General features: G+C 57.1%; 112 protein-coding genes and 1 pseudogene (2 of these 113 running past the window's edge). 63 read left to right on the top strand and 50 right to left on the bottom strand.

Annotated features, from left to right (window positions below; genetic code table 11):
- The 4 genes from BST95_RS14590 to BST95_RS14580 form a co-directional block, all read left to right on the top strand.
- A protein-coding gene (locus tag BST95_RS14590) for an NAD(P)H-dependent flavin oxidoreductase (RefSeq protein WP_066051523.1) crosses the window boundary here: on the top strand, positions 1-704 show its 3' portion. It extends 268 nt beyond the left edge of the window; the window shows 704 of its 972 coding nt (coding positions 269-972); its start codon lies off the left edge, out of view; it ends in the stop codon at positions 702-704.
- A gap of 55 nt (positions 705-759) precedes the next feature.
- On the top strand, positions 760-1350 hold the full coding sequence (locus tag BST95_RS14585) for a TetR/AcrR family transcriptional regulator (RefSeq protein WP_084200300.1): 591 nt from the start codon (positions 760-762) through the stop codon (positions 1348-1350).
- Between the two features lie 137 nt (positions 1351-1487).
- Positions 1488-1694 (top strand): hypothetical protein, encoded by a 207-nt coding sequence (locus BST95_RS20655; protein ID WP_240500205.1) that lies wholly within the window; start codon positions 1488-1490, stop codon positions 1692-1694.
- On the top strand, positions 1631-3157 hold the full coding sequence (locus tag BST95_RS14580) for a sulfatase (RefSeq protein WP_338073424.1): 1527 nt from the start codon (positions 1631-1633) through the stop codon (positions 3155-3157). Before BST95_RS20655 ends, BST95_RS14580 begins: the two co-directional genes overlap by 64 nt.
- A gap of 40 nt (positions 3158-3197) precedes the next feature.
- Here BST95_RS14580 and BST95_RS14575 read toward each other — a convergent pair whose 3' ends face one another.
- The 3 genes from BST95_RS14575 to BST95_RS14565 all read right to left on the bottom strand — a co-directional run bounded on the left by BST95_RS14575 (position 3198) and on the right by BST95_RS14565 (position 6674).
- Entirely contained in the window at positions 3198-4670 is a 1473-nt protein-coding gene (locus tag BST95_RS14575) for a WS/DGAT/MGAT family O-acyltransferase (RefSeq protein WP_084200299.1), read from the bottom strand.
- Between the two features lie 60 nt (positions 4671-4730).
- Complete coding sequence (locus BST95_RS14570; protein WP_084200298.1) at positions 4731-5519, bottom strand: enoyl-CoA hydratase/isomerase family protein; 789 nt, start codon at positions 5517-5519, stop codon at positions 4731-4733.
- An 84-nt stretch (positions 5520-5603) separates the two neighbouring features.
- Entirely contained in the window at positions 5604-6674 is a 1071-nt protein-coding gene (locus BST95_RS14565) for an MBL fold metallo-hydrolase (protein WP_084200297.1), read from the bottom strand.
- Between the two features lie 126 nt (positions 6675-6800).
- Between BST95_RS14565 and BST95_RS14560 the strand changes: the two genes are divergently transcribed.
- From BST95_RS14560 to BST95_RS14540, 5 genes are all read left to right on the top strand, one after another.
- Positions 6801-7655, top strand: coding sequence for a type 1 glutamine amidotransferase domain-containing protein (locus BST95_RS14560; protein ID WP_084200296.1), 855 nt, complete (start codon positions 6801-6803; stop codon positions 7653-7655).
- A gap of 95 nt (positions 7656-7750) precedes the next feature.
- Positions 7751-8125, top strand: a complete 375-nt coding sequence (locus BST95_RS14555) for a hypothetical protein (RefSeq protein ID WP_066051501.1) — start codon at positions 7751-7753, stop codon at positions 8123-8125.
- Entirely contained in the window at positions 8126-9937 is a 1812-nt protein-coding gene (locus BST95_RS14550) for an arylsulfatase (protein WP_229801580.1), read from the top strand. It begins immediately after the preceding gene.
- A gap of 1 nt (position 9938) precedes the next feature.
- Entirely contained in the window at positions 9939-11066 is a 1128-nt protein-coding gene (locus BST95_RS14545) for a glutathione S-transferase N-terminal domain-containing protein (RefSeq protein WP_084200295.1), read from the top strand.
- Between the two features lie 71 nt (positions 11067-11137).
- On the top strand, positions 11138-11833 hold the full coding sequence (locus BST95_RS14540) for a histidine phosphatase family protein (RefSeq protein ID WP_102106124.1): 696 nt from the start codon (positions 11138-11140) through the stop codon (positions 11831-11833).
- A gap of 94 nt (positions 11834-11927) precedes the next feature.
- Here BST95_RS14540 and BST95_RS14535 read toward each other — a convergent pair whose 3' ends face one another.
- A complete protein-coding gene (locus BST95_RS14535) occupies positions 11928-14186 on the bottom strand; it encodes a TonB-dependent receptor (protein WP_084200293.1) in 2259 nt (752 codons plus the stop codon).
- A gap of 166 nt (positions 14187-14352) precedes the next feature.
- On the opposite strand from BST95_RS14535, the gene BST95_RS14530 reads away from it, so the two are divergent.
- The 10 genes from BST95_RS14530 to BST95_RS14485 all read left to right on the top strand — a co-directional run bounded on the left by BST95_RS14530 (position 14353) and on the right by BST95_RS14485 (position 22852).
- Positions 14353-15354, top strand: a complete 1002-nt coding sequence (locus tag BST95_RS14530; protein ID WP_084200292.1) for a haloalkane dehalogenase — start codon at positions 14353-14355, stop codon at positions 15352-15354.
- Between the two features lie 71 nt (positions 15355-15425).
- Positions 15426-16613 (top strand): acyl-CoA dehydrogenase family protein, encoded by a 1188-nt coding sequence (locus BST95_RS14525; RefSeq protein WP_066051487.1) that lies wholly within the window; start codon positions 15426-15428, stop codon positions 16611-16613.
- Positions 16614-16635: 22 nt separating this feature from the next.
- Positions 16636-17778 carry an acyl-CoA dehydrogenase family protein gene (locus BST95_RS14520; RefSeq protein WP_084200291.1) on the top strand — a complete coding sequence of 381 codons (1143 nt, stop codon included), beginning with the start codon at positions 16636-16638 and terminating at the stop codon, positions 17776-17778.
- A gap of 65 nt (positions 17779-17843) precedes the next feature.
- Positions 17844-18506: an enoyl-CoA hydratase/isomerase family protein gene (locus tag BST95_RS14515; protein WP_084200290.1), complete on the top strand. Its 663-nt coding sequence runs from the start codon at positions 17844-17846 to the stop codon at positions 18504-18506.
- A 26-nt stretch (positions 18507-18532) separates the two neighbouring features.
- Positions 18533-19219: a hypothetical protein gene (locus tag BST95_RS14510; RefSeq protein ID WP_066051478.1), complete on the top strand. Its 687-nt coding sequence runs from the start codon at positions 18533-18535 to the stop codon at positions 19217-19219.
- A gap of 15 nt (positions 19220-19234) precedes the next feature.
- Positions 19235-20269 carry a phosphotransferase gene (locus BST95_RS14505; protein WP_084200289.1) on the top strand — a complete coding sequence of 345 codons (1035 nt, stop codon included), beginning with the start codon at positions 19235-19237 and terminating at the stop codon, positions 20267-20269.
- Positions 20270-20325: 56 nt separating this feature from the next.
- Positions 20326-21747: a DUF3336 domain-containing protein gene (locus BST95_RS14500; RefSeq protein ID WP_084200288.1), complete on the top strand. Its 1422-nt coding sequence runs from the start codon at positions 20326-20328 to the stop codon at positions 21745-21747.
- A gap of 16 nt (positions 21748-21763) precedes the next feature.
- The gene (locus BST95_RS14495; protein ID WP_084200287.1) at positions 21764-22189 is read left to right on the top strand and encodes a DUF1330 domain-containing protein; all 426 of its coding nucleotides are present in this window, start codon (positions 21764-21766) and stop codon (positions 22187-22189) included.
- Between the two features lie 23 nt (positions 22190-22212).
- Positions 22213-22596 (top strand): hypothetical protein, encoded by a 384-nt coding sequence (locus BST95_RS14490; RefSeq protein WP_084200286.1) that lies wholly within the window; start codon positions 22213-22215, stop codon positions 22594-22596.
- Between the two features lie 37 nt (positions 22597-22633).
- Complete coding sequence (locus BST95_RS14485; RefSeq protein WP_084200285.1) at positions 22634-22852, top strand: hypothetical protein; 219 nt, start codon at positions 22634-22636, stop codon at positions 22850-22852.
- Positions 22853-22906: 54 nt separating this feature from the next.
- On the opposite strand, the gene BST95_RS14480 is transcribed toward BST95_RS14485, so the two are convergent.
- The 6 genes from BST95_RS14480 to BST95_RS14455 form a co-directional block, all read right to left on the bottom strand.
- Positions 22907-25099: a hypothetical protein gene (locus BST95_RS14480; RefSeq protein WP_084200284.1), complete on the bottom strand. Its 2193-nt coding sequence runs from the start codon at positions 25097-25099 to the stop codon at positions 22907-22909.
- A 111-nt stretch (positions 25100-25210) separates the two neighbouring features.
- Positions 25211-26359: an alpha/beta hydrolase family protein gene (locus BST95_RS14475; protein WP_102106125.1), complete on the bottom strand. Its 1149-nt coding sequence runs from the start codon at positions 26357-26359 to the stop codon at positions 25211-25213.
- A 130-nt stretch (positions 26360-26489) separates the two neighbouring features.
- Positions 26490-27389, bottom strand: a complete 900-nt coding sequence (locus BST95_RS14470) for an alpha/beta hydrolase family protein (protein ID WP_084200282.1) — start codon at positions 27387-27389, stop codon at positions 26490-26492.
- Positions 27390-27457: 68 nt separating this feature from the next.
- Positions 27458-29890, bottom strand: coding sequence for a TonB-dependent receptor (locus BST95_RS14465; RefSeq protein WP_084200281.1), 2433 nt, complete (start codon positions 29888-29890; stop codon positions 27458-27460).
- Positions 29891-29933: 43 nt separating this feature from the next.
- Entirely contained in the window at positions 29934-30455 is a 522-nt protein-coding gene (locus BST95_RS14460) for a DUF1254 domain-containing protein (RefSeq protein WP_084200280.1), read from the bottom strand.
- Complete coding sequence (locus tag BST95_RS14455) at positions 30452-30967, bottom strand: DUF1214 domain-containing protein (protein ID WP_084200279.1); 516 nt, start codon at positions 30965-30967, stop codon at positions 30452-30454. The genes BST95_RS14460 and BST95_RS14455 overlap by 4 nt, the downstream gene beginning before the upstream one ends.
- A 124-nt stretch (positions 30968-31091) precedes the next feature.
- Here BST95_RS14455 and BST95_RS14450 point away from each other — a divergent pair, with 124 nt between their 5' ends.
- A complete protein-coding gene (locus tag BST95_RS14450; protein ID WP_084200278.1) occupies positions 31092-32219 on the top strand; it encodes an AraC family transcriptional regulator in 1128 nt (375 codons plus the stop codon).
- A gap of 23 nt (positions 32220-32242) precedes the next feature.
- On the opposite strand, the gene BST95_RS14445 is transcribed toward BST95_RS14450, so the two are convergent.
- Positions 32243-32875, bottom strand: a complete 633-nt coding sequence (locus BST95_RS14445) for a hypothetical protein (protein ID WP_084200277.1) — start codon at positions 32873-32875, stop codon at positions 32243-32245.
- A gap of 36 nt (positions 32876-32911) precedes the next feature.
- Positions 32912-33955 (bottom strand): glutathione binding-like protein, encoded by a 1044-nt coding sequence (locus BST95_RS14440; RefSeq protein WP_084200276.1) that lies wholly within the window; start codon positions 33953-33955, stop codon positions 32912-32914.
- A gap of 160 nt (positions 33956-34115) precedes the next feature.
- Between BST95_RS14440 and BST95_RS14435 the strand changes: the two genes are divergently transcribed.
- The 16 genes and pseudogenes from BST95_RS14435 to BST95_RS14370 all read left to right on the top strand — a co-directional run bounded on the left by BST95_RS14435 (position 34116) and on the right by BST95_RS14370 (position 52489).
- Positions 34116-35156: a glutathione S-transferase family protein gene (locus BST95_RS14435; protein ID WP_146004157.1), complete on the top strand. Its 1041-nt coding sequence runs from the start codon at positions 34116-34118 to the stop codon at positions 35154-35156.
- A 29-nt stretch (positions 35157-35185) separates the two neighbouring features.
- A pseudogene (locus tag BST95_RS21425) lies at positions 35186-35263 on the top strand (hypothetical protein); the annotation flags it as partial.
- On the top strand, positions 35263-36132 hold the full coding sequence (locus BST95_RS14430) for an NAD(P)H-dependent flavin oxidoreductase (RefSeq protein ID WP_338073386.1): 870 nt from the start codon (positions 35263-35265) through the stop codon (positions 36130-36132). The pseudogene BST95_RS21425 and the gene BST95_RS14430, both read left to right, overlap by 1 nt.
- 5 nt (positions 36133-36137) lie before the next feature.
- Positions 36138-37241 carry a glutathione S-transferase family protein gene (locus BST95_RS14425; protein WP_084200274.1) on the top strand — a complete coding sequence of 368 codons (1104 nt, stop codon included), beginning with the start codon at positions 36138-36140 and terminating at the stop codon, positions 37239-37241.
- Positions 37242-37264: 23 nt separating this feature from the next.
- Positions 37265-38479 (top strand): acyl-CoA dehydrogenase family protein, encoded by a 1215-nt coding sequence (locus BST95_RS14420; RefSeq protein WP_084200273.1) that lies wholly within the window; start codon positions 37265-37267, stop codon positions 38477-38479.
- 35 nt (positions 38480-38514) lie between these two features.
- Positions 38515-39693, top strand: a complete 1179-nt coding sequence (locus tag BST95_RS14415; protein ID WP_084200272.1) for an acetyl-CoA C-acyltransferase — start codon at positions 38515-38517, stop codon at positions 39691-39693.
- A 27-nt stretch (positions 39694-39720) separates the two neighbouring features.
- Positions 39721-41538: a long-chain-acyl-CoA synthetase gene (locus tag BST95_RS14410; RefSeq protein WP_084200271.1), complete on the top strand. Its 1818-nt coding sequence runs from the start codon at positions 39721-39723 to the stop codon at positions 41536-41538.
- Positions 41539-41576: 38 nt separating this feature from the next.
- Positions 41577-41873: a putative quinol monooxygenase gene (locus BST95_RS14405; protein WP_066051430.1), complete on the top strand. Its 297-nt coding sequence runs from the start codon at positions 41577-41579 to the stop codon at positions 41871-41873.
- Between the two features lie 63 nt (positions 41874-41936).
- A complete protein-coding gene (locus BST95_RS14400) occupies positions 41937-42932 on the top strand; it encodes an alpha/beta fold hydrolase (RefSeq protein ID WP_084200270.1) in 996 nt (331 codons plus the stop codon).
- Positions 42932-43990, top strand: a complete 1059-nt coding sequence (locus BST95_RS14395; protein WP_084200269.1) for a glutathione S-transferase family protein — start codon at positions 42932-42934, stop codon at positions 43988-43990. Before BST95_RS14400 ends, BST95_RS14395 begins: the two co-directional genes overlap by 1 nt.
- Positions 43984-44127: a hypothetical protein gene (locus BST95_RS19785; protein ID WP_157114491.1), complete on the top strand. Its 144-nt coding sequence runs from the start codon at positions 43984-43986 to the stop codon at positions 44125-44127. The genes BST95_RS14395 and BST95_RS19785 overlap by 7 nt, the downstream gene beginning before the upstream one ends.
- Before the next feature lie 81 nt (positions 44128-44208).
- Positions 44209-45669, top strand: coding sequence for a coniferyl aldehyde dehydrogenase (locus BST95_RS14390; protein ID WP_084200268.1), 1461 nt, complete (start codon positions 44209-44211; stop codon positions 45667-45669).
- A 69-nt stretch (positions 45670-45738) separates the two neighbouring features.
- Positions 45739-47898 carry a DUF3604 domain-containing protein gene (locus BST95_RS14385; protein WP_084200267.1) on the top strand — a complete coding sequence of 720 codons (2160 nt, stop codon included), beginning with the start codon at positions 45739-45741 and terminating at the stop codon, positions 47896-47898.
- A gap of 24 nt (positions 47899-47922) precedes the next feature.
- Complete coding sequence (locus tag BST95_RS14380) at positions 47923-48309, top strand: DUF1330 domain-containing protein (RefSeq protein WP_084200266.1); 387 nt, start codon at positions 47923-47925, stop codon at positions 48307-48309.
- Between the two features lie 22 nt (positions 48310-48331).
- Positions 48332-50455, top strand: coding sequence for a molybdopterin-dependent oxidoreductase (locus BST95_RS14375; protein ID WP_084200265.1), 2124 nt, complete (start codon positions 48332-48334; stop codon positions 50453-50455).
- A 54-nt stretch (positions 50456-50509) separates the two neighbouring features.
- Positions 50510-52489, top strand: coding sequence for a DUF3604 domain-containing protein (locus BST95_RS14370; RefSeq protein WP_066051414.1), 1980 nt, complete (start codon positions 50510-50512; stop codon positions 52487-52489).
- A 2-nt stretch (positions 52490-52491) separates the two neighbouring features.
- Here BST95_RS14370 and BST95_RS14365 read toward each other — a convergent pair whose 3' ends face one another.
- Genes BST95_RS14365 through BST95_RS14355 form a run of 4 tightly spaced genes read right to left on the bottom strand, consistent with a single transcriptional unit; the run spans position 52492 to position 54326 of the window.
- Positions 52492-52806, bottom strand: a complete 315-nt coding sequence (locus tag BST95_RS14365; RefSeq protein ID WP_066051411.1) for a DUF1330 domain-containing protein — start codon at positions 52804-52806, stop codon at positions 52492-52494.
- A 27-nt stretch (positions 52807-52833) separates the two neighbouring features.
- The gene (locus BST95_RS20650) at positions 52834-53025 is read right to left on the bottom strand and encodes a hypothetical protein (protein WP_240500204.1); all 192 of its coding nucleotides are present in this window, start codon (positions 53023-53025) and stop codon (positions 52834-52836) included.
- Positions 53022-53711 (bottom strand): haloalkane dehalogenase, encoded by a 690-nt coding sequence (locus BST95_RS14360; RefSeq protein ID WP_240500203.1) that lies wholly within the window; start codon positions 53709-53711, stop codon positions 53022-53024. Before BST95_RS14360 ends, BST95_RS20650 begins: the two co-directional genes overlap by 4 nt.
- Positions 53712-53738: 27 nt before the next feature.
- Positions 53739-54326, bottom strand: a complete 588-nt coding sequence (locus tag BST95_RS14355; protein ID WP_066051406.1) for a TetR/AcrR family transcriptional regulator — start codon at positions 54324-54326, stop codon at positions 53739-53741.
- A 156-nt stretch (positions 54327-54482) separates the two neighbouring features.
- Between BST95_RS14355 and BST95_RS14350 the strand changes: the two genes are divergently transcribed.
- Positions 54483-54872 carry an MAPEG family protein gene (locus BST95_RS14350; protein ID WP_084200264.1) on the top strand — a complete coding sequence of 130 codons (390 nt, stop codon included), beginning with the start codon at positions 54483-54485 and terminating at the stop codon, positions 54870-54872.
- A gap of 31 nt (positions 54873-54903) precedes the next feature.
- Here the strand turns inward: BST95_RS14350 and BST95_RS14345 are convergent, their stop codons facing one another.
- The 3 genes from BST95_RS14345 to BST95_RS14335 all read right to left on the bottom strand — a co-directional run bounded on the left by BST95_RS14345 (position 54904) and on the right by BST95_RS14335 (position 57685).
- On the bottom strand, positions 54904-55563 hold the full coding sequence (locus BST95_RS14345; protein WP_084201187.1) for a DsbA family oxidoreductase: 660 nt from the start codon (positions 55561-55563) through the stop codon (positions 54904-54906).
- Positions 55564-55661: 98 nt separating this feature from the next.
- A complete protein-coding gene (locus BST95_RS14340) occupies positions 55662-57116 on the bottom strand; it encodes a sodium:solute symporter family protein (RefSeq protein WP_084200263.1) in 1455 nt (484 codons plus the stop codon).
- Positions 57113-57685 (bottom strand): gamma-glutamylcyclotransferase, encoded by a 573-nt coding sequence (locus tag BST95_RS14335; RefSeq protein WP_084200262.1) that lies wholly within the window; start codon positions 57683-57685, stop codon positions 57113-57115. The genes BST95_RS14340 and BST95_RS14335 overlap by 4 nt, the downstream gene beginning before the upstream one ends.
- A 177-nt stretch (positions 57686-57862) precedes the next feature.
- On the opposite strand from BST95_RS14335, the gene BST95_RS14330 reads away from it, so the two are divergent.
- The gene (locus BST95_RS14330; protein WP_205737283.1) at positions 57863-59368 is read left to right on the top strand and encodes a hypothetical protein; all 1506 of its coding nucleotides are present in this window, start codon (positions 57863-57865) and stop codon (positions 59366-59368) included.
- Positions 59369-59385: 17 nt separating this feature from the next.
- Positions 59386-60444 (top strand): amidohydrolase family protein, encoded by a 1059-nt coding sequence (locus tag BST95_RS14325; protein WP_205737282.1) that lies wholly within the window; start codon positions 59386-59388, stop codon positions 60442-60444.
- Positions 60445-60487: 43 nt separating this feature from the next.
- Here the strand turns inward: BST95_RS14325 and BST95_RS14320 are convergent, their stop codons facing one another.
- The 8 genes from BST95_RS14320 to BST95_RS14285 form a co-directional block, all read right to left on the bottom strand.
- Complete coding sequence (locus BST95_RS14320) at positions 60488-61294, bottom strand: enoyl-CoA hydratase/isomerase family protein (protein ID WP_084200260.1); 807 nt, start codon at positions 61292-61294, stop codon at positions 60488-60490.
- A gap of 11 nt (positions 61295-61305) precedes the next feature.
- A complete protein-coding gene (locus BST95_RS14315) occupies positions 61306-63063 on the bottom strand; it encodes an acyclic terpene utilization AtuA family protein (protein WP_084200259.1) in 1758 nt (585 codons plus the stop codon).
- On the bottom strand, positions 63056-65032 hold the full coding sequence (locus BST95_RS14310; RefSeq protein WP_084200258.1) for an acetyl/propionyl/methylcrotonyl-CoA carboxylase subunit alpha: 1977 nt from the start codon (positions 65030-65032) through the stop codon (positions 63056-63058). The genes BST95_RS14315 and BST95_RS14310 overlap by 8 nt, the downstream gene beginning before the upstream one ends.
- 12 nt (positions 65033-65044) lie before the next feature.
- Complete coding sequence (locus BST95_RS14305; protein ID WP_066051382.1) at positions 65045-66670, bottom strand: acyl-CoA carboxylase subunit beta; 1626 nt, start codon at positions 66668-66670, stop codon at positions 65045-65047.
- 20 nt (positions 66671-66690) lie between these two features.
- Positions 66691-67842, bottom strand: a complete 1152-nt coding sequence (locus BST95_RS14300) for an acyl-CoA dehydrogenase family protein (RefSeq protein WP_066051379.1) — start codon at positions 67840-67842, stop codon at positions 66691-66693.
- Positions 67843-67859: 17 nt separating this feature from the next.
- Positions 67860-68498 (bottom strand): glutathione S-transferase family protein, encoded by a 639-nt coding sequence (locus BST95_RS14295; RefSeq protein WP_229801579.1) that lies wholly within the window; start codon positions 68496-68498, stop codon positions 67860-67862.
- A gap of 3 nt (positions 68499-68501) precedes the next feature.
- The gene (locus tag BST95_RS14290; protein WP_066051376.1) at positions 68502-69674 is read right to left on the bottom strand and encodes an acyl-CoA dehydrogenase family protein; all 1173 of its coding nucleotides are present in this window, start codon (positions 69672-69674) and stop codon (positions 68502-68504) included.
- Between the two features lie 281 nt (positions 69675-69955).
- Entirely contained in the window at positions 69956-70624 is a 669-nt protein-coding gene (locus BST95_RS14285) for a Crp/Fnr family transcriptional regulator (protein ID WP_066051374.1), read from the bottom strand.
- A 95-nt stretch (positions 70625-70719) separates the two neighbouring features.
- Between BST95_RS14285 and BST95_RS14280 the strand changes: the two genes are divergently transcribed.
- Positions 70720-71541: a sterol desaturase family protein gene (locus BST95_RS14280; RefSeq protein ID WP_205737281.1), complete on the top strand. Its 822-nt coding sequence runs from the start codon at positions 70720-70722 to the stop codon at positions 71539-71541.
- 25 nt (positions 71542-71566) lie between these two features.
- Here BST95_RS14280 and BST95_RS14275 read toward each other — a convergent pair whose 3' ends face one another.
- A complete protein-coding gene (locus BST95_RS14275; protein WP_066051367.1) occupies positions 71567-72583 on the bottom strand; it encodes an AraC family transcriptional regulator in 1017 nt (338 codons plus the stop codon).
- A 69-nt stretch (positions 72584-72652) separates the two neighbouring features.
- Positions 72653-73540 carry an NAD(P)H-binding protein gene (locus BST95_RS14270; RefSeq protein ID WP_066051364.1) on the bottom strand — a complete coding sequence of 296 codons (888 nt, stop codon included), beginning with the start codon at positions 73538-73540 and terminating at the stop codon, positions 72653-72655.
- Between the two features lie 128 nt (positions 73541-73668).
- On the opposite strand from BST95_RS14270, the gene BST95_RS14265 reads away from it, so the two are divergent.
- Positions 73669-74415, top strand: coding sequence for a substrate-binding periplasmic protein (locus tag BST95_RS14265; protein ID WP_066051360.1), 747 nt, complete (start codon positions 73669-73671; stop codon positions 74413-74415).
- A gap of 2 nt (positions 74416-74417) precedes the next feature.
- Here BST95_RS14265 and BST95_RS14260 read toward each other — a convergent pair whose 3' ends face one another.
- Positions 74418-75080: a DJ-1/PfpI family protein gene (locus BST95_RS14260; protein WP_084200257.1), complete on the bottom strand. Its 663-nt coding sequence runs from the start codon at positions 75078-75080 to the stop codon at positions 74418-74420.
- A 76-nt stretch (positions 75081-75156) separates the two neighbouring features.
- Here BST95_RS14260 and BST95_RS14255 point away from each other — a divergent pair, with 76 nt between their 5' ends.
- Together BST95_RS14255 and BST95_RS14250 are read left to right on the top strand one after the other, a co-directional pair.
- Positions 75157-76389, top strand: coding sequence for an MFS transporter (locus BST95_RS14255; RefSeq protein ID WP_205737280.1), 1233 nt, complete (start codon positions 75157-75159; stop codon positions 76387-76389).
- A complete protein-coding gene (locus BST95_RS14250) occupies positions 76390-76905 on the top strand; it encodes a dihydrofolate reductase (RefSeq protein WP_066051354.1) in 516 nt (171 codons plus the stop codon).
- On the opposite strand, the gene BST95_RS14245 is transcribed toward BST95_RS14250, so the two are convergent.
- The 5 genes from BST95_RS14245 to BST95_RS14225 form a co-directional block, all read right to left on the bottom strand.
- Positions 76877-77491, bottom strand: coding sequence for a hypothetical protein (locus BST95_RS14245; protein WP_084200255.1), 615 nt, complete (start codon positions 77489-77491; stop codon positions 76877-76879). The genes BST95_RS14250 and BST95_RS14245 overlap by 29 nt on opposite strands.
- The gene (locus BST95_RS14240; RefSeq protein WP_084200254.1) at positions 77491-77859 is read right to left on the bottom strand and encodes a VOC family protein; all 369 of its coding nucleotides are present in this window, start codon (positions 77857-77859) and stop codon (positions 77491-77493) included. Before BST95_RS14240 ends, BST95_RS14245 begins: the two co-directional genes overlap by 1 nt.
- Positions 77860-77864: 5 nt before the next feature.
- Complete coding sequence (locus tag BST95_RS21155) at positions 77865-78146, bottom strand: DUF1993 family protein (protein WP_084200253.1); 282 nt, start codon at positions 78144-78146, stop codon at positions 77865-77867.
- Positions 78053-78328, bottom strand: a complete 276-nt coding sequence (locus BST95_RS21420) for a DUF1993 family protein (protein WP_084201184.1) — start codon at positions 78326-78328, stop codon at positions 78053-78055. The genes BST95_RS21155 and BST95_RS21420 overlap by 94 nt, the downstream gene beginning before the upstream one ends.
- A gap of 62 nt (positions 78329-78390) precedes the next feature.
- Positions 78391-79674: a spinster family MFS transporter gene (locus BST95_RS14225; RefSeq protein ID WP_084200252.1), complete on the bottom strand. Its 1284-nt coding sequence runs from the start codon at positions 79672-79674 to the stop codon at positions 78391-78393.
- 135 nt (positions 79675-79809) lie between these two features.
- On the opposite strand from BST95_RS14225, the gene BST95_RS14220 reads away from it, so the two are divergent.
- The 6 genes from BST95_RS14220 to BST95_RS14195 are packed head-to-tail and all read left to right on the top strand — an operon-like array spanning position 79810 to position 88874.
- Positions 79810-80892, top strand: coding sequence for an efflux RND transporter periplasmic adaptor subunit (locus BST95_RS14220; protein ID WP_066051340.1), 1083 nt, complete (start codon positions 79810-79812; stop codon positions 80890-80892).
- Between the two features lie 2 nt (positions 80893-80894).
- Positions 80895-84038 (top strand): efflux RND transporter permease subunit, encoded by a 3144-nt coding sequence (locus tag BST95_RS14215; RefSeq protein WP_084200251.1) that lies wholly within the window; start codon positions 80895-80897, stop codon positions 84036-84038.
- 15 nt (positions 84039-84053) lie between these two features.
- On the top strand, positions 84054-85421 hold the full coding sequence (locus tag BST95_RS14210; RefSeq protein WP_084200250.1) for a glutamine synthetase family protein: 1368 nt from the start codon (positions 84054-84056) through the stop codon (positions 85419-85421).
- Positions 85422-85430: 9 nt separating this feature from the next.
- A complete protein-coding gene (locus BST95_RS14205; RefSeq protein WP_084200249.1) occupies positions 85431-86801 on the top strand; it encodes an aldehyde dehydrogenase family protein in 1371 nt (456 codons plus the stop codon).
- Positions 86802-86808: 7 nt separating this feature from the next.
- Positions 86809-87954, top strand: coding sequence for an iron-containing alcohol dehydrogenase (locus BST95_RS14200; RefSeq protein ID WP_084200248.1), 1146 nt, complete (start codon positions 86809-86811; stop codon positions 87952-87954).
- Between the two features lie 20 nt (positions 87955-87974).
- The gene (locus tag BST95_RS14195; RefSeq protein WP_084200247.1) at positions 87975-88874 is read left to right on the top strand and encodes a bile acid:sodium symporter family protein; all 900 of its coding nucleotides are present in this window, start codon (positions 87975-87977) and stop codon (positions 88872-88874) included.
- Positions 88875-88878: 4 nt separating this feature from the next.
- Here BST95_RS14195 and BST95_RS14190 read toward each other — a convergent pair whose 3' ends face one another.
- From BST95_RS14190 to BST95_RS14180, 3 genes are all read right to left on the bottom strand, one after another.
- The gene (locus BST95_RS14190; protein WP_084200246.1) at positions 88879-90198 is read right to left on the bottom strand and encodes an MFS transporter; all 1320 of its coding nucleotides are present in this window, start codon (positions 90196-90198) and stop codon (positions 88879-88881) included.
- Between the two features lie 159 nt (positions 90199-90357).
- Positions 90358-91191 (bottom strand): SDR family NAD(P)-dependent oxidoreductase, encoded by an 834-nt coding sequence (locus BST95_RS14185; protein WP_084200245.1) that lies wholly within the window; start codon positions 91189-91191, stop codon positions 90358-90360.
- 56 nt (positions 91192-91247) lie between these two features.
- Positions 91248-92384, bottom strand: coding sequence for an aromatic ring-hydroxylating oxygenase subunit alpha (locus tag BST95_RS14180; protein WP_084200244.1), 1137 nt, complete (start codon positions 92382-92384; stop codon positions 91248-91250).
- Positions 92385-92500: 116 nt separating this feature from the next.
- Here BST95_RS14180 and BST95_RS14175 point away from each other — a divergent pair, with 116 nt between their 5' ends.
- Positions 92501-93100, top strand: coding sequence for a TetR/AcrR family transcriptional regulator (locus BST95_RS14175; RefSeq protein ID WP_084200243.1), 600 nt, complete (start codon positions 92501-92503; stop codon positions 93098-93100).
- 11 nt (positions 93101-93111) lie between these two features.
- Entirely contained in the window at positions 93112-95100 is a 1989-nt protein-coding gene (locus BST95_RS14170; RefSeq protein WP_084200242.1) for an alkyl/aryl-sulfatase, read from the top strand.
- Between the two features lie 13 nt (positions 95101-95113).
- On the opposite strand, the gene hisA is transcribed toward BST95_RS14170, so the two are convergent.
- The 4 genes from hisA to BST95_RS14150 form a co-directional block, all read right to left on the bottom strand.
- Entirely contained in the window at positions 95114-95872 is a 759-nt protein-coding gene (gene hisA / locus BST95_RS14165) for a phosphoribosylformimino-5-aminoimidazole carboxamide ribotide isomerase (RefSeq protein ID WP_084200241.1), read from the bottom strand.
- Between the two features lie 368 nt (positions 95873-96240).
- Entirely contained in the window at positions 96241-96816 is a 576-nt protein-coding gene (locus BST95_RS14160; protein ID WP_084200240.1) for an amidohydrolase family protein, read from the bottom strand.
- Between the two features lie 101 nt (positions 96817-96917).
- Positions 96918-97508 carry an amidohydrolase family protein gene (locus tag BST95_RS19965; RefSeq protein WP_084200239.1) on the bottom strand — a complete coding sequence of 197 codons (591 nt, stop codon included), beginning with the start codon at positions 97506-97508 and terminating at the stop codon, positions 96918-96920.
- Positions 97505-98926 (bottom strand): amidohydrolase, encoded by a 1422-nt coding sequence (locus tag BST95_RS14150; protein ID WP_084200238.1) that lies wholly within the window; start codon positions 98924-98926, stop codon positions 97505-97507. Before BST95_RS14150 ends, BST95_RS19965 begins: the two co-directional genes overlap by 4 nt.
- 101 nt (positions 98927-99027) lie before the next feature.
- On the opposite strand from BST95_RS14150, the gene BST95_RS14145 reads away from it, so the two are divergent.
- Positions 99028-99399, top strand: coding sequence for a VOC family protein (locus BST95_RS14145; protein ID WP_066051302.1), 372 nt, complete (start codon positions 99028-99030; stop codon positions 99397-99399).
- Here BST95_RS14145 and BST95_RS14140 read toward each other — a convergent pair.
- From BST95_RS14140 to BST95_RS14130, 3 genes are all read right to left on the bottom strand, one after another.
- Positions 99396-100202 (bottom strand): amidohydrolase family protein, encoded by an 807-nt coding sequence (locus tag BST95_RS14140; protein ID WP_205737279.1) that lies wholly within the window; start codon positions 100200-100202, stop codon positions 99396-99398. The two genes, BST95_RS14145 and BST95_RS14140, sit on opposite strands and share 4 nt — an antisense overlap.
- A 3-nt stretch (positions 100203-100205) precedes the next feature.
- Positions 100206-101030 (bottom strand): crotonase/enoyl-CoA hydratase family protein, encoded by an 825-nt coding sequence (locus tag BST95_RS14135; protein ID WP_084200237.1) that lies wholly within the window; start codon positions 101028-101030, stop codon positions 100206-100208.
- A 98-nt stretch (positions 101031-101128) separates the two neighbouring features.
- Positions 101129-101584: a winged helix-turn-helix transcriptional regulator gene (locus BST95_RS14130; RefSeq protein WP_169843957.1), complete on the bottom strand. Its 456-nt coding sequence runs from the start codon at positions 101582-101584 to the stop codon at positions 101129-101131.
- A gap of 116 nt (positions 101585-101700) precedes the next feature.
- Between BST95_RS14130 and BST95_RS14125 the strand changes: the two genes are divergently transcribed.
- The gene (locus BST95_RS14125) at positions 101701-102459 is read left to right on the top strand and encodes an SDR family NAD(P)-dependent oxidoreductase (RefSeq protein ID WP_084200235.1); all 759 of its coding nucleotides are present in this window, start codon (positions 101701-101703) and stop codon (positions 102457-102459) included.
- 23 nt (positions 102460-102482) lie between these two features.
- On the top strand, positions 102483-103082 hold the full coding sequence (locus BST95_RS14120) for a 2-hydroxychromene-2-carboxylate isomerase (protein ID WP_229801577.1): 600 nt from the start codon (positions 102483-102485) through the stop codon (positions 103080-103082).
- Positions 103083-103097: 15 nt separating this feature from the next.
- On the opposite strand, the gene BST95_RS14115 is transcribed toward BST95_RS14120, so the two are convergent.
- From BST95_RS14115 to BST95_RS14105, 3 genes are read right to left on the bottom strand one after another with little or no spacing between them, the layout of a single operon-like run.
- Entirely contained in the window at positions 103098-103850 is a 753-nt protein-coding gene (locus BST95_RS14115) for a sterol desaturase family protein (protein ID WP_084200234.1), read from the bottom strand.
- Positions 103847-104248: a carboxymuconolactone decarboxylase family protein gene (locus tag BST95_RS14110; protein ID WP_084200233.1), complete on the bottom strand. Its 402-nt coding sequence runs from the start codon at positions 104246-104248 to the stop codon at positions 103847-103849. Before BST95_RS14110 ends, BST95_RS14115 begins: the two co-directional genes overlap by 4 nt.
- On the bottom strand, positions 104245-105351 hold the full coding sequence (locus tag BST95_RS14105; RefSeq protein WP_169843956.1) for a MarR family winged helix-turn-helix transcriptional regulator: 1107 nt from the start codon (positions 105349-105351) through the stop codon (positions 104245-104247). Before BST95_RS14105 ends, BST95_RS14110 begins: the two co-directional genes overlap by 4 nt.
- Positions 105352-105406: 55 nt before the next feature.
- On the opposite strand from BST95_RS14105, the gene BST95_RS19775 reads away from it, so the two are divergent.
- The 5 genes from BST95_RS19775 to BST95_RS14080 are packed head-to-tail and all read left to right on the top strand — an operon-like array spanning position 105407 to position 109791.
- On the top strand, positions 105407-106297 hold the full coding sequence (locus tag BST95_RS19775) for an NAD(P)-dependent oxidoreductase (protein ID WP_169843955.1): 891 nt from the start codon (positions 105407-105409) through the stop codon (positions 106295-106297).
- A 1-nt stretch (position 106298) separates the two neighbouring features.
- Positions 106299-107762, top strand: coding sequence for an aldehyde dehydrogenase family protein (locus tag BST95_RS14095; protein ID WP_084201181.1), 1464 nt, complete (start codon positions 106299-106301; stop codon positions 107760-107762).
- Positions 107759-108535, top strand: coding sequence for an SDR family oxidoreductase (locus BST95_RS14090; RefSeq protein ID WP_084200231.1), 777 nt, complete (start codon positions 107759-107761; stop codon positions 108533-108535). Before BST95_RS14095 ends, BST95_RS14090 begins: the two co-directional genes overlap by 4 nt.
- 10 nt (positions 108536-108545) lie before the next feature.
- Positions 108546-109367, top strand: a complete 822-nt coding sequence (locus tag BST95_RS14085; protein WP_169843954.1) for an SDR family oxidoreductase — start codon at positions 108546-108548, stop codon at positions 109365-109367.
- A gap of 7 nt (positions 109368-109374) precedes the next feature.
- Positions 109375-109791 carry a nuclear transport factor 2 family protein gene (locus tag BST95_RS14080; RefSeq protein ID WP_084201180.1) on the top strand — a complete coding sequence of 139 codons (417 nt, stop codon included), beginning with the start codon at positions 109375-109377 and terminating at the stop codon, positions 109789-109791.
- On the opposite strand, the gene BST95_RS14075 is transcribed toward BST95_RS14080, so the two are convergent.
- Both BST95_RS14075 and BST95_RS14070 read right to left on the bottom strand, forming a co-directional pair.
- The gene (locus tag BST95_RS14075; protein ID WP_205737278.1) at positions 109788-110690 is read right to left on the bottom strand and encodes a DMT family transporter; all 903 of its coding nucleotides are present in this window, start codon (positions 110688-110690) and stop codon (positions 109788-109790) included. The two genes, BST95_RS14080 and BST95_RS14075, sit on opposite strands and share 4 nt — an antisense overlap.
- Before the next feature lie 7 nt (positions 110691-110697).
- Positions 110698-111573 (bottom strand): LysR family transcriptional regulator, encoded by an 876-nt coding sequence (locus tag BST95_RS14070; RefSeq protein ID WP_084200229.1) that lies wholly within the window; start codon positions 111571-111573, stop codon positions 110698-110700.
- Between the two features lie 117 nt (positions 111574-111690).
- Between BST95_RS14070 and BST95_RS14065 the strand changes: the two genes are divergently transcribed.
- The 4 genes in view from BST95_RS14065 to BST95_RS14050 are tightly spaced (at most 37 nt apart) and all read left to right on the top strand, a layout consistent with a single transcriptional unit that may run on beyond the window.
- Entirely contained in the window at positions 111691-112797 is a 1107-nt protein-coding gene (locus BST95_RS14065; protein WP_084200228.1) for an S-(hydroxymethyl)glutathione dehydrogenase/class III alcohol dehydrogenase, read from the top strand.
- Entirely contained in the window at positions 112797-113630 is an 834-nt protein-coding gene (fghA, locus tag BST95_RS14060) for an S-formylglutathione hydrolase (RefSeq protein ID WP_084200227.1), read from the top strand. Before BST95_RS14065 ends, fghA begins: the two co-directional genes overlap by 1 nt.
- Positions 113631-113667: 37 nt before the next feature.
- A complete protein-coding gene (locus tag BST95_RS14055; RefSeq protein WP_229801576.1) occupies positions 113668-114138 on the top strand; it encodes a formate dehydrogenase subunit gamma in 471 nt (156 codons plus the stop codon).
- On the top strand, positions 114135-115343 hold the 5' portion of the coding sequence (locus BST95_RS14050; RefSeq protein WP_084200225.1) for an NADH-ubiquinone oxidoreductase-F iron-sulfur binding region domain-containing protein. Its footprint extends 330 nt past the window's final position; 1209 of the gene's 1539 nt are visible here — the first part of the coding sequence; it begins with the start codon at positions 114135-114137; its stop codon lies off the right edge, out of view. Before BST95_RS14055 ends, BST95_RS14050 begins: the two co-directional genes overlap by 4 nt.

Here is a 115343-nt window from a genome sequence, read left to right as displayed (position 1 = left end):
TTAAGAGTGGTGTCAAGATTGTGGAGACAGCCGGCCGTAGCCCCGAGCCGTTCATGGAGCGCTTCAAGGCAGCTGGTATTAAAGTGATTCACAAGTGTGTGGCAGTGCGCCATGCACTTAAGGCCGAGCGTATCGGCGTTGATGTGGTCAGCATCGACGGCTTTGAGTGTGCCGGTCACCCTGGTGAGCAGGACGTGGGCGGCCTGGTGCTGTTTCCTGCGGCTACCCAGGCGCTGAGCATCCCGGTATTGGCCTCCGGTGGTATCGCCGATGGTCGTGGCCTTGCAGCGGCCCTGGCATTGGGTTGCGAGGGCATTAATATGGGCACCCGATTCCTGGTGACCAAAGAAGCGCCGGTGCATGAGGGCATTAAGCAGAAAGTCGTGGAGATGGATGAGAACCAGACTCGCCTGATTTTCCGCACATACAAGAACACCGCACGGGTGTATCGCAACGGCATCGCTGACGAAGTCGCGGCTATTGAAGCGTCCGGCGCTGATTTTGGTCAGGTGCATCACCTGGTATCCGGGGCCAATCAGGAGAAAGCCTGGAGCACCGGTGATATCGAAGCAGGTATGGTCACTGTGGGTATGTGTGGTGGTCTGATTAACGATATCCCCACCTGTGAGGAACTGGTGCGCAATATCGTGGGTGACGCGGAGCAGATCATTCGTGAACGGTTGGCATCTATCACGGCTGCGTGATGGTATAATTGGCACCCTCTATGCCAGAGTAACCAGGGGATGATCCGGGGGCAATATGTCGAAGACACAGGGAGATGACGTGGTCGACGGACGCAGACTTCGCAGTGAGCGGAGTCGCCTTGCAATTGTTGAGGCGGCTTTGGCCTTGCAGGAGGAGGGGGTGCTCGTCCCCACCGCCCAGCAGGTATCTGATCGGGCGGGAGTCGGTATCCGCTCCTTCTTTCGGCACTTTGAAGATATGGAAACGCTCTTCGAGGTTGCTGACGGCCATATTCGTGACTCTTACGAGGCGCTGTTTCTCGGGGGCGATCGCAACGGCACACTGGACGAGCGTATTGAGCACGCCGTAGAGCGTCACGGTGATGCCTACGAGAGTGTCAGCAATATGGTACTGGGCACCCAGGCCCAACTCTGGCGCTACGAAGCACTGCGAAAAAATTACGCGCGCAATCAGCGTGGTTTGCGCAAGGATCTGGACGATTGGATTCCCGAGCTGAAGTCTGTTCCACGCGACACGCGCGAAGCTGTTGATGCCATTGCATCATTCGAAATGTGGCACCGGCTGAGATATCACCAGGGGCTGAGCAAGAGTAGCAGCATCGCCATCCTCAAGGGTTTGCTTAAAAATCTAATCATCGACGCCTGAGTAAACTCCCCACGAATGCTTTGGGGTACGTATTGCATTGCCACCTAAATCGACATAAATTGTGCCACAATGATGATTGCTTGTAGATTTTCCGGTGAGGCTATCCATCGGAGCTTCGCCAAGCGGAGAAAGCCACTGTGAAGAAAGTATTACTCTCGATTGTTGCTCTGGTCTTCGTGCTGGGCGCGTTCGCGTACCAGAACCAGACCGCGATTATGCTGGCGCTGGTCAAGTACAAGTCTGCCAATGAGTATGAGGTAGGGCCGCCGCGTGAGATTGCCTGGAAGCAGGGTCCGGCGCAGTCAGACACGCCGCTGGTAGATCGTCCCCCAATATTATCCTGATTGTTGCCGACGACCTCGGTTACAACGATATTTCCACCTTTGGCGGCGGTGTTGCAGGTGGCCGTGTGCAAACACCGCATATTGACCAGCTGGCGGCAGAAGGGGCGGTGTTCACTCAGTCATATTCTGGATCGGGTACCTGCGCCGTGTCCCGGGCTATGCTCATGACGGGGCGCTATCCCACCCGTACCGGCTTCGAATTTACGCCGACCCCATCGGGCATGGCGCCCATGGTGGCGCGCATTGCGCAGGAGATGGATCCCGGTAAGCCACCGATGATTTACGATCAGGCCCTGGACGAATCCAAGCCGCCCTACGAAGAACAGGGCTTGCCGCCGGAGGAAGTTACCATTGCTGAAATGCTGCGTGAGCAGGGGTACAACACCTACCACATTGGCAAGTGGCATCTGGGGCGTTCAAATGGCATGGCACCTCATGATCAGGGTTTTGAGCAGAGTCTGCTTATGGCCAGTGGCCTGTACTTGCCAGAGGACGATCCCAATGTGGTTAACGCCAAGCTTGATTTCGATCCGATCGATCAGTTCCTGTGGGCGCGCCTGGTTTATGCGGCCAGCTTCAATACCGGCGACCTCGATCGATTTGAGCCCAGTGGTTACCTGACAGACTACTGGACCGATGAGTCTATCAAGATCATCAATGCCAATAAGCATAGTCCTTTCTTCCTATACCTCGGCCACTGGGGCGTGCACACTCCACTGCAGGCGACGCGCGAAGATTACGAGGCGGTTGGCGACATCGAACCTCATCGTTTGCGCGTGTATGCTGCGATGATTCGCTCTCTGGATCGCAGCGTCGGGCGCATTAATGCCGCCCTCGAAGAGGCCGGTATTGCCGATAACACCATTGTGCTGTTCACCAGCGACAATGGCGGCCCTGGCTATATCGGCCTGCCCGATATCAATCACCCTTTCCGGGGTTGGAAGATCAGCCAGTTTGAAGGCGGGATTCGCGTGCCCCTGTTTGTTAAGTGGCCGGCGCGTATCACCGCGGGTACTGTCTCTGGAGAGCCGGTGGCGCACATCGATATGATGCCAACGCTGGCGGCGGCCGCCGAAGTGCCACACCCTGAGGGTGTTGAGATTGATGGTAAGAGTTTATTGCCGCTGGCGACAGGAGAGGGCGCCGATCAGTGGGACAGGGAAACCCTTTTCTGGCAGAGCGGCCACTATCGTGTCGTGCGCCACGGTGATTGGAAGTTGCAAGTCGCTGCGCGACCCGCCAAGCAGTGGCTGTATAACCTCGCCGATGATCCTACCGAGCAGGTAAACCTCGCGGAGTCAGAGCCGGCCAAGCTGGCTGAGCTCCAGGCGCTGCTCGATGAACACGCTGTAAACGCCCGAGCTCCCCTTTACCCCGCCGTACTGGAATCATCCATCGCCATCGACAAAACCCTTCTAGAGCCCTTCGCCGAAGGCGACGAATACATCTACTGGCCCAACTAAACTGGGGCAGACCACCTGATGGTGGTCTGCCCCCTTGCCCTTACTTCTTGGCCTTTGCCCTCGGCTTTCGCTTCCTTTTGGGTTTGGATTTGGGTTTGGCGGCCTTACTGCTCAGACCTGCCGCTTCCTCCAGCTCCACCAGCGCATCTTCCATGTAGTCGATAATGCGCTGCACATGTGGCATCGAGCGGCGGCAAGCGATGATGCCAAAGTCCACATTCTGATCGTAGGTGACCAGGGTAATATTCATGGCCATCCCGTCTATGACGATGGAGAGGGGATAGGAGCCGTCCATACGTGCTCCGTTCCAATACATGGTTTCGCTAATGCCTGGCACATTGGAGATGGCGACATTGTAGGCAGGCATGCGGGATATCAGGCCCATGGGCACCAGGAGCAGGGAAGGGGTCTGCATGACCATGCTGACCAGTTCGATCTCCTTGGGCGACATGTCGGCATAGAACGCCCGGCCTGCCCTCACTGAGGCCATAATGGCCTGGATGCGTTTAGCTGGGTCCACAATGTCCGTTGCCAGGTCTGCGCTGATAGAGGCCACAGCATTGCCTGAGTCCACTTCCCCTGCCTGCCTGATCGACACCGGCACCATTGCCTTGAGTGATTCCTCGGGCAGTTCTGCGTGCGTCTCCAGATACTTTCGCAGGGCGCCGGCGCATATAGCCAGGACAGCGTCGTTAAACGTACCGTCAAAAGCACTACCAACCGCCCTTATGCGCGCAAAGGGCCATGACTGTGCGACAAAGCGCCGCGCTCCATCCACTTCGGTGTTGAGCGCGCTGGTGGGCACCTGTAAATGAGGCAGCGAGAGTTCACCGCCGCGCCCACTCCAGGCTTGCGTAAAGCCCTTGAGCGCGCGGAACAGGTTGGTGCCGCTGTCGAATGTCGATTTGAGCATGTCCGCTGCGTTACGCAATTCTTCATCGGTGTGTGCTGCCTGCTTGCCGAGGCGCAGGGCATCTTTATAGCGTTGCCAGGATTGCAGAGACAGGGGCGATTCGCTCAGCACGTTGTCGGGGTCGGCCGAGAGCATGCTGCGTGAAATGTGGATGGAGCGTGCGCCATCGACCGCCGCGTGATGGGTCTTGGTATATACGGCGAATTGCCTGTTTTTCAGGCCTTCGATCAGGTGCATTTCCCACAATGGTCGGGTGCGCTCCAGCAGCGTGCCGTGCAACCGGGATACGAGTGTAAACAGTTCGCGGTAGCGGCCCGGTTTGGGGAGCGCGGAATGGCGGACATGGTAATCCATGTCCAATGCGGGGTCCGGCTCCCAATAGGCGTTGCCAGCAATCCCCAGGCGCCCAAGTTTGAGGCGGTCGCCGAAAGGGGGCAGTAATGCATCTGCCTCGCGCACATTGCGGGCGAGGCTGTGCATGAATTCGTGCTCGTCCACGCCATCAGGAAGTGTGTACAGGGAGACGCCGCCCACGTGCATGGGCATCTCGCGTGTTTCCGCCATCAGGAAACCTTTGTCCACAAAACTGAGCTTCTTCATCGCTCCCGCTCCTGCAAAGGGGGGCAGACCACTATTAAAAATAGTGGTCTGCCCCCGGTTTTATTTCATCTGGTTGAAAACCGGCTTGCGCTTCTCAATGAAGGCGAGCATTCCCTCTTGTTGATCCGGCGTGCCGAATGTTTCCAGCACGGCAGCTCTCTCGGTTTTCAGCAATTCGTTCAGGTCGCGGTCTTCACTGCCAACCGCCACGTTCATGACGCCTTTCACTGCCAAAGCCGGTTGTGATGCGAGCTCACGGGCAAGATCCATGGCACGCTGTTTCAGCTCCTGGAGTGGCCACACTTCATGGACGAGGCCGATACGTAGCGCCTCAGATCCGGATATTTTTTTGCCGCGGAGAATCATATCCAGTGTGTGATCGCGGCCTACGCATTTGCTCAGGCGTGCGCTGCCGCCCCAGGCGGGAACAGAGCCCAGATCCATTTCCGGCAGGCCAATCTGGGCACCTTCTGCTGCGGCAAGGCGGAAGTGGCAGCCAAGTGGTAATTCGAGGCCAGCGCCGAGGCAGTATCCGAATAGAGTGACAACCCAGGGTTTACCCATATTCTCGATGGCGGCGATCATCCGCAGACGTTGGTCGAAAAATGCGTGTGGATTGAAGTCCTGTTGCATCGCCGCGCCGAGCTGCATCAGATCCATGCCGACCGAGAAATTGTCCAGGCCTTCGGCAGTCATTACCACTGCACGGATATTGTTGTCGTCGGCGATGTTGTTGACGAGAGATTCCAGCTTATCGACAAACTCGAGGCTCATGCGGTTATAGGGGGCATCGTTAACCGAGATAACGGCCACACCTTCGTCAACAGTAAACAGCAGTGCTTCGCTCATATATTCAGCTCTCTTATTGTCACGGAACAGACCATCACTTTATCTTTTTGAAATGGTGGTCTGTCCCTAATTTTTGCTCAATTACTATAGGCCGATGCGGGTCTTGATAATCTCAGAAGAGTTTGCCGGAAGGCTAAACGAAACCCCATCCTGGCCAATGGTGTACGCCGGAAAAATGTCTTCAGCACCGTCCAGGAACAGCGCATCCTGGCCCGGGATGACCATGGGCGGCACAATGTGATAGTAGAGCAGGTGGCCAACTTTGGCATCTCTGGCGATCTCGGCAGCCTCAACCGGGCTGGTGTGGTAGTCGAGAACATCGTAAGTGATTTTCGCCATGATCGGGTTGCCAATTTTCTTGGCCGCTGCATTCATCCTCAAGAGGAGATTTGGCGCCAGCGCCTCATGCACGAGCAGGTCAATGCCTTCCGAAAATGCCTGCAAGTTAGCCTGCTTGGTTGTGTCGCCAGAGATCAGCAACGTACGGCCTTTGTAGCTGAACCGGTAACCTACCGCAGGATCTATCGGGAAGTGATCGACAACGAGCATCTCTACCTTGAGTCCGTCTTTTTCGTAGACTACGGTGAGCTCGTCTTTTGCGGGCACGTCAAACGCGATGGCCGTCATGCCGGCGCCACTCATTGGCGCGACTGTGTCCCCGTGGTGTTCATGACGATAAACGAAGTCTTGTGAATACGCAGCATTGAATGCCTCTACCACTTTTTCCACGCCTGTTGGACCGTAAACGGGGAGCGGGCTGGTATTGTCGCCAGCGGCCCAACGCAATGTACTTAGTTCGCCAAGGCCATCAATGTGATCAGAGTGGAAGTGGGTGATAAAAACACCGTCCAGGTCGCCGATAGGGTAGTTCATGCGGCCGAGGTTACGTGGTCCATCCGTGCCGGTATCAACCACGAAGAACTGCTCGCCGGCGACGACGGCGACACAGGGTCCTGAGGCTTTGGGTGCTGGCATCGGTCCGCCTGCGCCGCACAGTGTGAGGTGCAGCCCGTCGTCCAGATCGGCAATCAGGTTGGCCCCCATCATTCGTTCAAGGCCAACGTCCATGATTCTGCCAGCAATACTTGCACGCTGGCTGTATGCGATCACAGCAAGTGTGGCGATGACGCCTAGAACGAGCGCAGTCTTTTTCATAGTTCCACCATAGTAGAGAGTAGTTCGACTTGATACCGCAGTGTTACTTATGGCATTCTTTGTGTCAAATTAATTCACGGTTAGGTTACATGCCTATAAGTGTATGGTAACTAAGGTTTTTTGTTTATGAAAAGATTGCTCAAGATCGGTGTGGTAGTGGTTGTGCTGCTGGGTGTGTTCCTGCTTGCGTTACCTACGATCCTGCACAAGGCCGGTGTGCATCCTGAGTACACGGGCCCGACTGTCGAACTGCCTGGCAAGCGTGCCCTGGTCATTGCCACCAGCCACGCCGTGCTGGCGGCTCCCGGCGAAACCGAAGGCCCGGCAACCGGAGTGATGGCCTCTGAATTGACCCACCCTTACTACACATTTCTCGACGGTGGGATGGAAGTCGACGTTGCCAGCATCAAAGGCGGCGAGATTCCTATCGATCCGCAGACGCTGCAGTTTATGATTATTTCACCCGAGGACGAACGCTTTCTTGAGGACAGCATCGCGCTGGCGAAGGTGAAAAACTCCATCCCCATCGCGGATGTAGATGTGTCGCAATACGATATTGTCTTTATTGCCGGCGGCTGGGGAGCGGCCTACGACCTGGCGCAGTCGCCGGAGTTGGCGGCCAAGGTGAGTGAGGCCTACTACGGCGATAAGGCAGCGATGATCGGCGGTATCTGCCATGGCGTGCTAGGACTCGTGAGCGCGCGTGATCAAGATGGTGAGCTACTGATCGCCGGACGCCGCATGACAGGGGTGACCGATAAGCAGGTCAAGGAGCTAGGTATTGATATCACGCCACTGCACCCGGAAACGGAGCTTCGCAAGGCCAGGGCTATCTACGAAAGCCAGACTGCGTTCAAGGATTTCTTTGCCACCCACGTCACTGTAGATGATGAGCAGCGCTTTGTGACCGGGCAGAATCAGAACTCAGGCCTGGAGGCTGCCAATCGCATGATGCTTATCCTGGCCGACCGCGAGCAATAAAACTTAAGGGGACAGACCACAATTCGCCGTTTAATTGTGGTCTGTCCCCAATTGACCAATTGTGGTCTGTCCCCATTTTATCGGATGAGCAAATTATGAATAGAGTGTTGAGCGTGCTGGTACTGCTGCCGGCCATTCTTTTTATTGTGATGGGCGTTCGCTGGCTGGTAGCTCCGGCGGGCATCGCACCTGAATTCGGACTCGAGCTGGCAACAGGCCTGGGGCTTAGTTCGCAGGTGGGTGATATGTCAGGGTTTTTTCTGACCTTGGGCATCTGCATGTTGGCGGGCCTGGTGACAGGGCGGCGCACCTGGTTTTACCCGGCTGCGCTCCTGCTGTTTCTGACGGCCATTGGGCGGGTAGTCGCCTGGCTGTTCCATGATGCCGCCCTGGCGCCGCAGATCGGTGTAGAGTTGGTGGTCACGGTGATTCTTCTGCTCGCGTCACAGCGCTTGGCACGGGAGCCCTGAGTGGTGATAGCCCGTACGCTTTCGAGCGCATTGTTTGCCGCGCTGCTGCTACATACATCCCTGGGACAGTCAGAAGAAGCCATTGTTGAGCCGGAGCAGGTTCCCGTCGCTTCAGCGCGGCCCAACATCCTGCTGGTGCTGGCCGATGACCTGGGCTTTAGCGATCTTGGTTCTTACGGCAGCGAAATCAACACGCCCACACTCGATGCCCTGGCGCAGGAGGGCGTGCGCTTCACCAACTATCACACCGCGGCGAACTGTGCCCCCGCCCGTGCAATGCTGCTCACCGGGGTGGATGCGCACCTTGCCGGCGTGCCGAATATCCCGGAAATGCTGGCCCCCGAACAGCAACGCCATAGCCACTACCAGGGCGTGTTGGGCAGCAACGTGGTCACCGTGGCGACCCTGCTTGAGGGGGCTGGCTACCACACGTATATGGCGGGTAAATGGCACCTCGGGGTAGGTGACGGGCAGCTACCGAGTCAGCGCGGTTTTCAGCGCACGATCGCACTGGCGGACTCGGGAGCCGACAACTGGGAGCAGCGTCCCTATATCCCGCTCTACGAGAAAGCCAACTGGTACGCCGATGGTAAAGAGTACCAGCTGCCTGACGACTTCTATTCCTCACGCTTCCTGGTAGATAAAGCCATCGAGTTTATCGATAGCAATCTCGATGACGGCCAGCCATTCTTCGCCTATCTGCCATTCCAGGCGGTTCATATACCGGTGCAGGCACCGCAGGAATTCATCGATCGTTATATGGGTGTCTATGATGGCGGGTGGGATGAATTGCGCGAGCAGCGGCTGGCCCGTGCCGTAGAACTTGGGATAGTGCCTGCAGGCATCGACATGGTTCAGATGTCGACAACCGGTGACTGGGACGCGCTGGATGCAGGGCAGCGTCGCTATGAGGCGAAGCGAATGGCTGTATACGGCGCCATGGTTGAGGCTATGGATTTCCATCTTGGGCGCTTGTTTCATTATCTCAAGGCGCGAGGGCAATACGAGAATACGATTGTTATCTTCACCTCGGATAACGGTGCGGAGGCCAGCGGCCCGGCAGATCCTGATTCCCTTGTGGCCCGCCGCGGGCCAGAGGCGCTGGGCTATAACACGGATTACGAAAGTCTTGGCCTCAAGGGTAGCTACAACACGATTAGCCCCAGTTTTGCCAGCGCCGCTGCCAGCCCACTGGCGTACTACAAATTTTATGCGGGGGAGGGCGGCATGCGGGTGCCATTGATTGTGGCAGGGGCCGGCCTACCCGGGCAGGGTGAGCTCAATCATGCGTTTTCATTTGTCACCGATATTACGCCCACCATACTCTCACTGACCGGGGTGGCTGCACCTGAAGGTCGCTTTGGCGGCCGGCCGGTAGAACCGATGATCGGGCGCGACCTGAAGCCACTGCTGAAGCAGGAAGTAACGCGTGTGTACGGAGCTGAAGACGCTGTCGGGTATGAATTGGCAGGGCATGCGGCGTTGTTCCAGGGCGATTACAAATTGCTCTCCATTCGCCCGCCTTTAGGGGATGGGCAGTGGCGTCTTTACGATATCGTGCGAGACCCAGGTGAAACCATCGACCTTGCTGCAGAGCAGCCGGTCAGGCTTCAGCGTATGCTGTCGGCCTATGCAGTGTATGCCCGGGACAACAAAGTACTGGCAAACCCGCCAGGATATGACCACATGAAACAACTGGTGATCAACACGCTCTACCAGCGTCTGCAGACGCCAGTGCTGGTGGGATTGCTGACGGCGCTGATACTGCTGCCATTCCTGGTTGCTTACAGGGCAAGAAGAAAGGTTCAATAACATGTCAAACACACACAAGCTATACGCGATCACCCACTCTCTGTATTCAGGCCGGGCGCGCAGCTATCTGATCAAACAACAGATCCCGTTTCAGGAGTTGTCTACGGGCCACGAGAGCTTCAAGGCTGAGGTGCTGCCCAAGGGTAAACTGGCCACTATCCCCACGCTGGTGACCCCTGAAGGGGAAGTGATTCGCGACGGCGCCGCTATCATTGAACATTTCGAGGCGGCCAACGGTCGTCCGAACCGTCCGACAGGCCCACGTCAACAGGTGATCAGTGCACTGTTCGATGTCATCGGCACCGATGGCCTGCTGCGTCCGGCGATGCACTACCGCTGGAACTTCCCGGAAGACAATCTTGAGTTTGTGCGTTATCACTTTCTTCATTCCCAGCGGGACATGCCCGAGCGCGAGGAAAAAACCGAGGCGATGATGAATCGCATGCGTCACGCGGGTATGTTTTTTGGTGTTAACGATGAGACACGCGAGGTGGTTGAGGCTCTCTATCTGGAGTACCTGGAAGCCCTGAACGCGCACTTTGAGCAGTATCCCTACCTGCTGGGCTGGCGTCCCTCCATTGGTGACTACGGCCTGTTGGCGCCGATGTATGCTCACCTGGGGCGCGACCCTCATCCAGCGAGGCTCATGCAGCAGCGCGCCACGCGGGTGTATCGCTGGGTAGAGCGCATGAACCGTGCGGATCAGGATGTGCCCGAGTACTTCAATGCCGGGACCGATTTTCTGGCGGACGATGAGATTCCCGATACCCTCGTGGCCGTACTCAAAGTGTTGGCCGAAGACTTCATGCCGGAAACTCTTGCGGCAGCAGCGCATATTAATACATGGCTGGACGAGAATCAGCCCGAGGCCGGTTCAGCGGCGGTGGGGCGCCTGGCCCAGGCCGTGGGGACCGCGGAGTTCTCCCTGCGCGGTGCTACCATCAATGCGCTTGCCCAGCCCCATCGCTTCTACCTGCTGCAGCGTGTGCAGGATACCTACGCTGCATTGGCAGATGATGAAAAAGCCGAGGTCGACTCGCTCTTGGCGGAATGCGGCATGACGCCCATTCTCACGGCCACCCTGAGCCGCCGTATCTCTCGCGCCGATAACCTTGAAGTTTGGGACTAGAAAATATGGGACAGCCCACAGTTTTATGCAAAACTGTGGGCTGTCCCATATTGCTATCTGAGGCTGGCGCCTTGAGCGACAAGAAGACCTACCGCCAGACTAAATTCGTGCGACCTGCGGGTGCTACCGAGATCTTGTTGATCCGACATGGCGAATCCAGAGCGGCCTCCGAAGACAACCCATTCCCGCTGGTCAATGGTCAGGGCGACCCGGAGTTGGCTGCTACTGGGCGAGATCAGGCGGAGAAACTGGCTCAACGCCTCGCCGATCATGCGATTGATGCTGTCTATGTGACAAACCTGCGCCGTACGCGTGAAACGGCGGCACCGCTGTGCAAAATCAAGGGGATTGTGCCTGGGGTTGTAGAAGATCTGCGTGAAGTCCACTTGGGCGATTGGGAAGGCGGGGTATTCCGAATCAAGGCGCACCAGAACCATCCCAGCATTGTGGAAATGTATGAACGGCAAGAGTGGGGTGTGATTCCTGGCGCAGAGAGTAATTCTGAGGTAGATGCCCGTGTAGCACGTGGGCTGGAGCACATCATTTCAAAACATCCCGACCAGATGGTGGCCGTTGTCGTGCACGGCGGAGTCATCGGCAGTGTGCTGGCGCAGGCTACTCGCTCGGAGCCATTTGCTTTCGTCGGTGCCGACAATGGGTCGATCAGTCATCTCGTTGCTCACCGGGGGCGCTTGAGCCTCAGGCGTTTCAATGACACCAGCCATTTGTCTCTCGCGATAGGTTCGGACACGTCGATGCCAACCTGAAACTGGGGGCAGGCCAAGCGCGAACATTGTGGTCTGTCACAAAAAAAAGCCCAGGCACTAGGCGCTGGGCTTGATAATCAGGACATAGCTACGTTTAGAAGTCGTAGCGAACTGTCGCTCCATACGTTCTCGGTGGGGCCAGGAAGTAGGCGTCCATATCGGTGATGGGGTAGGCTACCAGAGTCTGGGCCGCGTATTCCTCATCGGTCAGGTTCTTGCCCCACACGCTTAGATTCCAGTTGTCGTTGCGCCAGCCCAGGGTCATATTCAGGTTCTGGCGGTCCTGTTCATCCTGGGCCTGCAACTGTGCAGCTGGCGCCGTGTTGGTCAGGTGGTCACCCATAAAGCTGTAGTCGCCGCGCAGGTAGGTATTGCCGTCGGCGAGGGGTAGGACGAGGGTTGCTGCCAGGCTGCCGCTGATGTCCGAGGCGTATGCGAGGTCCAGGCCTTTGTCTGGCCCGCCGGTGAACTCGTACTTGTCTAGATACTGCAGGCCAAAGGTGACGGTCAAGTTGGGCAGCGGCAGGGCATCCATCTGGAAGTCCAGGCCAGCAACTTCTGCCTCGCCCTGGTTGGAGGTGAACTGGCCAAGACCGCTGGAAGCCTGCTGGTTGGTCTGCATGTCTTCGATCTTGGTGAAGAACAGGGTGGAGTTAATGCGTAGGCGATTGTCCAGCAGGGTGCTCTTGATGCCGAGCTCGTAACTGGTTGTGTCTTCGTCGTCGAATTCGCGCTCATCGGATTCGCCGGCTACACCGTTAAAGCCACCTGACTTGGTGCCCGTTGAGGCACTGGCAAAGAGCATTGTGTCGAGGTTCAAGTCATAACTGACACTTGCAAGCCAGTCCACGTTGTCGCTGCTGCGATTGAACGACTCATCTATCTCCGGGCGGGCTGATGACAGGAGTGAAAAGGGCGGAACAATGCCCTGTTGAGCCAGCAGATCGAGGACAAATTCAGGAATATTTTCCGGGTCCTGAGCTGTCAGGGCTGTGGACTCGACGTCATTAAACAGTTCCGCATCCTTTTCTTCATCGCTCCAGCGCAGACCGCCAGTCAGGTGCCAGTGGTCTCCGACGTGCCATGTGGCTTGACCGAACACAGCAATAGTTTCGGTTTCGAAAACGCTGTTCTGGATGGCATAGTCACCCGGCGCTGCGATCAGTGGCAGCGATGGCCCGAAGATCTCGGTGCCAACAGCGATATCGTCCCCCACAATAGTTGAAATACGCCCCTCGAATTCCTTGGTCTCCTGCTCGAAGTAGTAGAGACCCACCATATAGTCGACGTTGTCTGTACTGTTGCTGAAGCGCAGCTCCTGGGAGAAACTATCCCCGGATTGGGGCTGGTCTATCCATGTCGCGTTCAGCACAGACCGGCTGGCTTCCTGGGAGGATTCAAGTTCGTATTCATCCCAGGAGGTGATGGATTCAATCATGCCCCAGTCTGCTTCATAGTCAATATGGAGCGAAACGGCGGTGGATTCCTGTTCGAATGGGCTTGGGGTGTCCTGTGATGTCTTGTGATCGAATGGATCATCGCCCAGGGGCGGAAGTCCTTGATCGATAATCGCCTGCTCTGCAATGGGGCTGTGAACAGAATCCGGTGAGCAGCAGTACATATCACGTTCTACCCGGCTGGCCTTGAGCAGTAACGACATTTCATCCGTCGGCTCCCAGGCCAGTTTGCCCACAACATTCCACTCATCGGCGTCGTTGAGGTCTGGTCCTGCGAGGTTTTCCAGGTATCCGTCACGCTCATGGTAGTTCCCTGCAATACGGTACGCCACGGTGTCAGAGAGGGGGCCTGATACTGAGCCGGTATAGCGTTGCATGGCATAGTTGCCGGCAGTGGCTTCCAGGTGGCCTTCGGTTTCCTCGAAGTTGGGGCGCAAGGTGGTAATGCTGATAGCGCCGGCGTTGGTGTTCTTGCCGTACAGCGTACCCTGCGGCCCCTGTAGTACCTCGATACGCTCGATATCCACCAGGTCTGACACAGCAAGGCCGGTCCGATTCAGGTAAACGCCATCGACGAAGGTGCCCACAGAGGGTTCAAGAAAAGTGGAGCCGGCGGTGCCGATGCCGCGAATGGTCATCCGCGCGCTGAAAGGGCTGATGTTGGCGTTAATGTTGAGTGATGGGGTCAGTACAGCGACATCTCCAGCGTCGCGGATATTGGCTTCCTGAATTGTATCTTCATTGAACGCTGTGACAGTGACTGCAATGTCCTGCAGGCTTTCGGCGCGCTTTGTGGCAGTGACAATTACCTCTTCCAGAGCCAGTGACTGCGCAAATGCGCCAGCCCCATAGGTGGCGAGAGCGAGTGCTGATACCAGGGGTTTTAATCTCATCATAGTAAGGTTCCTCACGGCGTATTATTTTATAACGGCATTGATTATGTCATTTGTATGTGGCATAAAGTATGCCATAATTATGAAAAACGCAAGCGCAATATCGACGAATGTGGAATTCTCCACGCGTCGAGCGCGGCTACAGGATAAGAAAAAGGATCCCCTAAAGATGGAATTCAAACGTACACCGGATCAGCGATTCGAAGACCTTCCCGACTACCCCTATGAGCCCCATTATGTGCAGGTGGCCGATGGTGAAGGTGGGGAGCTGCGCGTCCACTATCTGGATGAGGGGCCGTCGGACGGGGATGTAGTGATGCTGATGCATGGTCAGCCCGTATGGAGCTACCTTTATCGCCACATGATCCCGCCGTTGGTCAGCGCCGGCTTCAGGGTGATTGCGCCAGATCTGGTTGGCTTCGGTCGCTCTGACAAGCCCACTCGTACCGAGGATTATACCTACGCCAGGCATGTGGCCTGGATGAGTGACTGGCTATGCCAGCTTGATCTTCAGGGCATCACTGTGTTCTTCCAGGATTGGGGTAGCCTGATTGGACTGCGGCTGGTGGCAGCTTTTCCCGAGCGATTCGCCAATGTCGTTCTCTCTAATGGTGGGCTGCCGGCTGGGTTGATTCCTGAAGAGTTTGCTGAGCCGTTGCGAGAAGCTTATAAGACGCTCCCGGTTGTCCCTGCGGCTGAGTTGGATTCGCGTTTCCGCGATACCTCCGGGCTGCCAGGTTTTATGTATTGGCGAAAGTTCTGCGCAGAGAGTCCGGAGGCACTGCAGCCAGGTAATTTTTTAGACATGATTGGCAATGCCAAGCCCCTTTCAGAAGCGGAGCAGGCAGCGTTCAATGCGCCCTATCCGGATGAGTCCTATCTGGCGGGTGCGCGCCGTTTTCCCTCGCTTGTGCCCCTGTTTCGGGACGAGCCAGAGGTCGAGGAAAATCGTGCTGCCTGGAAAGTTCTCGAGCAGTTCGATAAGCCTTTTTTGCTCGCCTTTGCAGATGATGATCCTGTGACCTCGGCGATGGCGAAGCCGTTCATGGATAAGGTGCCCGGTTGTCAGGGCCAGAAACATAGAACTATCGAGCCCGCAGGGCATTTCCTGCAACAGGACCAGCCCGAGCAATGCGTACAGGCGCTCCTGGATATCACCGGTCGCAACTAACAAAGCATCGGGTACAGACCACCATTGACTCCGTTAATGGTGGTCTGTACCCAATCAAGTAAGGAGTAAATATGGATACCCGTTTTTCTGATGAGGAACTCGCCTTCCAGGCGGAGGTTCGGCAGTTTTTCGCCGAGGTGATGGATGATGACCTCAATGCGATGTTGGCAGCTGGCGAAGCGTCGCCGAAGCTCAAAGAAGGTATGGTGGAGTACCAGCGCCGCCTCAATGCGAAAGGCTGGCTAGCGCCTGGTTGGCCCGTGGAATACGGCGGCCAGGATTGGACGGCGACCCAGCACTACATCTTCAATGCAGAGCGTGGCAATGCCGGTGCCCTTGCACCCATTCCCTTTGGCGTGACCATGGTGGCCCCCGTCATTTATACCTATGGTACTGAGGAACAGAAGGCCCGCTTTTTGCCGCGCATTCTCACCTCTGACGACTGGTGGTGCCAGGGCTACTCAGAGCCGGGCGCGGGTTCAGACCTGGCTTCGCTGCAGTGCAAGGCCGAGAGAGAAGGCGATGAGTACGTGGTTACCGGGAGCAAGATCTGGACATCGTTTGCCCAGGCTGCTGATTGGATCTTCTGCCTCGTTCGCACTGACAACAGCGGGCGCAAGCAGGATGGCATTAGCTTCCTGCTGATTGATATGAAGACCCCGGGTGTGACGGTCAGCCAGATCGAAACCATTGACGGTATCTACCACCTGAACGAGGTGCATTTCGACAATGTGCGCGTGCCGGTGGAGAACCGGATTGGAGAGGAAGGTAAGGGCTGGACTTACGCCAAGTCGCTGCTGGTTCATGAGCGTCTGTCGATTGCGGAAGTGCCTGAGTCAAGGCGCAACCTTGAGAAGCTGCGCGCGCTAGCGCGCGCTGAAGTAAATGGCGGTGATTCCCTGCTGGATGACCCGATTTTCGCCGCTCGCCTGGCTGAGGTAGAGATAGACCTGATGGCACTGGAGTTCACTGAGTTGCGTGTTCTCGCCTCCGCGGCGGAGGGGGGCATGCCCGGTCCAGAGTCGTCCCTGCTGAAGTTGCAGGGGACGACAATCCAGAAAACGCTACAGGAATTGCGCATGGATGTGGCGGGCTATTATAGCCAAGCGCTTCAGGGTGACCTGGATGGCGCGCAGTTTGGCCACGACTTTGCTGACGTTGCCCAAAAGCAGTACTTCCGGGGACGCGCCTCCTCCATCTATGGCGGCTCAGATGAAGTACAGAAAAATGTAACTGCCAAGCATGTGCTGGGCTTGTAGGTAGAACACCAGGAGTAATGTGATGAATTTCAATCTATCTGAAGAGCAGACCATGATCCAGGACAGCATTGCGCGCTTTGTCCAGGATAACTACAACTACGATCAGCGTAATGCCGTGGTGGCACTGCCCGGCGGCTTCAGCACTGAACACTGGCAGCAATTCGCCGACCTCGGTTGGCTTTCCATTCCCTTCGCAGAGGAGTTCGGCGGTTTTGGCGGCGGGCCTGTGGATACCATGGTTATCATGCAGGAGTTGGGGCGCGGCCTGGTTATTGAACCTTTTCTTCCCACGGTAGTTCTGTTCGGTGGCCTCTTGCAGGCTGGCGCCAGCGACGAGCTCAAGAATGATCTCATTCCGCAGATCATTGCCGGACAGCTGCAGGGCGGCTTCGCCTATCTGGAGCGCCAGAGCCGCTATAGTGTCGCGGACGTCAAGACATGTGCCCGACAGGATGGCGTGGACTGGGTCCTCAATGGTGAGAAGACAGTTGTGCTCAATGGTGGCGCAGCACAGAAACTGATTGTCCTTGCTCGCAGTTCCGGCGAACAGGCTGATGAGAATGGCTTGAGCCTGTTCCTGGTAGATAGCAACGCTCCCGGTGTGGAGACGACAAGCTACCGTATGACCGATGGTCGTGAAGCAGCCAACGTCGTACTCGATAACGTTACCGTTCAGGCGCTGATTGGCGGCCCCGGTGAAGGCTATGCGCTTATGACACCCGTGATCGAGCAGGCCATGCTCGCCGTAGCAGCAGATGCTTTTGGGGCGATGGAGTCCCTGAATGCCCAGACGCTGGAATATCTCAAGACGCGCAAACAGTTCGGCACTCATATCGGTGCGTTTCAGGCCCTGCAGCACCGTATGGTGGACATGTTCGCTGCCTGCGAGAACACCAAATCACTGCTGTATCGGGCCGTGTGCGCCTTTGATGCCGGCGACGCCGACGCGCAGCGTAGCCTGCTGGCTCTTAAGGTCATGGTGGGCCGGGCAGGGCGTAAGATCGGCGGTGAAGGTATTCAGATGCACGGTGGCATGGGTATGACCGAAGAGCTTTCGGTGGGTGCCTACGTCAAGCGCCTTATGATTGCCAACATCTTGTTCGGTGATGCCGATCACCATCAGCAGCAGTTCGCGGCTTTGGTAAACACACCGGCAGCAGCGTAAAAAAGTGGGGGCAGACCACAATTAGTTTCACTGAGTGTGGTCTGTCCCCAATTAGAGGATCTTAAATGATTGAATATAAGAAAGAAGGCAGTCTTCACCTCGTTACTATGAACGACGGCCAGAACACCATCTGTCCTCAGTGGCATCAAGAGATGCTGGATATTCTCGATACGGTAGAGAATGATTGCGGGCAGGGGGCAGCGTTGGTCCTCACGGGTACCGACAAGTTCTTCTGTAATGGTCTTAACCTGGAAAAGGTCATGGCGCTCTCACCGGAAGAGATGCAGGTTTTTGCCAAAAATATGGCCGAGATCCATAGCCGGTTCCTCGTTTTGCAATGTCCTACTGTCGCGGCTTTGAATGGCCATGCGTTTGCGGGCGGCGCATTTATGGCGCTGTCCTGCGACTATCGAATCATGCGGGAAGGTCGCGGCTGGTTCTGCGTGTCCGAGGTGGATGTAGGCGTGCCAATTCCTCCGCCTATGATGGGTATCTTGCAGGGTAAACTCACACCCAACATCGCTCGTGACGCGCTGCTGACGGGCAAACGCTATACCGCTGAAGAAGCAATGGCTGCGGGTATTGCCGATGGTAAAGCTTGTGCAGAAACATTGTTGGAGCAATCCATGGCCCTGGCAAGTCTATTGGCCACCAAAGAGCCCGGTATTTTCAAGACACTCAAGCAGACCTTGTTTGGTCCGATGGCTGAAGCACTGGTTGCGGGCTAGAAGATATGGGGAGGAATAGCATTGCCATGAAAAAGTTTCTGCTTGCATTGTTGCTTGTACCTTTTTGTCTTGTTCTGTTTGTATTCTGGCTGGGATTTTTGTCCGCGCGTCCGCCCTTGACCACCGATCCAGCCACATTGGCGGGCGATGGCAGTACGCTGGATTACTGTGACTTGCCCGAGCTCGACGGTAGCGGCGTTATGGCCGCCGACATCCCCAAAGGTAATACGCCGGGCTGTGGCTATTCGCATTTTCCCCTGCCGATTCTGGCCCAATGTACTGAGCCATTGCCCGATGCTGCAGCTGATATTCGGGGTCTTTGGATCGGTGTTGAAGGTGGACATATCGGGCATTTGGAGCGGGTGGAACAGTGTGGCGAGCGCACAGTAGTGACCAGTAGTGGCATCATTCACGACTATGGGCCTAACAGTACGGCTGGCCTGAATACCGATGACACAGAGGGCTCAGTGCTGTTTACGGTAGGCGAGCGCGAATACTGTATGCGAACTTCTGCCTCCATGATCTGGAACGATGGTGTACTCGATTTCCATGCCTTTGGCTGGGGGCCTGTTGTCGTCAGGCGCTATATGGATGGCGACCAGCTCATCTGGGAGTATGCCGACGGCAGCAAAACCCGTATGGACAGGATTTGTACACTGCCTGAAGATGAAAAAGTGCCCGCAGCGCGCGGCCCGCGTTATCAATTGTTTTAGTAGGAAAAGTATTTGATGTCTTCTGTCGATACGCTGGATGAATCAGCTTTAGCCAAATATCTTGAGGTCAACGTCCCCGGTTTTAGAGGCCCGCTCACCGCCAGCAAGTTCCCGGGTGGGCAGTCGAATCCGACGTTCAAAATAGACGCACAGTCCGGCACTTACGTGCTGCGCCGGCAGCCTCCCGGTAAATTGCTCAAGTCGGCGCACGCGGTGGATCGAGAATACCGGGTGCTTGCTGCATTGCGTGACACCCCCGTGCCAGTCGCTGAGGTTTTTCATCTTTGCGAAGACACGTCGATCATTGGCTCCATGTTTTATGTGATGCAGTACTGCGAGGGCAACGTTTACTGGAACCCCGCATTGGGCGAAATAGAAAGCCCCGCGACGCGCACTGCTATGTACGACCAGATGGCACAAACCCTGGCAGCAATCCATAGCGTCGATGTTGAAGCTGTCGGGCTAGGAGATTACGGTCGCCCCGGGAATTACTTCGAGCGCCAGGTAGGGCGATGGACAGGCCAGTACCGTGCTTCGGAACTGCAGAGAATTGATCCAATGGATCGCCTGATTACCTGGCTTGAGGCCAATCTTCCCGCTGACGATGGTCAGGTGGCGTTGGTGCACGGTGATTTCAGGCTAGACAACCTGATGTACGCCAGTGACAACAGTAAAGTGATCGCCGTGCTGGACTGGGAGCTCTCAACTCTGGGTCACCCCTGCGCAGACCTGGCCTACCAGTGCATGGCTATGCGACTGCCAGCGAGTGACAAGCCCCAAATGGCACCCTCTGGCCTGGTGGGGCTTGACCTGAGTGCACTTGGCTTGCCTAATGAAGAAGAGTACGTGGCCAAGTACTGCGAATATATAGGTATCGAGCGCATCGACAACTGGAGCTTCTTTCTGGCCTTCAGTTTCTTCCGCCTGGCAGCTATTGCCCAGGGTGTAGCCAAGCGGGCTACCCAGGGTAATGCGTCCAACACTGCCGCAGCAGAGGTTGCTCAACTGGTTCAGCCTCTCGCTGAAGCTGCGCTCGAACTGGTCGAATAATAGGGGACAGACCACGTTTATGAAAATGTGGTCTGTCCCCAGTTTTTTAGGGGGTATTGCTCATCGCGACACAGAGGCAAATCAAGCGAGCATTAAAAGATGCGCGCAGTTATGAGGAATGGCGTGACGCGGCCCATGCCTGGGATGCCCTTAAGGGGCTCGATCGTTGGCGCCGTCAGGACCAAAGCCAGCAGTACGATTATGTCTCGATCAGAAGTCGACTGGACCAGCTGCGTAGCCTGAAGGCCCGGCACGATAGCAGGGGCTTGCTGTATACCCTGAACGAGGGCATTCACGGCAATATGGGTGGTATGGGCCAGGCCGGCCTGTACGGTCACGCACGTTCAGGGACTAAGCACCTGATCGAAGACTACATCGACGAAATCGTGCACACGCTGGAACATTTGGCCAGCGAGACCGAAAGCGATATTTCCGATGACGAAAAGCGCGATTTCTTCCATCGCGCCAGTCACTGTTTTGGACACTCTGCGTTTATGATGAGCGGCTCCGGCTCGTTACTCTATTTTCACGTGGGCGTAGCACGCGCGCTGCTGGAGGCAGATCTATTGCCGATGGTAATGTCCGGCTCCAGTGGTGGTTCAATCGTGGGCAGCATCGTATGTAGCCATACCGATGATGAATTGCGTGACTTTATGGACCCTCAAGCACTGGTGGACGCCGCATCTGGTCTGACGCGTAATACCGGCGTCGCCGATCCAGTCGATCTGGAGGACTACCTCGCGACCTTTCTGCCAGATGACATGACCTTTCAGAAGGCTTTCGAAATAACCGGCCGCGCTATGAATGTGTCGATAGCACCAGCCGAAACCCATCAAACATCCCGCCTGCTCAATGCAACCACGTCGCCCAGTGTGTTAATGCGCAGTGCGGTGATGGCCTCTGCTGCTGTGCCCGGCATTTTTCCCCCGGTGACTCTGCAGGCTTTGGATAGTGAAGGCCAGCGCAAGAGTTATCTGCCTTCGCGTCGTTGGGTCGATGGATCCGTGAGCGATGACATGCCCGCAAAACGACTTGCGCGCCTGTACGGTGTTAACCACTACATCGTCAGCCAGACCAACCCGCATGTACTGCCCTTTGTAACGGATGGTCATCGCAAGCAAACATCGCTTGGTATTCTCGGCAGTGCGGGCCGCCGCGCCACCCGCGAGTGGTTTAATGCCGTCACTATGATTCTGGATCGCGCCGACAAGCGCAATGGTGTGGTGACCCAAACGACCAGCCTGATGCGTTCGATCATCAACCAGGACTACGTTGGGGATATCAATATCCTTCCGGACTACCGTCTGATAAACCCAACCAAGCTGTTGAGCTTCCCGGGAGAGAAACAGGTAAAAAACCTCATAGCATCTGGCGAGCGCTGTACCTGGCCCAAGCTGGAAATGATCCGTCAGCAGACCAAAATTAGCCGCACGTTGCGAAATATTTTGCAGCAATACCAGACCGATATCGTGGTCTGAGCAGGAGAGTAAAGTAGTGGAAGTTAATAATCGTGTTTATCCCAACGGCGAGCAGATTCAAGGTTTTCTCGAGCCTGGTCCCGATGGAGCTATCTGTATGGTAAATTTACTCAAGTTCAAGCCACAGGCCGAGTATGAAGATGGCCGCGAGAGTGATCTCACGGGGCGCGAGGCATACGAGATATATGAAGCAGGTGTGACCAAGATCCTGGAGAAGGTCGGTGGCAGCATCGGTTTTTTTGGCGAAGTAGAGCGCCTCACTATGGGAGAGGTGGAAGAGCTATGGGATACGGTGGCTCTTGCTGTATGGCCTTCGCGCAAGGTTATGTTTGAAGTCATGCAATCCGAAGACATGCAGGCCATTGCGGTGCACCGTGCTGCGGGTCTGGCTGGTCAATTGAATATTGAGACGCGTGATCTTGCAGGTAGTTGGATCGCCTAACCCATTTAAGATTGGAGGATAATATGAATATACGTTTTCTGCTGCTCGTTGCGGTCTTGCTTGCCGCACCGGCGACATATGCAAAAGATATTACAGGTATCTGGAAATACAACGACGCTGCCGTCTGGATTGTGATTGACGGCGAGAAAGGGACCGGTGTGGTCGCGCGTAATGATGAGCATCCTGACCGGGTCGGCAAGGACGTACTCAAGGATCTCGTACCAGTGAATGCCGAAGAGGGTGTATGGAAGGCGCAGATCCTTGCTGATGGCCGCGATAGATATCGGGATGCGGACATCACCCTCGTGGGCCTTGGTCAAATGAACATCAAAGCAAAGTGGGGCATTTTTTTCCGCAATTTCGAGTGGCTTCGTTATAAAGAAGTTCCTGACGCATACCAGGAATAGGGCTAGCGGTGTTTTTGAAGGCCTTACGGGTCATTCAATGAACACCTCAAAATTGACGGCCTCTGAGGAGTATTTACAGCAGGAAGTTCCCTTTGAGGCTCTGGAGAGCGTGGCGTTGGCCGAAGGGCGGATGCCTCATCCCCGCTATGTCAGGCTGTGTATTGCCGGCGGACGTAAACAGAAGGTGCGCTCGTGGGATATTCTGGCGCTTGACGGCAAGATAAAGGGGCGCAAGTTCAAGGTGCGTAGTCGCTGAAAAGAATAGGGGACAGACCACGGTTTAAACCGTGGTCTGTCCCCTATTTTTCAATTACCGATTGGGGCCGTTGTAGTCCGGGTTGTGTGCATCCATGATGGATTTAGCTATGGCTTTTAGATCGGTCTGGTAGAGCGGGTCATAGGCGTACCTGTCGAGATCGACACCATAGATGGCGTTAATCCAGATGAGTTCTCCCAGGTCTTTGAGTATCTGGCCGGCGTGTCCCTTGTAGTCGGTGAAGATTGCGCTGGTAGCTGGCCCCTGCAGGCTGCTGACATCTGGCAACTCACCTGCTTCAAACATCCTGCGCAGTTCATTAGCGGCAGCGCCGTAAGGGATGGAATAGATGGTGACGCCGGGGTAAAGCGAGCGCAATTCGTCTATCTCGGCGAGCCAAATATCATCGTAATACTCATACCAGGGGTCGGCGTAGGCTTCGGCATCAGCATAGTCTGTGGGGAAGTCCCGCCAGGGTAGCGCGATGAAAAAGTCGGTGTCCGGGTTCTGTGCGAGCGCATAGTCAAACCAGCGCTTGTAGCCCTCAGTGATGAGAGTTCTTTCTTCACCGGGGCCCTCCTCGGTGTCGCAGCACGTCATGCCAAACAGCTCAACATCGCCGGCGTCCAACACGGCCTGGATTCTGTTGCGGTGGCCTGTGTCGTTCCACAGCGCCAGGGGGGCACCCGATGCGCCACCTGAAATTTCCAGTTGCTGGCTGTGGCCGTCAACCCCGGCGCGCACTGCATGGTAGGGCATTTCCGCCGCAAAGGGCCTGAAGAAGCTGTGGCCCATTAACATCATGTTTAAGCCTGGAATCTTGCGGAACGGTGCGCCTGGGTTGTCTGCGAGGATGTCGCCCATGAATGCATCAACGGTGTTGTTGACTGGCCCTGCGTCAAGGGTGGGGACATGGCCGCGATCCTGAATATAGGCCAGTTGGTGTGGTGAGTTCGGCTGGCCCGCTATCGCCTGAGATATTCCCTCGTGATAATAGTCACAGTTGTGGTCAATACCTTCGGCAATGGCTTCGGGGATGACTGGCAAGTTGTGGTTACAGAATGGGTCATTGCGCCCGCCTGTGAAAAGGAAGGGCACGTCGGTAAATCCAGCGCCAATGCGGGCCTCTGGATACGCGCCCCTGCTCAGGTCACCGTAGAAACCTATTTTCTCAGCGGCGGCTTCCGGGTCGAAGCCCTGCTGGTAAGGAGACTTGGGGTCTCCACCGTAGGCGGCGGTGAGCGGAATAGCTCTGGGTGTTGGAAAGAGTGAATCCGGTACCGCACCCGTGAAGTGAATGCCCTCGGCGACAAAACTCATGGCCAGGTTATAGGTGCCCGAGGAGCCGGCACTGGTGCCGTGCGCCCAGACCTGTGTCGTCGGGTAGTTGGCTACAACGTAGTCCACGGCCGACATGGTTGCCTGCATACCGTTCACTTCTGCCCCGGAGTTGGGGTTGTCGGTATAGGGTGTGCCCAGACCGGAATACAGGTCGTGGTCACACATAGAGACAACCAGCAGTCGATAACCCTCTTGTATGCGCCGGGTCAGGGTGTTGTTAATCACCTGCCCATCTTCAATGATGCGGACTTCGAGTGTTCTCTGCAGATCCAGGAAGGTCTCTTCCTCGTTCCAGGTGCTAGCTGTCTGGTTGTTTACGGCGTAGTAGTTACCCTGATCGTCGAAGTGGCCGACACCACCGCCGTGCAGGTACACCCACAGTGGGGCCTCGTCATCTGCACTGCCGTTGCCGGGATTGAAGACCATAAACGTATAGTTGCCCGACAGGCCACATCCGTAGGCGGAGTTGCGATAAAAGTCCATGTCGAAGTTCATGCCAGCGCGGCTGGTGGTTGCCTGGTCCGCCAGGGCAATGCCGCTGGTGGTTCGGGGTACGACGAATTCGGGTTTGAGATAGGTAATGCTGGTAGGATCGGCTAGGGCCGCTTCCAGGTCTTCATTTCCTTCGAAGCCTGCGGTGTTGATAGTGCAGGGTGTCGAGTTGCCACCGCACAGGCCCATATGTCTCTTGTTCCACCTGGCGAACTGCCAGCCAGGCGCGGGATCAGCGACAAAGGTCTCATTGAAGAAAAGGTCGCTCACATCCACGGTGCAGGCCTGGTTGGCTGGGCACTCAATATTGTTAGAGCTTGTGGTTACGCCGCCTTCCACGGGGGTCTCAATTTCAATTTTGCATGCATTCAGGGATGCGACAGCAGTGATAAGAACGATAGCTTTTACTTTCATAGGTGCCCTCACCAGTAAATGTGCAGGCGCTTCGATGCCGATAGCGTGCGCTGAGTTAACAGGGTATCTTGCGAAATATCTACGTCTAGGAATATGTCGATTTTGACCAATTTATTGTCCGATCTTTACCTCCACCTCGGCAATCTCCCTGGGCATTTCCTCATGCAAAAACCAATGAAAATAGTCCCGTTTCTTCTGGCTTGCATTAAAGTGGGATTCGAAGAAACTGAATATTGTGACCAGGGTCGCCATCTGTTGGCGTAGCGGGTTGATAGAAACAGGTTGGGGATGCGTTGCGCAGGGTAATGGCACATCCTCATACAGAACGCCTTGCTCAGGCGAACCCACCAGGTCGTGCCAGGGCTCTTCCGCGGGGTCTATGTTCCCAAGTACTGCATAGCAACCCACGGAATCCGCGTTGTCCAGCCAGCGCAAAATTCCGGTATGTGCGGCAAATCCCAGGTGGGTACCTCCGGTAATAGTGACTAAGGTTGATCGAGGGGTCCGGTTCAATATCGGCAGGGCGTGCACCGGGTAGGGAACAATGGCATCGGTATCTGCCGCCAGCATCAGAAACGGGATATCCGCCGTCTGGTAAAACTTCTCGGAGAGTGAGCTGCTCGGGCCGGCAATTGAAGCGGCAGCTTTGATGCGCGGATCTCGCTGCGTGGGGTGATAACTGACCAGAGTGGTTGTAAATCCGCCCAGGGATATACCTGTGGCGCCGATGCGATTGGTATCGAGATGGCCAAATAGGACATGCTGCTCGTTCTCTGACCAGGCGATGACTGTGTCGATTAAGAAACTAACGTCGCCGGGCTGGTTGACCACATCTTTTACCTCAGGGCCACCGGGTGCGTCGTTAGTGGTCAGGGGGAAGTTGGTAGCAATCACGATGTAACCATTGCCCGCCAGGTGCTCGGCGAGGTGCCTGCCGCTCTCTCGCGATGACGTAAAGCCATGGGAATATACAATCAGCGGGTGTTTGCCCTCGGGTACCTCGCCCCGATCATTCAGCGGATACCAGTAGCTGGTCTCAAGGGAGCGATGTTCGGAACCCTGATATTCGTTGTTGTTTTGCGTGCGCCGACTGGTATCAATCAGACGTAGGTTTTGACGGCTAACATCATAAGGTTGGCGAGCGAGCAGGCTTTCAGCGTCGCTGCCGTGCGGGAATGCTTCCGGCTGTCTGCCGAGGAAAAGAATAACTACCGCGCCAAAAAACAGCAAAGAGAGCGCACTAAGAATTATCTTTACCATGTTTACCTTGTGTTATCTCTCTGGTCGATCAATCTCTGGCCATCTCCCGGCCATAAATGCAAAACTCCCTCGAAAGGTCGCGATTATTCATTGAGAACTGTGCGACCGATCGAGGCAATTTCAGATATTGTTAGTGCTCGTAAGCTAAAGTGCTGACGCGCGCTTTCTTAACCTCCAGATCTGTCTCGGAGCCGTTCTTCAAGTATGCATCGAAAAACGCGATGAGGTAATAAGCCATCTGGCCGTGGAATCGGCCTGAGAGAATACCGTCTGTCCATGCCGTGTGACCGGCCCGGTTGAATACCTGTCCGTATTTCGGAGTGGGGGTCTGAACGTAGGTGCCTCCGGGCTGGATAAGCTCGGGTGTGATTGGATTGTCCAACGTTCCGCCCTGGTACAAGGTCTGGCTATTTTTCATGTCAGCGACGCGGTTCTGTACCATCAGCGGCCTGTGCCATGGCGAGAGTGCGGCTACCGGGCCGATTTCGCTGCGTGTCCAACTGCTCCATGCGCCGGCAACTCCCATGCACGTGTAGCCACCCATTGAGTGTCCCATGCAGCCGATGTTATTGAAATCCTCGATGTATTGCGAATAAGTACTGGCGGGTAGGGCGTCGAGAACCGCATGTATGTCATCGCGCCGATTCCGATTTGTCTGGTCAGTCCAGTTCTCGGGCTGAGTCCAGGGAACATCAGGTGTTGAACTGCCCGTGATGCAGTCTTCGTGTTTGGGAGCAACCACAATGTAGCCCGCGTCGGCCAGTCTGCTTTGGATGCCATCGGTGTTGCCCGGGCAACCGCCCATGCCATGGGAAAACATAATCAGCGGATAGATGCCGTTGCCGGCGCGGCGGATTTCAACCTCCACCCCACCGACGTTAGCGGTAGTCATAATATCTGCCACCGCCGCACCGACTGGCATAAGTGCCAGAGTGCAAGCGATCCCGATCTTCTTCAGGCCGTCGATACAGACTGAAGTAGCGCTGGGCGCGGTATTAGAGATAAAGCTGTTTTTTATTACTGTTATCATAAGTTTTCTCCTTATGTTTTATGAGTTGACGGCTGCCCCAGCGTGCCGCTGGTCAGCCGCCGCGGAAATCAATCGAATCGATACCGAGCCTGCAAGGCTATCGAGCGCGGCCGCTCCGGTACGGCGTAGTAGCTGTTGGAGTTGGTAACCGGAAGGTCGTCTCTCCAGATATATGTCTTTTCATCAGTCAGGTTTTTCCCAACCAACGCCAGCGACCATGTGTCGTCGTTACCGGTCAGGGCGATGCGGGCATTGATGAAAGTCGCAGCGTCGTGCTTGGTATTCGGGTCCAGATCCAATGCGGAGAAATACTCATCGCTGTAATTGATATCCAGGCTATTGACCAGTTCCATGCTGTTGCCCAGAGGAACGATGTACTGGGCGAAAAGGCTGGCGCTCCACTCGGGGGCAAACACCAGGGTCTCGTCTTTCAGATTCTGGCCGCCTTTCTGACCCGGTTCGACGATATTGCTGCCGTCTTCGAGCAAACAGCCCGGGTTATTTACCGGGTCCATGGTTTGCGGGATGGTACAGGTGGCACCAGTGAAGTCTTCATAATGGGCGTCCAGATAAGCCATTGCGCCGCCGACAGTCAGTCCTTCGGCTAACAATATGCGACCATCCAGTTCGACGCCCTGACTAATCGACTCACCAGCATTGCCTACGCGCTGCACATCTCCGACCAGGGAGCTGGTCTGCAGGTTGTCGTACTCCATCCTGAACAGAGCGAAGTTCAATTCTGCTGCGCCTTCCAGCAGACTCATCTTCGCGCCGAGTTCATAGGCGAGAACTTCCTCGTCTTCGTACTCCAGTATCGAGGAATCCTGACCCGGTACCGGTTCTCCGATAACTTCGTTTGTGATCGGGTTTACCAGGCGGATCTCTTCGCCAGCACTACTGTAGGACTCATCAAAACCGCCGCCCTTGAAGCCGGTGCTGACGCTGGCGTAGAGCATCGTGTCTTCATTCAAATCCCACTGCACGTTGCCGGAGTAGGTAACCTTGTCTTCGTCGCGGCTAAGGCCGAGAAAACTGTGTTGCCGCAGATCGGCAATGGAGTAGAAGTTGGCTGGGTCTGAGTAAACCAGGACATCGGGAGCAGCGGCGACCCTGACCTGCAGGCCTTCGGAATCTGTCATCTTGTCCAGATCCTTGGTTTCTTCGTTGTAACGAAGGCCCAAGGTAAAGCGCAGGCTGTCAGTGGCATTCCAGGTGCCCTGGCCGAACACTGACCAGCTCTCGCTTTCCTGATCAAAGACACTGGGCACACCCGGATCTGGTGCATACAACGCGGCGGTGCTCAAGGGGCCCGATTGCAGGAAATCGATGGTCTCTATACGGCGGCTGATATCCAGCTCATTGCGCTGGAAGTAAGCGCCGGCAATCCAGTCGATCGTTTCTCCACCGGGGGATACCAGGCGCAGTTCCTGGCTGTACTGTTCGTAGTCTTCCCATCGTGTGCGGTGGAGAGACGGTGCAGCGGTGAGATCGGTATCGCCCGTCGACAGCAACTCGTAGGCCGAATAGGCTGAAATTGATGTAAAGGTGGCAAAATCCAGGTGCCAATCGACGGTTATGGCAAACACGTCTGTCTCGGTCGGTTTGCGGGTTGATACATCCCCTGCACCCTTGTCTCGTTCCGAGACAACCGGAATTGGAACTGCGCCGGCAAAGTTCTCCTGCCCGACGAAGTCCGATTGGTAGACCACCCCATGGACATTGTCGGTCAGGAAATCGCCATACTCATACTTGGCGTTTATTTCCAAAGTATCAGTTGCTTCCCAGCGCAGGCTGCCGCGAGCGTACCAGTTGTCAAATTCTGGCCCCTCATCGCCGGTGGCGACATTCTCCCACCAGCCATCTCCCGGTGCATCGTGGCGCACCGCCAGTCGGCCAGAAAGGCTGTCGGTCAGTGGCCCCGAAAGCAACAGGTTGTACTGCTGTGCTCCGTGCTCGATTTCGTACATGGCCTCCATCATGCCCTCGAACTCATCGGTGGGCTTGGCGGTCGTGATATTGATGGCGCCAGCAACCGTATTCTTGCCAAATAGAATACCCTGGGGACCTTTGAGGACTTCAATGCGCTCAAGGTCCATGGTCATTGGAACCGTCGCCAGTGGCCCGCGTCCGACATAAACGCCATCGATATACATGCCCACTGACTGTTCGAAACCCTGATTTGAGCCGGAACCAATGCCGCGAATGAACAGGTTAGGCGTGCCTGAACCGGCATTGACCGTCACATTCGGCATATACTGAGTGATCTCCTGGATCGAGGTGATGCCGATATCGTCAATTCTATCGCCGCTCATGGTGGCCACGGAGAGAGGCACATCTTGCAGGCTCTCAGTACGCTTTTGCGCGGTCACGATGACCTCTTCCAGTACCAACGCCTGAGCGTTCACTCCAGTGGTGCAGGCAATGCCGAGGCTGGCAATGGCGCCGGCCAGTGCGGTTTTTGTATGAGCCTTGCGTCGGAGCCAATCTTGTTTACGGTGCATTATCCAGTTTCCTTTATGTGTTTATTTATGAAATTTTTAGAGGCTATAGGGGAGCGCAGCTGCTGCCAGCAATGGCGGCCTGCGACGGTGAGGCGTCACCGATACCCGATGCTCGCAATAGCATGACGCCGCGGGTTGTGGGCGATTGAATCACCTCGCCGGAGTATTCGGCCGGGTCAGCATCGGGGCCAATCAGGGTCACCTCAACGCGTGTCCCGACCCGAAAACGCTGTTCACGCTGGTTGCTGACTCCGGCGAAGTTATCGGTGTTCATCTGGTAGAACTGCATGGACCAATAGCGCTCTGGCACGGGGGCGCTAATCAAGACTGGACCCTGCTCCAGGTTGTACAGGCAACTGGCATAGAGAAGGTCTGGGCTTGGGCGCACAACCCAGCGAGAGTTTTCATCGGGCCGTGGGGTCAGGTTCAGCTTGTTAGGCTCACTTGCTGCTGCGATTTTTTGGTACAGGCGTTCCATGACCAGGTGCGGTACCAGCATGGCAAGCGCGTACTGCCCCAGCCAGCCGCATACTAAAATTACTGCTATCCAGCGCAACCATTTCATGAGCAGCCCTCCAGCGTAACCACGGGTAGCGGTGCCGACCCAGGGCTCTGTAAGTAGGCGTCTCCCGGCGTATACAGGCGCAGCAATAAGTCGAAGTCGTAATTGGTAGACTTTTCGGATGCGGGCGCGCCAGAGGGGCCCACGGGAAGCCAGTTACTATCTTCCGCCTTGACGCCAACGTGAATGTTCCAGCGGCCATTTTCGCCGCGGTTAACGTTTTCGTTGTTGAAGGAATAGCGTTTCTGCTCATTGGGAATCAGAAAGTAGTCCCACCCATAGGCAGTAATGCTCCACCAGTCGGCATCGTAGTCGTGCCCCTCAATGCGGTAGCGACAGTTAAGGCGCAAAGGCTCACCTGATACTGAACTCAGCCGGTAGTACATGGAGTTCTCGCGGGTAGAGCCCAGCAATCCGCTGATTGCAACCATGGCCGTGACGATGACATCAGTATCGGCAGCGCCAATGCTGTCGCTGGTGTACCAGTCGCCATTGCGTAGAAAAGAGTTTCCCAATCCCGCTTTGAGGGTCACTGACAGGAAAAGGGCTGAACAGGCTAGACTTAGCAGTACCGCCAGTGGCCAGCGTAGGGTGCGTAGCGTGATGATAGTGATAACTCCCTTATTGCTTTTTTGATGGATGGATTTGCCGCTACTTCAGCGCGATATCGCTAGCTATGGTATTGTGGTGTCGTTAGCCAAACTTGATATATCGCGCAATAATCTGCGCCTAAAAAGTAACTTTCCTATGATCAAAAATACGCCCAGTCGAGCGCTCACCGGTGTGGCGAGCCTGGTTGAGAGCTATGGCTATGACCCGGACGACATCGCCCGTCGTGTGGACCTGGAACCGTCTGCGCTGTATCGGCCAGATCTTCTGATCGAGGGTGGCGTGTTTAATGATTATCTTGAGGAAGCGGCGCTGGTTTGTGGAGATCGATTCTTTTCCCTGAAATTGGCCCCAATACAGGGTTGGCATTTGCTGGGCCCGATGTGGCAGTTGATTCGCCAGGCGAAAACGGTTGACGAACTTTTGCGTGTCATTGCTGCACACCTGGAGTCTTACGCAAGTACTATCTCTTCACCGTTGGTAGAGGATGAGCGGGGTATCTCGATATCTCTGGAGGCGAGATGGGACCCTCATTGGAGGCGAGGACTCAACACCAGCCGTGTCCAGGTAGTGGAACTGGCCTGTGCTATTTTCATGCATGAGATGCGACGTTTGCTAGGAACCAATTGGCGTCCAGAGCTGGTGCAGTTTCGCCACTCAGCCCCCGAAAATCCAAGGCCTCTATATAAGGTCTTTGGCGAAAAGCTGAGCTTTAATCAGGACGCCAATGCGATCCTGGTCAGCCAGGCAGATTGTAAACGCACAATTGCCCCTATCCCCGACCGGCCAACATTCGCTGTGCAACATGAAACACCTGTGGACCTGAAGAGGAACCTACCTTTCGTGTTAGAAGTTGATCGTGCTATTCGTCTATTGCTGAATAAGGATGAAGCATCAGTCGATTCCGTGGCGGGCGCTTTGGGTATCAGTGCGCGTACGTTGCAACACAGGTTAAGAGAGAGCGATACCACCTATCAAAGCCTGTTCGATATCGCTCGCGTTGATCTGGCCCTTGAGTACCTGAACGATTCAGATCTCAATATGTTGGCCATCAGTGAACGGCTGGGCTTTACCGATGCGGCGGCATTCTCCAGGTTCTTTAAAAAGCATTTGAAGATGTCGCCGCGGGATTACGCTAAGCGCATCAGTCAGGGGTAGAGAAGTCGTGCGTCTCACCCCTGTTACCTGTTTTGTCTCGAAAGACGAAGCAGGTCGATCAGCGCTGTAAGGGCGAGTAGGATGAGACCGAGCAACAGTCTCGGATCGCCAAGGTACAGCTGCGGCTCAATAGGGTAGGCGACGGTCTTTGTTAGCGCAGCCGTCTTGAACTCGTGCTTACCCCCAAACACCGGGTTTGTCACAATGTCCATCAAGTCGCGACGGCTGCGATAGCGGAATAGGGCGCCAGTGTCCCAGACTTCAGCGCCTTCGATGCCGACCACATCGATGCTCTGGTAAACCACTGGGCCCATCAGCACAGGGTGGCTGGCGCGTCTCAGCATGGCCGGGAGCATGTGTTCCATGTACCTGGCCATCAACTCTTCTGCGGTCGCGTTGGGATTGGCTCCCTCTACTGCCGGTGGTGTTTCGTTGTAGTCGATATTGTTGACCATTAAGAATTGCTTGCCGCTGTCCTGGCGGGCGAATTCTTCGATGAAGGCAATGGTCTCAGGGGCGCTGCCATTGCTCTCCATGGTGGCTCGATAGGCAGCGATTTCTGTGTCGCTAAGTGGCCCGCCAAAATCCGTATACCAGTAGACAAAAGCAGTATAGAGCAGCGTTGGAATAAGCCAGATTTTTGTACGTGTCGACATGGAAGTATCCTTTCTTCTGGTGCGCGTATCTCGAGCTTAGTCGAGGTAGTATTCGAGAATGTCGCGGCCTGCGAAGTATGTTTGAATTTCTGCGTTGTCGTTCGCGCCGATGCGGTTAAGTTCGTCTTTTACGTGGAGTCTCGCCTGGTTGAGGCGTTTCTGGGTGCGGGCTTTTGTGGGGCCAAAACCGCAGTCGTATTCGTAGTATTTTTCGCCGGCGAGGCCCGCGGCGATGTTATTAGTCGCGGCTTTGAAGTAGCTCCCTTCAAAGTATCCCAGTAGCCCTGTAAGTGTGTCGGGTAGCGTGTCACCGTCGAGCCACTCGCCTTTCTCCAATGGTTGCCCATCAAAGAACTGGTTCGTGTATCGAGTCAGCATCTCGCGATGTTCTTCCAGCCAACTCAGGGGCTCGGGGTCGGTGATGAAATGCGCTTTACTGGCGCCTGCCAGCGCGAAATCGGCGAGGCAAGGGCGATCGCCGAGCAAAAAGCGATGCAGGGAAAGATGATCGCCGAGCGCAGCGAGCATGTTGTTGAAGTCACCCCTGACAGCATCTCCCTGCTCAGGGCCGACGCCGTTAACCTCGCATACCTGCTTGCCAAAGCCCTCGAACATCATCGGCCCAATAGGCGCCAGCTGTTTCAGTTCAGCCTCCGAAAAGGGCGTGTCGATGGAACGGCCCAATATCAGGTTGGCGCCAAAGCGAATACCGACCCAGTCGACGTTGTCTGGATAACACCAGCGGGAATGCACGCAGACGCGTCCCAGCCAATGATTGAAGGCATCTTCCAGAATGAAACAGCAGGCTCGCTGGAGCGGCGTTGTTGGGATCACAGCGCGTTCGTTGAAGCGCTCGCTAAGCATAGGCCCGATAGCGATGGTGTCTTGAAGTAACCATTTGTCGGGCGTTTGGAGGAGTGGGATAAAGTGCGTTCCAGCTCTGGCCTCCAGCTCAGCCTTGCGTTCTTCTGTTTTATACAGATACCGCCAGGGTACTTGCTGATATCGCAACTGAGCTTCCAGCTTGCGCGTAAAGAAGCTCAGTTCGCTACCAATAAGCTGATATTCGCCTTGATACATACCTTCTCCGAAAATAGGGGACAGCCCCCAATGTCCTTGAAATTGTGGGCTGTCCCCTATTTGTATATTTCGGTACAGGTTTACATAATGGCACTAAGTGTGTCAATATTCGTGGCCCTTGCAACAGCGCCGCTGGCTGACCGTCATAAGGAGATAATCCATGGTTTCGCAGAACCCAATTCGACTGGTAGGGGGAACCGGATCCCCCTACACGCAAAAAATGGTGGCGTTGCTGAGATATCGTCGGGTTCCTTATGCCATTACCTGGGGTCAGCCTGAGCAGGCTTGTGAGGCTCTCGGTGTGGACAAGCCCAAGCCCATTTTTATGCCGACGTTTTTTTTCGAGGAAGAAGATGGGCTTAAGGCCGAGTGCGACTCCACGCCCATTATCCGCCGCCTTGAATCGATGTATTCGGGCCGGTCGGTCCTGCCTGAAGATCCGGCGCTGGCCTTCATTGACTACCTGATCGAAGATTTCAGTGACGAGTGGTGTACCAAGTACATGTTCCACTATCGCTGGTACCCGGAGCTGGATGCAGATAACGCGGGCACTATGCTGCCGCTCGGGCTGGAGATCAGTATGCCGGGTGAGATGCACAAGCAATTCAAAGACTATGTATCAGAGAGGCAGATCAACCGCCTGTATGTAGTAGGTTCAAACGACGCGACCGCGCCTGTGATCGACGCCAGTTATCGCCGCTTCCTTGCTGCTATGGAAGCCCATCTCGAGCAGCAGAAGTTTATGCTAGGGCACCGCCCTGGCGCAGGTGACTTTGGCCTGTACGGGCAGCTGACGCAATTGGTTGGATTTGATCCAACCCCGCGGGCCATTGCCCATGAAGTGTCGCCACGAGCGGTGGCCTGGGTCGATCAAATGGCTGACCAGGGCGGTATAGAACCCCAATCAGAAGATTGGCTTCCCCTCGACTCGCAGCCCGAGACGCTGCGTGGTCTACTTACCGAGATAGGCAGAGTGTATGCGCCCGCGCAGCTGGCCAACGCCAGGGCAGTGCAGGCCGGCGAAAAAACCTGGGAATCGGAAATTGATGGCGCCCCCTGGGCCCAGCAGACTTTCCCCTATCAGGCCAAGTGCCTTATGTGGACCAACGAACGCTATCGAGCGCTGTCGGATAGCGACCGTGCCCGGGTAGATAATTTGCTGGACGGTACGGGCATAGAAACTATGCTCTCATTGGCCTGACAAAACATAACGAATTTAGGAGTCGATGAATGACCGCGCGCCCCATGAAAAACCGTGTGACCGAAATGACGGGCACAGACTACCCGATTATCCAGGCGCCCATGGGTTGGATTGCCCGGGCCAAGCTGGCGTCGGCGGTCAGCAACGCCGGGGGCTGGGAATCATCGAAACCTCTTCTGGTGAGTTCGACAATATTCGCAATGAGGTCGCGAAAATGCGCGACCTGACGGACAAGCCCTTTGGGATGAACGTTGCCTTGTCCTATGTGAAGGGCACCAATGTCATCGATTTTGTCATCGAGCAGGGGATTAAGTTTGTTACCACATCCTCGGGTAGCCCGAGTGTCTGTACCAAAACCTTCCAGGAAGCGGGCATTAAGGTCTTTCACGTAGTGCCCACGTTCGATATGGCTCTCAAAGCCCTCGATTGTGGCGTTGATGGCCTGGTGGTCGAAGGCGGCGAAGGCGGTGGCTTCAAAAACCCCAGCCCGGTATCGACCATGGTGCTGCTGCCGCTAATCCGCTCACGTACCGATGTGCCAATTATTGCCGCCGGCGGCATATGTGATGGCCTGTCCATGGCTGGCGCCTTCGCCATGGGTGCCGAGGGTGTGCAAATGGGAACACGCATGCTCAGCTGTGCCGATTCGCCGGTGCACGATAACTGGAAGCAGGCAGTGGTTGCGGCCAAGGAAACGGATACGGTATTCCTAAATCAAGCCTCGCGCCCTGCGCTGCGCGCACTGCGTACCGAGCGTACCAGCGAGTTACTGCCGTTGGGCGCTTTCAACGCCATGGAACATTTCGCCGGAGTAGGGGAGCTGTATTTTGGCGGCGATATGGAGGCGGCTATTCCCTTGTCCGGTCAGGTTGTGGGGCGCATTGATTCGGTGAAGAGCGCCGACGAGATTGTGCAGGGGACCATGACCGGCTTTTACAGCGCCGTAGATACTCTCGCTTCGACGTATACCGGCTGATCGATATGCCCACCGACTCGGCACCTGTTGTTCTCCACGGTTCCAACATTTCCTATTTCACGGGAAAAATGGAGAACTACTTCCGTGTACGGTCGATTCCCTACCAGTTGCAGAGCCCGACCTATCCGGCCCACAGGGACCGGATGGTAAAAAAAGTCGGCGTTCATCAAATGCCAGCGGTCGAACTGCCTGATGGGCGCTGGATGACAGATTCCACGGTCATGATTCAGTGGTTCGAGAAGGAAGTACCCGGCTCAGGAGTGATTCCTGATGACCCGGTGCTCCGCTTTGTTAGCCTCCTGCTGGAAGACTGGGCTGACGAATGGTGGTGGCGCCCGGCAATGCATTATCGCTGGCACTATCCCGAGGGAGCGCGTTTTGCGTCATTCCACCTGGCCACAGAGGTGCTCGGCGGCTTGCCGTTACCGGTGTGGGCGAAACGCAGAATGATGGTGCACAGGCAGCGCAGTGGTTATACCGAAGGTGACGGTATCCGCCCCGAATCAGTGGCCGGTGTTGAGGCAGGTGTAATGCGCTTGCTGGGACAATTGGAAGGCATCTTCAGCCATCGGCCCTTCCTGCTCGGAGACCGCCCTTCACTGGCGGACATTGGCTTCTCCGGCCCCTTCTTCCGCCATTTCGCACTCGATCCTGTCCCTCTGGAGATTCTGCGCCAGAAAGCGCCGTCGGTGCTGGAGTGGGTGGCGCGCTTGTGGAACACCAGGCTTGAAAGCTGCAGTGGGCAGTGGAACACGCAACTTCCCGACGACATCGGGCCACTATTGAGCGATATCGGCAGGGCTTACCTCCCTTACCTGTGCGCCAATGCAGAGGCGGTCGCGGCGGATAAGCAGCGCTTTGATATTGAACTTGGCGGTGTGCCTTATCAAGGCGCCCGAACCTCACGTTATCGAGTGTGGTGTCTGGCGCAATTGCGCGAGCACTACCGCAAGCTTGATGAGGCCGATCAGAGCACGCTGAAAGTGCTGCTCGAGCAACACGGTTGCTGGGAGCCATTGTGGCGCCTAGCGACTCTTCCCCTCTCTCCGGCACAGGAGAACCAACTTCCATTTCGCGCCGACGCCAAGATGTTGGCTGTGAACGAATAGATTGATACAACGAGGAATTAACCATGGGATTTGAAATTACACCCCGCGTGGCCGAGCTGAACGCACAGCTGGAAGCCTTTATGCGCGAGCACATCTATCCGCGCGAACATGACTGGAACGATTGGAGCCTGGATCAGGACAATCTTTGGCAAACGCCCGACTGGTTTCGGGAATTACGTCAGCGCGCCAAGGCGGAAGGACTGTGGAACCTGTTCCTGCCGCGAGAGTATGCGCCCTGGAGCCCCGGATTAACCAATACAGAGATTGCGCCGCTGTTCGAAACCATGAGCAAAGTGATGTGGGCCCAGGCAGTGTTTAACTGTAACGCCCCGGATCGCGGCAACATGGAAGTATTGGCCAAGTACGGCACCGAGGAACAGCAGGAGCAATGGCTTAAGCCGCTACTGGCCGGCGAGATTCGCAGTTCCTATGCCATGACGGAGCCTCAGGTGGCCTCCAGTGACGCGACGAACATGGAGCTTGAGATCAAGCGCGATGGCGACGAGTACGTACTCAATGGCCGCAAGTGGTGGACTACCGGTGCGATCAACCCTGACTGCAAAATCATGTTGGTCATGGGCAAGTCCAACCCCGAAAACGATCGTCATCGTCAGCACTCCACCATTCTCGTGCCCAAAGATACCCCGGGTGTGACCCTGGTGCGCAGCCTGCGCGTGTTCGATAGCCTGCACTCACCCGGTGGCGAGGCGGAGCTGTTGTTCGACAATGTTCGTGTCCCTGTGACCAACATGATCAAGGGCGAGGGCTGCGGTTTCGAGATTGCCCAGGGGCGTCTCGGGCCTGGCCGTTTTCAGTATTCAATGGGACTTGTGGGGCTGGCACAGCGTTGCCTGGAACTTATGTGTGCCCGCGCCGACGAACGTGTGGCCTTTGGTGAGAAGCTGATCAAAAAGACCAGTGTGCAGCATGAAATTGCCCGTTGCCGCTGTGACATCGAGCAGGCACGCCTGCTGACCTTGCAGGCAGCGCATGTCATGGATACCCAGGGTATGACTGCCGCCAGACCCTATATCAGCATGGTTAAAATCGTTGCGCCGAATATGGCCCAGCAAGTCGCGGACCGCGCCATGCAGGTGTTCGGCGGCATGGGTGTGTCCCAGGACACGCTGATTCCCGAAGTGTTCACGCTGGCACGCTTCTCCAGGATCGCCGACGGCCCCGATGAAGTCCATATGTCGCAGTTGGGCAAAATGACCGCGCGCGAACTGAATAATTGATTAGCTGTCCCCAGAGGCAGACAAGGAGAAAGACAATGAAAGAAGCCGTAATCGTATCAACAGCACGTACCCCCATTGGCAAGGCATACCGTGGTGGTTTCAATAACCTGGGTGGTGCCAGCCTCGGCGCTGCGTCAGTTGCAGAGGCGGTGCGTCGCGCGGGCATTGAGCCCGGTGAGGTGCAGGACGTCATTATGGGTAGCGCGCTGCAGCAGGGCGCAACCGGGGCCAACGTGGCCCGCCAGATTGCCTTGCGCGCCGGTCTGCCAGTAACCACCTCCGGCATGACCATTGACCGTCAGTGTTCGTCGGGCCTGATGGCCGTGGCTACCGCCGCCAAGCAGGTGATGTACGACGGTATGGATGTGGTGGTCGGCGGCGGCCTGGAATCCATTTCTCTGGTACAGAACGAGCACATGAATATCCACCGTATGGTCGACGACGAACTGATGGCCATGCATCCAAACATTCACATGCCGATGCTGCAGACCGCGGAAGTGGTTGCCCAGCGCTACAATATTTCCCGCGATGCCATGGACGAGTATGGCCTTCAATCGCAGCAGCGGACCGCTGATGCCTATGCAGCGGGCAAGTACGACGACGAACTGGTGTCTGTCACCTGCAAGCGCACTGTCTGGGACAAGGAAACCGGTGAAGCGTCTGAAGCAGAGGCAACGGTGGAACGCGATGAAGGCATACGTGCCACTACGGCCGAGGGCCTGGCAAGTCTGAAAACCGTGATTGAGGGCGGCACGATTACAGCCGGCAATGCCTCACAGCTGTCCGATGGCTCCTCTGCACAGGTCGTCATGGATGCCAAACTCGCCGAGCAGCGTGGCTTGGAGCCCCTGGGTATTTACCGGGGCATTGCGGTCGCAGGCCTGGAGCCCGATGAAATGGGTATTGGTCCTGTCTACGCCGTTCCCAAGCTGCTCAAGCAGCACGGCCTGTCGGTCAACGATATAGGTCTGTGGGAACTGAACGAAGCGTTTGCGGTGCAGGTGCTGTACTGCCGCGATCAGCTGGGTATCGACAACGATAAACTCAACGTCAACGGCGGTGCAATTTCTATTGGGCATCCCTATGGCATGAGTGGCTCGCGCATGATTGGTCACGCACTGATCGAAGGCAAGCGCCGCGGCGTGAAGTACGTAGTGATCACCATGTGTGTCGGTGGTGGTATGGGTGCAGCTGGCCTCTTTGAGGTCGCCTGATCCACTGGACAGGAGTAGCGGCGTTTTATGTCGAATCGTTCCAAAATTGGCGAATTCTTTCGGGTAACGAAGGAATTCGCCGGGGTAATCCCTTATCTCAATTATCGTCAGCCGGACGACGCCAGCCAGGTGTCGTTGGGGGCGCTGTTTGAAGATACCGCGGCAAAATTCCCTGACAACACCATGCTGTTGTTTGAAGATCGTGAGTGGACCTACCGGGCCTTCAACGCCGAGGTCAATCAGCTTGCCAGAGTGCTTGCCAGTCGCGGTATTGGCCGCGGCGATACGGTGGCGCTATTCATGGAGAATCGCGCCGAGTATGTACTGAGCATGCTTGCCGTGGTGAAGCTCGGCGCCAGCTGCAGCCTTATCAATAACAGCCTTACTGGCGCTGGATTGGTTCACTGCATTCAGGTTAGTGAAGCTCGAGCCTGTATTGTCGGCGAGGAGCGCGTTGCCGTGCTTGATGAGGTGCGGTCAGATCTTGGCCTGGAGAACGCCGCCGGGTATCTCTGGTTGCAGGATCACGGCATCGAGGCCATGCCAGCATGGGCGCTGGACGCCCGCAGCGAAATGGCGGTCATGGCTGACCAGAACCTCGAGGTGACGCGTGAGATTACCGCTGGAGAAACGGCGCTGTATATCTTCACCTCCGGGACCACGGGATTGCCCAAGGCTGCTGTGATGCCCCATCGCCGCATACTGGCCGCGGGGCAGGCCATGGGAGCGATTGGCTTCCGTGTGAAGCCTGAGGATCGGCTCTATCTCTGCTTACCCATATACCATATCACCGGGATGGGGCCTGGCTTCTGCGCCTTTATTGCTGTGGGGGCGTCTGTTGTGTTGCGGCGCAGCTTCTCTGCATCAAAATTCTGGCCGGAGATACAGAAGTATCGCCCCAACAGCTTTATTTATGTGGGCGAATTGTGTCGTTATCTCACCATGCAGCCTGAGTGTCCCGAGGAGAAGCACAATTCCCTCGAGAAGATGCTCGGCAATGGCTTGAGACCGGATGTGTGGGACGAGTTCAAGGGGCGCTTTGGGATTTCTCGAATTTGCGAAATCTATGGTTCCAGCGAAGGCAATGTCACGTTCCTCAATATGCTCAATAAGGACAAGACGATTGGTGCCGCCATCAGCAAGGTGGCACTCGTGAGCTACGACCACGAAAACGACGATATTATTCGTGATGCCAATGGTCGCTGTATAGAGGTGCCTTTGGGTGAGCCGGGGCTGTTGCTAGGCGAAATATCCGATAAGGCGCTTTTTGATGGCTACACCGACCCATCTGCTACCGCTAAAAAAATTATTACCGGTGTGCTGCAAGACGGTGACAGGTGGTTCAATACCGGTGATCTTGTGCGTCAGATCGACGTTGGCTTTGCCTTCGGTCTGAAACACTTTCAGTTTGTCGATCGCACCGGCGATACATTCCGCTGGCGTGCAGAAAATGTGTCTACCAATGAAGTAGGCGAGGTGCTCAATCAGCACGCGCAGATTGATATGGCGAATGTTTACGGCGTCGAGGTGCCAGGTGCCGAGGGACGCGCGGGCATGGTGGCATTTGCCCTCGAGCAGGGGGCCGAGTTTGATGTCGAGAGCTTTACAGAGCTTGTCGATGCCGAGCTGCCCATTTACGCCAGGCCGGTGTTTTTAAGGGTCCAACGCAATATAGCGACCACAGGAACCTTTAAACTGCTCAAGACGGATTTGCGTCGTCAGGCCTATCATCTGAATCAGGTAGACCAGGACGAGGTTTATGTGCGCAGACCTCGCAGCGATCGCTACGAGCGGCTGGAGCCCACTTTTTATCAAGAGATAACATCAGGGCAGGCGGGCTATTAGCACGTAGTATCTGTCCTAAAAACACAAGAGGAAAAACCATGGCGATTGGACTACTGGCAACCATTACGGTGCAGGAAGGCAAGAATGCTGAGTTTGAACAGGCGTTTATGGAGCTGACCGCCCAGGTGCGGGCTAACGAACCGGGCAACGTGTTTTACGCGCTGAACCGCAGTACCAGTAATCCGCAGGTGTATAAGGTTATGGAACAGTATGCCAGCCCGGAAGCGCTGGATGCCCACAGTAAGTCAGAGCACTTCCAGGCGGCCAACCAAAAGTTGGCAGGCCTGGTGGCGGCCGCACCCGAGATCGAGATTCTGGACGCCATTACCGGCTGAAAGTCTTTACAAAAAAGATAGGGCTGGCATCTTAAGACCCCGGTTCTGTAACGGAGTGTGACGATGAGTGTGTTTACGACCCTAATGGCCTTAGCGGTCGGTATTTTTCTCGGGTGCCGATATCATTTCGCTAACAAGGTTCAGCCTCGCCGATTCACCGCGGACTGGCCCGGGCGTGATGAGGGTGGAGCGCTGTATTGCACTGGTGATACTGTCATTGCGGTTCGCACCGGCAGTGAGGATGACTCACGCACCGTAGTAGCATTTCCCGGTTTTCTCGAGGATATGCGCTATTTCCAGGCGCTTTATCAGGACTTCACCGGCCAGCTTATCCTCGTCAACAACGCTGACTACCACAATCCTTTCGACGGCGATATCACGCCGCTGGTGGACTGGTCTGCGAATCCCTATCCGCTGGGTACGATTGAGCACGACGGCTTTGTGCTGGCGCAGGTTGTACAGCAACTGGCCAGTGGCACTCAGGTGACTGTTCATGGCCATTCTCGCGGGGGTGCGGTAACGCTCGAGGCGGCCAGGCAGTTCCCTGCGGTAATGCGCCCTGAGGAGCGCGCAGTGAGCGCCATACTCGAGGCTGCGGTGCTGCCGCAGGCGCGTACCGTTGGCCCTACCAGCAGGCCTTTAGGGTTTACTATTGCCAGATGGATATTCCCCTTGGTCATGACGCTGCTGCGGAAAGCGCCGCCCGAGCGGATTCTGGAAAACCCGATGATGCGGCCTACCAATCCTTTAAAGACTGCGCTGTGTCAGTCAATCTTTTTCACACCTCGGCGCTACGCAACGGCGGTGACCAATTTTGTCAGCATTCGTCGCTGGCAGGCAGAACACACCGCAGTGCTATTCAATGGCTACGCACATATTGATGTGGTGATTGGCGAGAAAGATCACGTACTCGACAATCCTACGATGACGGCGAGCGCCGAGCAGGGTGCGGAGCAGAATGCGGGTCTCAATATCGTCCATACGCAGCAGACCAATCACTTTGTTTCACTGGAACAGCCGGCCATTATTCGCGCCCTCGTGGATAGCGCCAAGCCGTAATGCGAGGAGCACCCGCCCAGCAACTGACGTTTTTTGGTGTGGAGGCCTCGCCATATCAGCTCAAAATGCAGGCCCTGGCGGACGGTGCCGGCGTGGCCTGGCGACGATTACCGGCTCAGGGCTCTCGCTGGCAAAACACGGCGTTGTATGCGCAACTGGGCCTGGCGCGGACCCGAGGAAAAATTACCCGGGTGCCCGCGCTTGTCAGCGGAATGGACGAATATCCCTCGGTGCCTTTCTACCGCTTCGATGGCGAAGATATTCGCTACGATTCGAGTGGGCTGGGTCGGGATCTCGCCCTGCGCGGTGCGGGCCACCTCGTCCCTGAGGACCCCGTGCTGGCCTTTGTGTGTCGGCTTCTCGACGAAGCCTTCGACGAATTCGGTCTGTATATGGTGCACCATCATCGCTGGGTGAACTCGGCACACACCAATAAGATGGGCGACAAGACAGCGGCGGAAATGAGTCGCTTGTTGCCCCCGGGTTTTGCGCGTCGTCTCGCCAGAGAACTGCCGCAGCGTCAGGTCCGTCGTTGCCCCTATTTGTTTAGTGTTGCCCCGTCTGATTACGATTGTGGTATGCCATTGGCGCTGACTCCCCCCTCCAGAGAAGGCTTTCCCTCGACACATACACTGCTGGATCAGAGCTGGCGTGACTACCTGGCGGCGATGGAATCGCTTTTGGCAGTCCAGCCATATTTATTGGGTGATCAGTTCAGCCTGGCGGACGCCAGTGCCTATGGCCAGCTAGCCATGAACCTTGGTGACGGGCGAGCGGAGGAACTCATGCGTGAGATAGCTCCCCGAACGCATGTCTGGCTGCAGAAGATATCAATGGGAGAGCATGGCCACAGTGGCGGTGAGAGTGCACTGAGTGAGGCCCTTGGTCCGCTACTGGATGTGGTGGGCGCGACCTTTATTCCCCTCATGGCCCAGAATGCCGTTGCCTATGACCGGGAGGTCGCCGGGGGCAGACTAAATTCAATGAGAGCGCCTTTGACAGCGGTGAGGCACTCTACGACGGTGAATTGCGGGGTTTCCCGTTTCGCGCCGTGGTGAAAACCTTTCAGGTTCAGGTGTGGCGCGAGATCGGGCAGGCCTGGGCTGAGCTGAGCCTCAGCCAGCATCAGGTGCTGCTTAACGCCTGCCCGGCGCTCAGTGCGCTGCAGGCGGTCTGCGAACCTCTGGAGCTATAAAACGGTCGATCTGAAGCCACTGCAAACTTGTCCCGGCATAGGCTAAGCTGGGGCTCCACTACACACGGGAGAATCAAAATCATGAACGCCCCAGAGAACCCCACCCAGCAGGCCGGTATTGCGGCCGTGATGTCCGACACCCTAGCGGCCCAGCGAGAAGATTATCTGCGCGAGGGAGAAGTCAGTGTAGAAGCCCGGATCGATCGGATTGATCGTTGTATTGATGCCATCCTGCGCTACAGCGACCAGTTGAGCACAGCGATGAACAGTGATTTCACCTGCCGTCCACGAGAGATTAACCTGCTCACCGACATTGGCGGTTCGCTCGGTGCCATGAAACATGCCCGCAAGCATCTTCGCACCTGGATGAAGCCACAGAAACGTCCCAGCATGTTTCCGTTGGGGCTGCTGGGCGCGCGCTCGCGGATCGAGTACCAGCCACTGGGCGTGGTAGGCATTATTGCCCCCTGGAATTTTCCCGTGTCCATGGTATTCCAGCCTATGTCGGGTGCACTGGCTGCCGGCAACCGGATTATGATCAAGCCATCTGAATTCACACCTGCGACCTCGGAGGTCTTGGCGGAAATGATTGGCGATGCATTTAGCCCCGAGGAGGCTGCGGTGTTTACCGGTGGTCCTGAGGTGGGAGCGGCGTTTTCCAGCCAGGCTTTCGATCACCTGATCTTCACCGGGGCGACTTCTGTCGCCCGTCATATCATGGCGGCGGCGGCACAAAACCTTGTGCCGGTGACATTGGAGCTCGGCGGTAAATCGCCCACGGTCATCTCCCGTAGTGCCGATATCGAGAAGAGCATCGAACGGATTATGATGGGCAAGACACTGAACGCAGGCCAGATCTGCCTGGCGCCCGATTACCTGCTGGTGCCCGAGGAGAAATTGGAAGAGGTGATCGCTGAGGCTGAAAAGGCGGTGGCGTCCATGTATCCCACGCTGCTAGGCAATGCTACCTACACATCGGTGATTAACGACCGACACTATGAGCGCCTGACAGGTTACATTACCGAGGCCGAGCAGGCAGGTGCCAGGGTGATCCCTATCAATCCTGCCAAGGAAGACTTCGCAGGCCAGCAGGGTACCTACAAGATACCGCCAACTCTGGTGGTTAAGCCCACGTCGGATCTCAAGGTGTTGCAGGACGAAATGTTTGGACCGGTACTGCCCATACTCACCTATCAGGATTTCGAGGAAACCATCCGATACATCAACGCACAGCCGCGTCCGCTGGCAGCCTATTACTTTGGTTCTGACGCGGCGGAGCAGAGTGCGCTGGAGAAGCGCACTACCTCAGGCGGCATGTGTATTAACGATGTGATTATGCATGTCATGCAGGAGGATCTGCCCTTTGGCGGTGTAGGTCCGAGTGGTATGGGAAGTTATCACGGACTCGAGGGCTTCCGTACCTTCAGTCACGCAAAATCCATCTACAGCCAGACCGGCGTCAATGTCGCCAAACTGGGCGGTATGCTGCCGCCGTACAACAAGAATACCGAGCGTACCATCGCCAGTCAGGTTAAGAAGTAAGCTGCTTCACGCCAAGTGCGATGTCGGCCATATGGCCGGCATCGTGCACACCATAATGAGACAACAATAATGAAATCAGTGAGAATGATGCCTTGGGCGGCTGCCGTCGCGGCGGGGATGTTGGTGGGCTGTGATGGTGAGCAGATCGCGCAGTCGGGTGATGCTTTCAGTGCGGCAGCGGATGTGCACGACGATCCACAGATTATCGAAAACACCGAGGAGATTGACAGTATTATCGTCGATATGAATGCCGATGGTGGTTTTACCCGCAAGGTGTTCGAAACAGAAACTGTGCTCATGGAGCGCGAAGCGGACCCTGGGGCGCCAGATGCCGAGGCTGCGTCGGATCGCAAGGCCTATTTTGGCGACCTACATGTGCATACCACGTACTCTTTTGACGGGCACTCCATGGGCACGCTGGCAACGCCCTATGACGCCTATCGGTTTGCACTGGGCGAGGCGATTGCCAATCCCGCGGGATTTGATATGCAGTTGTCGGCCCCGCTGGATTTCTACTCGGTCACTGATCACGCGATGTTCCTGGGTTTGTTTAATGCTGCATCAGATACCTCCACTGCGTTTTCACGCAATACCTTCGCCGAGCCCTATCGCGACTTTAACGCCGCTGAAAAGAATGGCACAGACATAGTCAGCACCTTGCGCCGCCTGGCGACATTTGCGAGTTTTCTGCCGACAGCCTCCGGCATGATTGCTGCGGGAGAATTGGATCGCGAAGAGGCGCTGGGCATTATTCGTGGCACCTGGGCAGATATCGTCGAAGCCGCAGATCAGTACAACGATCCAGGTAAATTTACGACGTTTGTCGGTTTCGAATACACCACGTCCACGCCGGATATGGGCAATCTGCATCGCAATGTGATCTTCGAGGGCAGCGAACGCCTGCCGCGAGAGCCTTTCTCTCGTTTTCACTCCACCAACCCGGAGGACCTGTGGGACTGGATGGATGAGTTGCGTGACATGGGCGTAGAGAGCCTGGCAATACCCCACAACTCGAATGCGTCCAATGGCCAGATGTTCAAAATGGTCGACTGGGCGGGCAATCCCATGGATGACGCTTACGCTACCCAGCGCCTGCGCAATGAGCCAATTGTTGAGATTACCCAGATCAAGGGTACCTCTGAGACCCACCCACAACTTTCCAGTCGCGACGAGTTTGCCGGCTTCGAGATTCTGCCTTATCGCGTGGCGACCAATGCACTGAGCCAGATTGAAGGTTCTTATGTGCGTGAGGCACTGCGCACCGGGCTAACGCTGGAAGAGCAGGGTATCGCCAACCCCTATATGTTTGGCTTCATCGGCTCCAGCGACACGCATTCGGCGGCCAGCCAGCTGGATGAATCTACCTATGTTTCGAAGCTTGGCCTGTTGTCCGCACTACCTGAACAGCGGGGATCTGTGCCACGGCAGGGCCTCGACGGTGAGTTTTCGTATTGGTTTACCAAGGCAGCCATGACCCTGGTGCCGTCCCCCCAGGGCAAGGGTATGTTCACGCGTATTAACGGCGATGTTTATGCGCGTGGATCAAGCCCGCTGTATGGCGCCTCGGGACTAGCGGCGGTATGGGCAGAGGAAAATACCCGCGAGTCAATTTATCGGGCCTTTCGTCGCAAGGAGGTTTTTGCAACTTCTGGGCCGCGGATCTCGCTGCGATTCTTCGCCGGTTACGATCTGGACGACAGCATGCTGGAAAGTGCCGAAGCCGTGCAGCGTGCCTATACAACGGGCGTGAGCATGGGGGGTGAGTTGGCGGCGCCGTCTGGCCTCGAAGCCGAGCCGCAATCGCCAGGGTTTATTGTCATGGCTTCTGCCGATCCTCGCGGGGCTCCGTTACAGCGTCTGCAAGTGATCAAGGGCTGGATTGATGCTCAGGGCACTACCCATGAGCAGGTAGTTGATGTCGCCTGTGCTGGTGGCGCTGCTGTGGACCTTGTCACGCAACGTTGTCCCGATAACGGCGCCCGTGTTGATGTCAGTGATTGTTCCATCAATGTGGAGACCGGTGCCAGCCAGCTTGCGGTACTGTGGCATGACCCGGATTTTCAGCCCGGCCAGCGAGCTTTTTACTACGCCCGAGCGCTGGAGAACCCGACCTGCCGCTGGTCAACCTGGGATGCGATACGCGCAGGCGTGGATCCGAGACCTGATCTGGCCAGAACGTTACAAGAGCGGGCCTGGTCGTCCCCCATTCATTTTCTCGGCGCACAATGAGGCGCCTGTTTAAGGAGTTATGACATGTCCATTGAGCCTACTGATGAACAGCTTGCCGCCCTGGTTGAGCGTGATGGGGGTGGACCCATCAACATGTTAAATCTGCTCAAGTTTAAGGATCTGGCCACTTATCCCGACGGCAGCGACGCCGACTTGTCGGGGCGCGATGCCTACCTGCGCTATGGGGTGAAGGTTGCCGAGCTCATTACTGCCCTGGGGGGAGCGTTTGTCTTCAGCAGCGAGGCAAACACGCTGGTCGTGGGGCAGAGCGACCTCGATTGGGACATGGTCGTTATCGTCAATTACCCGTCGGTGCAGGCGTTTCTCGAGATGACCGAAAGTCAGGCATATCAGGATCTCTACGTGCACCGGGAAGCCGGATTGGAAAGTCAGATACTGCTACAGTGTTAAACCGTAAAAACGGGAGAGAGCCATGACCGACGACGTCATCAGCCACTACCGGGCCTGCCACTTGTGCGAGGCCATTTGTGGTGTAGAAATAAAAACCCAGGGTGAGCAGATTCTTTCGATCAAGGGGGATAAAGACGACCCGTTCAGCCGTGGTCATATCTGCCCCAAAGCAACCGCCCTGGAGGACCTGCACTACGATCCTGATCGGCTGCGTATGCCAATGAAGAAATTGGCTGATGGCAGTTGGCAGGAGATCGAATGGGACGAGGCTTTTGCGACGGTTGCGGATCGACTGGCAGATATACAGGCGCGGTATGGCAACGATACGGTCGCGATTTATGCCGGTAATCCGAATGTGCATAACTACGGCAGCATGACTCACTCAGGCGTAGTGCGCAAAGCCCTGCAGTCGCGAGTTACGTATTCGGCGACTTCGCTGGATCAACTACCGCATCACCTGGCCGCATGGGCCATGTACGGCCATCAGCAGTGCCTGCCCATTCCTGATATCGATCGCACCCAGTTCATGTTGATCATTGGCGGCAATCCATTGGCGTCCAATGGCAGCATCATGACGGTGCCGGATGTTAAGAACCGGCTCAAGGCCATCCAGTCTCGCGGCGGCCGATTCGTTGTAATCGACCCGCGCCGCACTGAAACCGCTGCGATCGCCGACGAGCATCTGTTTATTCGCCCGGGCAGCGATGTCTTTCTACTCATGGCAATGATCCACACGCTGATCAATGAAGACCTGGTCGATCTCGGGCATCTGGCAGCGCACATCGATCACCTGGATGAGCTGCCAGAGATAGTCAGCGCGTTCACTCCGGAACTCGCCGAGTCGAAGACAGGCATTCCTGCTGCTACCGTCAGGGATCTGGCTCGTGAGATGATCAATGCCGAGGGTGCCGTTTGCTATGGCCGTATGGGCGCTTCTGTGCAGCAGTTTGGTGCTTTGTGCCAATGGGCGATTCAGGTCATTAATATTCTCAGCGGCAATCTTGATCGCGAGGGTGGGGCGCTCGTATGCTCACCCGCATTCGGCTATATCACTAGAGGCGAAAAGGGCGCAGGCAGCCTTGGTAGATTTACGTCGCGCGTTCGTGGCCTCCCTGAATTTGCCGGTGAACTGCCTGCAGTAACCATGGCTGAGGATATTCTTACGCCAGGGGAAGGTCAGTTGCGGGCCATGATGACAATTGCGGGTAATCCGGTGCTTTCGGCCAGTAATGGCAGACGCCTGGATGAGGCCTTTGAGTCGCTGGATTTCATGGTGTCAATTGACTTTTTCATTAACGAAACCACCCGTCACGCGGACATTATTTTGCCTCCGACAGGGCCGCTGGAACACGATCACTACGACCTCGCCTTTAACCGGCTTGCGGTGCGCAACGTCACCCGCATGAACGAGGCGGTCTTTGAGCCTGCCCCCGGCGCGTTACACGACTGGCAGATTATGAACGGCCTGGGGGTTGCCCTTGCGGCGCGTAAAGAGCTCGATGCCAAGCCGTTGCCGGCGCCTGATGTATTGATCGATATGGGTATTCAGGCAGGGTTTTACGGCGAGCAACAGGGCCATGCGCTGGCACTGACCCTGGATAAGATTCGCGCTCATCCCCACGGCCTGGACCTTGGGCCGTTGCAACCTTCATTGACTGAGAGATTGGGAACGGAGAGCGGTAAAATCGCGCTCGTGCCTGATTATGTGACCGCGGATATGCCGCGCCTTGCCGAAGTTGCGCAGACACAAAGCGACGATGGCCTGCTGCTGATTGGTCGTCGGCATGTGCGTTCCAATAACTCCTGGATGCACAATTCGCATCGCCTTGTGAAGGGCAAGCCGAGGTGGAAGCTGTTTATGCACCCGCAGGACATGGCCGAGCGTAACCTCAGCGATGACGACACGGTTGAGATACGTTCGCGGGTGGGTAGTGTCGTCACACAAGTCACTGCGACGGATGATATGATGCTCGGTGTCGTTTGCCTGCCACACGGCTGGGGGCATCAGCGTTCGGGGGTGAAACTATCCGTTGCATCGCAACAGGCTGGGGTCAGCATTAATGATTTGACTGACGATCAGTTCGTTGACGAAGTGTCAGGGAATGCTGCGCTTAACGGCGTACCGGTCACCGTCACCGCGGCCTAGGGCGCTGCACTGCAAAGCGAATTCTAGAAAGAAAATTACAGAGGCATAGTAAGCATGTTGTTTCGAGGACATTTAACTTCCCGTAGCCGGTGTACAGGCGCGATCTCTCTGGTATTGCTGGGGCTCGCAGGGCCGGCCACTGCCCGGGAAGCTTGTGACAATTATTCGGAGCTGCGCCAGCCTTTCTTCGGCGACACGCACGTACATACGGCTTACTCTTTTGACGCCCGAGCGCAGGATACGCGGGCAACGCCAGCCGATGCTTACCGGTTTGCCAAGGGTGAACCGCTGCTGATCCAGCCGTTTGATGAAAATGGTGTTGGCCAGCGCAAGATCCAGATCGATCGTCCACTGGATTTTACTGCGGTGACAGATCATGCCGAGTTTCTCGGCGAAGTTAAGGTTTGCTATACGCCGGGGCTTGAGGGTTATTCCAGTTGGCCGTGCATGATACACCGCAACATGTCTGTTCTCGGTATGCAGATGTTTAGTATGAAAACTGCGATCTACAAGCAGCGATTCGGTTTCTGTGATGACGATAGCGGTGAGGGTGCGCTGTGTGAGGAGCATGCACTCAGCCGCTGGCAGAATATTCGGGATGCTGCAGAGGAAGCCTATGATCGAAGCTCGGCCTGTAGCTTTACCAGCTTTGTTGGCTATGAGTGGACTGGTCTTACTAATCCCAATGCGGCGAACCTGCATCGCAATGTGATCTTCAAGAACGAGCACGTGCCCCCGGTGGCTAAAAGCTGGGTGGAGACGCCCTCTGTTGAACAACTGTGGGATTACCTTGAGCAGGATTGTGTGGCCGATACACCGGGATGTGACGCTGTCACCATTCCCCATAACTCCAATATCAGTGCCGGACTGATGTTCCAGAATCCAGCAGTGACCTCTGAAGCCGTGCCGGAGTTGCCGGTATCGCCCGAGCAGGCCCGGCGTAGGGCGCGCTGGGAGCCGCTGATTGAACTCACGCAGCATAAAGGTGAGTCCGAGTGCGATATTCGCCAGGCCGTGTGGGCCGGCGATGAGTTCTGCAATGAAGAAAAATTCAGTTACGACACATTCGGTGGTAAACCCACCGGGGTGAACGAGTGGATTCCCGACTGGCTGCGCGGCACCGCCGGCGATCTTGTGCCACCGACGGAACTGCCCACCGCAAACAACTTTGTTCGCTGGGCATTGAAAGAAGGCCTGCGTCAGCAGGCGGGTATGGGTGTGAATAGCCTGAAATTTGGTCTCAGTGCGGCCACCGATACGCATATTGCGGCACCTGGTTTGACCCAGGAGAAAGGCCATCCCGGCCATGGCGGTGCGGGCCGGGGCGCGAAGGAAGCGATTGTCGGATTGCCCGACGAACTGGAAAACAGCCCGGGCGGACTAACGGTGCTGTGGGCAGAGGAAAATACCCGCGAGTCATTGTTCTCGGCCATGCAGCGTAAAGAGGCCTACGCCACCAGTGGTACACGTCCGCTGTTGCGGTTCTTTGGCGGTGCTGATCTCGATCCCAACCTGTGTGCCAGCGATGCTATGGTCGCCAATGCTTATGCGCAGGGCGTACCTATGGGCAGCGATCTTCCCGCGGCTGATGCGCCGCCGCGTTTCCTGGTGGCGGTGAGTCAGGATCCGGGAACTGTGGATTACCCTGGAGCGGCCTTGCAGCGCGTTCAGATTGTGAAGGGCTGGTACAAGGATGGTGAAGTGCACGAACAGGTGCTCGATGTGGCCGGGGGGGACAACGGCGCCAGTGTTGACTTGAAGACCTGTGAACGCACAGGCGAAGGACATGCACAGTTGTGTAGTGTCTGGGAAGACCCTGCCTTTGACCCTGCGGCGAATGCATTCTACTACGCCCGGGCACTGGAGAATCCCAGCTGTCGCTGGAGTCAGTATCAGTGCAATGACGCCGGCGTGGACTGTGATGATCCCTCAACCATTACTGAGGGCTATGAAGACTGTTGTGTGGCGGAGCACCAGCGCACGGTGCAGGAACGGGCATGGTCGTCACCGATCTGGTACACCGCCAGCAAGTAGCGCTAGCCTCTGGGAGGTAATCCGTGCACCAGGGTAAGCGACACCAGTGTGGTGGCCGCACGCCGATGTTCGGACAGCGCCTGGTACTCCGCATCGTTGTACCAGGCTTCGGCGGCGTCAGCCGACGGGAATTGGAAGATCACCATGCGGCCCTCTCTGGGGTCTGTACCTTCGAGGTGTTTGACGTTGTCATCGAAGGTGAAAAACGATCCCCCGTGCTTTTTCAGAATCGGAAAAAATCCTTTCTCATAATTTAGGTACTCGGCCTGGTCGTGAACAATCAGGTTGGCGACTACATAGGCGGGTGCTTCAGACATTATTGTTTCCTTAAGTGGTGTGTGGGGTTATATGCTTTTCAGCCAGGCGGCCACTGCCTGTCCAATGTCTACTGGCGAATCTTCCTGAATGAAGTGCAGGCCCTTTACCGTGACTTCCTGCTGGTTGGGCCAGGTGCGGCAGAATTCGCGCTGTGGGCCGACCAGGATAGAGCCGGGCTCGGCGTTAACAAAGAGCTTGGGAAAAGGCGCCGCGCTCATAAAAGCGCCGTATTCCTCGACCAGTTCCACGATATTCGCAGGATCGCCTTCAATGGGGATCTGGCGCGGCCAGTTAAGCAGTGGCTGGCGTGAATCGGCGTCGGTGTGGGGGCGCGATACGCGTCCATTTCTGTCTCTGTCAGGGTGCGAAGAATGGAGGAGGGTAGGACGCCCTCGATAAACATATTGCGATTGAGAATGAGGTCTTCGCCTTTTTCCGAGCGGAAACCCTGGAAAATACCCACGCCGCTCGCTGGCCAGTCCGCCCAGTTGACGGGTCTGACAATGCCTTCCATATAGGCGACGCCTTTGACCTGATCAGGGTGGCGCATGGCCCACATAAAACCGATGGCGCTGCCCCAGTCGTGGATGACCAGGGTAACGTTCGTCTGGGCGTCAATGGTCTCCAGCAGGCCTGCCACGTAATGATAGGCAACCTCCAGGGTATATCGGTCCGTCCCCTCGCTGGCCGGTAACTTTTCTGAATCGCCCTGGCCGATAAGATCCGGGACGATAACTCTGCCAGAGTTAACTAACTCCGGAACCACGTTTCGCCACAGAAACGATGAGGTGGGGTTGCCGTGCAACAGTACAATCGGGTCGCCTTGCCCTTCTTCGATGTAGGCGATTTTCTTACCTGCGACGGTGGCTGTTTTTTTTGTGTAGGGCATGGTTTCAGATAGCATGATGAGTATCCCGCTTCTTTAGGGTATTCAGGCCGCCTGCTCGAGCATCGACAGGCTGTTATCGATAAGGTGTTGTAACTCGGCTGGCGAGTGGGGTCGTCGACACTGCACCCGCAGGCCGAGGTTGAGTGTCATGACCAGCGCGGCAAGGGTTTGTGGATCGAGATGTGAAGTCGACGCCCCGCTGCTTAGGTCAGCGGTAAATGCGCGAACAAACGCGTTCTCGATAGCGTCGAGTTTATCGGTCGCCAGTTCACATAACTCGCTGTCGACATCGGCTAGCTCCAACACGGTATTCACCATCATGCAGCCCTGCTGCACTTTATTGGGCGATACCTGCAACATTGTTGATTCGAAAAACGCACGCGCGAGCTCCGTCGCGGAGCGGTCCTCTGCGTGCCGCTCAACCATAGTGAGTGTGCGGTCGCCGAACATTATCAGGCACTCAACAAACAGCTCTCGCTTGGTGCTATAGCTCGCGTAGAAACTGGACCGGGCGATGTTCATTGCTGCAAGTAAGTCCGGGAGAGAACATGCAGTATAGCCTCTGGCCCAGAATAGCTTCATCGCCGCCTCAAGGGCCTTGGTGCGGTCAAATTCTGCGGAGCGGGGCATGGCGGCCTCGTGTATACGTCAAAGAAGAATCATACTGTACCGATTGGTACAAAAAGGCAAGTGGACGTAAACCCCGATACAGCGAGCAGATGATAGCCGTAAGCCTCCCGAGCCGTTTACAATGGGCTGGCACGATAACAAAACCCGGGGAATTCCATGCAAGACGTTCTGCAAATACACACGACGCTAATGTTCGCTGCACTATTCGGCATACTGCATGTGATCTTCACGCTGCGGGTAGGGGCATACCGTTTCAAGTCAGGAATCAGCCTGGGTGATGAGGGCGATAAGGAATTGCGCAATCGGATTCGGGCACATGGCAACTTTATCGAGAACGTCCCCATCGGCCTTATTCTGCTGTTGCTCAACGACTTGAATGGCTTGTCTGATACTGTGCTGATGGTGCTCGGCTCGGTACTGTTGGCGGCCCGAGTGCTGCACTACGTGATGATCGTCTCCCGATCGCTGCCCATCGTGCTACGTCCGATCTCCATGCTCGGCACTCTGGGTTCAATCCTGACCCTGGCGATTCTGCTACTGGTGTAGCCGGGCGCCCATGGCGGCGGTACGCACCGAGTCAGGCAACTGATTCCTTCTGATTGACCTTGCGCAGGACGCGAACAAAGGTTTCCGCGTCCTGTGCCCCTGGAACCTGATACTTATTGTTAAAGATGAAGGTCGGCACCGCGTGAATGCCCTGATCAAGCCAGTGTTCGAGCTCTGCGTTCACTTCGTCTGAGAACGTTCCCTGTTCCAGAACCAGACTCGCCTCATCCTCGGGCAATCCTGCCTCTGCCGCTGTTGCGGCCAATACCTTTGCATTGCTCACGTCTTTCCTGTGGCTGAAAAAGGCGGTAAACAGGGCCAGCTTCATTTCAGTCTGGCGGCCTTTCAGTCCCGCCCAATGTAGTAGCCGATGAGCGTCGAATGTATTAACCATGCGCATGTCGTCAAAGTAGTCAAAACTGAACCCCAGGGATTCGCCCAGGTCCGTCAGGCGCTGTCTGGCGGCTATACTCTGTTCTGCGGTGGAGCCATACTTCATCATCAGGTGTTCGCGCAGATTCTGTCCTTCAGGCGGCATGTGTGGATTGAGCTGGAAGGGATGCCAGCGAATGTCCACATCGCCCACTTCCGGGGTTGCCTGTAACGTTTTCTGCAATTGCTTGTAGCCGATGATGCACCAGGGGCATACAACGTCGGATACGATATCGATGTGAAATGTATGCTGACTCATGGTTTTAGCCTCAGGCTTTTTCTGTGGCCACTGATTATGATCACTTGCGCCGGGCATGCAAGCGCTGCCTGAAAGTGCGCAGCCTGGTCGCCGCCGAATCAGCGTCGAGCTGGCTTGCGGGTACGTTTGTTGTAGAGGTATTGAAGCAGTGCCAGCGTCAGCAGATTGATAGTCAGCGCCCAAATGCCACTGTGGATGTCTGTAAGCGGCGAAAGCTGTGGCCATGCCCGCAGAGCAACAGCGACAGCGCAACCTGTCAGCAGACCTCCCAGTATTGCTTCAGTGCGTAGTTGCGGCATGCGTAGGCCCAGGACCACGGCGGGAAAGACCTGAATAACCAGTTCCAGCTTCAGCACCAGTAGCGACCAGATGGTGTTGGGAAGCAAAATAGCCATGGCTGCCATTGCTGCCATCATCATCCATGTGAGGCGTCGGCCTATCTGGTGTAAACGCGGCTGCGGAATCTCTGGGTAACGCCGAGCAATGACATCCTTATTCACAATTGAGCCCAGCGTAAGCAGGCCGGAATCAATCGTCGACATGATGGCGGCTATGGCTGCACCCATGTAGAGCGCAAGTAGCCAGCTCAAGCTGCTACCATCGGTGAGCAGATCGCTAATGGCGATGACGACTATCTGTTCGCTTTCAGCGCGATTCAGATCGCTGAACCACTCGGCGCCGCTGATACCGATGAGAAACAGCGGTAGTGTGGTGAGCAGCGGCATAAAAAACATAAGCGTATAAGACCGGCGCAACGTGGTCTCACTGCGGGCTGCATAGATGCGTTGAATCGCCTGCGGATACACTGCCGCGCCGAGCGCAATCAGCAGAACAAGGCTGATAAACTGATGCGTTGGCGCTGGCTGAGAGAAAAAACGAGCTGTTTCAGTCAGTAGTAGTTCAGGGTGGTTCATTAAACCGGTATCGGTGCGGCCCAGTAGCAGAAAGAAGACAATCAGGCTGCCACCCATGAGCATCAGGCCCTGGATCATGTCGGTCCAGATAACGCCGCGCATACCCCCCAGGGTTTCATAAACCGCCATGATAATGCAGACCAGAATAATGGCCTGGGCAAAGCTCAACAGGCCACCACTGCCAGTGCTCAATAACAGGCCGATGGCCTTCAGGTTGCCGAGGATAAACGTTACCAGAACTACCACAAACACAGCGTTTACCGTGTAGAGCAGTGCGTTGCTCTGATAGCGCCACAGAATGTAGTCACCGACGGAGATAAACTGCTCTTGGCGTGCGATGCGGTGCAGTTTTGGCGCATAGAGCAGGTAGATCAGCACAATGCTCATCACGCCGAGAATAAACGCGCCGGCCATGATGCCGTCGCGGTAGGCTTTGCCGGGCAGTGCGAAAAAACTGTTGCCGCTGTACTGGGTAGCGTACAGCGTGAAGAACAAACTCATCACGCCTAGCGATCCGCCGGCGAGGTAATAGTCTTTGAGGCTGGATTCGGCGCTGGCGCGTCTTGCGAACCAGCCGATTGCGAGCAATGAGCAGAGATAGACAATGACCAGCGCGGTCCCGGTGCTGTCGAGAATCATAATGTCGTTGTTGTTTGTTCGTCGGTGAGCAGTCTTTCCAATTCTGCGATGTGTGGATCGGGGTCACCCAGTTCGCGCAGGGCTTCGGCCAATTGCAGCGCGTAGTCGCGATTGCTGCCACTGGGGCCGTGTGCTCGGGCGATGTGCTGCGCGAGTTCCGGCATAGGGGCCGGGCCGAGGTAGGCGGGATTGTCGCTGTCGGCAACATAGATTACGCCGGCCACCTGGGTGTTGTCACTGCGCAAGGTGATCAGTCCATCGAAGCGCTGGTAGCCGTTCTTCTCACGGTAGTCGAGATGTTCAAACACCTGATGCTCGACCAGATAGGCGACGCCGTGGCAAACCCGGCCCGGTGCCGGGAGCAGGGTAACTACACGACCTGGAGCCTCCGGCGTGCCGCGATGATCGTGAGAACCCTGCCAGAACCGCCGCTCCCAGCCCGTAATGTTCGCTATTTCTCGCCGCAGGAAAGGAAAGTCCACTTTGTAGATCAATGAGCCATAGCCAAATACCCAGGCAGGCTTGTGCAGGTCGCGGGACTGGCGGTGGCCGGTGAGGGGGGCACTCATTGGGTTTGTCTGACATCGTACATATTGGGCCAGTATATCGGGCTCCCGAGTTGCTGTGGAGAGCAACATCGTTTGTGCAAACTATATGTGGAATCTACTGGTCAATCCCGGGGGGGCACGTTGACCAATTAGCGTGCGGCGTCTATAGCTTTTATACCCCTTGTTGGAGCAGAAACAATGATCAATAAACGATATGCGCTCTTCACTTTGGTGGTAGCGATTATGGGCTGGTGCCCAGCGACTATCGCCCAAGCCGCAACAGACAGTGACGCCATAATGCAGCGATTGCTGGCGCTGGAGGAGAACCAGCGCAGACTGGAGGCGGAGCTGGCGCAGCGCGATATGAGGATTGCCGAGCTCGAGCAGCATGTTGGGCTGACGGATGAGCACCTGCGTTCGATGGATGTGACTCCCGCCATGGAATCCGAAGCGATGGCGGCAACCACACAGGCTGCGCCACCGGCGGCGGACAAGGACGATTCTGTACTCGGCATTTTCAATACCGGCGGCGCAGGTATTACCTTGGCGCAATCTGAAAATGCCAAGTTGAATTTCAGCGCATGGAGTTACGTGCGCTATCTCAATCAGCGCGGTCTGGACGATTCCTACACCGACAGCTTCGGGCGAGAGTTTGATATCGACCTGCGCAATGATTTTCAGGTCAGCAAAGTCAACCTGACCTTTTCCGGTTGGCTGTTCGATCCCGCCTTCCGCTGGATGTTCTACACCTGGACCTCCAATACCAGTCAAGGTGAGAGTGCCCAGGTGGTTGTAGCGGGCAACATGAAATACAAGTTCAATGAACACCTGGATGTAGGCTTGGGTATCGACGCGCTGCCGGGCACCCGTTCCATGTCGGGTACCTTCCCGCGCTTCAATAAAGTCGATAGCCGCCCTATGGCCGACGAATTCTTCCGCCCCAGCTATACCACGGGCATCTGGAGCGCTGGCAAGATCACAGATCGCAGCCAGTACAAGCTGATGCTGGGTAACAATCTGTCGCAGCTGGGTGTAAACGCTAGTCGTCTCGACGACCAACTGAATACCTGGAGTGGTCGCATTGACTGGATGCCGACCACGGGTGAGTTCGGGCCACAGCGCGGCTACGACGATTGGGAGATGCATGACGAGGTGGCCACCCTGTTCGGCATCGCGGCTACCCGCAGTAAAGAAGATCGCCAGAGCCAGCCCGGTACCGAGGACATCAACAACAGCCAGATTCGCTTGTCTGACGGTACCCGGATATTTCAGCCGGGTGCATTTAATACCAATGGCCGCATCAATCGCGCTACCTACGAAATGCTGGCCATGGATGTGGGTATGAAGTATCAGGGCTTCGCGCTCTCTGGAGAGTACTACTGGCGCTGGGTCGACGATTTTGAAATCGAAGGTGATATCCCCGTCGATGACCTATACGACCACGGCTTCCAGTTGCAAACCTCCTACATGTTTATACCGAAGTATCTGCAGGGCTATGTCGCCGGCTCGAAAATCTACGGCGAGTATGGCGACCCCTGGGATACGGCGATCGGCGTGAACTGGTACCCCAAGCGTGAGCGGCTGTTCCGGGTGAACTCGGAGCTTGTCTACATGAAAGACTCCGCCGTCGGCTATTCCAGTATTCCCTATGCGGTGGGCGGTGATGGTGTAGCCTTCCACACCAATGTTGAGATGAAATTCTAGCAACAGGAGAGCCCTGTATGACAACCACGGTAAAAGCGACGCTAATGACGATGGCTGCTGCAATCACTTCGATGGGTGCCGCTGCCCAGGATGACTACTACGATGGCCACGTACATCTCACTAACTACGTTCAGGAGGGGCTCACAGCCCGTGAGTATCTCGATGTGGTGGGAGAACGAGTGCGGCGATCAGTTTTGTTCGGTATTCCACTGCAAATGCACTGGTCGCATCGGGTGACCGGTAATATTGCACCAACGTACTATCTCGATGCGGATACGGACCTCTACTACTACTCATTCAATGACGCCTATATTGCTCAGCAGTACATGTCGCTCACCGAGTCTGAGCAGCAGCGCTTTGAGCCGATGATTACGGGCTTTAATCCTGCGGATTCCTATGCCGCTGATCATGTTCGTCGGGTCTTGCAAACCTTTCCCGGCGTATTTAGCGGCATTGGCGAATTCACCATTCACAAGGAATTCGTGTCCGCTAAAGTGGCGGGCGATGTTGCCAGTCTTCTGGATCCAGCAGTAGACAAGATATTCGAGTTTTGTGCTGAATCAGGCCTGGTCGCCATTATGCATAATGACATTCATATGCCCTTTGTGAAGCCGGAAGGACGGCGTGTGTACTTTGAACAGGCCAAGGCACTGCTGAAAAGGCACCCGGATGCGACTATCATCTGGGCGCACACCGGGCTTGGCAGGGTGGTACAACCGGTAGAGGGGCATCTGGCGATGATTGAGGAAATACTCGCAGATCCCGAGCTGGAGCACGTCTACTTTGACCTCTCCTGGAGCGAAGTGGCCAAGTACGTAGTTGCTACTCCGGAAACGACGCGCCTGACCGCAGCGTTCCTTGAAAAATACCCCGATCGCTTTCTCATGGGCACCGACAATGTAGCGCTGGATACACCCGAGGCTGCCTATGCGGTTTACGAATCGTACCGCCCGTTGTGGAATTCACTCTCGCCGGAAACCAGTGAATTGGTCCGCAAAGGTAATTTCGCCAGGGTCTTTGACCAGGCTGCAAAAGATGTGCGCGCCTGGGAGAAGGCTAACCCGGCGCGACGCTGAAGGGTGCCGCCCAATGATGGGCGGCCAGGTAGCAACGACCCAATCAGTCCCAGTTGGGCGCGCGCTTTTCGAGAAAGGCACTAATGCCTTCTCTGGCGTCCTGGCTTTGCAGGCATGCGTTTAGTTGTTCACGCAGGTAGGGTAGGGCACTGTCAAAGTCCATGCTGTCCTGGGCATTAAAGGCCGCCAGCCCCATACTCATTGAGCCGGGAGCGAGACTGGCCAATTCCTCTGCCAGCGCTGCCGCATGTGTCTGCAGCGCTTCGGCCGGTACCGCGGTGTTAATCAATCCGTATCTTTCTGCTTCTGCGGTACCAATAGGGTTGCCGCGCATAATGAAATCCAGCGCGGCCCGTTGCGGCATGATCCGGAACAAACCGCCCATTACCATAAACGGCCAGATTCCCCGCTTGATCTCGGGAGCCGAAAACTGCACACCTTCAGCGGCGATGGCGTGAGTGACATTGCACAGGAACAGCAAGGCGCCGGCAAACAGGTTGCCGTGAACGCAGGCAATAGACGGTTTGTTGAGATGGCGGAAGCGCAGGGCGATATCGTCCAGATCACCACGCACCGGTACGGTAGAGGCCGTCTCACTGGCCTTGCCGCTCATGGCGGCCAGGTCGCCACCAGCACAGAAAATATCGCCGTTGGCAGCCAGTACCACTGCGCGAATGCCGCGCTCCTGCTTGGCGTAATCCAGTGCATAGATGATCTCCGCAGCCATCGTGGGGTTAATGGCATTCTTGCGCTCAGGTCGGTTTAGCGTGATCGTGAGTACGTAGTTTTTCTCTTCCAGTTCGACGGTCTCAAAGTGAAGTCCGTTGAGTGAGAGTTGTTCATTGCTCATGGTTGCTGTCTCTACTTTGCCAGATCTGCTGGCACATCAATGAGTTTGGCGCGCAGGTATTCGCCCATGGATTTGGCCTGCGGGTCAGTGCGCACTGAGGATGCCACGCCCTCGCCGAGAATACCCTTGATAAAAAAGTTCAGCGAATGAATGTTGGGCAGTTCGTAGCGCTCAATGTCGAACTCGGCGGTTTCGGGCATGAGCGTTTTGAGCCGTTCCACCGTCAGGAATTCGTGGAGAAATCCGTAGGCCTGCTCGCTGGTAGCCCAGACGCCGACGTTAGCGCAGCCGCCCTTGTCGCCGGAGCGCGTGCCGAACAAGCGTCCAAAGGGCAAGCTCACAGGGGCGCCCTGGGGGGCAGCGGACACAGGTGCCGATGCAAACTCCGCTTCAATCGCTGGCAGGCCCAACTGTGATGTGGGTTTAACGTCAATCACCTGACCGTTTACGTGTACATGTTCAGTGACGTGGCTGCTGTCGATGAGTGCTGGCCAGTACGCGAGAAATGTGTCGCCATTGCCGATCGGGTTCATCGGTCCAAAGCCAGGAATGTTGGCCAGTGCGAGTTCGATCATCTTCGCGCTGAACAAGCGCCCGACAAGATCCTTGTCACGGGACTTGCACACGATGCGCAGCCGGGCAAAGGCCTCTTCATTGATGCTGGGGTTTTTTTTGTCCGTGCGCAGCAGTTCAATCGTCACATCGTCGAACTGTTCCTTGCCGCCAATACTGTTGAAGAAGGTTTCGCTCAGTATCTTGGCCTTTTCTTCAATATCCAGGCCGGTCAGCAGCAACTCGAAACCGTTGCGGAATCCGCCCAAGGTGTTAATGCAGACCTTGTGTGTTTTGGGAGGGGCCGAACCCTTGCAACCGCTGATATACACACGGTCTTCGCCAACCTGCTCAATTTGCAGCGAGTCAAAGTGGCCGATGACATCGGGGTTTTTGTAGGCGGGGTCACTGATCTCGTACAGCAACTGCGCCTTTACCGTGCCGACAGAAACGAGGCCGCCCGTGCCAGGGTGCTTGGTAATGGTGCAGTGACCATTGGCCTCAATTTCGGCGATGGGGTAGCCAGGGTTGTCGAAGCTGGGTACTTCCTGGAAGAACGCGTAGTTGCCTCCGGTAGCTTGCTGACCACACTCGATAATGTGGCCGGCGGCGAGTGCACCCGCCAGGGCATGGTAGTTATCCCGTTGCCAGTTAAACTTCCAGGCCGCCGGACCGATCACTACAGCTGCATCGGTGACGCGGGGACAGACCACCACATCAGCGCCCTGGTCCAGGGCCTCCTTAATGCCCCAGGCACCCAGGTAGGCGTTGGCGGTGAGCATCGTGTTCTCGGTGTCGACCAGGTTGACGCCGGTATCCATGTTGGTAAACGTTTCGCCACTCTCACCCAGCGCCTCCAGGCGCGGGGCAATATCGTCGCCATCGATGTAGGCAATATTTGCCTGCAAGCCTTGCTCGGCGGCAATGTCTTCGATGGCTGCCGCCATAGCGGCGGGATTGAGGCCACCGGCGTTGGTGACAATTTTGATGTTCTTCTCCAGGCACAGTGCCAGAACATCCTTCATTTGCTTGAGAAAGGTGCCCACATAGCCGGTGTTGCGCGACATTTTCTGGCTGTAGAGAATCGCCATGGTAAGCTCGGCGAGGTAATCACCTGTCAGCACGTCAATAGGACCGCCCTCAACCATCTCACGGGCCGCGGACAGCTTGTCCCCATAAAAACCACTGCAGTTGGCGATCTTGATTACATCAGTCATCGCTTTGTTCCCCCTCGATGGTTGCCAGCAATTGCTTGGATTTCACCTGCTGGCCCGTTTCGCAGCTGATCGCCGTCACGATGCCGCTAATGCCTGCCTTTAGGGCATGCTCCATCTTCATCGCCTCCAGAACCACCAGGGTCTGTCCGGCTTCGACAGTATCACCTTCCGTGACCAGTACATCGACAATCGCGCCGTCCATGGACGCTTTTAGTTGGCCGCTGCCTGCGCCTCCGGCAGCCGCGGCAGGCTGGTAGGTGACGTTCTCGATAATGAAATGACCGGTGCCGTCATCCAGATACAGCGTGTTGCCTGCAAACGCAAAGCGCATGGATTCGCGCACACCATTGTCGATATAGACGCACTCGGAATCGCTGAGGGCGACCAGGGTCAGGGAGTGACGCTCCTCTCCAACTGCAACTTCGTAGCTGCCGTTGCCTTCTGTGATCGCGATGGCCTGGGCTTGCCCATCGAAGGCCAGCTGGTAGGTGGTTGCCGCTGCAGCCGGGTTATGCCAGCTCGCGTCGCTTCCCGGACCGGCCGCAGTAGCCTGAGCCTGGAAGAGCAGGGCGGCCCGCGCGAGTGTGGCTTGCCGCGGCTTCTTCTGGTCCATACTGATGTCAGCACTGAAGTGCTGTTCGATAAATGCCGTGGTTGCTTCACCTTGAGCAAACACTTCGTGGCGCAAAACATTCTGCAGAAACAGCTTGTTGTTGTTCATGCCCAGCAGCTGGGTATCCTGAACGGCAGAAGCCAGGCGCCGGATAGCCTCCGCACGATCGCTGCCATAGGCGATGACCTTGGCAATCATTGGGTCATAGAAGGGGCTGACCTCCTGACCCTGCTGGATGCCGTGGTCCATGCGCAGTCCCGCGCGCTCGGGGTATTCCCACAGGCGCACCGTGCCGGTCTGAGGCATGAAGTTATTGCGGGGGTCCTCGGCGTAAAGGCGAACTTCCACCGCGTGTCCGCTCAGAGAGACTTCGTCCTGTGTCAGCGGTAGTTGTTCGCCGGAAGCTACTTTCAATTGCCAGGCGACCAGGTCTTGCCCGGTGATCAATTCGGTCACCGGGTGCTCTACCTGCAGGCGAGTATTCATTTCCAGGAAGTAGAAGTTCTTGTCCTTGTCGACCAAGAACTCTACCGTACCGGCCCCGCGGTAGTTGCAGGCTTTGGCTGCATTGACCGCCGCTTCGCCCATACGTTGGCGCAGCTGGGGATCTACAAAGGGCGAAGGGGCTTCTTCCACAACTTTCTGGTGGCGGCGCTGAATGGAGCAGTCGCGTTCCCCCAGGTACACCGCATTGCCGTGCTCGTCTGCAAACACCTGGATTTCCACGTGACGTGGTTCGAGTACCGCTCGTTCCAGAATCAATTCCCCACTGCCGAAGGCGCTCTCGGCCTCTGAGCGTGCGGTGCGAATTTGTTCTGCCAGCTCTCTCGCCTCAAACACCAGCCGCATGCCGCGGCCACCACCACCGGCAGAGGCTTTCACCATCAGCGGGAAGCCGATGTCAGCGGCCTTGGCGAGCAGCGTGTCGTCGGATTGGTCGGCATCCTGGTAGCCGGGAATACACGGCACACCTGCTTCGATCATGGCGATCTTGGATAGCCGCTTGCTACCCATTAATTCGATCGCATCGGGACGCGGGCCGATAAAGACAATGCCTGCGTCTTCGCACGCACGGGAAAAATCCGCATTTTCCGAGAGGAAACCATAGCCCGGATGAATTGCGTCGGCGCCTGTCAGCCTGGCGGCCTTAAGAATGTTGTCTGCTACCAGGTAGGATTCATTCACGGCGGCCGGGCCTATGCATACCGCCTGGTCGGCTTCGCTCACGTGCAGTGCATTCGCGTCGGCTTCACTGTAAACAGCGACGGTGCGATAGCCCATATCCCGAGCCGTGCGAATGACACGCACGGCGATTTCCCCGCGATTGGCGATCAGTAGTTTAGTAATCTTACTCATGATGCTGTTCCCTTACAGACGACCGACGCCAAAGGTATTGGTGTTGACCTGACGATCATCGCCCTCGCGGCACACGCTCAGCGCAAATGCCACGACTGAGCGCGTGTCCGCGGGGTCGATGATGCCGTCGTCCCAGATTCTGGCGGTATTGGCCAGGGCATTGGAGCGCGCTTCCATATCCTGGATGGTTTCCTGCTCCAGTCCGTCGATAAAGGCCAGGGTATCTTCGTTCAATTCGCCCCCGGAGCGAAGTACCTTTGCCTCGGCCACCTGGCGCAACACGCTGCCCGCCTGGGCGGGGCCCATGACGGAGACAACACTGCGTGGCCACGCAAACAGGAAACGAGGGTCCATGCCGCGCCCCGCCATGGCGTAGTTTCCTGCCCCATAAGAGCCAGCGATGAGAATCGTGATCTTGGGCACTGTACAGTTGGTGACGGCCTGAATGAACTTTGCACCGTGTTTAATGATGCCTGCCTGCTCTGGTTCGGTACCTACCAGAAATCCGGTTGTGTTGGTGAGGAACAGCAGAGGGGTACCGGACTGTTCACACAGTTGGATAAACTGCGCGGCCTTGGCTGCGCCCTTGGCAGTGATCGGACTGTTATTACCGATTACTCCACACGGGTAGCCTTCCACCTCGATGTGGCCGCACAGTGTGCCGTTGTCGAAATCACCTTTGAACTCCAGAAAGTCGGAGCCATCGGCGACCCGAGCAATGACCTCGCGCATGTCAAAGGGGGTTTTCGCATCTTCAGGAACGATGCCGCGCAGTTCCGCCGCCGGGTATAGCGGGGCAGCATGGTCGATTTGCGGTGGCAGGGATTGGCGCTTATTCCAGCCGAGTTTAGCGGTGATATCGCGCGCGATGCGGATGCCGTCGGCGTCATTCTCCGCCAGATAGTCGTTGGTGCCAGCGATCTCACTGTGCATCTCAGCGCCACCAAGCTCTTCATCTGTGGCGATCTCACCTGTAGCTGCCTTGAGCAGTGGTGGTCCCGCGAGATACATCGTAGATTGCTTGCGCACCAGTACCAGATAGTCGGAAAGCGTTGGCTGATAGGCTCCGCCAGCGGTGGCACTGCCGTGCACCACGGTAATCTGCGGGATACCTGCCGCGGAAAGGCGACATTGTTTGGCAAACATGGCGCCGGATGTGCCGAAGGTATCACCGACCAGCTTCAGGTTGCCGCCGCCACTCTGGGACAGGTTGACCATGGGCAGTTTGTTCTCCAGGGCAAGGTCCAGCATCCGCATGCGCTTGAGGCCGCCCAGCGGAGAGATGCTACCGCCTTTGGTCAGGTAGTCGTCTACGGCCACCACACAACGTACACCTGAAATGTAGCCAATGCCGGCGATGTAACTGCCACCCGCTGCGGAGCCGTCAGTGTCCTCTTCCTGCATGTAGCCACACAACGTCGACAACTCCAGGAACGGTGAGCCCGCATCAAGCAGCAGGCTCAGGCGCTCGCGCGGTGGTATCAGGCCTTTCTTGATGTAGCGGGGGGCCTTGGCCTGAGCCGCTTCAATCACGCGCCGCTCGATGCCGCGAAATTCATCGACGGCGGCGGTCATGACCTTATGGTTGTTCTGATAGTCCTCGGACTGGGTATCCAGCTGGGATTCGATGACAGCCATAGTACGTTCCTGTAGCTCGATTAGCTCTTGGGCAGAATGCCCATTTTCTTACAGATGATGCCGAGCATAACCTCGTCGGCGCCGCCGCCGATGGAGGTCAGGCGTACATCTCGGTAGGCGCGGGACACAGGGTTGTCCCACATAAAGCCCTGGCCACCCCAGTATTGCAGACAGGCATCGGTGATCTCTCGGCCGATACGGCCCGCCTTCAGCTTGGCCATGGAGGCCTTGAGGGTGACATCCTCGCCATTGATGTAACCCTCCACGGCGTCGTAGGTGAGGGCGCGCAGCGACTCCACCTCGGTTTGCAATTCCGCCATGCGATAGTGAATCACCTGTTGGTCGATGAGCGGCTTGCCGAACGCCTGACGTTCACGTGTGTAATCAATAGTGGCCTGGATAATGGATTCCAGGCTCTTGATGCCACCGGCGGCGGCGAATAGCCGCTCCTCCTGGAACTGCAGCATCTGGTAGGCAAAGCCCATGCCTTCATCGCCGATGCGGTTAATCTGAGGTACGCGCACATCGTCGAAGAAAATTTGCGCGGTATCGGAAGAGCGCATACCGAGTTTGTTCAGCTTCTCGGAGAAGGAAATACCGGGTGTGTTGGTGGGTACCACAACCAGCGATTTGTTCAGGTGCTTGTGGTCGCCGCCGGTGTTGGCCAGCAGGCACAGGTAGTCGGCCTGGGTGGCATTGGTAATCCACATTTTGGTGCCGTTGATGACGTAGTCTTCGCCATCTTTGACGGCGGTGGTTTTGATCGCGGCGACATCTGAGCCAGCGTGAGGTTCGCTCACTGCAATGGAGCACACTGCTTCACCGGAAATGGCCTTGCGCAGGAATTCCTGTTTGATGTGATCACTACCGAACTTGGCCATGGCTGGAGTCGCCATATCCGTCTGCACACCGATGGCCATGGAAATGCCACCGCTGGCGATTCTGCCGAGTTCTTCGGAGAATACTATCTGGTAGCTGTAGTCGAGCCCCATGCCGCCGTATTCAACGGGTTTGGCAATACCGAGCAGACCCAGATCGCCCATCTTCTTGAACAGTTCATGTGCAGGGAAAATGCCATCTTCCTCCCACTGGTCGCAGTAGGGATTGATCTCCTTATCGATAAACTGGGCGATAGTGTTGCGGATGGCTTCGTGTTCTTCGGTTAAACGCATAGTCTTGTCTCTTTCAATTATTTAAAAATACTGCCTTCTTCACCCAGCTTGACCACTTTCTGGAAAGCCGGGCGTTCGCGCATGCGGTTGAGGTAGTCGCGTACCTGGGGCTTGTAGCGTTCATCGATTTTTAGCACTTCACCCAGGTGTAGAGCGTAGGCAATGTCGATGTCGGCAATCGTGAAACGGTTGTCGACGAGATACTCGCGACCATCTTCGAGGTAGCGATTCAGTCTGCGCAGGCGTGCGTGGTACCACTTCATGTAGTCTGTCGCCGCTTCGGCCAGGCCGCGCTCAGGCGGTTCCTGCAAGGTGTAGCGAATGTAGACGGTCTGAGGGAAGGTGAGGGTGGCGTCGCTGTGGAATAGCCAGTTAATGTAGTCACCATACTCCGGATGGTCCGGGCGCAGGCCGAACTCGTGCTTGCCGTACTTCTCAACCAGGTACAGGGGAATGCCCGAGGACTCAGTCATGTGAACGTCGCCGTCGATCATATAGGGAATGGTACCCAGCTCATTGACGTCCATAAATTCAGGCTGCATAAAGCGGGGCGGGAAGGGCATGACTTCCACTTCATAATCGAAGCCCATTTCCTCCAGTGCCCAGATGGCGCGCAGTGAGCGCGCGTTATGGCAATGCCATACTTTGATTGTCACTGTTTATACTCCGTACTGGCGCGAGGCGAGGTCGCGCATGATTTCTTCTGATCCGCCGCCGATGGCCTGGACCCGCACTTCGCGGTAGATGCGTTCGACGCGGTTGTCACGCAGGTAGCTGGCGCCCCCGAGAATCTGGCTGGCCTCCCGGGCGCAAAACTCCATGGTCTGGCTGCACTGCACCTTGAGCAGGGCAATATCGCCGAAGTTCGGCTGGCCGGCCATGATCTCGCGGGTGCAGTGATTGATCATGGCCTGGCAGGCATTGATCTGCTGTTTCATCTCAGCAATCTTGTGGCGGATCACCTGGTGGTCGGCGAGACGCTTGCCAAAGGTTTTGCGTTCCTGCGCCCAGTTAACTGCTTCCTCCAGGCAAACCCGCGCATAGGCCTCCATCTGCACACACATGGACATGCGCTCGGCATTGAAGTTGTTCATGATGACCAGGAAGCCGTGTCCTTCCTCACCGATGAGGTTCTCTACGGGCACTTTCACGTTGTCGTAGTAGATGGTGGCGGTATCGGACACCCACCATCCCTGCTTGCGATCGAGCTTGGTGCGCGACACGCCCTCGGCATCCATGGGGACCAGCAGCATGGACACGCCGGCGGGACCCTCGCCACCCGTGCGTACCGCGGTGGTGGTCCAGTCAGCCCGCATTCCCCCGGAAATGAATGTCTTGGAGCCATTGACGATATAGTGGTCACCTTCACGACGCGCTGTGGTCTGGATATTGGCCACGTCTGAACCGCCGCTGGGTTCAGTAATGCCCAGAGAGATTTTCTTACTGCCGTCGAGCACCGCGGGCACGACCTGCTGTTTGATGGCATCGCTGGCAAAGTTGACCACTGGAGGTAGCCCAATGCCGTGAATGAGCAGCGACGGGAAGATGCCGCCGACACCCACACGCGAGAGTTCCTCGTTCATGATATTCACATGCCAGAGGTCGATCCCCTCCTGGACGCCGCCGAATTCTTCGGGATAGCCGAGTCCCAGCAAGCCCACCTCTGCAGCCTTTTGCCACAGTTCATCGGGCAGGGCGCCGTCTTCATCCCACTGCGCCGCATAGGGCATGATCTCGCGATCTATAAAGCGACGCAGTTGGGCGCGCCACTCCTCGTGTTCAGGAGTCAGATAGGGGTTGCTCAGGCGGGCACTGTCAAAGTCCAAAGCCATGATTTTGCTCCATATTCTGGTGGTATGGCAGACGGGAGCGCTAAGTGTAGACCGATGGCGGTACGGCGCCCCTTTTTGGGTGCCAATCGCATGGGAATTGGTGCCAAGGTACTGTCTCGAACCGAACAGGGCCCGGGCTGATGTGCCGGTCCTGTCGCACCGGGCCCAGCTACTCGCGCCACTTTTCGATGGAGAAAACCAACAGCAGTTGTTCGAACTTCGGGAAGGCAGTGGCCTCCGCATACAGCTGTTGGTCCGCGTTGACACGCAGCTGGCACGAACTATCGAGCAAATTGGTGTTGCGCGATCCACCGTTTAAATAACGATAGGTCGGAAATGTGTATCTCGCCGTAGCCCAGTGTCAGCAGACCCTGAGTCTTTAACGTGGTCAGTGCTTTGCCGACGCTGACGCGTGATTGCCCCAGGGCAAAAGCAAGGTCGACCTGACGTACACGGATAACGTTGTCGCCAAAACAGCCTTCCTGTTGCAGGCGCAACAAGACTTTTGCGACGCGCACCTCGAGGGTGTTGGTCCGTGTGTCATCGGAAAATTCCAGCGCCTGGTACAGTCGGCTGGTAAGTGTGACCAGCAGTGCCTGGGTAAGAGCGGGCTCGCGGGCGAGCAGAGCATCCAGCTGTGGCTTGCTGACGGTGACAACGGTAGTTTTGCCGAGAGCGTCGGCATCGTAGGGCCGGGGCTTATTGAGGAACAGGGTAGCTTCACCGAAGCAATGACCTTCACCCAGTACGCCGGTTTGTATGAAGCCGCCGTCTTCACCATAGATTCCAAAGCCGACACGCCCATTCATGATGATCGACAGGCCTTGATGGTCGGTGCCACGGGTGTGGATGTGCTGGCCATTCTTGTAGTGTTTTTCCTGGCCACTTGCGGTGAGTGCCCTGGCCAGTGATTTGGGGAGGAGCGCGAGCAGGGGACGAGTTTCGTTCATCTGGATAGTCTTTTGAAAATGCTAAATATTTAGCATTCTATGTTGTGGCGGATCGCTAGGCTAGTGGGGAATATGTCGAACCTGGGAGCTTTGTGGTGGAGAAAGTCACGATATCCATAATCTATTTGCTGTTTGCAGTGGCCGAGACGCTGCGAGGCGGCTTTTTCCAGAAGCCCGGAGAAACCCGGAGCGACATGTATGTTGAACTTGTCAGTACGTTGCTGCTGGTCGCAGTAACCCAGCCGCTGGTCCTGCTCGGTGGTGGCTACGTTGCGAGTCTTGTGTGGCCGGAAGGTGCGGGGGCGCTCGTCGGGATTCCGATACTCGCTGCAATCGCACTGTTCCTCGTGTTTGACGACATGATGCAGTACTGGTGGCACCGCCTGTCCCACACGGTGCCCTGGCTGTACAACTTGCACAGACCGCACCACAACGCCGAGTATCTGTCAGTGCGGGTGGTTTACCGCAATAACATTTTTTACTACGCCATGATGCCGGGCCTGTGGTTTTCAGGTGCCCTCATCTACCTGGGGCTCGGCTGGGTTTACGCGGGCTACGTCATCGTCAAGATGACGGTCATCATCGGGGCGCACAGTGATGCCCGCTGGGATGCCCCGCTGTATCGTATCAAGTGGCTATCCCCGGTGATGTGGGTGGTAGAACGCACAATCTCCACGCCGGCAACCCACAGTGCCCACCATGGTAAGTTTGCCGACGATGGTGTGACTCACTACAAGGGCAATTACGGCAACCTGCTGTTCTTTTGGGATGTGCTGTTCGGCACTGCGAAAATTACGCGCTGCTACCCTGAGCGCATGGGTGTTGAAAACCTGCCGGAGACCTCCGCCGCCGAACAGTTGCTGTGGCCACTGGTACGTGAGCCAGCCACACAGGTTGCTCGATCGCAGACACCCTGATCTGCCTGGCAGTTGTGGCGCCGCGTCAGGGGCGGCGATGCTCCAGGGGAGATATGCCATGCCAACTTTTGAACGCAGAGGAGAAGGATCCTTGATCGCTGTAGCCCAGCAAAAACGCGATTTCGGTCACAGTGAGTCGCTCGTCGCTGAGATAGCGCAACGCCAGGTCGGCGCGAACCTGCTGGAGTACCTGCTGGAAGTGGGTGTCGCGCTCAGACAGGCGGCGCTGCAGTGTGCGCCGCGACAACGTGAGCTCTTCGGCGACGCTGTCGATATTGCCGCGCCCCTGGGGCAGCAGCCGGAGCAGGCTTTGGCGCAGCTCTCTCAGAAAGGGGTCCTGGGTGTGATCCTTGTCAAACAGATGATCGACGGGCAGTTTCGCGAATGCCGAACTCATATCGCCGTAGGGGCGGGTGAGTGGATAGTCGAGGCTGTCGCGGTCGAAAAACAGACAACTGATCGGCTGCCCGAAGAGTAATTTGTCACCAAAGACCGTGCGCAGCATTTGCGTATCGCGGGGCTCAGCGTAGGTGAAGTGGGCTTCGCGAACGGGAATGGGCTGCACACAGAGCGAGTCGACAATAGCCGCGGACATGCTCAGCACAATGTCGCTGAGGTGGCGTTGCTCGCCGCTGGGCTGCCAGAGCGGGTGCCACTGCAGTTTCAAGAACCGTTTGTCGGCCTGCATGGCCACTTCACCGAGATCGCCCGTGGTGCGCAGCATGCTGGGCATCAGGTTGAGGTACTCGCGAAAGGTTGAACAGACCGTAGACATGTACAACTGCAGGTTGAGTCCGTCGACGTAGCCAACCCGCCCGGCGTAGAGGCCGAGGTTCTGGTCCTCGCTGAACTCGGTGATGAGGTCAAAGCACTGCAAAGCCTGGGCCACGGCGAAACGCTGGGCGGAATCCTTGAGCAGGTGTTTGTCGATGCCGGCCTTGATGAGCAGGGTGTCCATGGGGGCGCCGAGCGATTCGCCGGCCTGGACAATAGAACTCACGAAGGGGCTATAAACGCTCCAATTCGGATTGAGTTCGTGCATAGAATTGCCTTGGTGCCCGCGGTCATAAATTACTGTGCGGCAGTTTACCAGCCTCTGCGGCGCTTGCCATCAATCGGTGGCAGGTGGTGTTCCTGGCGTGGGTTCAGGCTTTGGCAAAAGTTTGACGTAGCCGCTGCGAAAATCCGGGTACAGCAACGTATACTCACTGTCGCGCAGTCGCTGGTTCCGACAGCGTTTACCGACAGCAACTGACTGGGCGTCGTCAGCGGCGGGCACGCGCCTTAGCTCAACCTGCAGCTGGCTGGCTAACCAGGCTTCAATATCCTGTAGTGATGCCGGCTCGTTATCGACCCCGTTGTAAATCGATAGCAACGGAGCGCCGGTGTGCGCGAGTGTGAACAAGTGGGCGAGAAAGCCGGCAGCATCGTCGCGGTGCACACGATTGGTATAGTGAATCGGGCTAGATGCGTTAGCATTTCCTGTGAGCACCCGCTCGATCAGGCGTGGGCCAGGGCCGCCATACAGACCACCGAATCTGACGATGCTTGCGGGCAGTCCGGCCGTTAAAAAATGATCCTCGGCGGTGGCGATAGCTATTGCCCTGGGGTCTGTATCTGATAGCTCAGACTTCTCGTCCACCCAGGCGCCGTTCTGCTCGGCATACACCCGGGTGCTGGAGGCCATGATGATGCGTTTGGGGCGGTGAGAGCCCAGGCCTGCGATGACATTTTCGGCCGCGCGAGTGAACCCCAACTGGTACCCGTCGATATCCCGTGAGATTGGGGTAAAGGTGGTCAGTACGTAATCAGGTTTGAGCTCTTCGAGCAGCGCGAGATCTTCGCTGCGAGTATAGTCGGCAGCGTGTAAAGGGAGTGTGTCGATTGCCTCCGGCCGGCGTCTTATGCCGGAGACACGCCAGCCCAGTGGGCTGAGAATGCGATGCACGCGAACGCCGAGATCGCCGCAGCCGATGATGAGAAGTGAAGGCTTGGCCATGTGTTCAGATCTGTTGTCTTGGGGTAGACATGTTGTGTTATCAATAGCGCGGAAGGATAGCATGGAAATTAGCGCCCACCCGGTTTATCCTGACTCGCTTTACGCACTTGAGATCCCACGAGGTAAATATGATCCGCACCCTTTCAGCGCTGTTGCTGTCCTGTGTTATCGGCAGTACAGCCGCCGTTGCCCAATCGGTAAAGTTGATGGCAAACACCTCGCCACCTTATGCGGACCAGCAATTGCCCCAGCGCGGCCTGGGTGTTGAGCTTGTCGAACATGTGTTCGCAGGCTCAGGTATCGATGCCACCATTACCATTGAGACCTGGTCGCGAGCGCTGGAAGGGGCCCAGTTGGGGGTCTATGACGGTCTGTCATCAGCCTGGTATGCCGATGAGCGCGCCAAGGACTTGCTGTTCAGTGAGCCTTACCTCAGCAGCGAACTGATTATTCTGAAAAAGCGCGGCGATAATCGCCAATACACGTCACTGGAGCAGCTCTCCGGTCGCATCGGCGTTCGTACCGACTACGCCTATCCGGTTGATTTGAGCGCGAACCAGAACCTGGTGCTGGTGCAGGAGAATCACCTGATTCAAAACCTGCTCAACCTGGTCAATGGCAAAGTCGACTATGTGATTGGCGATTTGCGCACGGTGAACCAGCAATTGCACGAGTACCTGTCTGGCAGTCGCCATCAGGTCTCTGTGACCGGCGTAGAACTGCCGCCGGTTGCGCGCCACGTGGCCATTAGCCGCAGCCTAGATGGGCATGCGGAAATCGTCGCGGCTTTCAACAAGTCACTGGCGAATGCCAAGCGCGATGGCAGTCACCTGGCCATTGTTGAACGCTGGGACGAGCGCTACCAGGGCCAATAAGCCTAAACCAGCCCCAGTGCCCGGGCACCGTCGTTGAGCTGAGCGTGAAACGGATCGCTGTCGGCGTCGCGGTGCCACTGGTATTCGGCACCATCCGCTGCGGCGATGGCGGCCTCCTCACCCCAAACCCGGGCGATCAGCGCCAGGGTCATATCCATGCCGGCCGAGACGCCGGATGACGTCAACATATTTCGATCTTCCACCCAGCGCGCCTGCTCAACCCACTGGGTGTCGCTGGGCACCATCGCATTGAGTGCGAAGAACTGTTTGTTGGTCGTTGCGCGGTGTTGATCCAGCAATCCCGCCTTGGCCAGAAGTAGCGAGCCTGTGCATACGGACGTGGTGTACTTTGCATCGGATGACTGGCGTTGCAAAAATGCGAGCAGCGCTGTGTTTTCCAGTTCAGGCATGGTGCCAAACCCTCCCGGCACAACAATAATGTCGGCCTGCGGCGCGCTCTTGAAGTTGTAGTCGGGCGTGGCGCGGGGGCCGATGCCAACGGCCTGACCCATGGCCGAACCCACCGGCTCAAGTGAGTGCGCAACGAGTTTGATGTCAACGTGTTCCTCGCCGAGTAGCGAGTACATTTCCAGAGGGCCGAATAAGTCCAGGAGTTCAAAGCCGGGGTAAAGCAGGCCGACGACCAGTAGTTTCTCGGTACTCACAATATTGTTCTCCGCAACAGGTGGAATGGGGTTTGGGTGTGCTAGAGTGGCATTGAACATCCGCCAAGGCAAAATTTTGACTACGACACTACAGCGTACGCTCGCCATTCTCAGCCTGATTGTCGCGGGCGAAGTCATTTTCGGATTGCCGTTTCATACCTCGCGATTTTTTCGCCCCACGTTTCTCGAAGAGTTCGGTCTTACCAATACTGAACTGGGTGATATGTTTGCACTCTATGGAATCGTGGCTATGTTGGCCTATTTTCCAGGCGGGTTCCTGGCTGATCGTTTTGCACCACGTTGGCTGATCGTTGTGTCGCTAGTGTTGACAGGCGCCGGCGGGCTGATCCTGGCATTCGTGCCGAGCAAAACAACCCTTTATGTCCTGTTCGGCTATTGGGGCTTTACCACGATATTTCTGTTCTGGGCAGCGATGATTAAAGCCACGCGAATATGGGGCGGAGCCAACTCGCAGGGCCTGGCCTTTGGATTGCTTGATGGTGGCAGGGGGCTGGTCGCCAGTGTGCTGGCAACCGGCGCTATCTGGTTGCTGCCGTGGCTTGCCCAGGGGCAGGCCGAGCTGTCCATGCAACTGATTATTTACTATTACACCGCGGCGACTTTCCTAGCGGCGGTGCTCGTCTGGTGGACACTTGGCGACGGCAACGTGGGCTCTGTCCAGACCGTTCCCGGTTCGCGCCAGGCGTGGTCCGGTGTGGCTCGCAATCCATCTGTCTGGTGGTTGGCGGGTATTGTGGTGGCCGCCTATTGTGGCTACAAGGGCATAGATAACTATGGCCTCTACGCGGCACAGGTACTGGGCATGAGCGACCTGGCATCGGCGAAGTTTGTCACCGCGGCCAGCTATACCCGTCCCATCGCCGCGCTGTGTGCCGGATTGTTGGCAGACAGGATTGGGGCGAATCGCCTGATCCGCTATGTGTTTGGTTTATTGGTGCTCAGCTATCTAGTGCAGGCTGTATTCGGTTTTGTGCATCTGGGCGCGACCTTAATCATGGCCAACCTGGTGTTGTCGGTCGTCGCTGTTTACGCGCTGCGTGGGGTGTATTTTGCGGTGCTCGAAGAAAGTCGTATCGCCGCGCACCATACTGGCGCTGCTGTGGGCATTGTGTCTCTGGTGGGCTATACACCGGATATCTTCTTTGCGCCGCTGACGGGCCGAATTCTCGATGCAGGCACGCCCGCCGAGGGCTTTGCCAATTACTTCCTGGTGCTGACGATACTGAGTGTCTTGGGCCTGCTGTGTGCAATGGTGCTGGCCAGGAAGGTACGACGCGAGACGCCCTGAATGTCGATTGCCCTGATTTATGCCCGTTCCCGGAACTATTGCATTGGCGTTGATGGCGATCTTCCCTGGCGGTTGCCTGCGGAGTTCGCGTTTTTCAAGCAAACGACGCTCGGTAGTGCAGTGATCATGGGGCGCAAGAGCTATGAAGATCACAATAGTGAACTACCTGACAGACTGAACATCGTGGTTACGCGCCAGCCAGATTACACGCCAGTGCCCGGCGTGCGTGTCGCCGATTCACTGGTAGCGGCACTGGCGCTGGCGCGCGATCAGGGTAAGCCTGTTTTTGTGATTGGCGGTGTCGGTCTGTTCCGCGAGGCTATGCCGCTGGCGGATACGGTATTTGAAACTATCGTCGAAGCGGATATTGAGGGTGATACCTTCGTCGATGCCTTTGATTTTTCCGGTTGGGGGTCCGAGCGGGTGCTGCAGCACGACGTGGATGCAAAACATCGCTACGCCTTTACGGCATATCGCCATTCAAGGCCTACATCGCACTCATCAAAAAGCCGGTAATCGCCGCATTATTATCACTGAGCGTGGGCACCACTTCATTGCGCACGTCTTTCACCAGCGTTTGATAGCGCTTGTAAAAGTCCCAGCTCGGGGTGGGGTGGTACTGGAAACTGTCGATTTCAAGATAGGCCAGAATACCCTTGGCAGTGGTGGGCTTTACGAAGACTTCGCGACTGGGCGCGTAGTAAAAGGGCACTACCGAAATCACCGACCATTTGGCCAGCTTGTGTTGCTGGAGCATGCCCAGCATGAGTTCGAATCCCAGCTGCTTTTTGCCATGGATACGCTGGTATAGCGCATCCGCAAAGCTCTGTTTTTCGTGACTGTTGAGGCTGTTAATAAAATCGCGAAAGCGTGGTTTCTCGAAACGCGACACCATGGAGGATCGGCTGAGCACGGTCAGTGCATCGTTGCAGACTTTTTCAGGGCGCCCGAAGGCGGCCTTGTTGAAGTTGCTTCTGGCGAAGTCGCTGAGCTTGCCAATATTGTGCCGTTTGCGGACGGTTTCCAGGCCGGGGTCGGCAAAGCCGCCAGGGTAGCGCTGCAGAAAATCCGCCTCGGCCTGGCGCAGTTTGTCGAGATTCATCAGCTGACGCAGAACACGTTCAGCTTGTTGCCATCGAGGTCGCGAAAATAACCGGCGTAAAAGCCTTCGCCGCGTGGTCCTGCAGCGCCCTCGTCGGCACTGCCCATGGCGATGGCTTTGGCGTAAACGCGATCTACCGCTTCCTTGCTGTCCACCTCAATGGCGGCCATGACTCCGTTGCCTACGGTTGCCGGCTCGCCGTTAAAGGGCTTGCTAATGGAGATCGGTGTGCTGTCGGCGCCGGTGGTCCAGGCGACAAAGGTCTCCTCGGTCATATACCGCTTAGCGCCAATTTCAGCGAGCAGTTCATCGTAGTAGGCGACGGCTTTGTCCAGGTCATTCGTGCCGAGCGTCAGGTATCCGATCATAGTGTTTATTCCTGGTTGAAGCGCAGAGCGCCGAGATAGTCCATTTTGCTGAGTTTAACGCCGTCCATGCGCAACAGGTCATAGAGTGTGGTGGCGTGGAAAAAGAAGTTCGGTTGCGAAAACGTCTGAACGAAATCGTCGGTCAAGAAGGGCAGTTCTGTTTCTCCCGCCTTGAATTTCATGGGTTTGCCACTCAATGCGTTAACCGCATCGGGAGTTTTCGCACTGATTTCTTCGATCGCCTCATGGATGAGCGTGTTGTAGCCGGCCCAGCCTTCGCAATCCACTTTGGGGGCGGCTGGAACAGGCCCGACTCGAGGCTGCGCATGGCGCCCAGTGAGTGATACCAGACTGAAACGATCTGAAAGGTGAGGGGAGCCATGTCATCGGTCAGGCGCAGTGTCAGGAGTTCGTCAGGGCTGCTGCCCCTGGCTTCGGCATGTGCTGCGCCCTTGGCCAGAACCTGCATGACCGCGCCAAGGGTTTGCAGATAGTTGGAACAGTGATGTCGTAAAGGGATAACGCCATGGCTTACTTGTCTCGCAAATGTTTAGAGCCGATAAAGAAGTGCAGAGACGCCCAGGCCGCGGTCGCCGGAATGATATAGAGCATAGCGTGGCGCAGTGACTCCGAACCCAGCTCGGGTGCCAGATAGTCACTGAGTGCCCCAATCAGTGTCGGGCCCAGTCCCAGGCCGATGATATTAATCACCAGGAAGTACAGCGCTGAGGCTGTGGCTCGCATACGAGGCTCGACCATCCCGTGGGTCAGTGCCAGGCAGGGGCCGATATAACAGGTGGAAAGCAGGCTCGGGATCAGGTTAATCGAGAGGGCCGCGGTGGTATTCTCGGCCAATAGAAATGCGACGCAAAACGGCACCATGGCGAGTACGGCAATACCCGGCAGCAGCAGGTACCAGCGGCGATCAATTTTGCCCAGCTTGTCCGCATAGTAACCGGCGAGGAAGGTGCCTACACCACCGAATATACCGGCGCCGATTGCCAACCATATACCCAGTTCAGCAGTACCCATCCCGTGGCTGCGAATGTAGAAAGGTGCCGTCCAGTTCACCAGTCCGTAACCCACCAGTGAATTCAGCGCAGAGGCGAAGAACAGATGGCGCAGTGCGAGATTGGCATAGATGCGCTTGACCACGTCCTTGAGGGGGACCGCAGTCTCTTCGACAGCGGCTTGTTCGGACCAGCCCCTGAGTGGCTCGGCAACCGTCATGCGAATCCAGATTGCCAGCAGGATGCCCGGTGCGCCTACCAGCACAAACGCCCAGCGCCAGCCGAGCACCTCGTTCAGAATACCACCCAGGAAGAAGCCGAACATGATGCCGATGTTAATGCCCAGACTATAAGTGGACATGGCGGTGGCGCGGCTTTCCGGTGGGAAGATATCGGAGATCATCGAATGCGCTGGCGGGCTGCCGCCGGCCTCACCGACGCCCACGCCAATGCGGGCCAGCAGTAGCTGGGTGTAGTTCATGCAAGCGCCGCTAATGGCGGTCATGAAGCTCCACACACCCACCGCCAGCGAGATGATATTACGGCGATTCCCGCGATCTGCCCAGCGGGCAATCGGCACGCCGGCGGATACATAAAACAGGGCAAAGGCAAAACCCGTTAGTAGGCCCAGCTGGGTGTCAGAAAGCAGGAGCTCAGCTTTAATGGACTCCTGCAGTATGGAAATGAGCTGCCGGTCAATGAAGTTAAAGGAGTACACCAGCGTCAGCACCATCAGCACATAGGTGCGATAGGCGGGCTTGGTATACGGATTGTTCTCCACCGGAGCCTCGGTTGTCTCGGCCATTATTGGTCCTTATTGTCGTTATCGTGAAGGCTGCCGCTATCTTAGCCGCTGCGGCGGCCGGGCGCATCCCAAGCTGGTGCGAAAGCGCAAAACGCGCGATCATTGGCGCCCTCACGCCTGTATCGAGATCAACAAATGTTACGCCACCTGTATTACCGCTGGATTGCTCTGGCATTGACTGTTCTTTCACCATGGGTGCAGGCCCAGGCGCCAGCTGCGCCGGTGGTGGTGGCGACGGTGCAGCAGGCCGATATTGTGCAGGTGGTGCAATTGACCGGCACTGTCACCGCCGAACGTAATGCAGAGCTCTCGGTCGCAGTGGCCGGGCTGGTACAAAACCTGGCAGTCGATGCCGGAGACCACGTGGCGGCGGGCGACCCGTTGCTGCAGCTGGATCCAGAACTGGCCGAGCAGCAGATGCTGGCGGCGCAAGCTGCCTATGCCCGCGCCGAACGCGCCGCACAGGATGCCCAGCGCCGCCTCGACGAGGCCCGGCGTCTCGCGCCCCAACAGAGCATTGCCGAAACCGCCGTGCGCGATCTCGAATCCGAAGTGGCAGAGGACAGCGCAGAACTGGCGCGCCTTGGAGCCGAGTTGGCCTATCGCAAGGGTGTGCTGGACAGGCACTTGCTGCGGGCGCCATTTGCCGGTGTTGTCAGCGCCAGGAGCGCTGAGCTGGGCGAGTGGCTGGCGCCCGGGGCCGCCGTCATGACCCTCGTTTCCACCGAGGACCTGCGGCTGGATTTCCAGGTGCCGGAGGATTATCTGGGACAGGTCGAGCCGGGTGCGCCGGTGCTGTTTTCGATCGGAGCCGACAAGTCGACTCGCTATCGTGGCTCGGTGATTGCTGCGGTGCCGGTGACAGATCCGACCGTGCGCACATTCCTGGTCAGGGTGGTGTCGGATGAGGTGATAACCGCGTTGTTGCCCGGTATGTCTACGCAGGTCACCCTGCGTCTGGGCGCAGGACAACAGGGGCTGGCGGTGCCGCGGGATGCGATTCTTCGCTACCCCGATGGCCGCATTATTATCTGGGAAGCAGTCACGGAGAATGGCGCGCCAGTGGCCCGAGAGCGCCTGGTACAAACAGGGTTCGAATTCGACGGGCTGGTGGAAATTCGCGCCGGGCTCAGCGACGGGGCGCAGGTGGTGGTCGAGGGCAATGAAAGCCTGCGCAATGGTCAGGCGCTAAGCCTTCGTCCCGGACAAGGGCGCTAACCGTGTTTGAAAAAATTATCGCCAGGGGCACGCTGGTAACGGTCTCTGTACTGATCGTCGCGGTCATTGGCATTCTCGCTGCCACACGGATTCCCGTACAAATGATTCCGGATCTGGATGTGCGCACCATTGGTGTGCGCACCGTCTGGCCCGGGGCAACTCCCCAGGATGTGGAGAAAGAGCTCATCATTGAGCAGGAAGATTTTCTTCGCAACCTGCCGAACCTGTCGCGTATTACCTCTACAGCACAGACCAGCTCCGCATCGATTCAGCTGGAGTTTCCGCTGGGCGTCGATATGACGGACATGATGATCAGGGTCAGCAACGCCCTGAGTCAGGTGCCTAACTACCCGGAGAACGTCGACGAGCCCGCCGTATTTGCCAGCTCGTTCTCCAGCAATGCATTCATGTTCTTTAATGTTGTGCCGCTGCCGGGCAATCCAAGGCAGCTGGATATGGATCTGGTACGCGATTTTCTGATCGACAACCTGCGGCCGCGTATGGCCAGTGTGCCGGGAGTTTCAGAGGTGGATTTCTGGGGCGGTTCCATGCGCCAGGTGCAGATTCTGGTGGACCCTGCGCGTCTGGCACAGCGAGGCCTGACGCTGATGGATGTGCGTAATGCTATCCGCACCCGCAACCAGGACCGCTCCGGCGGCGACCTGTCTTCGGGCAAACGGCAATACATGCTGCGAACCATCGGCCGCTTTGAGGATTTGAGCGAACTGGAAAACCTCATACTCGATCGGCGCGAAGATAATGTGATTCACCTGAAAGACGTGGCCACGGTTCAGCTGGATCATTTCGAAAAACGCCAGTTTGCGCGCTACAACGGCCAGGAAAATATCACGATCGCGATTCGCCGTGAATCGGGATCCAATGTGATTGAGATCAAGCAGCAGATGCTGGCCGAGGTCGATGCACTGCGTGAGCAGGTGCTGAAGCCGGCGGGGATGGATATCGTGCTGTCGTCAGACGATGTGCGTTACGTCGAAGACTCGGTGGCCACGGTCTGGAAGAACCTGATTCTGGGTGCGTTGCTGGCAACGGCAGTAATGTACCTCTTTCTGCGTTCCGGCCGTGCCACTGCGGTAGGTGTGATCGGGATTCCGCTGTGTATCATCGTGGCGTTTCTTGGTCTGTTGTTGGCGGGGCGCACCATTAACGTCATCTCACTGGCGGGGATTGCCTTCGCGCTGGGCATGACGCTGGACAACAGTATTGTGGTGCTCGAGAGCATCGAACTCGAGCGCCGCGGTGGAGCCAGTCGCTTCCAGGCGGCCGTGAACGGCGTGCGCAAGGTATGGCCGGCAGTGTTTGCGTCTACCATGACCACGGTGCTGGTGTTTCTGCCTGTGCTGTTTGTGGAGCAGGAGGCGGGGCAATTGTATTCGGATATTGCCATTGCGATCTCGGCCGCGATTCTGGCTTCGCTGCTGGTCGCTATCACGGTCTTGCCTACCGCGGCTGCGCGCCTGGAATTTGTCAACGAATCCAAACAGGCCAAGAGCGCCGCAGCCCAGGAAGCAGGCGCCAAAGCATGGACGCTGCGCCAGGTCGCTCGACTGTTGCACAGCCCCCGCAGTCGCCTGACGACAGTTCTGGTAGCTGTTATCGCTAGCGCCCTGGTGATCGTGGTGCTTACACCACCCGCCGAGTACTTGCCTGAGGGCGAGGAGCCCAAGATCTTCTCCTCGATGAGCCCGCCGCCAGGCTACAACCTGGATACTCTGGAACGAATTGCCAGCGAGGTGGAAGCCTACTTTCTCACCTTTGTCGGGGTAGATCCTGAGGCTTACGATCGCGGTGAAATCGATGTTCCCGCCCTCAAGTACTTTTCCATGCGTGTGAACGCTGGCAGGGTAGGGGCGCTCGTGGAGCCGGTGCGTCATCAAGACATTGAGCCACTGATGGATGCGCTGACCGGCAAGTATCGCGAATACCCCGGTATGCGGGCATTTGCCTCGCGGGGGTCGATTATCTCTAGTAACGACGGTGGATCGCGCTCGATTAACCTGGATATCTCCGGACCAGACCTGTTCACGCTGTTCCAGGTAGCTCGCACCATCGAGCAGCGGGCCGAAGAGGTGTTGGAGAACCCGCGTATCCAGAGCCAGCCGCGCTCGCTGTCGCTGGCCCAGCCCATGATGGAAATCCATCCGCGATGGGAGCGGGCGGCCGAGCTGGGTATCGATGCCAATAGCCTTGGCTACACGGTCTCAGCCATGACCGATGGCGCGTTCGTGGACGAATTTTTCCTCGATGACGACAAGATCGATATGTACCTATACAGCGACACCGGGCTGGATGTGGAGTTGGAGAATATGCGCCAGCTACCGCTTTACACTGCGCGCGGTGAGGTCGTGCCCCTGGGGGCTATTGCCGATTTTCGCGAGAGTGTCGACACCAATGCGATTCGCCGTGTCGGTGGCAGACGAACTGTCACCCTCAATATTATTCCGCCGCGGACCACGCCGCTGGAGAGTGGCGTGGAACAGGTGAAGTCCGAGGTGATGCAATACCTGCTCGATAGTGGCGCTATTCCCGCCAACGTGACGGTAAGTATCTCCGGTGCCGCCGACGCATTGCAGAAAACCCGCGATGCGTTGTTGGGCAACTATCTGGTGGCACTGTTTATTGTGTATCTACTGATGGTGGCAATCTTCAATCACTGGGGCTATCCGCTGCTGATCCTGACCTCGATTCCCGTCGGCATTGCCGGTGGTCTGGTGGGGTTGTGGACATTGAATGGTGTTGGCGCGCTGCTACCGCTGTTCGGCGGTGCGGCGATCGTTCAGCCCTTTGACATGATTACCATGCTCGGCTTCCTCATTCTGATGGGAACAGTGGTTAACAACCCGATACTCGTTGTGCATCGCGCCGTTGAGAATGCGCGCACCGGATTGCTGCCACTGGAGGCTGTCACAGAAGCCGTGCAAACCCGACTGCGGCCCATTGCCATGTCGACGATTACCACCCTGTGTGGCCTGGCACCGCTGGTGCTGCTGCCGGGGGCCGGTACCGAGCTGTACCGTGGACTGGGCGCGATTGTGCTGTTTGGTATTCTCGGGTCCATGCTGGTGACCTTGACAATGTTGCCAGCACTCACCGTAATGGTGCTGGAGTTCCAGCGCCGCAAATCGTAATTGAGAGGAGGGCTCATGGCCGGCAATCTTTCCTTTGATTCGCTCAAGCAGCGGGTGGACGACGGTAGCATTGATACTGTGATTGCTGCCATTCCGGACATGCAGGGCAGGCTGATGGGCAAACGCTTCCAGGCCGAATACTTTGTGTCCACCGCCTGGAAGGAAACCCATTGCTGTAACTATCTCGTGGCCACCGATATGGAGATGGAGACGGTTGCGGGCTACAAGGCCTCCAGCTGGGACGCGGGCTATGGAGACTATTCCATGGTGCCCGATATGGCCACACTGCGGGTGCTGCCCTGGGCTGATGGCACTGCCCTGGTGATTTGCGACCTGGTCGACCACCACACCCACGAACTGGTGCCTCACGCGCCGCGTACCGTATTGAAAAAGCAGTTGCAGCGGCTGGAAGCTATGGGGCTCAGTTCTGCGGTGGCCACTGAGTTGGAATTTTTCGTCTTCCGTGAGGATTTCGAATCCCTGCGCGATGCCGATTACACCGATATGACCACCATTAGTCCGTACAACGAGGACTACCACCTGTTTCAAACAGCCAAGGAAGAGCCTCTGATGCGCGGCATTCGCACCGGACTGCAAGGTGCAGGTGTGGCTGTGGAAAATACCAAGGGTGAGGCGTGCGCGGGGCAGGCCGAAATTAACGTCTGTTATACCGGTGGGCTGGAGATGGCCGATAACCACGTGTTGGTCAAACAGGCGGTGAAGGAAATCGCGCTCCAGCATGAGCGGGCCGTGACCTTTATGGCCAAGTGGGATACCGATGCTGCAGGTTCATCCAGTCATGTTCACCAATCCCTGCAAACGCTCGAGGGTGAGCCCGCGTTCTACGATGCGGATGCACCTTACGGCATGAGCGAGTTGATGCGCCACTATCTGGCCGGGCTATTAGCCCATGCCGACGACATCACCTTTTTTCTTGCTCCCTATGTCAATTCCTACAAGCGTTTCGCAGAGGCCACGTTTGCGCCTACCAAGGCGGTCTGGTCCATGGATAACCGCACAGCCGGTTACCGTATTGTGGCTCCAGATACTGCATCCGTGCGGGTGGAATGCCGGGTGGGTGGGGCCGACCTCAATCCCTATCTGGCCATCGCCGCGCAGTTGGCTGCGGGTATCAAAGGCATAGAAGACAAGCTGACGCTCGAGCCCGAATTCAGCGGCAATGCCTATGAAGAAGAGGGAATTCGCGAAGTGCCCCGTACCCTGCGGGCGGCGACGGATGCATTGCGTTCTTCGTCCATGCTGCGCGAAGCCCTGGGCGATGCGGTGGTGGACCACTATGTGCGCTGTGCCGAGTGGGAGCAGGAAGACTTCGACCGCAAGGTCACCGACTACGAACGCAGGCGCGGATTCGAGCGCGCCTAAGAGGTAACAATGATCAAGTGTATATCACCCATTGATGGCTCCACCTATATCGAGCGAGAGCCCCTGAGTGAGGCCGCTGCACGCAGCGCAGTGGATGCAGCCGCTGCGGCGCAGAAGCCCTGGGCGAGTCGCCCCTTACAGGAACGTATCGACCTCGTGTTGGCGGCGGTCGCAGAGCTGGAGGCCGTTGGCGATGAGATAGTGCCGGAACTGGCGTGGCAGATGGGCCGGCCGGTGCGCTATGGCGGTGAATTGGCCGGCGTGCGCGAGCGCAGTGAGTACATGGCCAGTATTGCCGCTGAAGCCCTGGCACCGCACGAGGTTGAGGACAGCGATCGCTTCCGTCGCCGGATTGATCGCAAGCCCCTGGGCGTGGTGCTGGTAGTGGCCCCCTGGAATTATCCGTACCTCACCGCGATCAATACCATTGTTCCTGCACTGATCGCGGGAAATACCGTGGTGCTCAAGCACGCCTCGCAGACTCTGGCGGTGGGCGATCGTCTGGCGCAGGCCTTTCATCGGGCCGGTGTGCCCGACACCGTCATTCAACACGTGGTGCTCGATCATGCCACCACGTCGGCGTTGATTGGTTCGGGCGTGTTCGGCTTCGTTAACTTCACCGGCTCGGTGCCCGGCGGCAAGGTGATGGAAGAGGCCGCTGCAGGTACGTTTACCCCGGTGGGGACGGAACTGGGTGGCAAGGACCCAGGCTATGTGATGCCAGATGCGGATCTTGATGCCGCGGTAGAGACGCTGATCGACGGCGCCATGTTTAATGCCGGTCAATGCTGTTGTGGTATCGAGCGGATCTACGTGTGTGAAGAACACGACGATGCGTTTGTGCGTAAAGCGGTGAGCATTGTCGAGGGCTATGTGCTCGGCAATCCTCTGGAGACGGCAACCACGCTGGGGCCAATGGCTCATGTGCGCTTTGCCGATGAAGTGCGCGCGCAGACAGTGGCGGCAATAGCCGACGGCGCGCGGGCGCTGATTGACCCAGCTCTGTTTCCCGCCGACAACGGCGCCTACCTGATGCCGCAGATTCTGGTGGATGTGAATCACAGCATGCGGGTGATGCGCGATGAGTCCTTTGGACCCGTGGTGGGCATCATGAAAGTGAGCAGCGAGGAAGAAGCCATTGCATTAATGAACGATTCTGACTTTGGCTTAACCGCCTCGCTGTGGACGGCGGATGTGGCCCGCGCGGAACGTATCGCCGCAGAGCTGGACTACGGGACGGTGTTTATGAACCGCTGCGATTACGTGGATCCCGGTTTGTGCTGGACCGGTTGCAAGGACACCGGCCACGGCGGAGGGTTGTCGGTGATTGGCTACCAGAACCTGACCCGCCCCGCGTCGCGCCACTTCAAGTTGTGTTGAGCGAATTGTGAGTACTCAGGCTAACTGGTCGTATCCCACTGCCATTCGCTTTGGCGCTGGTCGGATCCGCGAACTGGCACAGGCCTGTCGCGAGGCAGGTATGGCGCGCCCGCTGCTGGTGACCGACCGCGGCCTGGCTGAACTCCCCATGGTGGCGATAGCCCGCCAAATCCTGGCGGAAGCGGGCCTTGGTGATGCACTGTTCAGTGGTGTCGACCCCAATCCCAACGAGCACAACCTAGCATCGGGTCTTGCAGCCTACCGCGATGGTGAACACGATGGTGTCATTGCCATGGGCGGAGGCTCCGGATTGGACCTGGGCAAGCTGGTGGCGTTTATGGCCGGACAGCAGCGCCCCGTGTGGGACTTTGAGGACGTTGACGATTGGTGGTCGCGGGCCGACCCGGCCGGCATTGCGCCGATTGTGGCAGTACCGACCACCGCCGGGACCGGCGCAGAGGTGGGGCGCGCAGGGGTGCTGTCCAATTCGGCGACGAGCGAAAAGAAAATTATTTTCCATCCGCAGATCCTGCCTTCCCAGGTGATCTGCGATCCGCAGCTCACCCTCAGCATGCCGCCGGCGATTACCGCCGGCACCGGCCTGGATGCCTTCGCACACTGTCTGGAAGCTTACTGTGCGCCCAACTACCATCCGCTGAGTCACGGCATTGCCGTGGAGGGCATGCGGCTGGTCAGGGAGAATCTATCGCGGGTATATGCCGACGGCAGCGATATCGAGGCTCGCGGTCACATGATGTCTGCGGCGTTAATGGGTGCCACCGCATTCCAGAAAGGGCTGGGTGCTATCCATGCGCTCTCACATCCGCTGGGTGCGATTTACAACATCCATCACGGCACGACCAACGCCGTTGTCATGCCGGCTGTGCTGAACTTCAATCGGCCGATGATCGAGCTGGGGATAGAGCGCCTGGCTGCCTATCTTGAGATCGACGGTGGATTTGACGGTTTCCACGCTTATCTTCTGGCCCTGAACGAACAATTGGGAATACCGGAGAACCTCAGGGCTATGGGCGTGGTTGATCCTGATATCGATGCGCTGGTCGCAGCGGCATTGAGCGATCCCAGTGCTGGTGGAAATCCTGTTACCATGACCGCGGAAAATACCTGGGCCCTGATTGAGGCCTGCCTCTAGAGCAATAAGCAGGTTTACGCATGGGTGAGCTTTACGTCCAGTACGAGTACTGGTTCGCGACATTTCAATTGGTCACGGCGATGCTGGGCATGGGCGCCACGCTCACCGTGCGCGACTTTGGCGATATTCTGCGTGCTCCCCGGGCGGTGAGCATTGGCGTGGCGATCCAGTTGTTCCTGGTTCCCGTCATGGCCTATATGTTTTTAACGCTTCTGGGGATAAGTGGCGGTCTTGCGATCGGTTTGGCGCTGGTGGCAGCCATCCCCGGCGGTACCACATCCAATATCTTTACGTTTTTTGCGCGCGGCAATAGTGCCTTGTCGATCTGCGTGACCGCAGTGAGTACCCTGGCCTGTCTGGTGAGTACCCCGCTGATTCTGTCGCTGCTCATCAGCGACAGCCTGCCACCGGATTTCAGCATGCCCACCGGGCAGATCATGATGGAAATCGCGCTGTCGCTGTTACTGCCATTGAGCCTGGGCATGTTGCTGCTTTATCTCTATCCGGCACCGGCGGCCCAGTTCTCGAAGTGGTGTATTCGCGCCTCTCTGCTCGGCATTGTGCTCATTATCATTGGTTCCACCTCGGCCGGCAGGCTTGACCTGGAGGCCTTTGGCGCGGCGAACGTAGGGTTTGTGGCCCTGTTTATGCTGATGATGGTGGTCGTGGGAGCCGCTGTCCCGCGCCTGATGCGGCTGGAAAAGCGTGACGCCATCGCCGTTGAGTTCGAGGTCATTGTGCGCAACAGCAACCTTGGAGTGATGATTAAGGCATCGCTGTTCCCCGCGGCAGCGGCCAGTACCGCGCAACTGGGTGACACCGTACTGTTTACGGTTCTGCTCTACGGCGGTCTGCAGTTACTGATTGCGCCGATTCTGATCAGGCTCTACACCCGTGGCCCGAAGCCGGAGGAGGGCTGAAGGGTTACGCCGATGCCTGCTCCTGCAGCTGAAACAGCATGACAGCGACACCGGCAATCAGCAGCGGCACCGCAAAAATGATGAAACTGTCTGACTTTTCCACGCCGGCCTCGAGCAGGTAGCCTGCCAGTAGCGGCGAGATAATGGCGCCGATACGCCCCACGCCAATGGCCCAGCCCATGGCCGTGGTGCGGTTGAACGTTGGATAAAGCCGCGGCGCGATAGCGTACAGGCCAATCATGGACCCGATCAGGAAGAACCCCATCGTGAAGGCCACGCTCATGAGCAGGGTGAGGGGTGCCTGTAAAAACGTAGCGAAGGCCACTGTCATGGTGAATGTGGCGAACAGGTAGATGGCCGTCAGCCGCACCAGGCCGAAATAGCCGGAGATAACGCCGAGAATCAGGGAGCCGATGATGCCACCCACCTGAATTATCAGGCCGCCGGAAATCCCTTGCGACGCAGAAAGGCCTGCCTCCGTGAGCAACTTGGGTGTCCAGCTGAACGTGAAATACATGCTGAACATCAGCATAAAATAGGCCGTCCATAGCGCCAGCGTATTGCGGGTAGAGGCGTCGCCAAACAGGCTTGCTACGCTGGGTTTTCGGTTGTCCTCGGCGGTAAGTTCCGGCAGCGCCTGCAGGGGTTCCCGTCCCATAAGCAGCAGTGCTTTGTTGACTTTACGCAGCGCATCCCGGGGCTGCTTGGTAAGGAGATAGTCCAGTGACTCCGGCAGTATCCATAGCGTTATTGGAATCATCAGTAGCGACATAAAACCGCCAAACAAAAACGCAGATTGCCAGCCATAGTTGCTGATGAGTGGAATGGAAATCACACCACCGATAATAGCGCCGGCGGGATAGCCTGACTGAAGCACGCTGACTGCAAAGCTGCGGGCCCGCGCATTGCTGTATTCGGCGACCAGAATATTCAGGCTGGCAATCATGCTGCCAATGCCCAGGCCAGTGAGAAACCGCAGCGCGGCCAGTTGGGTCACGTTCTGACTGTAAGCCGAGGCAATCATGCCAACGCTGATCACGCCCAGACACACTAAGGTGATCGCGCGCCGCCCGATCCTGTCCCCATAGGGCGCAATAAACAGCGAACCGAGCGCCATGCCCGCGAGTCCGGCACTGAGCAGTACACCCAGTTCAGGCCGGGGAATCCCCCAGGCTTCGCTGATGGATGCGGCCGTAAACGACATGACCAATACGTCGAAACCATCGAGCATATTGATGATTGCGCAGATGGTGATGGTTATCACCTGGAGGCGACTGATGGGGTTCTGGTCTATGGAGGCTTTCAGGGTTTGTAGTTCACTCATGCAGCGCTGTTACCTTGACTGTTATTAGTATTGTGAGGGCCGCGCAGGCCGCAGTAGGAAACGCTAGCGGGGGCGCCGCCAAAAAGCCAGCCCAATCTGTCTTTTGGTGCAGGCGCAGCCCGGTTGAATCAGCGCAGGGAAATGAGACCGTTGCAGTGCCTAGTGTGTGGCGTCACCGCCGGCCTCTACCTTGGCAGCGATATCGGCACCAATCTGCCCCATGAGCGCAAAGGTATTGTCGGGGTCACTGTGGCGCAATTTGGCGGCTTCCAGTTCCATACCTTTGGCGAACACCAGTTCGGGTGTGTTGGCCTGGATAGCCTCGGCAATCGCACTGGCGCAATCCATGGGATCGTCACCGTTGTCGATGTTGTCGTCTGACACGCCTCGTTGGGAGCCGTCGCCGGTCATGGCGTTGCGAGAGACGTCGGTGGCGACGGAGCCAGGCAGAATATTAGTGACCTGGATGTTGTGCAGGTTTGCAACCTCGGTCCGCAGTGCATCCATGTACCCAATGAGGCCGTGTTTGGCGGCACAGTAGGCCGTTCGCAGCGGCGTACCCAGCCGTCCCGCTACCGAACTGATGGCGACGATGTGGCCGCCACCGGCGGCTCGCATCCGCTCCAGTTGCAGCTGAGTCAGCCAGATGGGGGCGAGCAGGTCGATATTAATCATTTGCTGATAGACCTCAGGCGCAGTGTGCAAGGCCAGGCTGCGCTGACTCACGCCGGCGTTATTAACCAGAATATCGACCTGACCCTGCCAGGCCCATGCCGTCTCCACATGGGCGGCCAGCGCCGCATAGTCGGTCACCTCAAAGGGCAGTACCAGCGACTGGGTGGGCAGTGAGGCGGCGACTTCCTGGAGCGCAGCCTCCCGGCGCCCGGAGAGAATAATATGCGCGCCCTCGGCAGCCAGCACGGTTGCCACTGCCTTGCCGATGCCTGATGAGGCGCCTGTTATCCAGGCGACCTTGCCCGCAATGTCTGTCATGGTGTCTTCCTGTCAGTGAATCAAGTCATTTGATTCTGCACAATCCGGAGCGCTTCTCAAGCGATCGCCTGATCTACGATGCGATTGAATGTATCCAGAGCACCTTCAAAGCGGCCGAAGTTGAGATGGCTGTTGGCGCCACTGGCCAGCCCCGACTGAATGTCTTCCGCCAACTGGAAATCTTCATCCAGGGTCAGCACCGTGAACGCATGATTTTTGCGCCAGTACTCCTGCTTGGCGAGCGTGTTCTCACTGCCGGGCACCAGGGTCGAAAGTTCCAGCCGGGTATGGTCGGGGCCCAGCGGGATGCCACGAATCCACACAAAATGATCTGACTGCACCAGGAATTGGGCGCCCGGGAAAAAGCTGTAGAGAATGTTGGCGTGATCGCGCAGGCGCCATTGCTCGCGGGGCTGATCGGCCAGCGAGGCGAGGGTGGTGCGCGGCAGTATCGAGCGCAGGTGAGGCCCGTAGCTGTGGCAGGAGGAAAGGTTGTCGGGGAATAGGTCCGCAATGTTGTTCTTATGGGCGACTCGGAAGTGATAGGCCTCTATGCCGCCCTCCACCAGAATGTTCCAGTTGGCTTTGATCTCGCGTGTTTCTGTGGCAAAGATCTTGTGGCTGCCCGCATCCATGGCCAGCAGGTCATGGCGAATGTCTCCCAGATGATGCTCAACCTCGATTCCCGAGTCGCTGTCCAGTGAGAGCCAGATCCAGCCGGCATACTCCTGACAGGGCAGTGGCACCAGGCCAAACTCACTGCGATCCAGCCCCGGGAATCCAGTCTTCTCATGGGGAACACCGATCAAGTCGCCGATGTTGTTCCAGGTCCAGCCGTGATACGGGCAGCGGAAGCGATGCTCACAGCCTTCATGCTCGCGCACCATTTTTGCGCTTCGGTGGCGGCAGACATTGAAAAAGGCCTGCACCGCTCCGTCTTCATTGCGCGTCAGCAGCACCGGGCGGCCTGCCACCTCCGTGGTCAAATAGGCATTGGGCTCGGGGAGGGCGGAGCCGTGGGCAATAATCTGGGGCAGGCGCGCAGAAATTTGCGCCTGTTCACGGCGGAAGATGTCGGGTGAGTAGTACCGCTCCAGGCTTTCGCGGTGCCACTGCTCATCCAGAAACGGCGGCGTTTGTGCCTGTAACCCGAGAAGATCGTCGATCAATTCAATTTCGACACTGCGATCCATGGTGGAGGCCTCATAGAGCTCATTTACCGATCGGTAAGTTTGCGGGCAGGCTACTTACCAACTGGTAAGGCGTCAAGCGCTGCGCTAGACTCGCCACATAAACGCAGGATGACGAAATGAGTGAATCCACCCGGGAACAGTTATTGCTGACGGCGCAGCGGCTATTTGCCGAACGCGGGTTTTATGGTGCCAGTATTGCTGCCATTGCGACCGAGCTCGGGCTGACCAAGCAGGCGTTGCTCCACCATTTCGGCAACAAGGAGAAGTTGTACGGACAGGTGCTGCAGCATATCTCCGAGAACCTGTCGGAGGTAACCGACAGCATTCTGGTCAAATCCCTGGCGCCGGCGGAACGGCTGGAAACACTGGTAGTGGCGCAGTATCGGGATCAGATGGATAATCCCCACGCCGCCAGGCTCATCATGCGTGAGTTGCTCGATAATGAGGAGCGGGCTGCCCAGGCGGGGAGCTGGTATCTGCGATCCTATCTGGAGTTGCTGGTAGCGACTGCCCAGGCGCTGGACCCTGCGGGTAAATTGGATGATGCCAGGGCGTTGGCCCTGGTGTACCAGCTCCTCGGGGCTGCGCATTACTTTGCAGTGTCGGGCCCCACGTTAACCCAGACTTTTGGTGCGCAGCGCTACGCTCAAACCCGCAGCGCCTACGAACATGAATTACGGGTGCTGATCCGCACTCGCGTTGAAGCCATCGCTTAAAGGAAAAAACATTGAACAAGATTTCCCTGACCACTGTGGCTGCGGCCATTCTCCTATCGGGTTGTTCAGGCTCCGATACGGCCCAGAAAACCTCGGCAGAGTCCGACGCGGGCTTTACCGCGCCCAGCGCCTATACCGCGGACATCAACCGGGATATCGCCGCCGAACTGCCCGATGACGGTGGTGCCGATCTCGCGGCGGCGCAGCGCGGATTTATCGCGACCCGGTCTGATCCGCTGATTACCACTGCGGCGGGCGATGTGGTTTGGGACCTCGATGAGTATGCGTTCATGGAGGGTCCGGCACCGGACAGTGTGAACCCCAGTCTCTGGCGCCAGGCTACGCTGAACAACATTCACGGCCTGTTCAAAGTCACCGAGCGCATTTACCAGATTCGTGGCTTTGACCTGGCGAACATGACCCTCATCAAGGGCGATCAAGGCTTTATTGTGGTCGATCCATTGACCAGTGAAGAGACCGCCGCTGCAGGGCTGGAATTTGCCCGTCAGCACCTGGGCGATTTGCCGGTCACCGCGGTGTTGTTTACCCACAGTCATATCGATCACTTTGCCGGCGTGTGGGGTGTCATCGATGAGGATGACTATCAGGCAGGCAGAATTCCGGTGGTCGCTCCAGAAGGGTTTATGGAAGAGGCGACCAGCGAAAACATCATCGCCGGCGTGGCCATGTCCCGTCGAGCCTCGTTCATGTACGGACGCCGCCTGCCCCGCGAAGCGCGTGGGCATGTCGGATCAGGCCTGGGCAAATCACCGGCCTACGGCACCGTGGGTATCGCTGAGCCCACTGAGATTATCGATCACACCGGCCAGACGCTGACGCTTGATGGCCTGGAGTTTGTTTTCCAGGCGGCGCCGGGTTCAGAAGCACCTGCGGAATTCACGTTTGCGATTCCTGAGTTGAAAGCCTATTGCGGGGCCGAGGTGGCGACGCGCAATTTGCACAACCTGTACACACTGCGCGGGGCCAAGGTGCGCGATGCGCTCGCGTGGACGGGCTATATCGATGAGATGATCGAATTGTCTGAGGGCAGTGACGTCTATTTTGCCAGCCACCACTGGCCAGTATGGGATCGGCCGACCATCGTCGCCTATCTGGAAACCCAGCGGGATACCTACAAGTATATTCACGACCAGACGGTGCGCATGTTTAACGGCGGCATGACGCCGCGAGAGATCGCAGAGGAACTGGCGCTGCCGGAGGGGCTGACCGCTGCCTACGCGAACCGCGATTACTACGGCACTGTGGCCCATAACAGCAAGGCCGTGTACCAGGCCTACCTCGGCTGGTATGACGCCAACCCCGCCAACCTGAACCCCTTGCCGCCGGTAGAATCCAGTGCCCGCTATGTGGCGCTGGCCGGGGGTGCCGAGGGTGTGATTGCCGAGGCAGAGAAATCCATTGAGGCGGGCGATTATCGCTGGGCCGCGGAGCTGCTCAATCACCTGGTGTTCGCTGAGCCCGACAATCAGCAAGCCATGCAATTACTTGCAAGCACCTATGATCAGTTGGCATATGTGGCTGAATCCGGGCCCTGGCGAGATGTTTATCTCAGCGCTGCTTACGAGCTGCGTTTCGGTGCTCCCCAGGAATCCCAGATCAAGTTGTCGCTGTTGGTGAATATGCTGGAGCAAACCCCGGTAGAGAAATTCTTCCAGACTATGTCGGTGCGTCTCGATCCTGACAAGGCCGCCGGGGTAGATCGTCGTGTGGGTATTGTGTTCGAGGACCTCGACGAGGCGTACCTGCTCACCGTTCGCAATTCGGTGATGCATCACCGAGGCCTGGATGCCGCGGATGAACCCGACGTGGTCTTGAAAGTGTCTCACGGCATGTTTATTCGCATGCTCATGGGGGAAGTCGGATTAATGGAGACGCTGCGCTCAGATGAACTGAGCGTGGAAGGCAATGCGCTCACGCTCGCCAGTTTCTTCGGTATGTTTGAGCAGCCCCAGGGCGAATTCAATATTGTGACGCCCTGAGTCGGGGCGGCATTCAGGCGCGCTGGTTCCAGGCAATGCACTCGTCGAGAGTGATACCTTTGCCGCCGAATATATCCAGCGCGCTACCAATGGTCAGATCGACGTTGCCGCCGGACAGCGCTTGCACGCGCTCCAGATCGCTGAGATTACGGGCGCCTCCCGCATAGGTCACCGGCACCGGGCAGTGCTTGCCCAGCAGGGTGACCAGCTCTTCATCGATACCGCCCTGCAGGCCTTCCACATCCGCTGCATGCACGAGAAACTCATCGCAATACTGGCCCAGCTCGCGCAGTGTGCCGGCGTCCACGGGGGTGTCTGTGACGGTTTGCCAGCGGTCGGTGGCAATGTGCCAGCCGCTGTCTGTGCGCCGACAGCTGAGATCGAGCACCAGATGCTGCCTGCCGGTTTCACGCAGAATGTTATCGAGTCGGGCAGGGGAAAGTTGGCCGTTCTCGAACAGGTAGCTGGTGACGATCACATGAGAGGCGCCGGCAGTGAGATAACTCGCGGCATTTCCGGCGGTGACCCCACCTCCAAACTGTAGTCCGCCGGGCCAGGTATCCAGCGCCAACAGCGCCTGCTCCTGGTTGCCCGGGCCCAGTGCGATGACATGCCCGCCCATGAGGTTCTGCTCCCGGTACAGGCCGGCATAGTGGGCTGCGTCGTGCTGGCTGACAAAGTTGGTGTCGGCGCCGTCATCGTTGAGGCTGCCGCCGACAATCTGCTTCACCTGGCCTTGATGAAGATCAATACAGGGACGAAATCGCGTCACGGTTGTGTTCCATTGGTATGCCGGACTGATTATAGCGTTTCCTTATAAGCTATTGAGCGCTCATAGCGAAAAAACGTACCGGTAATGGCCGGTAATAGGCCGCGTGCATTCGATTTGGTACAACTAGCGCCATTGTATCGCGCAGCCCGGAGGCCATCATGTCCAAGCTGACAAACTGGTCAGAGCAAATTGACGAAGTGTGGATTGCCAGCGCCTTTTTCGTCTGCGCGGCCCTCATCGGTCTTTTCGGTACGTTCTAGTTCGCGCAGCGCTTGCTGCTCACAGTTCCAGCCGCTATTCCACGGATAGGTCTGGCGTCTTGGAAACCAGGCCTTCCAGGGAGGGAGGGCCTGCCCAAACTCACCGTATTAATCCTGTTCGCTGTTCTTCGCCAGATACTTGTCTCGCAGTCGGGTAGAGCGGCTCACCATCGGCACCTGTTCGCCCGCAACAAACACCAGTTCCGCCTCGCGCACCAGTTCCAGCGGGTCGCCACTCCACAGCACCATGTCTGCGGGCATATCAGCCGCGATTCTGCCGCTGTTGTCCAGCGAGAATACCGTTGATGGCGTACTGAAAAGCGCCGCCATTGCTGCCTCATAAGGCAGGCCATGGGCAACAGCCACCCCCGCACACTGGGTGACCAGGTAGGCGTTGTGGGTGTTCTGCCAGCCCATCCCGGTAAACATGATGTCGACACCTGCGGCGTGCAATAGCGCCGGGTTTTCCAACCTGGCACCGAGCGTCTGGAATTGCTCCGGGAGGTTCTCTGTGGGATCGATGATGACCGGCGTGCCTGCCTCGGCGATGGCGTCAGCCACCATCCAGCCCTCCTGCGCGCCGACAAGAATCATGCGCAGGTTGTAGCTCTCACCCACCTCGAGAATTTTCAGAATGTCGCTGGCCCGGCTCACTTTGACGAACAGGTACTCTTCGCCCTGCAATACCGGCAGTAGCGCGTCGAGATCATCAGCGGGAAGGCTGAGTTCTCGGCCTTCGCCTGCGGCGTATTGACGGCGCTTGTCAGCGAAGTGCTGGGCGTCGTTCAGGGCCGGCGAATGCTGGCCAGTGCTGCCGCTCGTGAGCCACCTGCTACACCCTTGGCATATTCGTTGTAGTTCACCAGTACGCCGACACTTTGTTGCTCAATACTGCCCCCGGACTTGCCGGAGAGATTGACGATAGACACCTGGCCTGCAAACAGGGTGTCACTGGCGCTGGGAGCCACCAGGGCGCGGGTTAATCCGTGAATCCGGTTCTGCGGAATAACCGTGCTGTTGGGATTGAATGCGTCGATGATGGCCAGCGACGCGGAGTAATCAACGCCTTCGGCGGTGGCATCGTAGGTTTCGTGGACGGCGTCGATCTCGACAACCCCCATTTGCGTCATCGCATTGAATACCCCCGGGGTGAGGCGCTTGTCTGTGCCGTCTATGATCCGGGCATCAGTGCTGTCGAGGTCGCGACCTATGGCGGCAACCCTGCCGTCGACGACCAGCACGTCGGTCTGGATGAGTTGGCCGGCGTCGCTCATGGTGTCGACCGTGGTGTTCTGGATAAGCACGGTTTCGGCGTGCGCGGCGCTGGCGAGAGAGAGTGCCGCCAGAGCCAGTATGTTGCGCATAGCGTTATTCATGGGCGGTTCTCCTCAGGGTTGATAATGCCGATATTGAAATCGCTGGTGCCCGCGACCGACGGGTTGTTAAGGTCGTACGTCAGCGCGCCATCGATCCACACCTTCTCGGCCAGTGCGTAGACGCTGAAGGGGTCCTCAGTCCACAGCACCAGGTCTGCATTTTTGCCGGCTTCGATAGAGCCGATCTGGTCGGCCAGCCCCAGCGATGTCGCGGCGTTTAGCGTGAGCCAGCGCATGGCTTCGCCGCGGGTCATATCCATGCCCATGCGTCGTGCCGCGGAGTAGGCCTTGGCTACCTCCTGGTTGAGTCGCTGTACCTGGAAGGCGTCATCAGAGTGGATAATGGCGCAGGCCCCGGCTTTCTCCAGCAGTGCCAGGTTTTCCCTGACCATATCAAAGGCCTCCTGCTTAAAGCCCCACCAGTCTGCCCACACCACGGCACAAATATCGGCGTCCGCCAATTGCGGTGCCAGTTTGTAAGCTTCGATGGCGTGATGAAAGGCAGTGATCTTGTAGTCGAACTCGCGAGCCATATCCATCATCTGTGCCATTTCGTCCGCGCGGTAGCAGTGGTTGTGGATGCGGATATTGCCGTTGAGTACCTCCATCAGCGTGTCGAGCTTCAGGTCGCGTTCTGGCGCCTCAGCCGAGTTGTCGCCACTTTCAAGTGCGGCATGGTAAGTGTCCCACTCGATTTTGTATTCCGCGGCCTCGGCCCAGGCCTGGCGGAACGCCGCCATGTTACCCATGCGGGTAGAGGGCAGTTGATTGCGTTCGCCATAGACCCGCTTGGGGTTTTCGCCGCAGGCCATCTTCAGGGCGTAGGGCGCGCCCGGGAACTTCATCCCCTGTACGGTCGTTGAGCGGATGTTCTTTACTGTGACCCCGCGGCCGCCAATCAGGTTGCCTGAGCCCGGCAGGATTAAAGCGGTCGTCACGCCGCCGGCGAGAGCTTTTTCCCACTGTGGGTCCTGCGGCCAGATGGAATGTTCTGCCCACACCTGGGCAGTCACCGGGGCGGTCATCTCGTTGCCATCGGCGTGGTTGTCCGTTGCCGGAGAGGGATAGACGCCCATGTGGCTGTGCACGTCGATCAAGCCCGGGGTGAGCCATTTGCCTTCGGCGTCAATGACGGTGGCGCCGCGGGGGGGGTCGAGATCTTCGCCAATAGCGACGAACTTGCCGTCCTGCACCAGCACGTCCACGCCCTCGAGTTGCTCTCCGGTGCCGGAATAAACACTCGCCGAGCGAACCAGCAGCGGTGGGCTGTCCGGCACCTGGTAGGTGGACGGGAAGGGGTTTTCGGGAGACCAGGCTTCGGTCTGTTCCTCGGGTTGGTCAGATGAACAGCCGGCAAGGGTGAGTAACGCGCTGGCCCCCAGCGCGGCCAGCGTCGAGATGTGTTTGTTCACAGGCATTTCCTTTGCAGAAGACGGCACTAGCATAGCCTAAAGCCGCGTGGCTTGGCAGCGCTTGGTCTATGCTTGCTAACAGCGAATAAGCACAACGGGAGAACCCTATGCATACAGGCGCTTTCTCAATCAGTCTGGCCGTGAAGAATCTTGCGGCCTCACGGGAGTTTTACGAAAAGCTGGGTTTTGAGGTGTTTGGCGGCGCAGCCGAGCACAACTTTCTCATGCTTAAACACGGTGAGCATGTGATCGGTTTGTTCCAGGGTATGTTCGAATTGAATACCCTGACGTTTAACCCCGGTTGGGATCAGTCTGGTCAGGATGCGCCTGCGTTTACGGATGTGCGCGAGTGGCAGGCACATCTGCAAGCGCAGGGCGTCCAGATCGATCAGGTGGTTACGTCAGACGGCGGTGCCGGATTTTTCCTGGTGCATGACCCGGATGGCAATCCTATTTTGTTCGATCAACATCGCCACTAGTCGAGATTAAACACGCGGCGGGCATTGCCTTCCAGAAACAAGTCGCGCACATCATCACTCAACTCGAGCAGATCGAGCTGGGCCATGGCCCTGTCGGGTGTAATCATCGGGTAGTTGGTGCCGAACATTACCTTGTGCTTGCCATGCCCCTGCATGTACTCCACCAGTTCCCGGGGATAGCGTTTGGGAACGTAAGCAGAGGTGTCGATATAAACGTTGGGGAATTTCGTCGCGACAGCAATCATCTCGACATGCCACGGATAGCCGATGTGGCCTCCGATAATCTTTAGGTCCGGAAAATCCAGCGCCATTCGCTCGATGTGAGCGGGACGCCCTGATTCAGAGCTGAGTAGCGGCCCGGTGTGCCCGACCTGCAGGCAGACGGGCACGTCGAGCTCCACGCAGGCGGCCAGGAGTGGATAGTAGAGCGCGTGGGTGGAGGGCAGTTCCCACAACCACTGGATGAGACGCAGACCCTTGAAGCCGTGCTCGGTGACATACTTACGCAGGGTGGTAACGGCGGCGACGGGGTCGCGCAGATCTGCAGAGGCGAGGCCAGAGAAACGGCCGGGGTATGCCTGGATCATTTCCAGGACCTGCTCGTTGGAGATCAGCGGCCCCTGGGGACCGTACCACGCCGACAGCAGCGCGTGGCCCACGTCGGCCTTGTCCATACAGCCGATGAGGAACTCCGGCGGAATGTCGGTCAGGTCCTCGCCAGTCCAGCGTTTGAGCGAATCAAAGTAAGGCTGGGACAGGAAGTGGGGGTTGGGTTGCTGTGCCCAGACATCAATGGCAGCCACGCATCAGGCCTCTTTGGCGAGTTCGGAGAAATCGCCAAAGGCGCGGTCGCTGAAGCTGGGTTCGCGACCTTCCAGCGCGGCCATGACTGATTCCACCTGATTGGGCCGGCCAAGTATGGGGGTCTGCAGACGCTGCTCTTCGGCGAGGCCGTCTACGCTGCTGTCTCGCCAAGTGGTTTCGAACATGTATTTGCTGCGGGCAACGGCATCCGGGTTTTTCACGGCAATTTCGCGCGCCATGGCCATGGCGTCTTCATAGGGGGTGTCACTCAGGCGAGTTACCAGGCCCAGTGAGTGTGCTTCTTCTCCGCCGACAACCCGACCGGTATAAGACAGTTCCTTGGCAACGTCGACGCGCACCAGATCGCGCAGGGTTTGCGAGGCGGACATGTCCGGGATCATGCCCCATTTGATCTCCATCAGTGAGAATTTCGAGCCCGGGTGGGCGATGCGGATATCGGCTCCTAGTGCAATCTGGAAGCCACCGCCATAGGCCGCCCCGTGCACTGCACAGATCACCGGCGCCGGAATGGCTTTCCAGAGGTAGGCGGGCGCCTGGTAGTAATTTGGATGGCTATCACCGCGGCCGTTGCCGAACGGGTCGTTGCCCATACCGCCGCTGAAGTTCTCCAGGTCCATGCCCGCACAAAATCCCTTGCCTTCTCCGGACAGGACTACGGCGCGCACCTCGCGGTTCGCCGCGAGTTCCCTGGCCGCTGTGGTAATTGCGTCGAACATATCCCAACTCAGGGCGTTCATTTTTTCCGGACGGTTCAGGCGTACGTCGGCGACGTGGTTGTCGATGGTAATGGTGACAAGTTCGGACATGGAAAACTCCAGGCAGGTGATTATGTTTGGATTGAGTATAGCGATTATCGCCAATGTTTACAGTGTTAACTCCGGGGCCGCTTAAGCAGCAAGTCCCGTCAGTCTGTTTCGAGGCCCGGCCCGGCCGTGGCGCGGATATCGCGCGGCGCCAGCAGGCGGCCGTCTTCACCTCTGACGCCCATTTTCTGGATCGGTCGGCCGGTTTCGCGATCGACAAACGTCACGCGTTCGCCGCGCGGGTGCGGGCGATGCTTGTCGCCCCAGTGGGTCATCGACAGGAGCACAGGTTGTAACTCCAGTCCCTGCTCGGTGAGCACATAGTCGGTGCGACCATCTTCTTTAGAAGTCCGGCGCGTGAGAATGCCTTCCTCCACCAGCGTATTGAGCCGGGCGGTGAGAATGTTTTTGGATATGCCCAGGTTGCGCTCGAACTGGGCGAACCGCTTTGAACCAAAGAAAGAGTCGCGCAGTATCAGCAGTGTCCAGCGCTCGCCGATGATATTCAGCGTCTGCGCCAGGGAGCAGTTCATGTGGTCGAAGGTTTTGTATTTCACAGGCCGTCCAACAGTTTCTTCGCGGAGTGGCTTGCATAATACGGTTGCATGATGCAACCTTGCAACTCGAATAAGTTGCATCATGCAACCATATTGCGCACAGCGGAGGAGTGTTCATGAAGCCAGTTTGTCTGATTATTGGTGCGGGAGCCGGTATTGGCGGGAATGTCGGAAAGCGGTTTGCCGCCGCCGGCTACCATGTGGTGTTGTGTCGTCGCAGTGACGAGGAGGGCTTGCAAGCGATGGTGCGTGACATCGAAGCCGCTGGTGGCTCAGCGAGCGGTCGATTACTAAATGCGGCGACGGAAGACAGTATTGAAGAGTGCGTGGCGGCTGTGGAAGCGGAGCATGGGCCCATTGAGGTGGCGCTTTATAACCTGGGTGCGCAGATCGGCAATCGCTCGCTCGAGGAAACCAGTTATAAAGCCTTCGAACTTGGCTGGCGCCTCGGCACTTTTGGCTTGTTCCGCCTGGCGTCGGTGCTGTGTCCATTGATGGCTCAACGGTGCAAGGGCAGTATTCTGGTCACCTCTGCCACTGCAGCGGTGCGCGGGAACGCAGGGCAGCATTCCCATGCGGCAGCGATGGGTGGCAGGCGTATGCTATGCCAGACACTGAACGCCCAGTACGCCTCGCAGGGCGTGCACGTGGCGCATATTCTTGTCGATGGAGCGGTCGACGCGCCTGATACGCTCGGCAAGATGTTGGGCGCTGAAGCTTTCCAGGCCCTGCGCGATGCTCCTGACTACAACCTGATGCAGCCCTCGGAAATGGCCGAGACTTACTTTCATATCGCCCACCAGCACCGCTCCGCCTGGACGCACGAACTTGATTTGCGCGCCCACAGCGATGTCGCCTGGTGGAATCACGCTTAAACTTTCGATAACGAGGAAACGTTGTGTCCAAACTGGAATTCATGTTCGACTTTGCCAGCCCCAATGCCTACTACTGTCACAAGGTGCTGCCGGGTATTCTCGAGCGAACAGGCGCCGAAATGGAGATCGTGCCGGTGTTGCTGGGTGGCCTGTTCAAGCTTACCGACAATCAGGCGCCGTTTGTGGCCTTTGGTGGCGTGAAGGGCAAGATGGCTTACGAAATGCTGGAGAGCCAGCGTTTTCAGGAAAAACACGGTCTCGATGACTTTGCGTTTAACAGCCATTTTCCCATGAACACCATTACCGTGATGCGCGGTCTGGTCGCCGCCACTGAGCTCGGAGTGCAAGAGGCATACATTGAAGCGGTGATCACCGCCATGTGGGAACAGGACAAGAAGATGGATGATCCCGAGGTGGTTGCCCAGGTTTGGCGCGACGCTGGGCTGGACGCAGACAAGCTGCTGGAGATGATTCAGACCGATGCCGTTAAAGATGCACTCAAGGCCAACACCCAGGCCGCTGCTGATCGCGGTGCCTTTGGCGTGCCTACGTTCTTCGTCGGCGATGAGATGTTTTTTGGTAAGGAGCGTCTTGGTCAGGTTGAGGAAGAACTTAACAAGTAAACGCTGTGCCCCATCCTATGGGTGGGGCGTTGATTTCTGCTCGAGGGGGTGCGTCTCCAACGTACCGAAGATCCAGTCATACAGCAGGGTGATGGTAGCGAAATTGCCCTTGTGCATGTCCAGATGATGCGCGTCGTGCCTGATGGCAATCCAGCCGAGCATTCTCCATAGAGGCTTGTCAATGTCGATTCGGCAGTGATTGATCTGGTTTAGCTGCGTGTAGATCAGGGTGGTGATGACGATAGTAGCAGCGTTGAACGGCTGCCCTGTTGCGAGTGCATAGCTGGTTGTCACGATATAGAACAGTGCGATTCCCATGAAGATTTCTACCGGATGCAGCAGATAGGAATCGATGGAGCTTACCCTGCTTCGAGCCTGGTGATGAACGGCGTGTACGCGCCTGAGAAAGCCCTGGCCGTGAAAGAGAAAGCGGTGCATCAGGTAGTAGAAGAAGTCGTAAATCATCAAGATCAGAACAACATCCAGCAGTATTTTCCACACCGACTGAGGCTCCAGTGTCACGATGAACGGGAGTATCAGTACGAAAAAGGCCAGGTTAAATGCGAGGCCAATTTTCTGTGAAGTAGGCACGCGATGCTGGTACTTCTGTGCCTTTTCTCGCCACTTCTTTTTGTTCTGGGTTCTGTCTTCATTCCGCGCTCTGGCAATATCAGGAATGGAGAATGCCAGTTTCTGGCCAAGGAAGGTGAACAGCACAACCAGGCCTACGGTGGTGAGCGCCGCCTCCCAGTGATAGGTCAGATTCATGAAGGCGTCTCGCTGGTGTCGTTGTTGTTGATGTCATGCTGAGCTTCGGAAATACCTTCTTCCATCGGGCCCAGCATCGCAGCGGCCCTGGGGTATCCGCAATACTGGGCAATGAACAGATGCAGTTCGCGCATGTCTTCCGGGGTGAGTTCGCCGCGTTTGACGCCTGCTTTGGTCTGAATCTTGAAGGTCTCCTTTTCTCCCTGGGCGGCGATCATGCCGAGCAAGAGAATACGCTTGTCGCGCATCGACAGGGCATCCCTGGTCCAGATCTCCGCAAACAGCGTGGAGAGCATGATGTCGGTAAAAGGGTAGCCTTCTGCGGGCACGACGATGTCGCCCGCGTACACATCCCTGATCGTGCTTTCGCCGATGGCTCGACGCTTTTCATCACTCATGGTGATTTCTCCCGTATTGTTTCAGGCGTTGTCGCGAGAATGCGCTCGGCCAGTTCGCGGGCCCGTTCCGGCCCAAGCTCGCGGTTTAAATTGCGGATAATGACGTCCAGTTGATCGCCGTAGGGCTGGCCGAATACATCGCTCTCGAGCTGGAAGGCTCGATAAATTTCTGCCATCGCAGCCGTGACCTGGACAAAGGCTGCCTTGCCCATGAGTAAGGAAAATTCCGTCTTCAGTGTTTGCACAGCAGCTATTGAATCGGCAATTAGCTGTAGGCCTTTTTTAGTGAAAGTTACCACTAGCTGGCGAGCGTCATCCGGGTCGGCGCAGCGTTGGATATAGCCGAGCGCTACCAGTTCGGCAACTGTGGCGCTGATCGCCTGTTTACTGACATCCTGGTATTCGGCTATTTGCTGGATGCGTCCACCATGCGGGCCGATAGCAATGAGGACCGGACCGAAACTTCGTTTGAGCCTCGGGTGTCCTGAGGCGATTGTCAGCTCCATTAGTTTGTTACTGATGGTGTCTGCCAGTCTGGGCAGCAGGCTGACCAGCGGGCTGTGTGTGCCGATACTGTCCGGTACGAACAGGCCGAGTTTGCGCGATAGCGTTGCCAGGTTTTTTGCGGTGTCATCGAGGGCCGGCTCGCCAATGATGGCTGCCAAACGCGACTGCTGCTGCATTGCCTCGCGTGCACCCTGGCGCGTCATTGATTTGCCGTCCTCAGTGAGCGTAAGCAACTTGGCGCGACCGTCCTGCGGGTCGGGTGTGCGTTCCAGATAGCCCGCGCGTTCGATTTGATTCACTGCCTGGTTTGCAGCCTGGCGTGAGATGCCCAGCCGGGTGGCGATGTCGGACAGTCGGGCACCGTGTTCACCGGCCAGGTTCATATAGGGTTCAAAATTGATGCGGAGTTGGCTGTGTCCGTGCTTTACCGTCAGTGCATTCATGATTTCAGACTGTAGATGAATGCTCACAGCGAGCATGTGCCTGGCAAAGTTGTCCCGGTAGTGACGCAGGAGTGACCGGTGGTTGCTGTTAATCGCTGTGCTCATGGAAATAAAGTAAATCATGGTTGACCTGTAGTCAATTAGGCTTGACATGTGGGAAGGCGCTTTTCTATGCTGCGGAAACATTTTCCCAACAAGCGGAATCAGCATGAGTCTGCAGACACACGTCGGCTACATCGGCCTGGGTAATATCGGCAAGCCGGTGGCTACGCGCTTGATTAGCGATGCCTATTCAGTGCATGTATTTGATGTTGATCAGCAGGCCGTGCAGTCGCTGGTCGAGCAGGGTGCCACAGCCTGTGAGTCACTCGCCGAGCTGGCGTCGCAGTGTGAACATATCGGAGTCTGTGTGCGCGACGACGCACAGGTAGAGAGCTTGCTCTATGGTGATGCTGGTCTTTTGAGTAATGCGGGGGCCAATACGGTTATCGCCATTCACAGTACTGTGACCCAGGAGCGACTGCTCAAGTGGTCAGATGACGCGTGGTCGTGCGGTATCTTTTTGATTGACGCGCCGATGACCGGCGGCGCTCATCGCGCGGAGGCAGGCACGTTGTGCTACATGGTTGGTGGGGATGATGCCATTCTCGATCGCAGCCATCCGATCCTGATGCGTTCCGCAGAAAAAGTGGTTCACGCCGGTGGCGTCGGCGCGGGCATTGCGTTGAAACTCTGTAACAACTTCATTCAGTACACTGAATTCGTCGCTATGGCTGAGGCTACACGGCTGGCAGAGGCCTGCGGACTGTCGGTGGATGTGTTGCGTGATGTTGGTTTGTCCAATGGCGTGGTCAACGAGCAAATGCATATGTTTGTCAGCGCTAGAAACAGTCTGGCCGCATCCGCCAGCGATGAGGATATGCAGCAAATCTTTGGAGCGATGGGCGCTCTGGGGAGCAAGGATCTCGAGTGTGCTATCGCGACGGCGGCCGCACACAGCGTCACGCTGCCCACGGCCGAATATGTGCGCGATCGTATTGAAGATGTTTTTCTGGCCCGTGATGCCTCGCGGCCGGCTCAGGCGGGGGATTGCAGCTGATATGAATGCCGAGGCACGATTGCTCATTGACGGCGAGCTTGTCGAAGCGACGGGCGGTGCCACTTATCCGAATCTCAACCCCGCGACGGAAGAAGTGTTGGGGCAGGTGGCAGATGCCGCTCCCCAGGACATGGAGCAGGCCATTGCTGCAGCGCGGCGAGCATTCGATACGTCTGACTGGTCAACCAACCACGCTTTCAGACACGAGTGTTTGCAGCAACTCAAGGCGGCGCTGGTGTCGTCAATGGATGTGCTTAAGCAGCAAATTGCGGCTGAAACTGGCGCACCACTGGGTATCTGTGGCCAGTCGGGGCCACAATGTGAACTGCCAATTGCGTTTATTGACTACACATTGGCGTCCTTGCCTGACTACCCCTGGAGCCGGGATCTTGGTGTGAACGAGATCATGGGAGGCAAAAACAAGCGTCTGGTGGAGAAGGAGGCTATCGGCGTAGTTGCCGCTATATCCCCATGGAATGTGCCGCTACAAATTAACCTCGCCAAGTGCATACCCGCGTTGGCTGCTGGTTGCACCGTGGTTCTGAAAGCTGCGCCGGATACACCCTGGTCAGCGACGATGCTGGGGCGCATCGTCGCCGAGCAAACGGATATTCCCGCCGGGGTGTTTAACGTTATTACCGCACAGGATCCGGCTGAATTAGGAGATATGCTAGTCGCGGACCCACGAGTAGATATGGTGTCCTTTACCGGTTCGACGGCAGTTGGAAAGCGCATTATGGCGCGTGCTTCGGATACCGTTAAAAAGGTGTTTCTTGAGCTGGGAGGCAAGTCCGCCAATATCATTCTCGATGATGCCGATTTTGATACCAGTCTGCTTAGCGCGTTGGCGGTCTGTTTTCACGCAGGGCAGGGCTGTGCACTTAATACGCGCCTGCTGGTGCCCGGGCACAGGCAGCAACAGGTTGAAGAGCGTTTGCAAACTTACTTCGGGTTTATCAGCTACGGTGACCCCTCTTCGGAAAGTGAGATTATGGGACCGCTGATCAACGAGCGGCAGCGGCAGCGCGTGTTGAGCTATATCGAAAGCGGCAGACAGGAAGGTGCTCGGGTACTGCTGGGAGGCGGTATCCCTCCGACATTGAAGAAAGGCTATTACGTTGAGCCCACGGTGTTTGTGGATGTCACCAACGATATGGTCATAGCCCGGGAAGAAATTTTCGGCCCGGTATTGTGCGTCATCGCTTATGACGATGAAGAGGATGCAATCCGCATCGCCAATGATTCCGAGTTCGGCCTCTCCGGCAGCGTCTGGTCTGGAAACGAAGAGCGTGCACTGGCAGTAGCCCGCCGGATTCGCACCGGAACGATTAATGTCAACGGCGGAAATTTCTACGGTCCCGACGCGCCGTTCGGCGGATACAAACAAAGCGGCATAGGCCGCGAGATGGGGCGTGAAGGTTTCGAGGAATATCTGGAAACAAAGACAATAGCGATAGCAGTATGAGCAATGCACTAGAAAATAAGGTTTATATCGTCACCGGGGGTTCTCAGGGTTTTGGTCTTGCGATAGCAGAGAGTCTGGTGGCGCAGGGTGCCCGGGTTGGTCTTGTATCGCGCAGCCAGCAGGGGCTGGATGCGGCAGTCAGCGAGCTCGGTGCCGAGCGGGCTATCGGCGTTTCGGCTGACGTTAGCAGCCCGGGTGCGGTGCGCGCTGCGTTTGCCGACATCAAACAGCATTTCGGGCGTCTCGATGGTCTGGTCAACAACGCGGGGCTCGCAAGGCCCAATGCTGTCGAGCATCTGGTTGAAAAAGAAGTGGTGATGCAGGTGCACACCAACTTCCTCGGTGTTGTTTTCTCCAGTCAAGCGGCCATTCCCCTGTTGCGAGGGGGCGAGGCGCCACGTATCGTGAATATTTCTTCCGCGTCTGCCCATCACTACGACGAAATGTGCCATCTATCAGTCTATGCCGCGACCAAGGCAGCGGTGGAGCGTTTCAGTCGTGATCTGCGGACAGAGCTTCAGGCTGATGGCATCGGTGTCACCTGTATTCGACCTGGTGCCGCCGCCACAAATTTTGCCCAGGGTTGGAATGTCGATGCCATTGTGGCCGGTCTAGAGGCCTGGTCGCATGTAGGTACCTACATGGACGTGGGTATGGAGGCAGGGCAAGTCGGCGATGCTGTCGCTTATGCGTTGGCGTTACCAGGTGGTGTGGCTGTGGACTTGTTGGAGATCCGGCCTAACATCCCCACACCCAAAAATCCGCAGACCTAAGGGGGCAGGGATGTCAGCGTTACTGGGATATCAGGGCAAGCGCATCGTCATTACCGGCGCAGCTTCGGGAATGGGGCAGGCCGCGGCGCACATGCTCTCCGAACTCGGCGCAGAGGTTTACGCACTGGACATAGCGCCAGTGACGACGTCGGTTCACTCAGCGCTCATGATGGATATGCAAGACGCTGCAAGCATCGAAGCAGGCCTGCAGCAGCTTCCCGACAGGGTGGATGCGCTGTTCAATTGCGCAGGTGTCCCCAGTCCACCATTTTCAGCAGAAGAAACAGTGCTGATTAATTTTTGTGGCATGCGCTACCTGACAGAGAAGTTGTTGCCGCGCATGACCGAGGGCGGCGCGATTGCCTCTATTGCTTCAACCGCCGGGATGGGGTGGAGAAATCAGTTGGACAGCGTCAAAGCGTTTCTGGCCCTCGAACCAGACTTCGAGTCGGCGCGAGCATGGATGGTAGCCAACCCCAAAGTGTGTGCAGATGGCTACGGTTTTTCCAAGCAGTGCATGATCGTGTATACGATGCAGCGGGCGGCTGTGTTGGCGGGTAGGGGGATAAGAATCAATGCGATATCGCCGTCGCCAACGGCCAGTGGTTTCATGGACAAGCTCACGGGGGAAGGCCAGATGCCGACAGAGGCCATCGATTTGTTCCTGCCCGCTAATGGACGATATGCCTCAGGGGCAGAGATGGCTCAGCCACTGGTGTGGCTAAACAGTGCTATGGCGGAGTTTGTCAGCGGCGTAAACCTGCCTGTCGACTTCGGCTATTGTGCCGAAGTGTTTACAGGCACCCGGGATAATTTACTGAACATTAGCTGAGGTGACGGTGACTACCATTGAACGTAACAAGCAACGCACGCTGGAATTCTTCGATGCCATGCATCGGGGTGATGGTGAGGCGATTGCCAATGCCTATTGTGATGAAGGTCGGGTTGTCACGATGGGACAAACCCTGATTTCGGGATCGCGCGGAAAGGAGGAAATTCGCCAGTTCGCGTCCGGGGCGTTGGATGCTTTTCCCGAGGGATTGGCCTTTAATATTCTTGGTATGATTGCCGAGGGTGATCGGGTGGCCGTTGAGGCGGTGTCTGACGGCATGCACGTGTCCGGTCAGCAATACAGCAATGCCTACCACTTTCTGCTGACATGGCGCGACGATGGCCTGCTCGAGTTGAAGGAGTACATGGATACCGAGCTGGTGACGGACATCCTGTGCGGCGGCCAACGCCCTGGCGCTATCTAGACCGCGGTACTCTCCACATGTTCAGCGTCATTGGGTCTTAACCGCGCCGCGATCAGGCAGCCGGCGACGATAAGCGTCGTGCCCGATATCGTTACCAGCGTTAGCCGCTCGCCGTACATAAACCAGCCCAGCAGTGACGCCCAGATAAACGCCGTGTACTCCACCGGAATTAGCGCTTTCGCCTCGGCCCGGGCGTATGCCCAGGAGAGACACATCAGCGAAGCGACGCCCAGCGCTGCAGTGAGCGTTAGTACAGGCCATTGATGCAATTGCGGAACTACGGCCAGGAACGGTGCGAATAGCAGGTAAATGCACGTCACTGTCCCGTTCTGGAACAGGGAGATCTCCACCGGGTTGGCAATAAGCGCCTGCTGGCGTTGCAGAATCAGGTTGTAAGCGTAGAGCGTGGCGGACAATAGAATTGCTGCAACACCTTTGGCCGCTTCCGGACTGTAGTCACCGCTGAGTTTGCCCTGGATGATGACAATGGCCCCGGCCAGTCCCAATAAGGAGGCGATGATTGTCTGGCGGTTAATGGTTTCCCCAAGCAGTAATGCGGCTAGGTACAAGGCGATCAATGGCGCAATAAACGACAGCGCAATGGCTTCGGCGAGGGGGATAAACACGAGCCCCCAGAAAAACAGGTAAGCCATCACGGAGGTAATCAGCCCCCGCCAGAGATGAATCCGCAGCGCAGCCCGGCCCGGCAACGAGCAGCGTTTGAGAGAGAACAGTAAGAGCGCCAGGCAGGCGGCAATGCCTGTCCGCCAGAGCAGGGCGTTGTACACACCCATCTCGATGGACAGTCCTTTCATGAGCGCGTCCATGCCAGCAAACGTAGCCATTCCCAGCATGGCGGCTGAGATCGGCAGGGCAGGATTGACGCCGGCGACGGTCACGGTTCATTCAATCCAGGTGGTCTGCCAGAAAGCTCACAAACAAACGCACCTTGGCCGACAGGTGACGATTGTGCGGATACACAGCCCACACTCCGGTGTCGGTAGGGGTGCAGTGATCGAGCACACTGAGTAGCGTGCCTGCGGCGATGTCCTGATCCACATAAAACGACGGCAGTTGCACCAAGCCCATGCCGGCGAGAGCGGCGTGCCGCAGCGCCCGGCCATTGTTGCTGCGCCAGTTGCCGGCAACGCGCAGATCGATGTGGCGGTTGTTGTCCCGGAAGCGCCAGGTATCGAGTGTGCCCAGCAGGCAATTGTGATTAGTGAGCGCGTCGACGCTGGAGGGTTCACCATAGCGTTCGAGGTAGGCCGGTGCTGCGCAGGTGGTCAATCGACGCGAACTGATGCGGCGTGCAATGAGCGAAGAATCCTTCAGAGTACCGGCCCTGATTGCAATGTCGTAGCCCTCCGAGATCAGGTCGATCAGACGATTGCTGAAATCCAACTCCACAGTGAGGTCAGGATACTGGGCCATGAACGCGATGGCCGCAGGGGCGATAAAGTCTTCGCCGAAAGCGCCAGCGACGGTAACCCGTAAGATGCCGCGGGGTTTGGCCTGCTGGTCCTGTACCGCGCGCTCCGCCTCATCGAGGTTGCCGACGATATCCTGGCACTGCAAATAGAATGCCTGGCCCACCTCGGTGGTCGACACCTTACGGGTGGTGCGCAGCAGTAACTGGGCCCCCAGGCGGTTCTCGAGGGCGCTCACCTGGCGACTCACATGCGAGCGGGAGACGCCAAGATCCTCGGCTGCGCGGCTAAAGCTCTGAAAGCGCACAACGCGCTCAAAGGCTTCTATACTTTCCCAGCGATGGCCTGACAACGTGAATGTCCTGATTGTTTCTGTATGGCAACAGTCAGGTGCAAGATAGGCTATTTATCTTACTAACTGCAACTATTTTAATAACGTCATCAAATCAAGCAATCGAGGGTCGATAAGATGAAAACACGTGCTGCAGTCGCTTTTGGTGCAGGCCAACCGCTGGAAATCTGTGAGGTAGACCTGGAGGGGCCCCGGGCGGGCGAGGTGCTGGTGGAGATCAAGGCCACCGGCGTCTGTCACACGGATGCGTTCACCCTGTCGGGTGATGATCCGGAGGGCGCATTCCCCGCTATCCTCGGCCACGAAGGCGCCGGTGTTGTAGTTGATGTCGGCCCAGGTGTTACGTCGGTAAAGCCGGGAGATCATGTCATTCCTCTGTACACGCCGGAGTGCCGCACGTGTAATTTTTGTCTGCACCCCAAAACCAATCTGTGCCAGTCCATTCGTGAAACACAGGGCCAGGGTGTTATGCCGGACGGCTCAAGCCGTTTCTCCCTGGATGGTAAACCGATTCTGCACTACATGGGTTGCTCGACTTTTTCCAACTACACCGTACTGCCCGAAATAGCGGTGGCCAAGGTCCGCGAAGACGCTCCCTTCGACAAGATCTGTTATATCGGCTGTGGTGTAACCACCGGTATCGGCGCCGTCGCCTTCACTATGAAAGTGGAACCAGGCGCGACGGTGGCCGTATTCGGCCTCGGCGGTATTGGTCTGAATGTCATTCAGGGCGCGAAGATGGTCGGTGCCGGTCGTATTATTGGGATCGATCTCAATCCTTCCAAAGTAGAGCTGGCGACAAAGTTTGGTATGACGGACTTTATCAATCCCAGTGAGGTAGACGATGTGGTAGGCCACATTGTGGAGATCACCGGTGGCGGCGTGGATTACAGCTTTGAGTGTATTGGCAATGTCGATGTCATGCGTCAGGCGCTGGAGTGCTGTCACAAGGGCTGGGGCGAAAGTTGCATTGTCGGCGTTGCCGGCGCTGGCAAGGAAATCTCCACGCGTCCGTTCCAACTGGTGACAGGGCGTTCCTGGAAAGGCACTGCGTTTGGCGGTGCTCGTGGGCGTACCGACGTGCCAAAAATTGTCGACTGGTACATGGAGGGCAGAATCAATATTGATGATCTGATTACCCACACCATGCCATTGGACGATATCAACAAAGCTTTTGACCTGATGCACTCCGGTGAAAGCATCCGCTCGGTGGTGGAGTACTGATGGAGCAGATTGCAGAGAACCGCTGTTTCGGTGGGCGTCAGCTCCGTTACCGGCACCCGTCGGGAACGCTTGGCTGTGAGATGGTGTTCGCCGTCTACCTGCCGCCGCAGGCAGAGGCGGGGCCTGTGCCGGTGTTGTACTGGCTTTCTGGTCTGACCTGTACCGACGAGAATTTCGTGACCAAGGCGGGCGCACAGCGTTACGCCGCGGAGCACGGCATTGCCATCGTGGCGCCTGATACCAGCCCTCGTGGTGAGGGCGTTGCGGATGATCCCGACGGTGCTTATGACTTCGGATTAGGTGCCGGTTTCTATGTCAACGCAACCCAGGCACCCTACGCAGCGCACTACCGTATGTACGACTACGTGGTCGACGAGTTGCCGGCGCTGGTGGAGGCCGCGCTGCCTCTGGATTCCGGGCGAAGGGCGATTTCCGGGCATTCCATGGGCGGTCACGGCGCGCTGACTATTGCCCTTAAAAACCCTGGGCGCTATCAGTCGGTGTCTGCGTTCTCACCCATTTGCTCGCCGCTCAATTGCCCCTGGGGTGAGAAAGCGCTGTCGGGATATCTCGGCGATGATCGCTCTACCTGGCGCGATTACGACGCGACGGATCTGGTTGGCAGGGCCCAGGAGCAATTACCTGTTCTGGTCGACCAGGGTGAGGCGGATGATTTCCTGGTAGAGCAACTGAAACCGGAGCTGCTGGTCACCGCGAGCGAAGCGGCGGGCTACCCGATCACGATTCGCATGCAGCCCGGCTATGACCACAGTTACTATTTTATCGCCAGTTTTATCGGCGAACACCTGGCCTTTCACGCGGCAAACCTCTGAGTAGCGCGTCGCTCACATCATGTCGGGAGGAGAGCATTTGCAAGACCAAGTACTGCTGGACCAGATTTTGACGTGCCATCGCAACGAGCCTGGCGGTTTGCTTCCTGTGCTGCGTGATCTGCAAGACGGATTGGGCTTTGTTCCCGAAGAAAGTTATTCGGCGATTGCCGAGGCGCTCAATATATCTGTTGCGGAAGTCCACGGTGTGGTGAGTTTCTACCATGACTTCCGCACAGAGCCTGCGGGGGCGTGTGTCATCCAGGTCTGTCAGGCAGAGTCCTGCCAGGCCTGCGGCTCTCGAGAGCTGACCGCGCATGCGGAACGGCGTCTGGGTGTCGCCCTGGGCGAGACGCGCGCTGACGGTGCTGTCACGCTGGAGCCGGTGTATTGCCTGGGTAATTGTGCCTGCTCACCGGCGATTGCCATCGATCAGCAAAGCCATGCGCTCGTCGACAAGGCGCGCTTCGACGCTCTGACGACACAGTGGGCGCAGGAGAGCGACACGTGACGCGACGATATTTCCTACCGGCCGATACCACCGCTGGTGCTCTCGGCGCGGACGCGCTTGCAGAGCAGTTACAAGGTGCATTGCACGAAGGCGAGACGGTCGTTCGCAATGGCTCCCGAGGCGCGTTCTGGTTGGAGCCACTGCTCGAAGTAGAGGAGGGCGGCGAACGCATTGCGTTTGGTCCGCTGGACGGGCGCCAACTCGGAGAGTTACTGGCGACCGACTATACCCAGTGGCGCGAGCACGAAAGCTGTTTGGGGTCAGTGGCGCAATTACCCTGGTTCAAGGCCCAAACGCGACTCACCTTTAAGCGTGCTGGTATCGACGACCCGTTGTGCCTGGATGGCTACCTTGCGCAGCAGGGCTTTGAAGGGCTGGAGCACGCCCTGCATCTGGCGCCTGAAGACATTGTTGAAGAAGTTCTGCGCTCCGGTCTGCGCGGTCGCGGCGGAGCCGCCTTTCCAGCCGGTATTAAGTGGCGCACCGTTGCCGAGGCCAGTGCAGAGCAGAAGTACATCGTGTGTAACGCCGATGAAGGTGACTCCGGTACCTTTGCGGACCGTCTACTCATGGAAGCCGACCCGTATCAGTTGATCGAAGGAATGGCGATAGCAGGGCTGGCGGTGGGCGCCACGCGCGGCTACATCTACCTGCGGTCTGAGTACCCGCGGACCTGGGAAGTCCTGCACAGAGCGATTGGCAAGGCGGAGGCTGCCGGCTACCTCGGGGATAATATAGGCAATAGCAATCGCGCGTTTCATCTTGAGCTGCGCATTGGGGCGGGCGCCTACATCTGTGGCGAAGAGACGGCCATGCTTGAAAGCCTGGAAGGCAAGCGAGGCATGGTCAGAGCGAAACCACCGCTGCCGGCACTGGAGGGACTGTTTGGCCAGCCCACCGTGGTGAATAATGTACTGACGCTGGCGGCCGTATCGACGGTGCTCGCAGACGGCGCCGAAGCTTATGCCGCGCTGGGCATGGAACGCTCCAAGGGTACCCTGTGTTTGCAACTGGCGGGTAATATCAAGCGCGGTGGTTTGCTCGAGGTCCCTTTCGGAATGAGTGTGCGCGAAGTGGTGGAACAACTGGGCGGGGGAACCCGCAGCGGAAGACCCATTAAAGCCATTCAGGCGGGTGGGCCCCTCGGCGCGTACCTGCCGGAGTCAGCCTGGGATACTCCTCTGGACTACGAGGCGTTTGCAGGA

It is taken from the genome of Halioglobus japonicus, from assembly GCF_001983995.1.
In the GTDB taxonomy this organism is placed as follows: domain Bacteria; phylum Pseudomonadota; class Gammaproteobacteria; order Pseudomonadales; family Halieaceae; genus Halioglobus; species Halioglobus japonicus.
This window is presented reverse-complemented; position numbering and strand designations above follow the sequence as displayed.

Bases quoted from the DNA above. Each gene is read 5' to 3' on its own strand.
- BST95_RS14585 (WP_084200300.1), top strand. From the start codon at position 760: ATGTCGAAGACACAGGGAGATGACGTGGTCGACGGACGCAGACTTCGC.
- BST95_RS14575 (WP_084200299.1), bottom strand. From the start codon at position 4,670: ATGAAGAAGCTCAGTTTTGTGGACAAAGGTTTCCTGATGGCGGAAACA.
- BST95_RS14570 (WP_084200298.1), bottom strand. From the start codon at position 5,519: ATGAGCGAAGCACTGCTGTTTACTGTTGACGAAGGTGTGGCCGTTATC.
- BST95_RS14565 (WP_084200297.1), bottom strand. From the start codon at position 6,674: ATGAAAAAGACTGCGCTCGTTCTAGGCGTCATCGCCACACTTGCTGTG.
- BST95_RS14560 (WP_084200296.1), top strand. From the start codon at position 6,801: ATGAAAAGATTGCTCAAGATCGGTGTGGTAGTGGTTGTGCTGCTGGGT.
- BST95_RS14555 (WP_066051501.1), top strand. From the start codon at position 7,751: ATGAATAGAGTGTTGAGCGTGCTGGTACTGCTGCCGGCCATTCTTTTT.
- BST95_RS14545 (WP_084200295.1), top strand. From the start codon at position 9,939: ATGTCAAACACACACAAGCTATACGCGATCACCCACTCTCTGTATTCA.
- BST95_RS14535 (WP_084200293.1), bottom strand. From the start codon at position 14,186: ATGATGAGATTAAAACCCCTGGTATCAGCACTCGCTCTCGCCACCTAT.
- BST95_RS14530 (WP_084200292.1), top strand. From the start codon at position 14,353: ATGGAATTCAAACGTACACCGGATCAGCGATTCGAAGACCTTCCCGAC.
- BST95_RS14525 (WP_066051487.1), top strand. From the start codon at position 15,426: ATGGATACCCGTTTTTCTGATGAGGAACTCGCCTTCCAGGCGGAGGTT.
- BST95_RS14520 (WP_084200291.1), top strand. From the start codon at position 16,636: ATGAATTTCAATCTATCTGAAGAGCAGACCATGATCCAGGACAGCATT.
- BST95_RS14515 (WP_084200290.1), top strand. From the start codon at position 17,844: ATGATTGAATATAAGAAAGAAGGCAGTCTTCACCTCGTTACTATGAAC.
- BST95_RS14510 (WP_066051478.1), top strand. From the start codon at position 18,533: ATGAAAAAGTTTCTGCTTGCATTGTTGCTTGTACCTTTTTGTCTTGTT.
- BST95_RS14505 (WP_084200289.1), top strand. From the start codon at position 19,235: ATGTCTTCTGTCGATACGCTGGATGAATCAGCTTTAGCCAAATATCTT.
- BST95_RS14490 (WP_084200286.1), top strand. From the start codon at position 22,213: ATGAATATACGTTTTCTGCTGCTCGTTGCGGTCTTGCTTGCCGCACCG.
- BST95_RS14485 (WP_084200285.1), top strand. From the start codon at position 22,634: ATGAACACCTCAAAATTGACGGCCTCTGAGGAGTATTTACAGCAGGAA.
- BST95_RS14480 (WP_084200284.1), bottom strand. From the start codon at position 25,099: ATGAAAGTAAAAGCTATCGTTCTTATCACTGCTGTCGCATCCCTGAAT.
- BST95_RS14475 (WP_102106125.1), bottom strand. From the start codon at position 26,359: ATGGTAAAGATAATTCTTAGTGCGCTCTCTTTGCTGTTTTTTGGCGCG.
- BST95_RS14470 (WP_084200282.1), bottom strand. From the start codon at position 27,389: ATGATAACAGTAATAAAAAACAGCTTTATCTCTAATACCGCGCCCAGC.
- BST95_RS14465 (WP_084200281.1), bottom strand. From the start codon at position 29,890: ATGCACCGTAAACAAGATTGGCTCCGACGCAAGGCTCATACAAAAACC.
- BST95_RS14460 (WP_084200280.1), bottom strand. From the start codon at position 30,455: ATGAAATGGTTGCGCTGGATAGCAGTAATTTTAGTATGCGGCTGGCTG.
- BST95_RS14450 (WP_084200278.1), top strand. From the start codon at position 31,092: ATGGATTTGCCGCTACTTCAGCGCGATATCGCTAGCTATGGTATTGTG.
- BST95_RS14445 (WP_084200277.1), bottom strand. From the start codon at position 32,875: ATGTCGACACGTACAAAAATCTGGCTTATTCCAACGCTGCTCTATACT.
- BST95_RS14440 (WP_084200276.1), bottom strand. From the start codon at position 33,955: ATGTATCAAGGCGAATATCAGCTTATTGGTAGCGAACTGAGCTTCTTT.
- BST95_RS14435 (WP_146004157.1), top strand. From the start codon at position 34,116: ATGGTTTCGCAGAACCCAATTCGACTGGTAGGGGGAACCGGATCCCCC.
- BST95_RS14425 (WP_084200274.1), top strand. From the start codon at position 36,138: ATGCCCACCGACTCGGCACCTGTTGTTCTCCACGGTTCCAACATTTCC.
- BST95_RS14420 (WP_084200273.1), top strand. From the start codon at position 37,265: ATGGGATTTGAAATTACACCCCGCGTGGCCGAGCTGAACGCACAGCTG.
- BST95_RS14415 (WP_084200272.1), top strand. From the start codon at position 38,515: ATGAAAGAAGCCGTAATCGTATCAACAGCACGTACCCCCATTGGCAAG.
- BST95_RS14410 (WP_084200271.1), top strand. From the start codon at position 39,721: ATGTCGAATCGTTCCAAAATTGGCGAATTCTTTCGGGTAACGAAGGAA.
- BST95_RS14405 (WP_066051430.1), top strand. From the start codon at position 41,577: ATGGCGATTGGACTACTGGCAACCATTACGGTGCAGGAAGGCAAGAAT.
- BST95_RS14400 (WP_084200270.1), top strand. From the start codon at position 41,937: ATGAGTGTGTTTACGACCCTAATGGCCTTAGCGGTCGGTATTTTTCTC.
- BST95_RS14395 (WP_084200269.1), top strand. From the start codon at position 42,932: ATGCGAGGAGCACCCGCCCAGCAACTGACGTTTTTTGGTGTGGAGGCC.
- BST95_RS14390 (WP_084200268.1), top strand. From the start codon at position 44,209: ATGAACGCCCCAGAGAACCCCACCCAGCAGGCCGGTATTGCGGCCGTG.
- BST95_RS14385 (WP_084200267.1), top strand. From the start codon at position 45,739: ATGAAATCAGTGAGAATGATGCCTTGGGCGGCTGCCGTCGCGGCGGGG.
- BST95_RS14380 (WP_084200266.1), top strand. From the start codon at position 47,923: ATGTCCATTGAGCCTACTGATGAACAGCTTGCCGCCCTGGTTGAGCGT.
- BST95_RS14375 (WP_084200265.1), top strand. From the start codon at position 48,332: ATGACCGACGACGTCATCAGCCACTACCGGGCCTGCCACTTGTGCGAG.
- BST95_RS14370 (WP_066051414.1), top strand. From the start codon at position 50,510: ATGTTGTTTCGAGGACATTTAACTTCCCGTAGCCGGTGTACAGGCGCG.
- BST95_RS14365 (WP_066051411.1), bottom strand. From the start codon at position 52,806: ATGTCTGAAGCACCCGCCTATGTAGTCGCCAACCTGATTGTTCACGAC.
- BST95_RS20650 (WP_240500204.1), bottom strand. From the start codon at position 53,025: ATGAGCGCGGCGCCTTTTCCCAAGCTCTTTGTTAACGCCGAGCCCGGC.
- BST95_RS14360 (WP_240500203.1), bottom strand. From the start codon at position 53,711: ATGCTATCTGAAACCATGCCCTACACAAAAAAAACAGCCACCGTCGCA.
- BST95_RS14355 (WP_066051406.1), bottom strand. From the start codon at position 54,326: ATGCCCCGCTCCGCAGAATTTGACCGCACCAAGGCCCTTGAGGCGGCG.
- BST95_RS14350 (WP_084200264.1), top strand. From the start codon at position 54,483: ATGCAAGACGTTCTGCAAATACACACGACGCTAATGTTCGCTGCACTA.
- BST95_RS14345 (WP_084201187.1), bottom strand. From the start codon at position 55,563: ATGAGTCAGCATACATTTCACATCGATATCGTATCCGACGTTGTATGC.
- BST95_RS14340 (WP_084200263.1), bottom strand. From the start codon at position 57,116: ATGATTCTCGACAGCACCGGGACCGCGCTGGTCATTGTCTATCTCTGC.
- BST95_RS14335 (WP_084200262.1), bottom strand. From the start codon at position 57,685: ATGAGTGCCCCCCTCACCGGCCACCGCCAGTCCCGCGACCTGCACAAG.
- BST95_RS14330 (WP_205737283.1), top strand. From the start codon at position 57,863: ATGATCAATAAACGATATGCGCTCTTCACTTTGGTGGTAGCGATTATG.
- BST95_RS14325 (WP_205737282.1), top strand. From the start codon at position 59,386: ATGACAACCACGGTAAAAGCGACGCTAATGACGATGGCTGCTGCAATC.
- BST95_RS14320 (WP_084200260.1), bottom strand. From the start codon at position 61,294: ATGAGCAATGAACAACTCTCACTCAACGGACTTCACTTTGAGACCGTC.
- BST95_RS14315 (WP_084200259.1), bottom strand. From the start codon at position 63,063: ATGACTGATGTAATCAAGATCGCCAACTGCAGTGGTTTTTATGGGGAC.
- BST95_RS14310 (WP_084200258.1), bottom strand. From the start codon at position 65,032: ATGAGTAAGATTACTAAACTACTGATCGCCAATCGCGGGGAAATCGCC.
- BST95_RS14305 (WP_066051382.1), bottom strand. From the start codon at position 66,670: ATGGCTGTCATCGAATCCCAGCTGGATACCCAGTCCGAGGACTATCAG.
- BST95_RS14300 (WP_066051379.1), bottom strand. From the start codon at position 67,842: ATGCGTTTAACCGAAGAACACGAAGCCATCCGCAACACTATCGCCCAG.
- BST95_RS14290 (WP_066051376.1), bottom strand. From the start codon at position 69,674: ATGGCTTTGGACTTTGACAGTGCCCGCCTGAGCAACCCCTATCTGACT.
- BST95_RS14285 (WP_066051374.1), bottom strand. From the start codon at position 70,624: ATGAACGAAACTCGTCCCCTGCTCGCGCTCCTCCCCAAATCACTGGCC.
- BST95_RS14275 (WP_066051367.1), bottom strand. From the start codon at position 72,583: ATGCACGAACTCAATCCGAATTGGAGCGTTTATAGCCCCTTCGTGAGT.
- BST95_RS14270 (WP_066051364.1), bottom strand. From the start codon at position 73,540: ATGGCCAAGCCTTCACTTCTCATCATCGGCTGCGGCGATCTCGGCGTT.
- BST95_RS14265 (WP_066051360.1), top strand. From the start codon at position 73,669: ATGATCCGCACCCTTTCAGCGCTGTTGCTGTCCTGTGTTATCGGCAGT.
- BST95_RS14250 (WP_066051354.1), top strand. From the start codon at position 76,390: ATGTCGATTGCCCTGATTTATGCCCGTTCCCGGAACTATTGCATTGGC.
- BST95_RS14245 (WP_084200255.1), bottom strand. From the start codon at position 77,491: ATGAATCTCGACAAACTGCGCCAGGCCGAGGCGGATTTTCTGCAGCGC.
- BST95_RS14240 (WP_084200254.1), bottom strand. From the start codon at position 77,859: ATGATCGGATACCTGACGCTCGGCACGAATGACCTGGACAAAGCCGTC.
- BST95_RS21420 (WP_084201184.1), bottom strand. From the start codon at position 78,328: ATGCAGGTTCTGGCCAAGGGCGCAGCACATGCCGAAGCCAGGGGCAGC.
- BST95_RS14225 (WP_084200252.1), bottom strand. From the start codon at position 79,674: ATGGCCGAGACAACCGAGGCTCCGGTGGAGAACAATCCGTATACCAAG.
- BST95_RS14220 (WP_066051340.1), top strand. From the start codon at position 79,810: ATGTTACGCCACCTGTATTACCGCTGGATTGCTCTGGCATTGACTGTT.
- BST95_RS14210 (WP_084200250.1), top strand. From the start codon at position 84,054: ATGGCCGGCAATCTTTCCTTTGATTCGCTCAAGCAGCGGGTGGACGAC.
- BST95_RS14205 (WP_084200249.1), top strand. From the start codon at position 85,431: ATGATCAAGTGTATATCACCCATTGATGGCTCCACCTATATCGAGCGA.
- BST95_RS14195 (WP_084200247.1), top strand. From the start codon at position 87,975: ATGGGTGAGCTTTACGTCCAGTACGAGTACTGGTTCGCGACATTTCAA.
- BST95_RS14190 (WP_084200246.1), bottom strand. From the start codon at position 90,198: ATGAGTGAACTACAAACCCTGAAAGCCTCCATAGACCAGAACCCCATC.
- BST95_RS14185 (WP_084200245.1), bottom strand. From the start codon at position 91,191: ATGACAGACATTGCGGGCAAGGTCGCCTGGATAACAGGCGCCTCATCA.
- BST95_RS14180 (WP_084200244.1), bottom strand. From the start codon at position 92,384: ATGGATCGCAGTGTCGAAATTGAATTGATCGACGATCTTCTCGGGTTA.
- BST95_RS14175 (WP_084200243.1), top strand. From the start codon at position 92,501: ATGAGTGAATCCACCCGGGAACAGTTATTGCTGACGGCGCAGCGGCTA.
- BST95_RS19965 (WP_084200239.1), bottom strand. From the start codon at position 97,508: ATGAATAACGCTATGCGCAACATACTGGCTCTGGCGGCACTCTCTCTC.
- BST95_RS14150 (WP_084200238.1), bottom strand. From the start codon at position 98,926: ATGCCTGTGAACAAACACATCTCGACGCTGGCCGCGCTGGGGGCCAGC.
- BST95_RS14145 (WP_066051302.1), top strand. From the start codon at position 99,028: ATGCATACAGGCGCTTTCTCAATCAGTCTGGCCGTGAAGAATCTTGCG.
- BST95_RS14135 (WP_084200237.1), bottom strand. From the start codon at position 101,030: ATGTCCGAACTTGTCACCATTACCATCGACAACCACGTCGCCGACGTA.
- BST95_RS14125 (WP_084200235.1), top strand. From the start codon at position 101,701: ATGAAGCCAGTTTGTCTGATTATTGGTGCGGGAGCCGGTATTGGCGGG.
- BST95_RS14115 (WP_084200234.1), bottom strand. From the start codon at position 103,850: ATGAATCTGACCTATCACTGGGAGGCGGCGCTCACCACCGTAGGCCTG.
- BST95_RS14110 (WP_084200233.1), bottom strand. From the start codon at position 104,248: ATGAGTGATGAAAAGCGTCGAGCCATCGGCGAAAGCACGATCAGGGAT.
- BST95_RS14105 (WP_169843956.1), bottom strand. From the start codon at position 105,351: ATGTCAAGCCTAATTGACTACAGGTCAACCATGATTTACTTTATTTCC.
- BST95_RS19775 (WP_169843955.1), top strand. From the start codon at position 105,407: ATGAGTCTGCAGACACACGTCGGCTACATCGGCCTGGGTAATATCGGC.
- BST95_RS14095 (WP_084201181.1), top strand. From the start codon at position 106,299: ATGAATGCCGAGGCACGATTGCTCATTGACGGCGAGCTTGTCGAAGCG.
- BST95_RS14090 (WP_084200231.1), top strand. From the start codon at position 107,759: ATGAGCAATGCACTAGAAAATAAGGTTTATATCGTCACCGGGGGTTCT.
- BST95_RS14085 (WP_169843954.1), top strand. From the start codon at position 108,546: ATGTCAGCGTTACTGGGATATCAGGGCAAGCGCATCGTCATTACCGGC.
- BST95_RS14065 (WP_084200228.1), top strand. From the start codon at position 111,691: ATGAAAACACGTGCTGCAGTCGCTTTTGGTGCAGGCCAACCGCTGGAA.
- fghA (WP_084200227.1), top strand. From the start codon at position 112,797: ATGGAGCAGATTGCAGAGAACCGCTGTTTCGGTGGGCGTCAGCTCCGT.